The sequence below is a fragment of the Leclercia sp. S52 genome, from assembly GCF_039727615.1.
Taxonomy (GTDB): domain Bacteria; phylum Pseudomonadota; class Gammaproteobacteria; order Enterobacterales; family Enterobacteriaceae; genus Enterobacter; species Enterobacter adecarboxylatus_B.
In genome coordinates this window covers 2,586,555-2,701,897 of record NZ_CP152474.1, presented here as the reverse complement: position 1 = coordinate 2,701,897, position 115,343 = coordinate 2,586,555, and the positions used below count along the sequence as shown (strand labels likewise).

96 protein-coding genes and 13 pseudogenes (1 of these 109 only partly in view) are annotated in these 115,343 nt (G+C 57.5%); 63 read left to right on the top strand and 46 right to left on the bottom strand.

From position 1 onward, the window contains the following. A protein-coding gene (locus tag AAHB66_RS12970) for a DNA-binding transcriptional regulator YciT (protein WP_347113214.1) crosses the window boundary here: on the bottom strand, positions 1-319 show its beginning. Its footprint begins 437 nt before the window's first position; the window shows 319 of its 756 coding nt (coding positions 1-319); the start codon lies at positions 317-319; its stop codon lies beyond the left edge, outside the window. A gap of 68 nt (positions 320-387) precedes the next feature. Further along, on the bottom strand, positions 388-570 hold the full coding sequence (locus AAHB66_RS12965) for a hypothetical protein (RefSeq protein WP_347113212.1): 183 nt from the start codon (positions 568-570) through the stop codon (positions 388-390). A 192-nt stretch (positions 571-762) separates the two neighbouring features. Here AAHB66_RS12965 and AAHB66_RS12960 point away from each other — a divergent pair, with 192 nt between their 5' ends. Then, on the top strand, positions 763-1,632 hold the full coding sequence (locus AAHB66_RS12960; RefSeq protein ID WP_347113211.1) for a crotonase/enoyl-CoA hydratase family protein: 870 nt from the start codon (positions 763-765) through the stop codon (positions 1,630-1,632). Here AAHB66_RS12960 and pdeR read toward each other — a convergent pair. From pdeR to pspF, 10 genes and pseudogenes are all read right to left on the bottom strand, one after another. Then, positions 1,629-3,620 carry a cyclic di-GMP phosphodiesterase gene (gene pdeR / locus AAHB66_RS12955; RefSeq protein WP_347113209.1) on the bottom strand — a complete coding sequence of 664 codons (1,992 nt, stop codon included), beginning with the start codon at positions 3,618-3,620 and terminating at the stop codon, positions 1,629-1,631. The genes AAHB66_RS12960 and pdeR overlap by 4 nt on opposite strands. A 324-nt stretch (positions 3,621-3,944) precedes the next feature. Then, positions 3,945-5,879, bottom strand: a complete 1,935-nt coding sequence (locus AAHB66_RS12950; protein WP_347113208.1) for an exoribonuclease II — start codon at positions 5,877-5,879, stop codon at positions 3,945-3,947. Positions 5,880-5,967: 88 nt separating this feature from the next. Continuing rightward, on the bottom strand, positions 5,968-6,975 hold the full coding sequence (locus AAHB66_RS12945) for a CMD domain-containing protein (RefSeq protein WP_347113207.1): 1,008 nt from the start codon (positions 6,973-6,975) through the stop codon (positions 5,968-5,970). Positions 6,976-7,136: 161 nt separating this feature from the next. Then, positions 7,137-7,925 (bottom strand): enoyl-ACP reductase FabI, encoded by a 789-nt coding sequence (gene fabI, locus AAHB66_RS12940; protein WP_347113205.1) that lies wholly within the window; start codon positions 7,923-7,925, stop codon positions 7,137-7,139. A 123-nt stretch (positions 7,926-8,048) separates the two neighbouring features. Next, entirely contained in the window at positions 8,049-8,855 is an 807-nt protein-coding gene (sapF, locus tag AAHB66_RS12935) for a putrescine export ABC transporter ATP-binding protein SapF (protein ID WP_333849328.1), read from the bottom strand. Between the two features lies 1 nt (position 8,856). Then, the gene (sapD, locus tag AAHB66_RS12930) at positions 8,857-9,849 is read right to left on the bottom strand and encodes a putrescine export ABC transporter ATP-binding protein SapD (protein WP_347116481.1); all 993 of its coding nucleotides are present in this window, start codon (positions 9,847-9,849) and stop codon (positions 8,857-8,859) included. A gap of 9 nt (positions 9,850-9,858) precedes the next feature. Beyond that, a pseudogene (sapC, locus tag AAHB66_RS12925) lies at positions 9,859-10,740 on the bottom strand (putrescine export ABC transporter permease SapC); the annotation flags it as partial. Then, positions 10,727-11,692, bottom strand: coding sequence for a putrescine export ABC transporter permease SapB (gene sapB / locus AAHB66_RS12920; RefSeq protein WP_142489789.1), 966 nt, complete (start codon positions 11,690-11,692; stop codon positions 10,727-10,729). The gene sapB and the pseudogene sapC, both read right to left, overlap by 14 nt. Further along, positions 11,689-13,329: an ABC transporter substrate-binding protein SapA gene (sapA, locus tag AAHB66_RS12915; RefSeq protein WP_347113204.1), complete on the bottom strand. Its 1,641-nt coding sequence runs from the start codon at positions 13,327-13,329 to the stop codon at positions 11,689-11,691. The genes sapB and sapA overlap by 4 nt, the downstream gene beginning before the upstream one ends. An 88-nt stretch (positions 13,330-13,417) precedes the next feature. Further along, positions 13,418-14,395, bottom strand: coding sequence for a phage shock protein operon transcriptional activator (pspF, locus tag AAHB66_RS12910; RefSeq protein ID WP_347113202.1), 978 nt, complete (start codon positions 14,393-14,395; stop codon positions 13,418-13,420). Between the two features lie 166 nt (positions 14,396-14,561). Here pspF and pspA point away from each other — a divergent pair, with 166 nt between their 5' ends. The 7 genes from pspA (at position 14,562) to tyrR (ending at position 20,325) form a co-directional block, all read left to right on the top strand. Next, entirely contained in the window at positions 14,562-15,230 is a 669-nt protein-coding gene (gene pspA, locus AAHB66_RS12905; RefSeq protein ID WP_333849335.1) for a phage shock protein PspA, read from the top strand. A 54-nt stretch (positions 15,231-15,284) separates the two neighbouring features. Then, positions 15,285-15,509, top strand: a complete 225-nt coding sequence (gene pspB, locus AAHB66_RS12900) for an envelope stress response membrane protein PspB (protein ID WP_103179865.1) — start codon at positions 15,285-15,287, stop codon at positions 15,507-15,509. Next, the gene (pspC, locus tag AAHB66_RS12895; RefSeq protein ID WP_347113200.1) at positions 15,509-15,868 is read left to right on the top strand and encodes an envelope stress response membrane protein PspC; all 360 of its coding nucleotides are present in this window, start codon (positions 15,509-15,511) and stop codon (positions 15,866-15,868) included. The genes pspB and pspC overlap by 1 nt, the downstream gene beginning before the upstream one ends. A 14-nt stretch (positions 15,869-15,882) precedes the next feature. Further along, positions 15,883-16,101: a phage shock protein PspD gene (gene pspD, locus AAHB66_RS12890; RefSeq protein ID WP_285125832.1), complete on the top strand. Its 219-nt coding sequence runs from the start codon at positions 15,883-15,885 to the stop codon at positions 16,099-16,101. A gap of 111 nt (positions 16,102-16,212) precedes the next feature. Beyond that, the gene (locus AAHB66_RS12885; RefSeq protein WP_347113199.1) at positions 16,213-17,610 is read left to right on the top strand and encodes a YcjX family protein; all 1,398 of its coding nucleotides are present in this window, start codon (positions 16,213-16,215) and stop codon (positions 17,608-17,610) included. After that, on the top strand, positions 17,607-18,656 hold the full coding sequence (locus tag AAHB66_RS12880; protein ID WP_347113198.1) for a YcjF family protein: 1,050 nt from the start codon (positions 17,607-17,609) through the stop codon (positions 18,654-18,656). Before AAHB66_RS12885 ends, AAHB66_RS12880 begins: the two co-directional genes overlap by 4 nt. Positions 18,657-18,783: 127 nt before the next feature. Further along, a complete protein-coding gene (gene tyrR, locus AAHB66_RS12875; RefSeq protein WP_106993113.1) occupies positions 18,784-20,325 on the top strand; it encodes a transcriptional regulator TyrR in 1,542 nt (513 codons plus the stop codon). Positions 20,326-20,365: 40 nt separating this feature from the next. On the opposite strand, the gene tpx is transcribed toward tyrR, so the two are convergent. Next, positions 20,366-20,872, bottom strand: coding sequence for a thiol peroxidase (gene tpx, locus AAHB66_RS12870; RefSeq protein ID WP_032611112.1), 507 nt, complete (start codon positions 20,870-20,872; stop codon positions 20,366-20,368). 105 nt (positions 20,873-20,977) lie between these two features. On the opposite strand from tpx, the pseudogene ycjG reads away from it, so the two are divergent. Further along, positions 20,978-21,944: pseudogene (ycjG, locus tag AAHB66_RS12865) on the top strand (L-Ala-D/L-Glu epimerase). Here the strand turns inward: ycjG and mpaA are convergent. After that, the gene (gene mpaA, locus AAHB66_RS12860; protein ID WP_347113196.1) at positions 21,935-22,648 is read right to left on the bottom strand and encodes a murein tripeptide amidase MpaA; all 714 of its coding nucleotides are present in this window, start codon (positions 22,646-22,648) and stop codon (positions 21,935-21,937) included. The pseudogene ycjG and the gene mpaA overlap by 10 nt on opposite strands. A gap of 185 nt (positions 22,649-22,833) precedes the next feature. Between mpaA and AAHB66_RS12855 the strand changes: the two genes are divergently transcribed. The 12 genes and pseudogenes from AAHB66_RS12855 (at position 22,834) to AAHB66_RS12800 (ending at position 33,823) form a co-directional block, all read left to right on the top strand. Continuing rightward, the gene (locus AAHB66_RS12855; RefSeq protein ID WP_347113195.1) at positions 22,834-24,450 is read left to right on the top strand and encodes a peptide ABC transporter substrate-binding protein; all 1,617 of its coding nucleotides are present in this window, start codon (positions 22,834-22,836) and stop codon (positions 24,448-24,450) included. Positions 24,451-24,854: 404 nt separating this feature from the next. Then, positions 24,855-25,347: pseudogene (gene tssB, locus AAHB66_RS12850) on the top strand (type VI secretion system contractile sheath small subunit). Positions 25,348-25,383: 36 nt separating this feature from the next. After that, complete coding sequence (tssC, locus tag AAHB66_RS12845; protein ID WP_347113193.1) at positions 25,384-26,958, top strand: type VI secretion system contractile sheath large subunit; 1,575 nt, start codon at positions 25,384-25,386, stop codon at positions 26,956-26,958. Next, positions 26,925-27,320, top strand: a pseudogene (locus tag AAHB66_RS12840) (type VI secretion system baseplate subunit TssG); the annotation flags it as partial. The gene tssC and the pseudogene AAHB66_RS12840, both read left to right, overlap by 34 nt. Before the next feature lie 32 nt (positions 27,321-27,352). Further along, positions 27,353-27,877 carry a type VI secretion system lipoprotein TssJ gene (gene tssJ / locus AAHB66_RS12835; protein ID WP_347113192.1) on the top strand — a complete coding sequence of 175 codons (525 nt, stop codon included), beginning with the start codon at positions 27,353-27,355 and terminating at the stop codon, positions 27,875-27,877. Between the two features lie 10 nt (positions 27,878-27,887). Beyond that, positions 27,888-28,448, top strand: a pseudogene (locus tag AAHB66_RS12830) (contractile injection system protein, VgrG/Pvc8 family); the annotation flags it as partial. A 30-nt stretch (positions 28,449-28,478) separates the two neighbouring features. Beyond that, the gene (locus AAHB66_RS12825; protein WP_347113191.1) at positions 28,479-29,171 is read left to right on the top strand and encodes a Tox-REase-5 domain-containing protein; all 693 of its coding nucleotides are present in this window, start codon (positions 28,479-28,481) and stop codon (positions 29,169-29,171) included. A 148-nt stretch (positions 29,172-29,319) separates the two neighbouring features. Further along, positions 29,320-30,039, top strand: coding sequence for an Imm52 family immunity protein (locus AAHB66_RS12820; protein WP_347113189.1), 720 nt, complete (start codon positions 29,320-29,322; stop codon positions 30,037-30,039). 17 nt (positions 30,040-30,056) lie between these two features. After that, positions 30,057-31,134 (top strand): annotated as a pseudogene (locus AAHB66_RS12815) (type VI secretion system Vgr family protein); the annotation flags it as partial. 389 nt (positions 31,135-31,523) lie between these two features. Beyond that, complete coding sequence (gene tssE / locus AAHB66_RS12810) at positions 31,524-31,973, top strand: type VI secretion system baseplate subunit TssE (RefSeq protein WP_347113188.1); 450 nt, start codon at positions 31,524-31,526, stop codon at positions 31,971-31,973. Positions 31,974-31,997: 24 nt separating this feature from the next. Continuing rightward, positions 31,998-33,309 (top strand): annotated as a pseudogene (locus tag AAHB66_RS12805) (VasL domain-containing protein). Positions 33,310-33,448: 139 nt separating this feature from the next. Then, positions 33,449-33,823: a hypothetical protein gene (locus tag AAHB66_RS12800; RefSeq protein WP_347113187.1), complete on the top strand. Its 375-nt coding sequence runs from the start codon at positions 33,449-33,451 to the stop codon at positions 33,821-33,823. 27 nt (positions 33,824-33,850) lie between these two features. Here the strand turns inward: AAHB66_RS12800 and AAHB66_RS12795 are convergent, their stop codons facing one another. Next, positions 33,851-34,417 carry a DJ-1/PfpI family protein gene (locus AAHB66_RS12795; protein ID WP_347113186.1) on the bottom strand — a complete coding sequence of 189 codons (567 nt, stop codon included), beginning with the start codon at positions 34,415-34,417 and terminating at the stop codon, positions 33,851-33,853. A gap of 44 nt (positions 34,418-34,461) precedes the next feature. Further along, the gene (locus tag AAHB66_RS12790) at positions 34,462-35,694 is read right to left on the bottom strand and encodes a sensor domain-containing diguanylate cyclase (RefSeq protein ID WP_347113184.1); all 1,233 of its coding nucleotides are present in this window, start codon (positions 35,692-35,694) and stop codon (positions 34,462-34,464) included. A gap of 597 nt (positions 35,695-36,291) precedes the next feature. On the opposite strand from AAHB66_RS12790, the gene AAHB66_RS12785 reads away from it, so the two are divergent. The 4 genes from AAHB66_RS12785 to dbpA all read left to right on the top strand — a co-directional run bounded on the left by AAHB66_RS12785 (position 36,292) and on the right by dbpA (position 40,429). Then, positions 36,292-37,419 (top strand): methyl-accepting chemotaxis protein, encoded by a 1,128-nt coding sequence (locus AAHB66_RS12785; protein ID WP_347113183.1) that lies wholly within the window; start codon positions 36,292-36,294, stop codon positions 37,417-37,419. A gap of 169 nt (positions 37,420-37,588) precedes the next feature. After that, the gene (gene zntB / locus AAHB66_RS12780; protein WP_347113182.1) at positions 37,589-38,572 is read left to right on the top strand and encodes a zinc transporter ZntB; all 984 of its coding nucleotides are present in this window, start codon (positions 37,589-37,591) and stop codon (positions 38,570-38,572) included. 281 nt (positions 38,573-38,853) lie between these two features. Further along, on the top strand, positions 38,854-39,027 hold the full coding sequence (locus AAHB66_RS12775; protein WP_333850480.1) for a hypothetical protein: 174 nt from the start codon (positions 38,854-38,856) through the stop codon (positions 39,025-39,027). 28 nt (positions 39,028-39,055) lie between these two features. Further along, entirely contained in the window at positions 39,056-40,429 is a 1,374-nt protein-coding gene (gene dbpA / locus AAHB66_RS12770) for an ATP-dependent RNA helicase DbpA (RefSeq protein WP_347113180.1), read from the top strand. A 46-nt stretch (positions 40,430-40,475) separates the two neighbouring features. Here dbpA and ttcA read toward each other — a convergent pair whose 3' ends face one another. After that, the gene (gene ttcA / locus AAHB66_RS12765) at positions 40,476-41,411 is read right to left on the bottom strand and encodes a tRNA 2-thiocytidine(32) synthetase TtcA (protein WP_347113179.1); all 936 of its coding nucleotides are present in this window, start codon (positions 41,409-41,411) and stop codon (positions 40,476-40,478) included. A gap of 213 nt (positions 41,412-41,624) precedes the next feature. On the opposite strand from ttcA, the gene AAHB66_RS12760 reads away from it, so the two are divergent. From AAHB66_RS12760 to AAHB66_RS12750, 3 genes are all read left to right on the top strand, one after another. Next, positions 41,625-41,702 (top strand): hypothetical protein, encoded by a 78-nt coding sequence (locus tag AAHB66_RS12760; RefSeq protein WP_225759512.1) that lies wholly within the window; start codon positions 41,625-41,627, stop codon positions 41,700-41,702. 240 nt (positions 41,703-41,942) lie between these two features. After that, on the top strand, positions 41,943-42,458 hold the full coding sequence (locus tag AAHB66_RS12755) for a hypothetical protein (RefSeq protein ID WP_347113178.1): 516 nt from the start codon (positions 41,943-41,945) through the stop codon (positions 42,456-42,458). Between the two features lie 73 nt (positions 42,459-42,531). Beyond that, positions 42,532-42,954, top strand: a complete 423-nt coding sequence (locus AAHB66_RS12750) for a GFA family protein (RefSeq protein ID WP_347113176.1) — start codon at positions 42,532-42,534, stop codon at positions 42,952-42,954. Here the strand turns inward: AAHB66_RS12750 and AAHB66_RS12745 are convergent. The 4 genes from AAHB66_RS12745 to nifJ form a co-directional block, all read right to left on the bottom strand. Then, positions 42,951-43,076: a hypothetical protein gene (locus tag AAHB66_RS12745; RefSeq protein WP_347113175.1), complete on the bottom strand. Its 126-nt coding sequence runs from the start codon at positions 43,074-43,076 to the stop codon at positions 42,951-42,953. The genes AAHB66_RS12750 and AAHB66_RS12745 overlap by 4 nt on opposite strands. 41 nt (positions 43,077-43,117) lie before the next feature. Then, positions 43,118-43,330, bottom strand: a complete 213-nt coding sequence (locus AAHB66_RS12740) for a KTSC domain-containing protein (protein WP_347113173.1) — start codon at positions 43,328-43,330, stop codon at positions 43,118-43,120. 136 nt (positions 43,331-43,466) lie between these two features. Then, positions 43,467-44,576, bottom strand: coding sequence for a porin OmpC (gene ompC, locus AAHB66_RS12735; RefSeq protein WP_347113172.1), 1,110 nt, complete (start codon positions 44,574-44,576; stop codon positions 43,467-43,469). Positions 44,577-44,976: 400 nt separating this feature from the next. Next, on the bottom strand, positions 44,977-48,501 hold the full coding sequence (gene nifJ, locus AAHB66_RS12730; protein ID WP_347113171.1) for a pyruvate:ferredoxin (flavodoxin) oxidoreductase: 3,525 nt from the start codon (positions 48,499-48,501) through the stop codon (positions 44,977-44,979). A 267-nt stretch (positions 48,502-48,768) separates the two neighbouring features. Here nifJ and AAHB66_RS12725 point away from each other — a divergent pair, with 267 nt between their 5' ends. After that, complete coding sequence (locus AAHB66_RS12725; RefSeq protein ID WP_142489683.1) at positions 48,769-49,035, top strand: DUF333 domain-containing protein; 267 nt, start codon at positions 48,769-48,771, stop codon at positions 49,033-49,035. Here AAHB66_RS12725 and hslJ read toward each other — a convergent pair whose 3' ends face one another. Together hslJ and AAHB66_RS12715 are read right to left on the bottom strand one after the other, a co-directional pair. After that, a complete protein-coding gene (gene hslJ, locus AAHB66_RS12720; RefSeq protein ID WP_347113170.1) occupies positions 49,036-49,449 on the bottom strand; it encodes a heat shock protein HslJ in 414 nt (137 codons plus the stop codon). It lies immediately after the preceding gene. A 555-nt stretch (positions 49,450-50,004) separates the two neighbouring features. Beyond that, positions 50,005-50,994, bottom strand: a complete 990-nt coding sequence (locus AAHB66_RS12715) for a 2-hydroxyacid dehydrogenase (protein WP_347113169.1) — start codon at positions 50,992-50,994, stop codon at positions 50,005-50,007. Positions 50,995-51,397: 403 nt separating this feature from the next. Here AAHB66_RS12715 and AAHB66_RS12710 point away from each other — a divergent pair, with 403 nt between their 5' ends. From AAHB66_RS12710 to AAHB66_RS12695, 4 genes are all read left to right on the top strand, one after another. Beyond that, complete coding sequence (locus AAHB66_RS12710; protein WP_166182623.1) at positions 51,398-51,562, top strand: hypothetical protein; 165 nt, start codon at positions 51,398-51,400, stop codon at positions 51,560-51,562. A 201-nt stretch (positions 51,563-51,763) separates the two neighbouring features. After that, positions 51,764-54,403, top strand: coding sequence for a YdbH family protein (locus AAHB66_RS12705; protein ID WP_347113166.1), 2,640 nt, complete (start codon positions 51,764-51,766; stop codon positions 54,401-54,403). After that, positions 54,400-54,591 (top strand): YnbE family lipoprotein, encoded by a 192-nt coding sequence (locus AAHB66_RS12700; RefSeq protein ID WP_347113165.1) that lies wholly within the window; start codon positions 54,400-54,402, stop codon positions 54,589-54,591. The genes AAHB66_RS12705 and AAHB66_RS12700 overlap by 4 nt, the downstream gene beginning before the upstream one ends. Before the next feature lie 7 nt (positions 54,592-54,598). Further along, positions 54,599-54,919, top strand: a complete 321-nt coding sequence (locus AAHB66_RS12695; protein ID WP_347113164.1) for a YdbL family protein — start codon at positions 54,599-54,601, stop codon at positions 54,917-54,919. Here the strand turns inward: AAHB66_RS12695 and feaR are convergent, their stop codons facing one another. After that, a complete protein-coding gene (gene feaR, locus AAHB66_RS12690) occupies positions 54,920-55,828 on the bottom strand; it encodes a transcriptional regulator FeaR (protein ID WP_347113162.1) in 909 nt (302 codons plus the stop codon). Positions 55,829-56,064: 236 nt separating this feature from the next. On the opposite strand from feaR, the gene AAHB66_RS12685 reads away from it, so the two are divergent. Beyond that, positions 56,065-57,564 (top strand): aldehyde dehydrogenase family protein, encoded by a 1,500-nt coding sequence (locus tag AAHB66_RS12685; RefSeq protein WP_347113160.1) that lies wholly within the window; start codon positions 56,065-56,067, stop codon positions 57,562-57,564. Positions 57,565-57,743: 179 nt separating this feature from the next. Here the strand turns inward: AAHB66_RS12685 and AAHB66_RS12680 are convergent, their stop codons facing one another. The 3 genes from AAHB66_RS12680 to paaZ all read right to left on the bottom strand — a co-directional run bounded on the left by AAHB66_RS12680 (position 57,744) and on the right by paaZ (position 64,515). Then, the gene (locus tag AAHB66_RS12680; protein ID WP_347113158.1) at positions 57,744-59,720 is read right to left on the bottom strand and encodes an alkyl sulfatase dimerization domain-containing protein; all 1,977 of its coding nucleotides are present in this window, start codon (positions 59,718-59,720) and stop codon (positions 57,744-57,746) included. A gap of 305 nt (positions 59,721-60,025) precedes the next feature. Beyond that, positions 60,026-62,293: a primary-amine oxidase gene (gene tynA, locus AAHB66_RS12675; protein WP_347113156.1), complete on the bottom strand. Its 2,268-nt coding sequence runs from the start codon at positions 62,291-62,293 to the stop codon at positions 60,026-60,028. 176 nt (positions 62,294-62,469) lie between these two features. Then, positions 62,470-64,515: a phenylacetic acid degradation bifunctional protein PaaZ gene (gene paaZ, locus AAHB66_RS12670; protein ID WP_347113155.1), complete on the bottom strand. Its 2,046-nt coding sequence runs from the start codon at positions 64,513-64,515 to the stop codon at positions 62,470-62,472. Positions 64,516-64,797: 282 nt separating this feature from the next. Between paaZ and paaA the strand changes: the two genes are divergently transcribed. The 14 genes and pseudogenes from paaA to paaY all read left to right on the top strand — a co-directional run bounded on the left by paaA (position 64,798) and on the right by paaY (position 75,940). Continuing rightward, entirely contained in the window at positions 64,798-65,727 is a 930-nt protein-coding gene (gene paaA / locus AAHB66_RS12665; protein WP_231600397.1) for a 1,2-phenylacetyl-CoA epoxidase subunit PaaA, read from the top strand. An 11-nt stretch (positions 65,728-65,738) separates the two neighbouring features. Then, complete coding sequence (gene paaB / locus AAHB66_RS12660; protein WP_032611057.1) at positions 65,739-66,026, top strand: 1,2-phenylacetyl-CoA epoxidase subunit PaaB; 288 nt, start codon at positions 65,739-65,741, stop codon at positions 66,024-66,026. A gap of 8 nt (positions 66,027-66,034) precedes the next feature. Then, positions 66,035-66,781: a 1,2-phenylacetyl-CoA epoxidase subunit PaaC gene (gene paaC / locus AAHB66_RS12655; RefSeq protein WP_347113153.1), complete on the top strand. Its 747-nt coding sequence runs from the start codon at positions 66,035-66,037 to the stop codon at positions 66,779-66,781. Positions 66,782-66,795: 14 nt separating this feature from the next. Beyond that, positions 66,796-67,290, top strand: a complete 495-nt coding sequence (gene paaD, locus AAHB66_RS12650) for a 1,2-phenylacetyl-CoA epoxidase subunit PaaD (protein WP_347113152.1) — start codon at positions 66,796-66,798, stop codon at positions 67,288-67,290. 7 nt (positions 67,291-67,297) lie between these two features. Next, on the top strand, positions 67,298-68,368 hold the full coding sequence (paaE, locus tag AAHB66_RS12645) for a 1,2-phenylacetyl-CoA epoxidase subunit PaaE (protein ID WP_347113151.1): 1,071 nt from the start codon (positions 67,298-67,300) through the stop codon (positions 68,366-68,368). Beyond that, positions 68,365-69,133, top strand: a pseudogene (gene paaF / locus AAHB66_RS12640) (2,3-dehydroadipyl-CoA hydratase PaaF). Before paaE ends, paaF begins: the two are co-directional and overlap by 4 nt. 2 nt (positions 69,134-69,135) lie before the next feature. Continuing rightward, complete coding sequence (gene paaG / locus AAHB66_RS12635; protein WP_347113150.1) at positions 69,136-69,921, top strand: 2-(1,2-epoxy-1,2-dihydrophenyl)acetyl-CoA isomerase PaaG; 786 nt, start codon at positions 69,136-69,138, stop codon at positions 69,919-69,921. A gap of 1 nt (position 69,922) precedes the next feature. Then, the gene (gene paaH, locus AAHB66_RS12630) at positions 69,923-71,347 is read left to right on the top strand and encodes a 3-hydroxyacyl-CoA dehydrogenase PaaH (RefSeq protein WP_347113149.1); all 1,425 of its coding nucleotides are present in this window, start codon (positions 69,923-69,925) and stop codon (positions 71,345-71,347) included. Continuing rightward, positions 71,337-71,759 (top strand): hydroxyphenylacetyl-CoA thioesterase PaaI, encoded by a 423-nt coding sequence (paaI, locus tag AAHB66_RS12625; protein WP_337014848.1) that lies wholly within the window; start codon positions 71,337-71,339, stop codon positions 71,757-71,759. The genes paaH and paaI overlap by 11 nt, the downstream gene beginning before the upstream one ends. Beyond that, positions 71,759-72,820, top strand: a pseudogene (gene pcaF, locus AAHB66_RS12620) (3-oxoadipyl-CoA thiolase); the annotation flags it as partial. The gene paaI and the pseudogene pcaF, both read left to right, overlap by 1 nt. A gap of 19 nt (positions 72,821-72,839) precedes the next feature. Next, positions 72,840-72,965, top strand: coding sequence for a hypothetical protein (locus AAHB66_RS12615; protein WP_347113148.1), 126 nt, complete (start codon positions 72,840-72,842; stop codon positions 72,963-72,965). 28 nt (positions 72,966-72,993) lie between these two features. Continuing rightward, positions 72,994-74,310 (top strand): phenylacetate--CoA ligase PaaK, encoded by a 1,317-nt coding sequence (paaK, locus tag AAHB66_RS12610; RefSeq protein ID WP_347113147.1) that lies wholly within the window; start codon positions 72,994-72,996, stop codon positions 74,308-74,310. Positions 74,311-74,397: 87 nt separating this feature from the next. Continuing rightward, on the top strand, positions 74,398-75,333 hold the full coding sequence (gene paaX / locus AAHB66_RS12605) for a phenylacetic acid degradation operon negative regulatory protein PaaX (protein WP_347113145.1): 936 nt from the start codon (positions 74,398-74,400) through the stop codon (positions 75,331-75,333). A gap of 10 nt (positions 75,334-75,343) precedes the next feature. Beyond that, on the top strand, positions 75,344-75,940 hold the full coding sequence (paaY, locus tag AAHB66_RS12600; RefSeq protein WP_347113144.1) for a phenylacetic acid degradation protein PaaY: 597 nt from the start codon (positions 75,344-75,346) through the stop codon (positions 75,938-75,940). 637 nt (positions 75,941-76,577) lie between these two features. Here paaY and nadS read toward each other — a convergent pair. Then, positions 76,578-76,862: a NadS family protein gene (nadS, locus tag AAHB66_RS12595; protein WP_333849408.1), complete on the bottom strand. Its 285-nt coding sequence runs from the start codon at positions 76,860-76,862 to the stop codon at positions 76,578-76,580. Position 76,863: 1 nt separating this feature from the next. Beyond that, positions 76,864-77,196 (bottom strand): type II toxin-antitoxin system RelE/ParE family toxin, encoded by a 333-nt coding sequence (locus AAHB66_RS12590; RefSeq protein ID WP_347116479.1) that lies wholly within the window; start codon positions 77,194-77,196, stop codon positions 76,864-76,866. Between the two features lie 304 nt (positions 77,197-77,500). On the opposite strand from AAHB66_RS12590, the gene AAHB66_RS12585 reads away from it, so the two are divergent. The 3 genes from AAHB66_RS12585 to AAHB66_RS12575 are packed head-to-tail and all read left to right on the top strand — an operon-like array spanning position 77,501 to position 80,743. Continuing rightward, positions 77,501-79,105 (top strand): hypothetical protein, encoded by a 1,605-nt coding sequence (locus tag AAHB66_RS12585; protein WP_347113143.1) that lies wholly within the window; start codon positions 77,501-77,503, stop codon positions 79,103-79,105. Next, complete coding sequence (locus AAHB66_RS12580; RefSeq protein WP_347113142.1) at positions 79,098-79,946, top strand: hypothetical protein; 849 nt, start codon at positions 79,098-79,100, stop codon at positions 79,944-79,946. Before AAHB66_RS12585 ends, AAHB66_RS12580 begins: the two co-directional genes overlap by 8 nt. A 47-nt stretch (positions 79,947-79,993) precedes the next feature. Then, positions 79,994-80,743, top strand: a complete 750-nt coding sequence (locus tag AAHB66_RS12575) for a hypothetical protein (RefSeq protein ID WP_347113141.1) — start codon at positions 79,994-79,996, stop codon at positions 80,741-80,743. Positions 80,744-81,214: 471 nt separating this feature from the next. Here AAHB66_RS12575 and azoR read toward each other — a convergent pair whose 3' ends face one another. Further along, complete coding sequence (gene azoR / locus AAHB66_RS12570) at positions 81,215-81,820, bottom strand: FMN-dependent NADH-azoreductase (protein WP_347113139.1); 606 nt, start codon at positions 81,818-81,820, stop codon at positions 81,215-81,217. Between the two features lie 202 nt (positions 81,821-82,022). Between azoR and hrpA the strand changes: the two genes are divergently transcribed. Continuing rightward, positions 82,023-85,925 (top strand): ATP-dependent RNA helicase HrpA, encoded by a 3,903-nt coding sequence (hrpA, locus tag AAHB66_RS12565; RefSeq protein ID WP_347113138.1) that lies wholly within the window; start codon positions 82,023-82,025, stop codon positions 85,923-85,925. Positions 85,926-86,021: 96 nt separating this feature from the next. Here hrpA and AAHB66_RS12560 read toward each other — a convergent pair whose 3' ends face one another. The 5 genes from AAHB66_RS12560 to AAHB66_RS12540 all read right to left on the bottom strand — a co-directional run bounded on the left by AAHB66_RS12560 (position 86,022) and on the right by AAHB66_RS12540 (position 92,400). After that, entirely contained in the window at positions 86,022-86,681 is a 660-nt protein-coding gene (locus tag AAHB66_RS12560) for an O-methyltransferase (RefSeq protein WP_347113137.1), read from the bottom strand. A gap of 63 nt (positions 86,682-86,744) precedes the next feature. After that, on the bottom strand, positions 86,745-88,163 hold the full coding sequence (locus AAHB66_RS12555; protein ID WP_347113136.1) for an efflux transporter outer membrane subunit: 1,419 nt from the start codon (positions 88,161-88,163) through the stop codon (positions 86,745-86,747). Then, positions 88,160-89,239: an HlyD family secretion protein gene (locus AAHB66_RS12550; RefSeq protein WP_347113135.1), complete on the bottom strand. Its 1,080-nt coding sequence runs from the start codon at positions 89,237-89,239 to the stop codon at positions 88,160-88,162. The genes AAHB66_RS12555 and AAHB66_RS12550 overlap by 4 nt, the downstream gene beginning before the upstream one ends. A 33-nt stretch (positions 89,240-89,272) precedes the next feature. Beyond that, a complete protein-coding gene (locus AAHB66_RS12545) occupies positions 89,273-90,919 on the bottom strand; it encodes an MFS transporter (protein ID WP_347116478.1) in 1,647 nt (548 codons plus the stop codon). A gap of 158 nt (positions 90,920-91,077) precedes the next feature. After that, positions 91,078-92,400, bottom strand: coding sequence for an MFS transporter (locus AAHB66_RS12540; protein ID WP_347113134.1), 1,323 nt, complete (start codon positions 92,398-92,400; stop codon positions 91,078-91,080). A gap of 390 nt (positions 92,401-92,790) precedes the next feature. Here AAHB66_RS12540 and AAHB66_RS12535 point away from each other — a divergent pair, with 390 nt between their 5' ends. Continuing rightward, positions 92,791-93,594, top strand: coding sequence for a YdcF family protein (locus AAHB66_RS12535; protein ID WP_347113133.1), 804 nt, complete (start codon positions 92,791-92,793; stop codon positions 93,592-93,594). 198 nt (positions 93,595-93,792) lie between these two features. Then, the gene (gene aldA / locus AAHB66_RS12530) at positions 93,793-95,232 is read left to right on the top strand and encodes an aldehyde dehydrogenase (RefSeq protein ID WP_347113131.1); all 1,440 of its coding nucleotides are present in this window, start codon (positions 93,793-93,795) and stop codon (positions 95,230-95,232) included. Positions 95,233-95,397: 165 nt separating this feature from the next. On the opposite strand, the pseudogene AAHB66_RS12525 reads toward aldA, so the two are convergent. Both AAHB66_RS12525 and gap read right to left on the bottom strand, forming a co-directional pair. Continuing rightward, positions 95,398-96,325: pseudogene (locus AAHB66_RS12525) on the bottom strand (alpha/beta hydrolase). Positions 96,326-96,428: 103 nt separating this feature from the next. Further along, positions 96,429-97,430 carry a type I glyceraldehyde-3-phosphate dehydrogenase gene (gene gap, locus AAHB66_RS12520; protein ID WP_347113130.1) on the bottom strand — a complete coding sequence of 334 codons (1,002 nt, stop codon included), beginning with the start codon at positions 97,428-97,430 and terminating at the stop codon, positions 96,429-96,431. Positions 97,431-97,612: 182 nt separating this feature from the next. Between gap and cybB the strand changes: the two genes are divergently transcribed. Next, positions 97,613-98,140 carry a cytochrome b561 gene (gene cybB / locus AAHB66_RS12515; protein ID WP_142489650.1) on the top strand — a complete coding sequence of 176 codons (528 nt, stop codon included), beginning with the start codon at positions 97,613-97,615 and terminating at the stop codon, positions 98,138-98,140. A gap of 9 nt (positions 98,141-98,149) precedes the next feature. Continuing rightward, a pseudogene (locus tag AAHB66_RS12510) lies at positions 98,150-99,420 on the top strand (MFS transporter). A 66-nt stretch (positions 99,421-99,486) separates the two neighbouring features. Here AAHB66_RS12510 and AAHB66_RS12505 read toward each other — a convergent pair. From AAHB66_RS12505 to AAHB66_RS12495, 3 genes and pseudogenes are all read right to left on the bottom strand, one after another. After that, positions 99,487-99,705: a hypothetical protein gene (locus AAHB66_RS12505; protein WP_347113129.1), complete on the bottom strand. Its 219-nt coding sequence runs from the start codon at positions 99,703-99,705 to the stop codon at positions 99,487-99,489. Between the two features lie 116 nt (positions 99,706-99,821). Further along, positions 99,822-100,004 carry a general stress protein gene (locus AAHB66_RS12500; protein WP_039028538.1) on the bottom strand — a complete coding sequence of 61 codons (183 nt, stop codon included), beginning with the start codon at positions 100,002-100,004 and terminating at the stop codon, positions 99,822-99,824. Between the two features lie 307 nt (positions 100,005-100,311). Further along, positions 100,312-101,647: pseudogene (locus AAHB66_RS12495) on the bottom strand (PLP-dependent aminotransferase family protein). A gap of 90 nt (positions 101,648-101,737) precedes the next feature. Here AAHB66_RS12495 and AAHB66_RS12490 point away from each other — a divergent pair. The 5 genes from AAHB66_RS12490 (at position 101,738) to AAHB66_RS12470 (ending at position 104,762) form a co-directional block, all read left to right on the top strand. Then, complete coding sequence (locus AAHB66_RS12490) at positions 101,738-102,616, top strand: DMT family transporter (RefSeq protein WP_347113127.1); 879 nt, start codon at positions 101,738-101,740, stop codon at positions 102,614-102,616. A gap of 282 nt (positions 102,617-102,898) precedes the next feature. Next, entirely contained in the window at positions 102,899-103,201 is a 303-nt protein-coding gene (locus AAHB66_RS12485; protein ID WP_347113126.1) for a type II toxin-antitoxin system HigB family toxin, read from the top strand. A gap of 3 nt (positions 103,202-103,204) precedes the next feature. Beyond that, a complete protein-coding gene (locus AAHB66_RS12480) occupies positions 103,205-103,564 on the top strand; it encodes a helix-turn-helix domain-containing protein (RefSeq protein WP_347113125.1) in 360 nt (119 codons plus the stop codon). A gap of 229 nt (positions 103,565-103,793) precedes the next feature. Next, the gene (locus AAHB66_RS12475) at positions 103,794-104,213 is read left to right on the top strand and encodes a translesion error-prone DNA polymerase V autoproteolytic subunit (RefSeq protein WP_347113123.1); all 420 of its coding nucleotides are present in this window, start codon (positions 103,794-103,796) and stop codon (positions 104,211-104,213) included. A gap of 57 nt (positions 104,214-104,270) precedes the next feature. After that, positions 104,271-104,762 (top strand): GNAT family N-acetyltransferase, encoded by a 492-nt coding sequence (locus tag AAHB66_RS12470; protein ID WP_347113122.1) that lies wholly within the window; start codon positions 104,271-104,273, stop codon positions 104,760-104,762. 1 nt (position 104,763) lies between these two features. On the opposite strand, the pseudogene AAHB66_RS12465 reads toward AAHB66_RS12470, so the two are convergent. After that, a pseudogene (locus tag AAHB66_RS12465) lies at positions 104,764-105,694 on the bottom strand (LysR substrate-binding domain-containing protein). Between the two features lie 160 nt (positions 105,695-105,854). Between AAHB66_RS12465 and AAHB66_RS12460 the strand changes: the two are divergent. Together AAHB66_RS12460 and AAHB66_RS12455 are read left to right on the top strand one after the other, a co-directional pair. After that, positions 105,855-106,631, top strand: coding sequence for an SDR family oxidoreductase (locus tag AAHB66_RS12460; RefSeq protein WP_347113121.1), 777 nt, complete (start codon positions 105,855-105,857; stop codon positions 106,629-106,631). Between the two features lie 79 nt (positions 106,632-106,710). Further along, positions 106,711-107,910 carry an MFS transporter gene (locus tag AAHB66_RS12455; protein WP_347113120.1) on the top strand — a complete coding sequence of 400 codons (1,200 nt, stop codon included), beginning with the start codon at positions 106,711-106,713 and terminating at the stop codon, positions 107,908-107,910. Between the two features lie 25 nt (positions 107,911-107,935). Here AAHB66_RS12455 and AAHB66_RS12450 read toward each other — a convergent pair whose 3' ends face one another. From AAHB66_RS12450 to AAHB66_RS12430, 5 genes are all read right to left on the bottom strand, one after another. Then, positions 107,936-108,829 (bottom strand): dihydrodipicolinate synthase family protein, encoded by an 894-nt coding sequence (locus tag AAHB66_RS12450; protein ID WP_347113118.1) that lies wholly within the window; start codon positions 108,827-108,829, stop codon positions 107,936-107,938. Positions 108,830-108,894: 65 nt separating this feature from the next. After that, positions 108,895-110,259, bottom strand: coding sequence for a TolC family protein (locus tag AAHB66_RS12445; protein WP_347113117.1), 1,365 nt, complete (start codon positions 110,257-110,259; stop codon positions 108,895-108,897). Next, complete coding sequence (locus AAHB66_RS12440; RefSeq protein WP_347113116.1) at positions 110,259-113,369, bottom strand: efflux RND transporter permease subunit; 3,111 nt, start codon at positions 113,367-113,369, stop codon at positions 110,259-110,261. The genes AAHB66_RS12445 and AAHB66_RS12440 overlap by 1 nt, the downstream gene beginning before the upstream one ends. Further along, on the bottom strand, positions 113,369-114,490 hold the full coding sequence (locus AAHB66_RS12435) for an efflux RND transporter periplasmic adaptor subunit (RefSeq protein ID WP_347113114.1): 1,122 nt from the start codon (positions 114,488-114,490) through the stop codon (positions 113,369-113,371). Before AAHB66_RS12435 ends, AAHB66_RS12440 begins: the two co-directional genes overlap by 1 nt. A gap of 148 nt (positions 114,491-114,638) precedes the next feature. Beyond that, positions 114,639-115,208 (bottom strand): helix-turn-helix domain-containing protein, encoded by a 570-nt coding sequence (locus tag AAHB66_RS12430; RefSeq protein ID WP_347113113.1) that lies wholly within the window; start codon positions 115,206-115,208, stop codon positions 114,639-114,641. Between the last annotated feature and the right edge of the window lie 135 nt (positions 115,209-115,343).

The window sequence follows — 115,343 nt, the reverse complement described above, 5'->3', positions numbered from 1 at the left end:
CGGCCAGGGTACGCGCCAGCAGGGCGTTACAGCTGCCGTTCTCGATAAACACCGTTTCACCGTTATTGACCAGCGAGGCGGCAAACTCTGCCAGTTCGCGTTTCAGGGCGTAGTTGTTCATCATGCGCGTTTCGACATCTTCGCTGTCGAGCGGTACGGCGTAGCCATGCGCGCGGCGCAGATAACTCATTTTTTCCAGAAGATTGAGGTCCTGGCGGATGGTGACTTCAGACACGCCGGTACTTTTAGCCAGATCAACGACGCTCACACGTCCTGTGTCGATCACCATCTGTAATATTATTTGTTGTCGGGAATTCATAGCATCCATATTAAAACGGCCGAGCCGTTAGTTGAAAACTGACATAACCACGCGAGCTGCTGCGACCTTTAAACTTCCCACGGTGATTTAGGCGGTACTTCGTCAGGGCTTTTTTGCGCGCCTGCCTGGGTCAGTAATTCTGATTTTAAAATCTCGAGATTACGCAGAGCAGAGTTCACATCACCTGCAACCAGAATATCCAGCACAGTATCAATACGTTGGGCAACTTTCAGTGCATCGATATCAGACATAATCTCATCCCTAAATGAAAAGTGAATAAATTCAATGATGCAGAAATTGAAGGCAAAAGAGAAGGGAAAAAGTGTGCTAACGAAAGTCCATTAATAGTAATGATATTTTCATGCTTCTCTATACAGAGGACTTTGGGAGTGGATTAGTCTAATTCTGCGCGCAAGGCGCTTTTTTCTATGAGGAATTGGACTATGACAATTATCAATCAGGCTACCTGTAAACTGTTCACTGATTCTGTACGATTCACCCAACTCGCAGCGTACTATGAAGAGGAAAGACGCACCGTGTGGATGATGCTGCGAGCTCAGCCACGCCCTTGCTTCAATCATGCCCTGATAGAAGAGATCATGAACCTGTCCTGGCTGGTCAGGCAGTCCGGGTTTGAGGTCGATTTTTGGGTAACCGGATCGCTGGTACCGGATATGTACAATACCGGGGGCGATCTACGCTTCTTTGTTGAGTGTATTGAGAATGGCCGTCGCGAAGCGCTTCGGGCGTATGCCCGCGCCTGTGTGGACTGTGTCCACGCGGCGTCGCGTGGCTTCGATACCGGGGCGATCACCCTGTCGATGGTGGAGGGCAGTGCGCTTGGCGGCGGATTCGAGGCCGCGCTGGCGCACCACTTCCTGCTGGCACAGCGGGATGCCCGTATGGGCTTCCCGGAGATCGCCTTTAACCTCTTCCCCGGCATGGGAGGCTACTCGCTGGTGGCACGCCGTTCAGGCATGAAGCTGGCAGAGGAGCTGATCTACAAAGGGGAGTCCCACACGGCGGAGTGGTATCAGCAGCAGGGGCTGGTGGACGTGCTGTTCGAACCCGGTCAGGGCTACGTGGCAATACGGACCTTCATCGACACGTTACAACCTAAAATGAACGGCGTCAGGGCCATGCTGCGCGCCCGTCAGCGGGTATTGCAGTTGCCGCGCAGTGAGTTGATGGACATCACGGAAGACTGGGTAGACGCCGCATTCTGCCTGCAGGCGAAGGATGTGGCCTACATGCAGCGGCTGGTTCAGCTTCAGGATCGCCACACCGCATCAGGCCTGCGTAAAGCCAGCTAACGCGCGTTGCGTGACTGATAACGTTTAAACCATCGCTCGAATGCGACAGCGGGCATGGGCTTAGCAAAGAGAAAACCCTGTCGTTCGTTGACGCCATTCTTTGTCAGAAAGGCGTCTTCTTTTGCGCTCTCTACCCCTTCAGCAATCACCTGCAAATTCAGCGCCTGGGCGACGGCAACAATCGCGCGCACCAATGACTGCGACACCGACTGCTTATGAATATCCCGGACAAAAGCCTGATCGAGCTTAATGGCGTCGATAGGGAAACGAGCCAGCTGCGACAGCGACGAATAACCGGTACCGAAGTCATCAAGATGGATCTGCGCCCCCAGCTTGCTGAACTGCTGGATGACCGACAGTGCCAGCTCTTCGTTCTCAATCAGGCAGCTTTCCGTCAGCTCCACGTCAACCGGGCAGTACTCAAAATTGAGATCCTTCAGCGCCTGTTTCAGATCGCTGAAGATGGTCTGATCCGCCAGTTGGCGGGCCGAAACGTTGACCGCCACGCGCAGATTAATGCCTTTATCGCGCCATTTGGCGATCTGGCGCACCACATCCAGCATGACCCAACGGCCCAGCGGCACGATGAGCCCTGACTCTTCGGCATAGGAGATAAACTCCAGCGGCGGGATCAGCCCGCGCTCCGGTGACTGCCAGCGCACCAGCGCTTCGAGGGTTTTAACCTCGCCCCGCCAGGTAATTTTCGGCTGGTAGTGGATCACCAGCTGGTCGTTATCCAGCGCCTTGCGCAGGTTGGTGTCCAGCCAGAGGTATTCAAAGACGCGCTGATTCATCTCCGGCGAGAAGACGCAGAATGTGCCGCGCCCGTTCTCTTTGGCGGTATACATAGCGGTATCGGCATTGCGGATCACGCTTTCGCGATCGGTCCCGTGCTGGGGGGCGAGGGAGATCCCCAGAGAACAGCCGGTATAGACTTCAATTAAACCTATCCGGAAGGGCTGGCGCAGCCGGGTCAGGATCCGCGAGGCCATCGCCTCCAGCGCGCCCTGCGAGGTGCCGGTGGCCAGCACGATGAACTCATCTCCGCCCAGACGGGCCAGCACCTGGCCATCTTCCAGGCAACTGAGGATCGCCAGCGCCACCGCCTGTAAAAGCTGATCGCCAAACATATGTCCGTAGGCGTCATTCACCTTTTTGAAATTATCGAGGTCGAGATAGACCACGCCCACCTGGGTGTCGCCGCGCGTATCTATCGCTTCGCTGATAAGGTCGTGGATGGCATTGCGGTTTGGCAGGCCGGTGATGGTATCGGTATTGGCGAGCACCCGGAGCCGCTCCTGGGCGCGGCGCTCTTCGGTAATATCCGTACCGGAACAGATAAGGAAAATTTCATTTTTGCCGCTGCCGCTGTGCACAAATTTATTACGAAACAGGAACAGGCGTTGCCCCTTGCGGGTTTTGATCCAGCGCTCCACTTCGTAGGAGCTACCGTCCCGGAAAAAACCGCTGATATTACGGCGGGAGGCGGCGGCTTCGCTGCGGCTCATGAATAGCTTGAAAACGTTCTGGCCGATGACCTCGTGCTCTTTCATGCCGGTGTATTCTTCGCTCAGGCGGTTGAAGCGTTGAATATTGCCGTGCCGGTCGAGGATGACGATGACCGAGTTGGCTTCAGAGACCACCTGCTCGGCAAAGGAGAGACCCTGCGCCAGATCGCGGGCGACGGCGGAGGTGTCGTGCCAGGCGGAGGCGGTCCCGGCCCACTCTTTTTTATTTATTTTGCGGCCCACCAGATGCACGGGTACCTCGGTACCGTACAGGGAGAGCGTCATGGTTATGCTGGAGGTAATCACCGTCATCTGGCGAATATGACTGGCCTGTTCATCGGAGAGTGCTACAACTTGCGTCGTATCGGCACTTTCACTGGCCGCAAGATGGAGAGCATTGCTGTCCGCCGTCAGCCGCCACCAGGGACTGTGGGTGCCCATGTAACGAAACAGCAAATTTTGCTCCAGATCGTCAATCATGCTCTCTCCCAGGCGCACTTAATTGCATAGATTATGCATTTCCAGTCGGTTTAATCGCGCTAAAACGGCGGTGATCCCGAGCTAAACTTATTGTTTTTTCCCGGTATTCTTATATTAGAACGAGAATGGCGAAAAAGGATACAGGCGAATCAATATTCCTGTAACGCAGTACGACGTGAACACGCCCGCCGCTAATAATTGTGATCGCTTTTTGCAATTTGTGGGAGGAAAAGGTAAGGAAAAATGATGTGAATGGGGTTTTAGCAGTAATAAAAAAAGTCGGATCACCCGGGAGGGTGAATCCGACTTTTTAGCAGGTGACAATCAGACGGCAGGGCGGGCGATAACGCTGCGTGTTTCCATGCGCACTTCAGCGATAGTAACGTCGATAACTTCGGTCACTTTAAAGGCCACTTCACCTTTGATCTGAACGGTGCCGTTCTCCTGGCTGCAGACCAGTTCATCACGCACGGCATGCAGGAACGGAGCCGGAATAAAAGCCACGGCGCCGTTATCCACCAGACGAACACGCATGCCGCCACGGCTGATATCAATGATCTCCGCCGCAAAACGGGTGTCAGTCCCGGCTTTGTCTTTCAGGAAGCGGGCATACAGCCAGTCACCCACATCGCGTTCTGCCATGCGGTTAAGACGACGACGCTCTGCCATCTGCACGGTGGTCTCGTCCTGCGGACGGGCGATGGTCTCACCCTTGACGATCGCTTTCAGCAGACGGTGGTTTACCATATCGCCATACTTACGGATCGGGGATGTCCAGGTCGCATAGGCTTCCAGACCCAGGCCAAAGTGCGGGCCCGGTTCGGTGCTGATCTCCGCGAAAGACTGGAAACGGCGAATGCGGCTGTCGAGGAAACCGGACGGCTGCGCATCCAGCTCACGACGCAGCTTACAGAAGCCGTTCAGCGTCAGGACCTCCTGCGGATCGACGTGCACGTCGTGGGTCTTCAACAGGGCAGCCAGCGCTTCGCTGTTGGCCGGATCGAAGCCGGTGTGCACGTTATAGATACCGAAACCGAGCTGGTCGCGCAGGACGCGAGCCGCACAGATGTTCGCCGCAATCATCGACTCTTCAACAATGCGGTTAGCGATACGACGCGGTTCAGCAACGATATCCAGCACTTCGCCTTTTTCACCGAGAATAAAGCGATAGTCAGGGCGATCCTTGAACACCAGCGCGTGGGTCTTACGCCACTCGCTGCGGCTCAGACAGACGCGCTGCAACAGACGGATCTGTTCGGCGATGGCGTCACTAGCAGGCTGCCAGCTACCGCTGTTTTCCAGCCAGTCAGACACCTCGTCATACACCAGCTTGGCTTTCGACTCGATGGTCGCGGCAAAGAATTCGATGTTCTCTTCGATGGTGCCATCGGCAGCAATGGTCATGCGGCAGGCGAGAACCGGGCGCACTTCATTGGCGCGCAGCGAGCACAAGTCGTCAGAGAGTTCGCGCGGCAGCATCGGGATGTTGAAGCCCGGCAGATAGTTGGTGAAGGCGCGGATTTTGGCAGACTCATCCAGCGGGGTGCCTTCAGCGATCCAGGCCGTTGGATCGGCAATCGCCACGGTTAACAGCAGTTTCCCGTCAGCCTGTTCTTCCACATACAGCGCATCGTCCATATCTTCGGTGCTGGCGCTGTCGATGGTGACAAAATTGAGGGCGGTAAGATCGCGACGTTCCAGACCTTCGTCCAGCATCTCCGTCGCCACGCCTTCTGGCGCTTCTTTTTCCAGATTATGGCGTGCCAGGGTAACCCACCATGGCACGAAATGGTCGTCGCCAAAGGTAATGAACTGGGTCAGCTCGGCATAAAAACCGCGGTCGCCCTTCAGCGGGTGACGGCGCATTTCAGCCACGGCCCAGTCACCTTCTTTAAAATCATGCGCAACGCCGCGCTCGGCGCGGCAAGGGATGGCATCCTTCAGCAGGGGATGGTCCGGGATGATGGAGAGGCGGTCATCTTTACGGAGTACCTTCCCCACAAAGCGGGTCAGGAACGGTTCGATCAACGCTTCAGGCTCGGCAGACTCACGATCCTTTTCGCTATGGATCACGGCGGTAATACGATCGCCGTGCATCACTTTCTTCATCTGCGGAGGCGGAATGAAGTAACTTTTCTGTGCATCGACTTCAAGGAAGCCAAAGCCTTTTTCCGTGGCTTTTACGACCCCTTCAGCACGTGGCGTCTGGGAATGCAGTTGCTGTTTAAGCTGCGCTAGCAGCGGGTTGTCCTGGAGCATAGTGATCTATTTTCGTAGCCATTGAGCGGCTGACAGTTTTACGCGAATCTCACTGCTACAGCAAGCGCTCTTTAGGTAATTAGTATGGTTATTCGCCTCTGCCAATGGCGATTTTCAGACGGTTCAACCAGCCGCAAAAAGCGCTCCAGGTCAGCAGGTTGATAGCCTGAGCCGGAGGAAGCCCCTCGTCGGTCAATGGGGTAAACTGCGCGGCACTGAACCGATCCGGGGAGCGCGTAAGCTGTTCTACGGCGCGCCTCACCGCCTCATCCGGTATATCGACTTGCTGCGCGGCATGGATCCCGCTAACCAGGATTTCGCCGGTGTAATCGAGGATCGCCGGCTCATGGCACAGCACCGGCGTGAGCTGCTGCAAGAGCGGCTCGGTCTGCCAGCGCTCAAGCGACGCCAGCTGTTGCGCGCTGGCGTTCCGTTGCTCAACGCCCGGCACCACAGGCTCCCAGGCGTCCCTATTCAGTGCACTGTCATCAATCAGGGCGTGCGGCGGGATGTGGTGCCCGGGCAGCCAGCGGACAGGGTGTCCGAGCAGAGCCTGGAACACCGCCACCACCCGCGCCTGAAAGCCGACGAAGCCGATAATCTGATTGATGGTCACGATGTCATACACCGTCAGGCCCACCTCATCGAGTTCCTGCTGTGCTTTGCTGTCGATCACGTCGGGTGAGCTGGCAAGCTGCCGGGCATACTGGGTGATCTGGGCGAGGCGGCGATTACTTTCACGGGAGGAGTCAGGACCGGGGAGCGGGGCGAGCAGGGCGGCGTAGTGATTACACAGACGCTGCACGCCGCACACCTGGGCCACCGTCAGCGCGGTGCTGAAGCGGTCATACGCGCTCAGCGTGCGCAGGCGATTGACCGGCACGGCGCGCGGGAAAAAGAGGTCACACAGCGCCCGGGCCGGGGTTAACCAGCGCTCACAGGCCGCCAGCAGCGATGCCGGTAAAGTGAGGTTCAGCAAAAAACGATCCGCGACCTGTGCGGCTTCGGGAACCAAAGGCAGGACTTCCGTCGGGCTGCTACTGGACTGGGTCTCATGATACCAGTGGCCTTTGCCAGAAATACGGCGTTGTTCCATGTGCGTTCCTTGATCTCAAAATGGCGATCAATATCCTGGCGTAAGGCGGATAAGCGGAAAAATATTGTTAGGTGATAACAAATAGCGGAACGGAATAACGAGGGGAAAAATGGGACGGAACAGCAGGCAAACCTTCCCGCCGCAGCGGGAAGGTGACGAACTTATTTGATTTCTAACTCGTTCATTGCAGCGATGTTGAAACCGCCGTCAACGTGAACCACTTCGCCGGAGATGCCAGCAGAGAGGTCAGAGCAGAGGAACGCCGCGGAGTTACCTACGTCTTCGATGGTGACGGTGCGACGGATTGGGGTCACCGCTTCGCAGTGCGCCAGCATTTTACGGAAGTCTTTGATGCCGGAAGCGGCCAGAGTACGGATTGGACCCGCAGAGATCCCGTTCACGCGCACGCCTTCAGGACCCATGGCGTTCGCCATATAGCGCACGTTAGCTTCCAGAGAGGCTTTCGCCAGACCCATCACGTTGTAGTTCGGGATAGCGCGCTCAGCACCCAGGTAGGAGAGGGTCAGCAGGGCTGAGCCCGGATTCAGCATGGTGCGGCAGGATTTGGCCATCGCCACAAAGCTGTAGGAGCTGATGTCGTGAGCAATTTTGAAGCCTTCACGGGTGACCGCATTCACGTAGTCGCCATCCAGCTGATCGCCTGGTGCAAAACCGATTGAGTGAACGAAACCGTCAAATTTCGGCCAGGTTTTTGCCAGCTCAGCGAACATGCCATCAATGCTTTCATCTTCTGCAACATCGCATTCCAGAACAATGCTGGAACCCAGCTGCGCGGCAAACTCTTCTACGCGGCCTTTCAGCTTGTCGTTCTGGTAGGTGAATGCCAGCTCAGCGCCTTCGCGATGCATCGCCTGTGCGATACCGTATGCGATAGACAGTTTGCTGGCAACGCCAGTTACCAGAATGCGCTTACCGGAAAGAAAACCCATAGCTCTAATCCTTTTATTCATTGTTGTGGCGGCTGTCAGCTGTACGGTCAGCCGTCGTTAAAACGCGGCGATGATAGCATGTGTCACAGACAGTGAAATCCGACCACTCTGTACAGGGGATGGTCAGCGATCTTTGCGCCACGCATCGGCGGTTAAGGCTTCGCCAAAATGCCCGGCGATTAAGCGTTTCGTCAGATCGTGAAGCGGCGAAGCCAGTACCGACGCGGTACTGCCGCGCTCAACCACCGAACCTTCATGCATCACCATCACCTGATCGCTGATGTGCTTCATCATCCCCAGATGCTGGGTCACGTAGATATACGAGATACCCTGTTTCTCCTGCAACTCCAGCATCAGGTTGATTAACTGTGAACGCATCGACATATCCAGCGAGGCCAGCGCTTCGTCAGCGATAATCACTTTTGGCCGCAGGATCAGCGCGCGGGCAAGGCCGAGACGCTGTTTCTGCCCCGGTGCCAGCATGTGCGGATAGTAACTGACGTGATCCGGCAGCAGCCCGACCATTCGCAGGGTTTCAATAATCTGCTTACGTCGCGCCTCAAACTCGAGATCGGTATTCAGACGTAGCGGGAAATCGAGGATCTGCGAGATGCGCTGGCGCGGGTTCAGCGAGGTAGAGGGATCCTGAAAAATCATGCGGATCCGCTGACTGCGGAACGAGTAATCGCCAAACTTCAGCAGATGGTCGTCAATCAATACTTCGCCATCGGACGGTTCGATCATCCCGGCCAGCATTTTTGCCAGCGTCGATTTCCCCGAACCGTTTTCACCGATAATCGCCAGGGTCTGCTTTTCGCGCAGGGTAAAGCTCAGCGGTTTCACCGCTTCGACGGTCTGGCGGTGGAACAAACCAGTGCGATAGCGAAAGGTTTTACTCAGGTTGCGCACTTCCAGCAGGGTTTCGACCATGTCACTCTTTCTCCATGTTCAGCGGGAAATGGCAGGCAAACAGATGGTTTCTCGGCCCGGCAAGGCGCGGGGTTTCAATGCATTTCCGCTGTGCATAAGGGCAGCGCGGCCCCAGACGACAGCCGATCGGCAACTGCTCCAGCAGCGGGATCGCCCCCGGCAGGGTGTTGAGACGGCTTTTATGCGGCATGGAGTTGCCAAAATCGGGGATGGCGCGGATCAGCGCCTGGGTATAGGGGTGATGCGGCATGGTCACCAGCTCCTCGCTGCCGGCGGTTTCCACGGTCTGACCGCAGTACATCACGTCAATCTTATCCGCCCATTTGCTCAGCATCTGCAGGTCATGGCTGATCAGCAAAATGGTGGTGTTATTGTTCTGATTAAGCCGGGTAAGCAGGCGGAAAATCTGCGCCTGGGTGGTGGGCTCCATCGCGTTGGTCGGTTCGTCGGCAATCAGCAGGCGCGGCTGGTTGGCGAGCGCAATGGCGATCATCACTTTCTGGCACTCGCCGTCGGTCAGTTCATAGGGGAAGCTGCGCATGGCATCTTTATGATCCTTGATCCCCACCCGGTGCAGCAGCTCAATGGCCCGGCGTTTACGCCAGCCAAAACGCTGCCACCAGCGGCCTTTATAGGTCCAGGCGGGTATGTTCTGCATTAGCTGTTTGCCTACCCGCTCCGACGGATCGAGACAGGACTGCGGCTCCTGAAAGATCATCGACACGTTGTGGCCCACCAGCTTGCGTCGCTCGCGGACGGAGAGGCGCAGCAGATCGATATCATCAAAACGCATGCGATCGGCAGTGACGCGCCAGTTATCTTTCGCCACGCCGCAAATGGCTTTGGCAATTAAGCTCTTGCCGGAACCCGACTCGCCAACCAGGCCGCGGATCTCGCCTTCGCTCAAGGTAATGCTGACCCGGTCAACCGCTTTCACCCAGCCTTCGCCGGTTTTAAATTCAATCGTCAGATTGCGAATATCCAGTAACGGCATTATTCCACCCCCCGCCACTATGGCGCGACGAATGCCGTCGCCAAGCAGGTTTACCAGCAGTACGCTAATCATAATCGCGGCGCCCGGCAGCATCACCGTCCAGGGAGCCACGTAGATCAATTCCAGCGCGTCGCCCAGCATCGCTCCCCATTCCGGAGAAGGAAGCTGCGCGCCCAGATCGAGAAACCCGAGCGCGGCGATATCGAGGATCGCCATCGACAGGGCGCGGGTGATCTCAGTGACCATCCCGGAAGCGATATTGGGCAGCACCGCGAACCACAGAATATTTAAGGTGGTTGCGCCATCCAGACGGGCGGCAACCACGTACTCTTTTTCCAGCTCATCGTGAACCAGGCTATAGACCGAGCGCACCATGCGCGGCAGCAGCGCCAGCCACACCGCAAACATGGCGTGGATCAGGTGCGGCCCGGAGAAGGCCACCACGATGATTGCCAGCAGCAGCGACGGGATTGACAGCAGAGTGTCGAGAATATGGTTCGTCACCGCCGAACGCAGGCCGTGGGTTGCTCCGGCGACAATGCCCAGCACCAGACCACACAGCGTCGCCGCCAGGGTGACAATAAAGGCACCGCCCACCGTGGGCGCCGCGCCGCTCAGCAGGCGGCTCAGGACATCGCGCCCCAGGTCATCGGTGCCGAGGAAGAAGGAGACCTCGCCGTAACGCGACCAGGAGGGCGGCAACAGCTGATAGCCAAGGAACTGCTGGTCGATGCCGTAGGGAGCAAACCAGGATCCCATGATGCACAGCAGCACCAGACCGCCGCAGCCGTACAGGCCGATCATCGCCGTGGTGTCGCCGTAGAAATTACGCCACACGGTGCGCAACGCTCCGGGCGTGCGCTTTTCACTGTATACGCTATCGTAAGGCATACCATTCCTTATGTTTCAACGGGTTAGCCATAGCGCCCAAAATATCGGATATCACGTTAACAATAATCACCAGCGCGCCAATCACCATCACGCCAGCGGAGATCGCGGCGTAGTCCTGCTGGCGGATGGCGTTGATCAGCCAGCGTCCGAGACCCGGCCAGCTAAAGACCATCTCGGTAATCATCGCCAGGGTCAGCATGGTGGAAAACTGCAGGCCAAGACGCGGGATCACCGGCGGCAGGGCGTTATGCAGGACGTGGCGGCGGAGAATCGTCAGCCGCGACAGCCCGCGCGTGGCGGCGGCTTTGACATAGTTCTGATCGAACACCTCGATGGTGCTGATGCGCATCAGGCGGATCACCTCAGTGGTCGGCGCAACGGCCAGCGCCAGCACCGGCAACACCATGTGGCGCACGGCGCTGATAATCATCTCATGGCGCCAGACCGAATCTGAGAGCCAGGCGTCAATAATCGCAAAACCGGTAACCGTCTTCACCGCATACAGCAGGTCGAAGCGCCCGGAGACCGGCAGCCAGCCAAGCGTCAGCGAGAAAAAGAGCGTCAGCAGCAGCGCCAGCCAGAACACCGGAACCGAAAAACCGAGCAGGGCGATGGCGCTGATCAGTTTATCCTGCCACTTGTTGCGGGTGATCCCGGCGAGCATCCCGACCGGGATCCCCACTACCAGCGCAAAGCCGAACGCCAGGATGCATAACTCCATGGTGGCGGGGAACACCTCTTTCAGCTGTTCGGCGATGGGCTGGCCGTTAATGCTCGAGACGCCGAAGTCCCAGTGCAGCACGCCTTCAAACCAGAACCACCATGCGTTCCACAGGGAAGCGCCCTGAAGCGGCGCATGGGGGGTGAAATAGCTCAGACTGAAGCCGACAAAGGTCAGAAAGAAGAGGGTGATCAGCAGCAACAGCAGCCGACGTAAGGTAAAAATAATCACGGTTTTTTCACCTCTTCTTGCTGTTCACGGGAGACGCCGGCAAAGGACGCGTTACCAAACGGACTGAGCACCAGGCCTTTAATATCGTAACGGTAAGCCTGCAGACGCAGGGAGGAGGCCAGCGGCAGCACCGGCAGCTCTTTGGCCAGAATCACTTGCGCTTCGTCATAGGCATCGATGCGCGCCGCCAGCTGCTGGGTAGACAGCGCTTTGCGCAGGATGTCATCAAACTCGCGATGACACCAGTGGGCATAGTTGGTCTGCGAATCGATGGCCGCGCAGCTCAGCAGCGGCCGGAAGAAACTGTCCGGGTCGTTACTGTCGGTTGCCCAGCCGGCAAGGGTTAAATCATGGTTCATGTCCATCAGGCGCGCCTCCTGAAAACGGCCTTCCACCGGGATAATCACCACCTTGACCCCCACCTGGGCGAGGTCGGCCTGCAGCAGTTCGGCGGTCTTCAGCGGACTCGGGTTCCAGGCCTGGGAGCTGGTGGGCACCCACAGTTGCAGGGTGAGGTTCTCCGCCCCCAGCGCCTTGAGCTGCTCGCGTGATTTATCCGGGTTGTATTCAGTAATTTTAGCCTCGCTATCGTAAGCCCACGAGGCGCGGGGCAGGATTGAGGCGGCGGTTTCTGCGGTACCGTAGTAAATGGACTGCATCAGACGCTGGTTATTGATCGCCAGCGCCAGGGCGTGACGCACCGCCGGATTGTTCAGCGGCGGTTTATTAGTGTTAAACGCCAGGTAGGCGATGTTCATTCCCGGGCGCAGCGTCAGGCGCAGACGCGGATCGTCGCGCAGGATGGTCAGCTGGCTGGCGGCGGGCCAGGCCAGCACATCGCACTCGCCGGTGAGCAGCTTCGACAATCGGCCTGTCCCGCCAGAGCCTAAATCCACCACTACCTGGGGCATCAGCGGTTTGCCGCGCCAGAATTTCTCATGGCGTTGCAGACGCACATACTGCCCGGCGCGATACTCGGCGATCTGGAACGGCCCGGTGCCCACCGGCTGGCGATCCATCAGCTCCTGTTTATCCTGCAGGGTCAGCTGGGTGGCATATTCCGAGGACATCACCGAGGCATAATGCGTCGCCAGATGCCACAGGAAGGAAGCATCCGGACGGGCGAGGGTGAACTCCACCGTGCGGTTATCCAGCTTGCGCACGTTTTTCACCGTATCCGCAAACTGCAGGCTGTCGAAGTAGGGGAAACTGCCGCCGTTCACGTAGTGCCACGCATGGTCGCGGTTGAAAATACGCTGGAAGGTGAAGACCACATCGTCCGCATTCAGTTTGCGGGTGGGTTTAAACCACGGGGTGGTCTGGAAGTTCACATCGTCGCGCAGACGGAAGCGGTAGGTGGCACCGTTGTCTAACACCTCCCAGCTCTCGGCCAGCTCCGGTACCAGGCGGTAGGTATAAGGGTCGACATCCAGCAGGCGGTCATACAGCTGCGCGGCGAGGGTGTCGACGATCAGGCCGCTGCTCGCTTTTTGCGGGTTGAAGGTGTTGACCTGCCCACTGACGCAGTAGACAAAGCCGCTGTCGCGAATATCGGCGCGATCTGCAGGCGTGGGCGCAGCAAAAGCCTGGCTGCTTAACAGACCGAGCGCAATCAGGGACGAGAAAACCAGACGCATAATTTTTAAGGTTTTTAGTGACGATCTGCAAAGTGTATCGCACTTACACCTGCTTCGTAAAAATGTCTGCGGATAAGTGCTGATATTGTCAGCGCAGTTGATGCTTTTTGAGCAATGCCCTTAATTGATGGTAGGTCAGCCCCAGCAGTTCAGCCGCGCGTTTCTGATTAAATTTCGCCTCCCGCAGACTCTGCTCCAGCAGTTGCTTTTCCTGCTCCTGCTGGAACTGACGCAAATCCAACGGCAGGGAGGGCGAAGCCGCGGCCCGGGGTCGTTCAACGGGCGACTGTATGGGGCGATTAAAGGGATCGATCACAATCTCATCCAGCTCGGTGTCGCTGCTGCCGTGCCGATAGACGGAGCGTTCAACCACGTTTTTCAGCTCGCGGATATTACCCGGCCAGCGGTAGTCGAGCAGCGTTTCGCGGGCGTGCTGGCTGAAGCCAGGGAACAGCGGCAGACCCAGCTCGCGGCACATCTGAATGGCAAACTGCTCCGCCAGCAGCATGATATCGCTACGCCGCTCGCGCAGCGGGGGCAGGTTGACCACGTCAAACGCCAGCCGATCCAGCAGATCGGCGCGAAACCGCTCCTGCTCAACCATCTCCGGCAGGTTGGCGTTGGTAGCGCACACCAGGCGAACATTCACCTGGAGCGGCTGACTGCCGCCCACGCGCTCCAGCTCGCCATACTCAATAACGCGCAATAGCTTTTCCTGCACCAGCATCGGGGCGGTGGCCAGTTCATCGAGGAACAGCGTGCCGCCATCGGCGCGCTCGAAACGCCCGGGGTGACGCCGCTGTGCGCCGGTAAAAGCCCCGGCCTCATGGCCGAACAGTTCGGTATCGAGCAGATTTTCGTTCAGCGCGGCGCAGTTGAGGGAGATGAAAGGCCCATCCCAGCGTCCGGACAGATAGTGCAGGCGATTGGCAATCAGCTCTTTCCCGGTGCCACGTTCGCCAATAATCAGCACCGGTTTATTCAGCGGTGCCAGGCGTGAGACCTGCTCCAGAACCTCAAGAAAGCTGTTGGCTTCTCCGAGTAAGGTATCTTTAAATTCAGCCATGATGAAATTAACCCCTTATTGGTGTAATTCACCAGGCGAGAGTAGGGTGGATCGGGCGAAAAAGCAATCACCTTACGTAAAATCAACAACATAAAAAGTTGGCACGGGAATTGTATTAGCTATGCAGCAGGGCTTAGCCCGATAACAGAAATGTGAGGATTCAATTATGGGTATTTTTTCTCGTTTTGCCGACATCGTGAACGCCAACATCAACTCGCTGCTTGAAAAGGCGGAAGATCCACAGAAGCTGGTGCGTCTGATGATCCAGGAAATGGAAGATACGCTGGTCGAAGTGCGTTCCACCTCTGCCCGTGCGCTGGCTGAGAAGAAGCAGCTCTCGCGCCGCATTGAACAGGCGACCGCCCAGCAGAACGAATGGCAGGAAAAAGCCGAACTGGCGCTGCGCAAAGATAAAGACGATCTGGCCCGCTCTGCGCTGATCGAAAAACAGAAGCTGACCGACATCGTGGTCACGCTGGAGCAGGAAGTTACGCTGGTGGATGAAACCCTGGCCCGCATGAAGAAAGAGATTGCGGAGCTGGAGAACAAACTGAGCGAAACCCGTGCCCGTCAGCAGGCGTTGACGCTGCGCCATCAGGCGGCAAACTCTTCCCGCGACGTGCGTCGTCAGCTCGACAGCGGCAAGATTGACGAAGCCATGGCCCGTTTCGAGTCGTTTGAACGCCGTATCGATCAGATGGAAGCCGAAGCCGAAAGCCATAGTTTTGGCAAACAGAAGACGCTGGATCAGCAGTTTGCCGATCTGAAAGCGGATGATGAAATCAGCGAGCAACTGGCCGCGCTGAAGGCCAGAATGAAACAAGACAATCAATAATAACACCTGCGGCGCCGGCTGGCGCCGCCACTCATCGTAAGACAAGGAGTAGACATGAGCGCGCTTTTTCTTGCCATTCCGCTGACCATTTTCGTGCTGTTTGTACTGCCGATCTGGTTGTGGCTGCATTACAGCAACCGTTCTTCCCGGGGGGAGCTGTCGCAAAGCGAACAGCAGCGTCTGGCACAGTTAACCCAGGACGCGAATAAAATGCGTGAACGTATTCAGGCGCTGGAAGCGATCCTGGATGCGGAACATCCGAACTGGAGGGATCGCTAATGGCCGGACTGAACCTGAATAAAAAACTGTGGCGTATCCCCCAGCAGGGCATGGTGCGCGGCGTCTGCGCCGGGCTGGCGCACTACCTCGACGTGCCGGTGAAGCTGGTGCGCGTGGTGACGGTGCTCTCCATCTTCTTTGGCCTGGCCTTTATTACCCTGGTGGCCTATATCATTTTATCCTTCGTGCTGGATCCGATGCCGGACAGCGCGATGGGCGATGAAAACGCCCCCACCAGCAGTGACCTGCTGGACGCGGTGGATGCCCAACTGTCGGCAGGTGAACAACGCCTGCGCGAGATGGAGCGGTATGTCACCTCTGATACTTTCTCGCTGCGAAGCCGTTTTCGTCAGCTTTAACTGAGAGAACTGATATGAATCAACGCTGGCAACAGGCCGGGCAGCAGGTTAAGCCGGGCCTGAAATTCGCAGGGAAGCTGGTTTTACTCACCGCACTGCGTTACGGCCCGGCAGGCGTGGCGGGCTGGGCGATCAAATCCGTTGCCCGCAAACCCGTCCGGATGCTGCTGGCGGTGGCGCTGGAGCCGATGCTGAAAAAGCTCGCTAACCGGCTCTCCGGTAAACTGAAATAGACCGCAACGGCACAGCGCTGGACGTGCCGTTGCGGCGCTTTTATTCCCTTCTCCTTGTCCCCATGTCATATTTCTCAGAACAATAATTCCTTCAGGCAGAACAGGATGGCGATGAAGCGATTTAAAAACGAACTCAACTCTCTGGTCAATCGCGGGGTTGACCGTCATTTGCGCCTGGCGGTCACCGGACTGAGCCGCAGCGGCAAAACCGCCTTTATTACGGCGATGGTCAATCAACTGCTTAACCTGCATGCCGGGGCGCGTTTACCCCTGCTGAGCGCCGTGCGCGAAGAGCGCCTGCTCGGCGTGAAGCGCGTGCCCCAGCGCGACTTTGGCATTCCTCGTTTTACCTATGACGAAGGGCTGGCCCAGCTGTATGGCTCCCCGCCCACCTGGCCGACGCCGACCCGTGGGGTGAGCGAGATCCGTCTGGCGCTGCGCTATCGTTCTAACGATTCGCTGCTGCGTCATTTTAAAGAGACCTCCACCCTCTATCTGGAGATCGTCGATTATCCCGGCGAATGGCTGCTCGATCTGCCGATGCTGACCCAGGATTACCTGAGCTGGTCGCGACAGATGACCGGCCTGCTGCAGGGGCAACGCGCGGAGTGGTCAGCCCGCTGGCGTACGCTGTGTGAAGGGCTGGATCCGCTGGCACCCGCCGACGAAAACCGGCTGGCGGCCATCTCAGAGGCCTGGACCGATTACCTGCATCAATGCAAAAAAGAGGGGCTGCACTTTATCCAGCCGGGACGCTTTGTACTTCCGGGGGATATGGCGGGCGCCCCGGCGCTGCAGTTCTTCCCGTGGCCGGACGTGGACGCCTTTGGCGAGTCAAAACTTGCCCAGGCGGACAAACACACTAACGCCGGGATGCTGCGCGAACGCTTCAACTACTACTGCGAAAAAGTGGTGAAGGGGTTCTACACCAACCACTTTTTACGCTTCGACCGCCAGATCGTGCTGGTGGATTGCCTGCAGCCGCTCAACAGCGGGCCGCAGGCCTTCAACGACATGCGTCTTGCGCTCACCCAACTGATGCAGAGTTTCCACTACGGGCAGCGCACGCTGTTCCGTCGCCTGTTCTCCCCGGTGATCGACAAACTGCTGTTTGCCGCCACCAAGGCGGATCACGTCACCGTGGATCAGCACGCCAATATGGTGTCGCTCCTGCAACAGCTGGTGCAGGATGCCTGGCAAAACGCGGCCTTTGAGGGCATCAGCATGGACTGTCTGGGCCTGGCCTCGGTGCAGGCCACCCAGAGCGGGTTGATTGACGTCAATGGCGACAAGATCCCGGCCCTGCGCGGTCACCGTCTGAGCGATGGTGCACCGCTGACGGTCTATCCCGGCGAGGTGCCCGCCCGGCTGCCCGGCCAGGCGTTCTGGCAAAAGCAGGGCTTCCAGTTCGAAGCCTTTCGCCCACAGACAATGAACGTTGACCAGCCGCTGCCGCACATTCGCCTCGATGCCGCGCTGGAGTTTTTGATTGGAGATAAATTGCGATGACCGAACCCTTAAAACCGCGTATGGATTTTAGCGGCACGCTGGAGCAGGAACAGCATGAGGCCTTTAAGGCGGCGCAGACATTTGATACGACTCAGGCCGAACAGTTTTCCCCGGTTGTAGCCGACATGCTCCCCGCCGAAGAGGGGCAGGCCGAAGCCGTGGTCGAGGCCGCCCTGCGCCCTAAACGCAGCCTGTGGCGCAAAATGGTCAGCGCCGGGTTGCTGCTGACCGGCGTCACGGTTGTGGGGCAAGGCGTGCAGTGGGCGATCAATGCCTGGCAGACCCAGGACTGGGTGGCGCTGGGCGGTTGCGCGGCCGGGGCCCTGATCGTCGGGGCGGGCGTGGGTTCTGTCGCCACCGAATGGCGACGCTTATGGCGACTGCGCCAGCGCGCGCACGAGCGTGACGAAGCCCGGGATCTGCTGCATAGCCACGGCACCGGTAACGGACGGGCGTTTTGCGAAAAACTGGCGAAGCAGGCCGGGCTGGATCAGTCGCATCCGGCGCTGCAGCGCTGGTATGCCGCGATCCATGAAACCCAGAACGACCGTGAGGTGGTCTCGCTGTATGCCCATCTGGTGCAGCCGGTACTCGACAGCCAGGCACGGCGGGAGATCAGCCGCTCGGCGGCAGAATCGACCCTGATGATCGCCGTCAGCCCGCTGGCGCTGGTGGATATGGCCTTTATCGCCTGGCGTAACCTGCGCCTGATTAACCGCATCGCCACGCTGTACGGCATTGAGCTGGGCTATTACAGCCGCCTGCGACTGTTCCGTCTGGTATTGCTGAACATGGCCTTTGCCGGGGCCAGCGAGGTGGTGCGCGAGGTGGGGATGGACTGGATGTCACAGGATCTGGCCGCGCGTCTCTCGGCTCGCGCAGCTCAGGGGATTGGTGCCGGGCTGCTGACCGCACGACTTGGGATCAAAGCGATGGAGCTGTGCCGTCCTCTGCCGTGGACAGCGGACGATAAACCACGTCTGGGCGATTTTCGCCGGGAATTAATCGGCCAGCTGAAAGAAACGCTTAACAAAAAACCGCAGTAGCAATCCCGCCTCGCACATAATTCCGCCACTCGCTTCACAGGCTGTCAATCTTTGTTGACAGCCTGCTTCCCGATCGCCGATATCTGGCTTATCATTTCAGAGTTACTGTTTATAGAGTGATTTTCCCATGCGTCTGGAAGTGTTTTGTAAGGACCGTCTCGGCCTGACTCGCGAGTTACTCGATCTCCTTGTTTTGCGTAGCATTGATCTGCGCGGAATTGAGATCGACCCTATCGGGAAGATTTACCTGAACTTTGCCGAAATTGCATTCGATACATTCAGCAGCTTAATGGCTGAAATCCGCCGTATCGCTGGCGTTACGGACGTGCGCACCGTGCCGTGGATGCCCTCCGAGCGCGAGCATCTGGCCCTGAGCGCGCTGCTGGAAGCGATGCCGGAGCCGTTCTTATCCCTGGATCTGAAGGGCAAAATTGACCGGGCCAACCTGGCGAGTTGCCAGCTGTTTGCCCAGGAGCAGGACAAACTGAGCAGCCACAATGCCGCCCAGCTGATCCCCGGCTTCAACTTCCAGCGCTGGCTGGAGAGTAATCCGCGGTCGACCCACAGCGAACATGTGATCATCAACGGCCAGAACTTCCTGATGGAGATCACTCCGGTCTACCTGCAGGGCGATAACGACGACCGTACCCTGACCGGCTCGGTGATTATGCTGCGCTCGACGGTCCGCATGGGACGCCAGCTGCAAAACCTGTCGAGCCAGGATGTCGGGGCCTTCAGCCAGATTATTGCCGTCAGCCCGAAAATGCGCCACGTGGTGGAGCAGGCGCGCAAGCTGGCAAATCTGGCGGCACCGTTATTGATCACTGGCGATACCGGCACCGGCAAAGATCTGCTGGCCCATGCGGTTCATCAGGCCGGTCCGCGCGCGGCGAAACCTTACCTGGCGCTGAACTGTGCCTCTATCCCGGAAGATGCCGTCGAAAGCGAGCTGTTCGGCCACGCCCCGGAAGGTAAAAAAGGCTTCTTTGAACAGGCCAACGGCGGCTCGGTGCTGCTAGACGAGATTGGCGAAATGTCGCCACGCATGCAGGCCAAACTGCTGCGTTTTCTCAATGACGGCACCTTCCGCCGGGTGGGGGAAGATCATGAGGTGCATGTGGATGTGCGCGTGATCTGCGCCACCCAGAAGAATCTGGTGGAGCTGGTGCAGAAGGGCGTCTTCCGCGAAGATCTCTATTATCGCCTTAACGTACTGACGCTAAATATCCCGCCACTGCGCGATTGCCCGCAGGACATCATGCCGCTGACCGAGCTGTTTGTGGCGCGCTTTGCCGATGAGCAGGGCATCCCGCGACCGAAGTTCTCGGCCGACCTCAATACCGTACTCACCCGTTACGGCTGGCCGGGCAATATTCGTCAGTTGAAAAACGCGATCTATCGGGCGCTGACCCAGCTTGAAGGCTATGAGCTGCGACCGCAGGATATTTTGCTGCCGGATTACGACGCCGGTACGGTGGCGGTGGGCGAAGAGGCTATGGAAGGGTCGCTGGACGACATCACTAGCCGCTTTGAGCGCTCGGTGCTGACGCAGCTTTATCGTAACTATCCCAGCACCCGTAAGCTGGCGAAACGCCTGGGCGTGTCTCATACCGCTATCGCCAATAAGCTGCGCGAGTATGGTCTGAGCCAGAAGAAGGGTGACGAGTAAAAACAAAAAAAGCCTCCGCAGGGAGGCTTTCTTTTTGGTCTTACGCTTTCAGCGCTTCCAGCGCAGCAGCATAGTCCGGCTCGGTGGTGATTTCATTCACCAGGTGGCTGAACACGACGGTGTCGTTTTCGTCGATCACCACAACCGCGCGGGCTGCCAGGCCTTTCAGGGCGCCTTCAGCGATGCCCACACCGTACTGCTCCAGGAATTCCGGGTTGCGCAGGGTGGAGAGGGTGATAACGTTGCTCAGGCCTTCAGCTCCGCAGAAACGGGACTGGGCGAACGGCAGGTCGGCGGAGATGCACAGCACAACGGTGTTGTCCATTTCAGTCGCCAGCTGGTTGAATTTACGCACAGATGCGGCACACACGCCGGTATCGATGCTTGGGAAAATGTTCAGCACTTTACGCTTGCCGGCAAACTGGCTCAGCACGACGTCAGACAGATCTTTTGCCACGAGCGTAAACGCCTGCGCTTTGCTGCCAGTCTGAGGAATGGATCCTGCAACAGAAACCGGGTTGCCCTGGAAATGAACGAGTTGTGACATAGTTATCTTCCTGTTTACATATAGTTAACGTCGCCGTTAGTGTATGTCATCAGCCAATAGCACAGCAAACCCTATTTACGCGAAGCCGCTATACAGGAGTGAGTGATGAGAACCCTCAAGGTTTATGAAGAAGCCTGGCCATTACATTCGCCGTTTGTGATCTCCCGGGGAACACGGAGCGAGGCCTGCGTGGTGGTGGTCGAAATAGAGGAAGAGGGTGTCAAAGGGGTGGGGGAATGTACGCCTTACCCGCGATATGGTGAAAGCATCGCCTCGGTGATGGCGCAGATTATGGCGCTCGGGCCGCAACTTGAGCAGGGGCTTAGCCGGGAAGCGCTACAGACGCTGTTGCCCCCCCGGTGCGGCGCGCAACGCTATTGACTGCGCCCTGTGGGATTTAGCCGCGCGCCAGCAGGGGATCCCCCTGGCTGCCCTGGCCGGAGCGACGCTGCCGCAAACGGTGGTGACCGCGCAGACGGTAGTGATCGGCGAACCCGCCCAGATGGCCGCCAGCGCGAAAGCCCTGTATGCCGCCGGGGCGCGCCTGCTGAAAGTGAAGCTGGACGATCACCTGATCAGCGAGCGGATGGTCGCCATTCGCGCCGCCGTGCCGGAGGCTACGCTGATTGTTGATGCCAATGAATCCTGGCGTAGCGAAGGGTTGGCCGCCCGCTGTCAGCTGCTGGCGGATCTGAATGTCGCCATGCTCGAACAGCCCCTGCCTGCGGGCGACGATGCCGCCCTGGCGAATTTTATTCATCCGCTGCCCATTTGCGCCGACGAAAGCTGCCATACGCGCGCGAGCCTGCCTGCCCTGAAAGGGCGTTACGAGATGGTGAATCTTAAGCTGGATAAAACCGGGGGCATCACCGAAGCGCTGGCGCTGGCCGCCGAGGCAAGGGAGAACGGTTTTGCGCTGATGCTCGGCTGTATGCTCTGCACCTCGCGGGCGATTAATGCGGCTTTACCGCTGGCGGGCGAGGTACAGTTTGCCGATCTGGATGGCCCGACCTGGCTGGCGGTGGATGTCTCACCGGCGCTGCATTACAGCACCGGCGTGGTTCATCTTTGAGGTTCCCAGCGCAGCAGATCGGTCATTGCTCTCAGGTATTTCTCGCTGGCCTCGTCGGACGAGATCGGCGGGAACTCGGCGGTGATGCAGTGCAGGCTTAAATCGGCACACCAGCTGCCAAACGAACCCGGCGTTTCATAGCCCACGCTGGTGACCAGCGGCAGCGAAAACGCATCCGCCAGCCAGCGCCCAAGCGCGGTATGACCTGGATCTTCAATGCAGGCCAGCGGATCGTGAAACGATACCACCCAGGCCGGATGCAGTTTATGGATCAGGTGACACAGCGCCTCCGTCTCCGGTTCTGAGCCGGGTTTATCCCCGGTGAGCAACACCACATCCCGATCCTGAGCTGCACTGTTCCAGCGGTAGACCGTCTCGCCTTCACGCCAGTTGGCCGCCGGGAAGTTACGGTTCAAATCCACGCCGCGGGCGTTGGCGCGCAATCCCAGCTGACAGCCGTCCGGGTTGACGGTCAAAACAACATGATGTCGACGCAGTTCAGGGGCCAGGGTGCGCAGGGCGCAGGAGAGGGTCACGATGGAGGAGTTTTCATCACCATGGGTGCCCGCAATGATCAGGCCGCTGTTGCGATCGGCCTGCGGTGCCGGGAACCAGATCAAGGGCGCGCCGAGGAATGAACGGCCATAGTGTTCAGTTCCAGGCGGGAAAGCGCCACGTTCCGTTCTTGGGCGAGTAAGGGACATAGACGTTCCTGAATCAGATTTATACTACTGGCAGTGTTGTGCAAAACACACGGTTAATCAAATAGTTTCAGCGCCGGAACAAAACCGACGGAATTCAACTTTCCGACGGAAGTTGTTTGCATTTCCCTGTTCTGAAACAAATAATTACGCATCTGCTCGTTACCCATCATTTCAAAGGGGATCTCATGAAGCATCCGGTTTCGTTGATTTGTTCTGCCCTGTGGTTGTGTGGCCTCTCTTCTTATTCCTTTGCTGCGGATGTGCCTTCCGGAACGACGCTGGCGCCAAAGCAGGAGCTGGTGCGTCATATTAAAGATGAACCCGCTTCACTGGATCCCGCCAAAGCGGTGGGGCTGCCCGAGATTCAGGTGATCCGCGATCTGTTCGAAGGCCTCGTTAATCAGAACGAAAAGGGCGAACTGGTACCGGGTGTGGCCACCCGCTGGCAGAGTAACGATAACCGCGCCTGGACCTTCACCTTGCGCGAGAACGCCCAATGGTCCGACGGTACCCCCGTCACCGCACAGGATTTTGTCTACAGCTGGCAGCGTCTGGTCGATCCGAAAACGACGTCGCCGTTTGCCTGGTTTGCGGCGCTGGCCGGGATCAGTAACGCGCAGGCTATCATCGACGGCAAGGCCACACCGGATAAGTTGGGCGTGACCGCCGTGGATAACAGAACCCTGCGCGTCCAGCTGGATAAACCGCTGCCGTGGTTTGCCAACCTGGCGGCAAGCTTCGCCTTCTATCCGGTACAAAAAGCTAACGTGGAGAGTGGCGCGGAGTGGACCCGCCCTGGTGCGCTGGTGGGCAATGGGGCCTATATCCTGAAAGACCGGGTGGTGAACGAGAAACTGGTCGTCGAGCGCAACAGTCACTACTGGGATAATGATAAAACGGTGCTGCAGAAAGTGACCTTTATCCCGATCAACCAGGAGTCGTCTGCCACCAAGCGCTATCTGGCGAACGATATCGACATCACCGAGTCATTCCCGAAAAACCTCTACCAGAAGCTGCTGAAGGACATTCCGGGCCAGGTCTATACGCCACCGCAGCTGGGCACCTATTATTACGCCTTCAACACCCAGAAAGGCCCTACGGCGGATGCACGGGTGCGTCTGGCGCTGAGCATGACCATCGACCGGCGGATCATGGCGGAGAAAGTGCTGGGCACCGGCGAAAAACCGGCATGGCACTTCACACCGGACGTGACCGCAGGTTTTACTCCTGAGCCCTCACCCTTTGAACAGATGAGCCAGGAAGAGATGAACGCGCAGGCCAAAACGCTGCTGCAGGCAGCAGGCTATAACGCACAAAAACCGCTTAAGCTGACGCTGCTATACAACACCTCGGAAAACCACCAGAAGATCGCCATCGCTGTGGCGTCGATGTGGAAAAAGAATCTCGGCGTCGACGTGAAGCTGCAAAACCAGGAGTGGAAAACTTATATCGACAGCCGTAACACCGGTAATTTCGATGTGATCCGCGCCTCGTGGGTTGGGGACTATAACGAGCCGTCGACTTTCCTCTCGCTGCTGACCTCCACGCATACCGGCAATATTTCCCGCTTCAACGATCCGGCCTATGACAAGGTGATTAATCAGGCGTCGCTGGAGACCACCGCGAAGGCCCGTAACGCGGATTACAATACGGCAGAGAAAATCCTTGCGGAAAAAGCGCCGATCGCGCCGATCTATCAGTATACCAACGGGCGTTTAATCAAACCCTGGGTGAAAGGGTATCCAATTAATAACCCGGAAGACGTGGCGTACAGCCGCACAATGTATATCGAGAAGCATTGACAGGGCGTTATTTTATAACCGTAACTGGCGCTGACTTTCAGCGCCAGTATTTTATTAACTCTCAGGTTATGTAGAAACCTACCCAGATTTTTATTTTCTGTTATTATCTTATCTGTAAATTTATAACTTTCATTTATTCCCATCAAAACAATTGTTGGATATTAATATATTATCCGCTTCGCCAATAGATATTTCCTTTTTTATTTACGCAGAAAAGATCAATATCACGAATGTATAGAGGCTGTTTAATATTGCTTACTATGGGAGTGAGAAATAAGTATTTGAGGCAAGTCTATTTTTGGACCATCAGTTAGTTGATTCATCGTAATTACTTGTTCTACTATCGCCTTTGCGAACAAATGTAGTTTTACTTAATAACTATTCCTTAAGGAAAAGGGACTGCTATGGCTGATACATTTCAGAATGAAGTGCCCAAGGCACGTATAAATCTTAAACTGGCTCTCCATACGGGGGGGCGCACAAAAGAAAGTTGAATTGCCGCTTAAGCTCCTTACCGTTGGTGATTTCAGTAATGGCAAAGAAAATCGGCCCTTATCAGAGCGGGAGAAAATTAACGTCAATAAAAATAACTTCGACAGTGTACTTTCAGAATTTAACCCGGAAATTAACCTCGCCGTACAGAACACCCTTGCTGGTGAAAGTGCAGAAGAAAATATCCAACTGCAGTTTTCCAGCATGAAAGATTTCGAACCCGAACAGGTTGCCCGTCAAATTCCTCAGCTTCGCGCCATGCTGGCCATGCGTAATTTATTACGCGATCTGAAATCCAATCTCCTTGATAACGCCACTTTCAGAAAAGAGCTCGAGAAAATCCTCAAGGATCCGGCGCTGTCTCAGGAATTACGCGACGAAATGAGTGCGCTTGCCCCGAAATAAAACGTGGGTATCTCTTTTAATGGATTAACCGGGAATATGCTGATGTCTGTAAATACTGAAACGGGTTCTGCTCAGGGGCAAACCACCGTACTGGAAAAAGAGGGCGTTTACGCCTCCCTGTTTGAAAAAATTAACCTCACCCCGGCGTCCAGCCTCGGGGATATTAATGCGTTTCTGGATGATGCTGCGCTGGCAGATGCGCCTGCGGGCGAGCGCCTGACGGCTGCGATGCAGGTCTTTATGGACTGTATCCGTAAATCCGGCCAGCAGGTGGAAAAGCTCGACAAAACGCTGATCGACCATCATATCGCAGAGCTGGATTTTCAAATCAGCCGCCAGCTGGATGCGGTGATGCACCATGAAGAATTCCAGAAGGTGGAGTCCCTGTGGCGCGGCCTGAAGCAGCTGGTCGACAATACCGACTATCGTCAGAACGTGAAAACAGAAATTCTGGATGTGTCCAAAGACGATCTGCGCCAGGACTTTGAAGATGCGCCGGAGCTGATCCAGAGCGGTCTATACTGGCACACCTATACCGCTGAGTACGATACCCCGGGCGGCGAGCCGATTGGTTCGGTGATCTCCTCCTGGGAGTTTGACGCCAGCCCGCAGGACGTGGCGCTGCTGCGCAACATCTCCAAAGTCTCCGCCGCGGCGCATATGCCGTTTATCGGATCGGTCGGACCAAAATTCTTCCTGAAAGAGTCGATGGAAGAGGTGGCGGCCATTAAAGATATTGGCAACTACTTCGACCGTGCCGAGTACATTAAATGGAAATCCTTCCGTGATACCGACGATTCCCGCTATATCGGGCTGGTAATGCCGCGCGTGCTAGGGCGCCTGCCGTATGGCCCGGACACCGTGCCGGTGCGCAGCTTTAACTACGTTGAGCAGGTGAAGGGCCCGGATCACGAGAAATACCTCTGGACCAGCGCGTCCTTTGCCTTTGCCTCCAACATGGTGAAGAGCTTTATCAATAACGGCTGGTGCGTGCAGATCCGTGGCCCGCAGGCCGGTGGCGCAGTGAAAGACCTGCCGATCCATTTGTACGATCTGGGTACCGGCAACCAGGTGAAGATCCCGTCTGAGGTGATGATCCCGGAAACCCGCGAGTTTGAATTCGCCAATCTCGGCTTCATCCCGCTGTCGTACTATAAAAACCGCGATTACGCCTGTTTCTTCTCGGCCAACTCAACGCAGAAACCGGCGCTGTATGACACTGCCGATGCCACGGCCAACAGCCGCATCAACGCGCGTCTGCCTTATATCTTCCTGCTGTCCCGTATCGCGCACTACCTGAAGCTGATCCAGCGCGAAAATATCGGTACCACCAAGGATCGTCGCCTGCTGGAACTGGAGCTCAACACCTGGGTGCGCGGACTGGTGACCGAGATGGCGGGCAGTATGCTGACGTTTTCTCTCGACAGCGATCTGGATGTTATTCCCGGCTATGACCATGCCGAACCAGAAAAAACGTTTCCGCCACTGTTTGAACTGATCACCGTCTTACTGGAAGCCAGCCTGCCGTCCCGCGTGATCGCATTGGAGATGTCACGTCCGGACGATCAGACATGGAAAACCGGGTACGCCTTTCACAACGGGCAACGCTAGGCAAAACTGCCAGAGAAGCCTGCAGCAGGGTACGGGTGACGCTTGTCACAGCTGACGCTGACGAAGCCGAAGGCTGGCTGCCTGGCAGACAGCTCCATACCGACCTGCTGGTGCTGATGCGGGTTTATTTGGGCTACCGCAGCGATGCACGTCTGCGCCTTACCGTCCCGGTCTGGCTGCTGCCGGAGCCTCGGCTGGGCAGAAGCAGGCGAATTCAGCTGGGACGCACCGGCCTGCTCGGCCTGAAGGATGGCAAACTCGGCGATAACCGGGAGACGCTGACGGTGAGCCTGGGCTGCTATGAAGGGCTACACGGCCAGTCCCTACCGTCTGCTGAAGGCGGACATTACCGTTTCGATTAATTACACACTTCCCTCTTTAAAAGGAATGTTGAATGACACAAGTCACCCGCAGGCGGGCGCTGACGCTTATCGCCTGCGCCCTGCTGACAGGCTGCGGCCTGACCCAGACCGTCAAGGATGGTACCGTCAGCCTCACTAAATCCATCTTGTATAAGAAAATTAAAACGCTGCATCTGGATTTCACCCCCCGTGCTGCGGCTAATGCTGACGGTGCCCAGACGCCGCTGGCGACCATGGTATGGGTTTACCAGTTGAAAGACCGCCAGGCAGTCGATAGTGCTGATTATCAGGCTCTGTTGCGCAATGCTGATGCAGTGCTGAAAGACGATATGCTGGCGGCAAAAGCGCTGCTGGTGATGCCTAAAGGCAGCGTGACGCTCAATATGCCGATGGATGAAGACGCCCACTTCGTGGCCATAGTGGGTTTGTTTAACCGTCCCGATCTGCAGGATAACCGCTGGCGCCTGGTACTCACGCGCGATGAACTCGACCCGGATAAACCCCGCACCATTGAACTAGGCGACGGCTGGCTCAGCCTGGTATCTGTAACGGAGTAATGTGATGGACATGGACGACTGGCTGGCCCTTTTCGACGGACAGACCCGCTATCTGCTGGAGATTAACGACAGCCCGGTAAAAGCGGATGTGCTGAAATTCACCGGGCACGAGGCACTCAGCGAGTCCTTTCACTGGGACATCGACTTCACAACGCCGCAGGCGAACATTCCCCCGGAACAGGTGCTGATGAAATATGCCACCCTGAGGATGCGCAGCGGCAAGGCGGTGCACGGCATCCTCACCCGCCTGGAGTTAATTTCCACCACTGTCGACCAGTCTCATTACCAGGTGGTGCTCAGCTCCCGCCTGGCTCTGCTGTCACACACAAGGCAGTGACGCCTCTTTCAGAACCTGTCTGTGCCGGAGGTGGTGGACCAGGTTTTGCGTCAGCAAGGCCTGGAAGGCCCGGACTTTGACTTCCGCCTGGAGCGCACGTACCCGGCGCGGGAGCTCATCACCCAGTGGCGGGAGACGGACCTCGAATTTATTCAGCGCATACTTTCAGAGGTGGGGATTTTCTGGCGCACGGAAATGGACGAGGCGCGCGGGCTGGATACTTATATTTTTGCCGGGTTTTTACCTGAAACCCGAAGTTGAAAAATGGCTGAAAACACCCAACGGCTACCCAGTGGAACAGCGGGTGGAAGACTATATGCATGTGATGATAAACAGGAAAAGGAGGGGACTCTGATGGTTATGATCCCACCGGTAGCGATCGGAGGAACGGGCGGTGCGGCTGCCGGAAGTGTCGGTATGGCAGGAAGTGCAGGCGGCGCGTCAACATTTCCCGGCGCAGGAAGCCATGGAGGCTGGGAAGACGATGATATTTATCCTGTGAATCGCTCCGGGGATCCTGGAGGATTTGATTACCAGGGAAAACAGTATGATCCAGTACTGAATGAACCTATGGCCGTCAGCGCCGAGACGCACGGTGATTTCTGGGAGGACGACATGGACTACTCAGAAACGGTAAATTATGAGGGCGTCGAGACCAGAGCCGGCACACAGGCGAAGACGGATGAAAAGACCTGTGAAAACTGCCCGCCGGAAGGGAAAGTGATGCCGATGGTGAGGCGCTGTTCGCGCTGGAGTATGGTGACGATAAGTTACCAGATGCGGATTTGCGGCACGTTTTATAATCCTGAAACGCAGCAGATCCAGGAATTTAAGTACTGTGGCGTGTCGTTTGATGGCTGGAAGGATAAGCTGTGTCAGTTCTGGGAGGCGAAGGCGCGGTATGATCAGTTTTTTAACGCCGATGGTACAAAAAACGTTGGTGGACTGGAAATGTAAGCGCTATAAATCAAGCATCAAGACACCAGTCTGTCGCAACAGTTAACCAGCCTTTAAAGGTCATCTGGATATTTATGCAGCCTGTAAGTCAGAGATACTTTGCTGAGCTGTTTTTACCCCTTAAAGACATTTTGACACGGTGGATACTATGACGTCTTTGTTCAATACTGAGATAAAAGTATATTTTGAAAATGATGAGGCTATTCAGGCTGATAAAAGCCTTATAGATATGTTTGAAGTGTCCAGAGAGACTGAAAAACTTCTTGGGAAAAATAAGAAATGGTTTTTTACTGGCTATTCTAAGAAAGATGCTGTGAAAAGCATTGCCTTTAATGAGTTTGGTTCAACAGAAAATGCTTTTAATATAGTGGGCAAACATTATAATAAACATAAGCCGTTAATAAATGAAAGCATATGGGATGGTGGGGGAGAAGGTGATTCTTGTTCCATTTCTCATTATATGATGTTCATCCTAAATCCCAACAAGGGATTACTTGTTATAGGTATGGATGAAAAGGTCAAGGAAGTTGAAAAAATGATTTCCATGGTGAGATATTTATCTTGCTCAAGGGGGAGGTCATATATTTCTGTCGATTCGAAAGGGTATCATCTCCATAAACGCAATGTATTTCCTGATCGAATTTATGTGGGGTGGATGATTTATATCCCATCAATAGTATTACCAGAATTAATTCCTGAAGCGGCAAAAATTGTACCGGTTATAGAGAATGCAAAACAGAAAGGAACAATTGTTGTTACAACCGAAGAAATATTCGATGGAAGTAATAAAGAACATATCGGCAAAGCTAACGACATAGAAATAAAACTTCTGGATCTAGGACTCTTGCCGTTAATGACAGAACTTTAATTTTTCCACCACGTGAAATGATTATGTCATGAAGAGACGGACCGGGAATTTATTCAGCGCATACTTTGAGAGGTGGGGATTTTCTGGCGCACGGAAATGGACGAGTCGTCCGGACTGTATGACGGGGCGGTGGAATCGGTGTGGGACATGTACACCCTGCATAAGGTGGTGCCGGGCATGGTCAGCGTGCGGGACTACAACTACCGTATCGCCGGGACACCGATGGATGCCACGGTGAGCGTGCGCAGTGACACCGTGACCACCGGGGAGCACTACCGCTACGCAGAGCCGTACCGGGAGGCGGGCGACAACACCGACCCGGAGCCCGTCACCGAATCCGGCGCCTTTTATGCCCGCATTCACCATGAGCGGGAGCTGAACGCGTCTGCCCACGGCACGCTCCCGGCGCGGGTTGAAAGCCGGGAAAAGAATGACATCTACGCGCATCTGGACGATCAGGGGCGCTACCGCGTCAGGCTGGACTTTGACCGGAATGATGCGGAGCAGGGGTTTGCATACCTGTGGCTGCGGATGGCGAAGCCGTACAGCGGGGAGACGTACGGCTGGCACACCCCGCTTCTTGACGGCACCGAAGTGGCGATTGCGTACAGCAACGGCGACATTGACCTGCCGTATATCTCCCACGCCCTGCACGACTCTGAACACCCTGACCCCGTCACCCGGGACAACCACACCCGCAACGTGCTGCGCACCCCGGCCAACAACAAGCTGCGGATGGAAGACCAGAGCGGGGAGGAGCATATCAAGTTCGCCACGGAGTACGGCAAAACCCAGCTGAACACCGGGCATCTGGTGGATGCGCAGGAAAAACCCCGGGGTAAGGGCTTTGAACTCAGAACCGATGAGTATGGCGTAATTCGCGTCGCGAAGGGGCTGTTTATCACCGCGGACGGGCAACAGAAGGCTGCGGGTGAGGTGCTGGATATGGAGACCGCCCTGCGGGAAATCGACGTCTGCCTGCAGCAACTCCAGCAACTGGAAACTGCCGCTGAACAGGCACAGGCGCTGAAGGCGGACATTGAAAGCCAGATAGCGATGTTTGAAAAGCGCCTGAAGCCGCTGAACGAAACCCTGCTCTGAAGTTGCAGCATATGATGCTATTGAATTTTTGTACGGCGCAGATAAAGAACTTCTCTATCCTGGTGATATGGGTTGTGACGGTTATATCTTAAAATAAACCCAACCCAATGTCGCTAGGTTTTTAATGCAATATACTCGATGCATAGTTATTTCGGGGGGGTATAAAGATGTAGCACTCTTTATTAGTTGTTGGTTTGGCTATTAGCTATAACTTCTACTCATGGTATGATGTCAATACACTATGAGTTATTGTGATGCTTTTTCGTGTTTAGCAATATATGGCGAAGTGGCTATTGGTGGTGTTATAAAAAAGAAATATCTATGAAAATAAAGAAAGCACTCAGGCATGTGATTTGTGCTTCGCTACAGGAAAAATAAACGCAATGAATTATAAAACCCCATCTTTATATGAAACGCTTAATGGTAACTTTACAGGAGATCTTCCCATAGATCAGGTAAGCGAAGAGGACCTGATTATTTTGTCCGTACTGGACAATATTCAGCGTATCCTTAATTCAAGAGCCGGTGCAATATCACATTTGCCTGATTACGGGCTGCCGGATATGACGAAGATCCTTCAGGGTATGCCGGGAACGGCACATCAGCTCATAGAAACCCTAACAAGAGTATTATTGAAATATGAACCACGATTACAATCTATGGATGTAGTTTTGCTGGATCAAATAATCCCTGGTGAGCTTCGATATCACATCAATGCCGAACTCAAAGGCATCGGTCTTGTACGCTACGGCACCGAATTTATGCCTGAAGGCCGGGTGCTCATCCGTCACCTGAAACAGCAGCAGTACCTGGACGCCCGCTCCGCAATATAGTTTTTTACCTCTGGCAGGACACTCATGACAACGCTCTCTGAACGCCACCTTAAATCCGGCGGCGATCCGCGCACGCTTGCGGATTATGCCGCTCTGCGTAATGAAATGAACAAACTGACCCATCCGGCGCGTCCGGATGTGAACTGGCAACAGGTGGAAAATCTATGCCTGTCGCTGTTTGAACACAACGGCGTGGAACTCCAGACCGCCGCCTGGTTCTGCCTTTCTCGTACGCACCTGGCCGGGCTGTCTGGCCTGAACGAGGGACTGGCGATGGTGAATTCACTGGTTACCCGACATTGGAGCCATCTGTGGCCGCAACCGGTGCATGCCAGGATGGAAATCCTCGGCACGCTCAGCAAACGGCTGAAGCAGGATTTGCGCTCCCGGGCACTGACGTCTGCCGATATTAGCCAACTTAACCAGGCGCAAGAACACCTGCTCGTTCTGGACGAGACGTTAAAACGTCTGGAGTTAACGCCGGTGAGCCAGCTCGATATCCTGCGCACCCATATACATAGCGCGGCGGTACGTCTGGAAAACAGAGAAACCAGTTGTGATACGGTGGTTACCGTACCGGTTGAATCGTTGATCCCTGATAGCGACACGCCTGTGGAGGTGACTGAGGGCGACAAAAGGACGTATGTCCCTGAACCTGAATCGTTTCCGAAGTGCCCATCGCCCGCAAAGCCCTGGAAGCCTTTTGCCGCTGGTATGGCGACCATGCTGGTACTGGCTGGGATCCTGACAGGAGGATGGCTGGCGATGCATCAGCCCGACCCGGCGCGGGAACAGTCCGCTGTAACCCTTTCCCCCCTCGCCGGTAGCGCTTTCCGCCGACAGGCGACAGCCCCACTTATCACCGGAAGCAGGTATTCGCCAGACACAGCAACAGCTAGCGCAGTTATTGCAGTTAAAGCCAGACTGGGCGCTCAGCTATGGCGATGACCAGGTACAGCAGGCGCTCAGGCTATGGCCGGAGCAGGGCAATACCATTGCGCAGCAGTGGCAACAGCAGAAGGCGGCCCTTGCCCTGGCGCCGGAAAACCTGACCGGCTGGCATCAGGGAGTAACGCAGCTTGAGCAACTGGCGAACCGGCTTAATGCCCTGGATGAGCAGAAGGGCAAATATATGACGGTCAGCGAACTTAAATCGGCGGTGTTCGCCATCATGCAGTCGCTGAATCGCACCGTGCCGGTGGAAGAGCAGTTGCGCCAGCTCTCAGTTATCCCCGCAGAGCAGAGCAGTAGCGCCGTCCGGCAGCGCCAGGTGGAACAGCATCTGCAGCAACTGATTGCCTCTTATGCGGCACTGAAACAAACCCCGTCAGAATAAAGCATGCTCGTAACAAGCTCACAGGGACCACAACGTGTCAGCCAGAGAACGTTTTTTCAGGAAAGTACAACACGGTAGCGACAGAGTATCGTCCGGTAAAAAATCCGCTGATGCAGAAGTCAGGGCATTCTGCTCACGAATGGATGAACTGGCGCAGCAAATTAGCCAGTGGTTTGCCGGTTCCGGTATTGAGGTGACGTTTTCCACCAGACATCTTCATGACCTGAGCGCAGTGGGCTATAGCCTGAACAGCGGCATATGCCGTTATGACATCACCGCCATCAGGTTGCAGAACGGTGACCGTAGCGTCCGACTTCTTCCGGAGCAGCTCTGGAATGGCACTGAAACAGGCATTGTAACCCTGCATGTCGATGCGCCCGGTATCAGGCAGGTGTTTAATCTGAGCATGGCGCCGGAATCGGGCTGGTTTATTCGGCGTCAGTATCAGAGCGCAAAAGAGAACGTCATTATGACTGAAGAGCGCTTTTTTGATGCGGTTGACAGGCTGGCCTGAAACCACCGAGCCTGTCCAGAACCGACCTTACTTCTGCAACAGCTCGGCAAATTTCGCCAGCCACTGCGGATGCGCAGGCCAGGCGGGAGCCGTAACCAGATTGTCATCGACATAAGCCTCATCAATACCGATGTCTGCATAGTATCCGCCGCTGAGTCGGACTTCTGGCGCACAGGCAGGATAAGCGCTGCAGGTGCGGCCTTTCAGGACATCCGCGGCGGCCAGCAGTTGAGCGCCGTGGCACACGGCGGCAATCGGCTTACGTGCCTGGTCAAAGGCCTGCACCAGTTTGATTACCTGCTCATTCAGCCGCAGATATTCCGGTGCCCGTCCGCCCGGAATTAATAGCGCGTCATAATCCTCTTCTTTCACCTCAGCAAAATCGGCGTTGAGAATAAAGCGGTGGCCGGGTTTTTCGCTATAGGTCTGGGCGCCGTCAAAATCGTGGATTGCCGTCATGATAAAGTCGCCTTTGGCTTTGTCAGGGCAGACCGCATCAACCTGATGACCAATCATCTGCAATGCCTGAAACGGCACCATGGTTTCGTAATCTTCAGCGTAATCCCCGACCAGCATCAAAATCTTCTTGCTCATCTTAACCACTCCTCAAGGAATATATTGAAAGACAGAAGGCGACATCACGCCGCCAGCACTTTATTACGACCATCATTCTTTGCGCGATACAGCGCATCGTCCACGCGCTTAAACAGATCGTCGATACTTTCATCCGGGTTATGCCGCGCCACCCCAATGCTGACGGTGAAGCGGGGCAGTCCCGGGATGGCAATGCGGGCGATGGCCGCGCGCAGGGTTTCTGCGATCTGCATCGCCGCGTCCAGCGACGTGCGGGGCAGCAGCAGCACAAACTCCTCGCCACCCCAGCGGAAAACGTAATCATCTTTCCGGCAACAGCTTTCCAGCATTCGCGAGAGGGCAATCAACACCTCATCGCCTTTCTGATGCCCAAACATATCGTTAATGCGCTTAAAGTGGTCCGTATCCACCAGCAGCAGGCTGAACTCCTGCTGGGCAGGAAGATTGTTCGGTGAGGCTTGATCGGTAAGGTTATAAAACTGACGACGGTTGAGCAGGCCGGTTAACGAGTCGCGCAGCGCGGCATGCTCAAGCTCCAGTTCAAGCCGTTTTTGCTCGGTAATATCATGAATGATGCACAGCATCAGTTTGTCGCCGTAGATCTCAATCGGGCCGGCATAGGTCTGTACATGTCGGGTGGTGCCATCAGCCAGTCGATGCACAAAGTTGAGCGGCTTATGGCCGCCAGGTAAACGCGCGATCTCCGTCATCACCGGCAGAATATTGCGGCCGAGGGTGTTGATCTCCCAGGTGTGCTTGCTGCACATCTCATCATGGGTATAGCCATAAAAATTGAGGGCCGCGAGATTGGCATCAACCACCTGGCCGTCCCGGGCAGGATCGATTAACAGCATGGGCGCACTGTTGGTCTGGAAGAAACGGGCGTAGAACCCCTGTTTTTTGCGCTGGTAGGTGCCAGAGCTGGTGGCTTTAAGGCCTGTTACCGGCTGCCGGGCAATACCCTCAAAAATAATGACCTCGCCGCAGGTGTCAAAATCGGCCAGCGAGAGCCGGCAGCTGAGGCTCATTGGCTGGTTATTTACCTGCACGCTCCAGATTTCAATAATCTCTTGTTGGGTTTTTAAATCGGGCACGTACATCGCAAGCGTTGCCTGGGCATGTGCTGAGCAGACCCCTTTACGCAGGTCATCCAGCGTCGCGTCCTGCATGATCTTTTTTGCTGCCGTATTGGCGAACACAATATCCTCCGAAACCGGGGATACGACCCATACGGGTGTTTTTAGTATATTCAGCGCAGCAAACCCTGAAAGCGACATAGGCCAGTCTCAGTTATCAGCACGTCAGGTGCCTGAGATCCACGACGTAGCGGCACGCGTGGGCTTCTTTGAAACATACTCTACTTCATACGGTCAGGCAGAATTTTTTTGTGATATTCGTATGAAATTCGTATTAATTTTACCAACTGGAATAGTTTTATTCTCCTGTGATGCGACAGCAGTTATTAAGTCAATTTCTCATAGATCACCGGTAAGGAGTCGCTGTTTTTTGGGGAAAGGCGTTTAGTATCGGATTGGCTTCGAGAAAACATTAATGTTTTTTTCAAGCAATCCGTAAAAACATATCCAATATTGAGTAATTTAAGCCCGGCTAACGAATACATGTCCTTAAGGTCTTGTGGCTTAACTATAAAATTTATCTGGGCAAATGCATTTCATGGCATTAAGGGCTTAATATTCTTATTATCAGACTTTAATGTATGGAGGTTACAGGTTGGTTAGCTTTTGGCTCTCCCTTAAGGTAAATTTCAAAAGCCTATAACGTTAATGAAATGTCACTACGAAATGAGGGTGAAAAATTAAAAGCAGAATGCTATATATTTCCTATCATCTGAAAATGCCGTTGTGGGATATATTATGCTCAGGAATATTAGCGTAAGGACTTTTATTCTTTCTTATCTGGTGGTTGTGTTTCTATTAATTGATGGACTGGTCATTTTTCTAGCACCGCAAACCTCTTTGTTAATTTCGCTTAATTGCCTATTTGTCATTGCGTTCCTGTTCCTGCTGCTTTACATGACCCAATACCTGGTCGTACCCATCAATACGGTAAAAAGAAGCATTGAAGAGGTTATCTCCGGCAATGTGGGCGTCAGGATCCCCGAATTTGGCGACAACTGCGCGGGGCGGCTGATCCCGGGGATTAACACCCTGTCGGGCAACATCGCCACCCTGGTGCGTGAGATCCGCTCCTCCTCAGCCACGGCAATGAGCCTTTCTGAGCAGCTGGCCGCCCGCAGTTCGGCGCTGGCGGCAAAAACCGAGCTGCAGTCCGCGTCGCTGATCCAGACCTCTGCCAGCATGGAACAGATGGCAGCTACCACTAAAAATACCGCTGATAACACCCGTCTCGCCAATGAGAAGGCCAACGCAGCGACCCGCCAGGCGCAGAAAGGCGGCGAGCTGATGGGGCAGGTTGCCAACAACATGCACTCCATTACCGAATGTGCCCAGCAGATGACCGAAATCATCACCATGATTGACGGTATCGCCTTCCAGACCAATATCCTGGCGCTCAATGCTGCGGTCGAAGCTGCTCGTGCCGGCGATCATGGCAAAGATTTCTCGGTCGTGGCCGGGGAAGTGCGGAGCCTGGCGCATCGCAGTGCCGAGGCGGCAAAAAGCATCAAATCCCTGATCGCCGTTACCAGCAGTAACGTCAGCCAGGGAGCGATGGTGGTGGCTGAAGCCGAGAAGAACATGCAGGAGATCGTCAGCGGCTCCGGGCAGGTCAGCAGGCTAATGGATGAAATTTCCACTTCGACCTATGAACAGGAGAAGGGCATCGCGCAAATTACCCAGGCGCTGTCCGATCTGGAAAACGTCACCCAGAGTAACGTGGGGATGGTGGAAGAGCTCTCCGGCTCCTCGGCGGTGTTGAAAAATCAGGTGGTTGAGCTGCAGACCCGCACGCGAAACTTCCATCTGGAACCGGCATCCTCTGCGCCTTTATACGACGGGCGAACACACCCCGCGCGTGCCTGACACGTCATCAACTCTTGAAGCCTGGTTCGCCAGGCTTTTTTGTGCAACGCGTTTAGTTCAGGAATAGTCTCTTTTACGAGCAAATTCAGCGCGATGGCGGGTTAAATGGTTGCTTAAGCTGCCAGGGTGGCTAGACTGACAGCAAAGAACAGCTACTGGCGGAGGCGCTGTGGAAGGCATAAAAGGATCGGAAGTTAACGTTCCTGACGCAGTTTTTGCGTGGATACTCGACGGTAAGGGCGGGGCAAGACCGCTCACCAACAACGATATTATCGATCAGCAACATCCCTGCTGGCTGCACCTGAACTATACCCAGCCGGAGAGCGCTCACTGGCTGGCCTCAACCCCGTTACTGCCCAACAACGTGCGCGACGCGCTGGCCGGGGAAAGTTTGCGCCCGCGCGTGACCCGCATGGGTGAGGGAACACTTATTACCCTGCGCTGTATTAATGGCAGCACCGATGAACGGCCGGATCAGCTGGTGGCGATGCGCCTTTATATGGATGAACGGCTGATTGTCTCGACCCGGCAGCGAAAAGTGCTGGCGCTGGACGACATCGTCGGGGATTTAAAAGAGGGTACTGGCCCGGAAGATTGTGGGAGCTGGCTGGTGGATGTCTGCGACGCGCTCACCGATCATGCCAGTGAGTTTATCGAAGAGCTGCACGATAAGATTATCGATCTGGAGGATAACCTGATCGACCAGGTTATTCCGCCTCGCGGATTTCTGGCGCTGCTGCGCAAACAGTTGATTGTGATGCGCCGCTACATGGCCCCGCAGCGCGATGTGTATGCCCGTCTGGCGAGTGAACGGCTCCCCTGGATGAATGACGATCAGCGCCGCAGAATGCAGGATATTGCCGACCGGCTGGGGCGTGGTCTCGATGAAATTGATGCCTGTATTGCCCGCACGGCGATCCTGACCGACGAAATCGCCCAGGTGATGCAGGAGTCGCTCTCCCGCAGAACCTACACCATGTCGCTGATGGCGATGGTCTTTCTGCCCAGCACCTTCTTAACGGGGCTGTTCGGCGTCAACCTGGGGGGGATCCCCGGCGGGGACTTCCGCTTTGGCTTTTCGCTGTTCTGCATCATGTTAGTCGTTTTAATCGGTGGTGTTGCATGGTGGTTACATCGCAGTAAATGGTTGTAAATTTGTACTATTTTGACGTTATGATGCGCCTGAAACGCTATTTTAATTGAGCGAAGTCAATAAACCGTTTACCCATAAGGTGCACTATCTCTCCCGCAGGTGAATGCAACGTCAAGCGATGGGCGTTGCGCTCCATATTGTCTTACTTCCTTTTTTGAATTACTGCATAGCAAAATTGATTCGTACGACGCCGACTTAAATAAGTCGGCTTTTTTTTGCCTGCAACCCAGCAGCGACTACCCTAAAAGAGACAACCCGATCCCCTGGAGGGTAACATGGCCATGCTCTTAACACTGCTGCTGCAAACGCGGCAATCGGACCCGGTACCCACCGATCCGGTGCCCGTTCCCGAACCGATCCCCCGCCCGCAGCCGATGCCGGATCCGCCGCCGGACGAAGTGCCGATTAAAATGTCGCATCAGAGGCGGAGATCTGCGAGGATACGCGCCTGCTGACTGTGAGTTTTTTACCGCGAGAATAACTGTGACTGCTTTTTCAACGCTGAACGTACTGCCTGCCGCCCAACTCGATAACCTCAACGAGTTGGGTTACCTGACGATGACCCCTGTACAAGCTGCCGCGCTGCCGGCGATCCTGGAAGGACGCGATGTCCGCGTGCAGGCCAAAACCGGCAGTGGCAAAACGGCGACGTTCGGCCTTGGGCTGTTACAGCATATTGACGCCAGCCTCTATAAAACGCAGTCGCTGGTGCTCTGCCCGACGCGCGAGCTGGCGGATCAGGTGGCGGCGGAGCTGCGTCGTCTGGCGCGTTTTCTGCCGAACACCAAAATCTTAACCCTCTGCGGCGGACAGCCGTTCGGCGCCCAGCGTGACTCTTTGCAGCACGCGCCGCACATCATCGTTGCCACTCCGGGTCGTCTGCTCGATCACCTGCAAAAAGGCACGGTCTCCCTTGATGCGCTGCAGACCCTGGTGCTGGACGAAGCCGACCGCATGCTGGATATGGGCTTTAGCGAGGCCATCGACGAAGTGACTCGTTTTGCGCCGCCATCGCGCCAGACCATGCTCTTTTCTGCCACCTGGCCAGAGGCGATTGCCGCCATCAGCGGCCGCGTGCAGCAAAACCCGATCGCCATTGAAATTGACACCGTCGACGCGCTGCCGGCGATTGAGCAGCAGTTCTTCGATACCACCCAGCGGGGCAAAATCCCGCTGCTGCAGAAGCTGCTCAGCGTCCACCAGCCTGCCTCCTGTGTGGTGTTCTGTAATACCAAAAAAGATTGTCAGGCGGTGTGCGATGCCCTGACCGAGGCTGGACAGAGCGCCCTGTCGCTGCATGGCGATCTTGAGCAGCGCGATCGCGATCAGACCCTGGTACGTTTTGCCAACGGCAGCGCCCGCGTGCTGGTTGCTACCGACGTCGCCGCCCGCGGTCTGGACATCAAATCCCTGGAGCTGGTGGTGAACTACGAGCTGGCCTGGGATCCGGAAGTGCATGTTCACCGCATCGGTCGTACCGCTCGCGCCGGTAATAGCGGCCTGGCGATCAGTTTCTGCGCCCCGGAAGAGGCGCAGCGTGCCAACATTCTGGCAGAAATGCTGCAAATCAAGCCTAACTGGGTGGATGCACCGGCTAACGTCAGCGTTGTGCCGCTGGCCGCTGAGATGGCGACGCTCTGTATCGACGGCGGTAAAAAAGCCAAAATGCGTCCCGGTGATGTACTGGGCGCGCTGACCGGCGATATTGGTCTGGACGGTGCTGATATCGGTAAAATCGCGGTGCATCCGGCGCACGTGTATGTGGCGGTGCGTCAGTCAGTAGCGCAGAAGGCGTGGAAACAGCTGCAAAACGGCAAGATCAAAGGCAAAAACTGCAAGGTTCGTCTGCTGAAATAAGCGGGGCGGGAGAGCGTCTCAGCGCTAACGCTGAGACGCTTGAAAATTACTTCACTTCAATCACGTTCAGACGCATCTCATCCAGCTGAGTGTCATCTTCTTCCGGCTGCCAGCCCGCGGGTTGCATCGGGATCTCTTCGCGATCGAAGGCCAGATCGCCACCGTTCACCACTTCCGACCCGTGCTTAATCCCTTTGAAATCAAACAGGTTGATATCGCTCAGGTGCGAAGGCACCACGTTCTGCATTGCGCTGAACATGGTCTCGATGCGGCCCGGGTAGCGTTTGTCCCAGTCGCGCAGCATATCGCCAATCACCTGACGCTGCAGGTTCGGCTGGGAACCGCACAGGTTGCACGGAATGATCGGGAAAGCTTTCGCCTCGGAAAAACGCTCAATGTCCTTCTCGCGGCAGTAGGCGAGGGGACGGATCACGATGTGCTTTCCATCATCGCTCATCAGTTTCGGTGGCATGCCTTTCATTTTGCCGCCGTAGAACATGTTCAGGAACAGGGTCTGCAAAATGTCATCACGGTGGTGACCGAGGGCAATCTTGGTCGCGCCCAGTTCGGTCGCCGTGCGATACAGAATGCCGCGGCGCAGGCGGGAGCAGAGCGAGCAGGTGGTTTTCCCTTCCGGGATTTTCTCTTTAACAATGCCGTAGGTATTCTCTTCGACAATCTTGTACTCAACGCCCAGCTTCTCGAGGTATTCCGGCAGAATATGTGCCGGGAAGCCCGGCTGCTTCTGATCCAGGTTGACGGCCACTAACGAAAAATTGACCGGCGCGCTTTGCTGAAGATTGCGCAGGATTTCGAGCAGGGTGTAGCTATCTTTGCCGCCAGACAGGCAGACCATAATGCGGTCGCCTTCTTCAATCATGTTGTAATCCGCAATGGCTTCACCGACGTTGCGGCGCAGACGTTTTTGCAGTTTGTTGAGGTTGTACTGGTCTTTTTTGGTAATTTCTTGATTTTGCGACATTTAATAGTGGCTCAATTCGTTTATGGCTAAAGCCGCCCAGGCGGCCCACCGTTAAGATGGGGGGGCAGCAGGTCAACATGAAAAAGTATGGCGTGTATGGTACGGATTACGGCGGTGAATGTCAGCACGTTTTACAGCAAACGCCTGCCGCCTGGCTGGTTTTAAGCAACAAACGCTATAGTTGTAGTCCATCCACAAAAACGGGAGGTAGTCATGCAGTATGTTGAGAAAGATGACCCGCGCGAGGCCCCGGAGTCGGGCGATAAAAAGCCCCAACCCGTTAAAAAATAGCTGACCGTGCGTCATGCCCCCGCCACCGGCATTCGCTGGTGGCTTTTTCATGCCTTCCCCCCCGGTCCGCTCAATCCTGACGGCGTCCCTCCCGGGCTCAGTAAGTAGTGCTGTATCGGCCTTGCGCACTCACCAAAAAGGCGCATGGGTTGTTGAAGATCAATTGGGTACGATTGAGAAGAGACAGGTACTGAAGACGATGGTCAGCAAAAACAGGACTGATACGATGAGGTGCTAACGATGAGTAAACAGTGGCAATTACTTCTGGGTATGTTTGTTTTAATGGCAGTGTTTTCATCCGCAAAGGCCAACACCACGGCGATGGGGCTGACGTTAGGTAAAACCACGCTGCAGCAGTTTATTAAAGCCTATCCCTCTGCCCAGCATGAGGGGCGCAGTAAGTGGAGTGACGGCGATATTTTCTCTATTCCGAATAACGAGCTGGGATTAGAGGGAGCCAAAAATAACGCGGTGATCTTCAGTACGTCGGGAAGGATCACCGCCATTATGCTTGAGCTGGATAAGAATCGTTTTGATGAAGTTCAGAGCATGCTGGAACATAAATATGTGGCGGTGAAGAAGCAGATCTCATTCGCCGGTGATAAATACGCCAAATACCAGAATGAAAATGATTTAATTGAGCTCGATGCCCCGTATTTAGCACCTGTCATGAAACTCACCTACTCGGAACAACTCTTCCAGGAAGCCTGGCTGAAAAAGAGTGCAGAGGAATTTAGCCGCAGAGGGGGAGGCTGAATTACACTTAGCCGGTACGCGGCGTTCTGATACGCCGCCCGAGTGGGTCATGCTTATCGGAAAGGAGCCTGTTATGGCGAACAAAGTTTCTGCCCAGTGTCACTGCGGCGCGGTCAGGTTTACCGTTGAACTCTCGGACGGGTTCAACACCATCCGGCGCTGCAACTGCTCATTTTGCCGGATGCGTGGGGCGATAGCGGTTTCCGCGCCTTTATCCGGGATCGACATTATTCAGGGCAAATCACTGCTGACCGAATACCGTTTTAATACCCAGGCGGCGGTACACTATTTTTGTTCGGTTTGCGGGATTTACACCTTCCACCAGCGGCGTTCCACGCCGGATCAATATGGCGTCAACGTCGCCTGCATTGAAGGCGTCTCGCCGTTTGATTTCCCGGAGGTGCTGGTGATGGAGGGAAGACATCATCCCAATGATGGTGGTGGCGGCGTGGCCGGTGTGCTGAGCTATCGTGCTACGGGAACATCAGAGGATTAATCTTTATCCAGGATCAGCAGGACGTCGCCAAGATGGCCAACGATATTGGCGACATCAAAAATAAGGGCGAACCACAGGCAGGTCAGGAGCGCCAAAGCAAAGAGCGCGAAACGATTGATCATGGGTTTTACTCCGTCGTTGCATGGGCACAGGGGATGTGCGCTCAGGCAATTTTTCTCTCTTTGAATTTGCCTTTCACCACGCCGTCATAGAACCGTCCTTTAGAAACCACATTCAGGAAATCGTTAAAAATTCGCGCAGGTACGGGCTGATATTGCCAGGCGCTGTGATCCCGAAAACGGACTTCCAGCGTTTCATTGTATTTATCGTAGGCAATCGAGGCGATGCGCGAAGATTTAACAGCATGATGGTTCATAATAGCGAGTCCTCTACAGCCCGTCAGACATGAGATTTATCTTGTATCAGAAAGGCAGAGCGGCGCAACAAAATTTGAACGCAATGCTGAAAGGGATATAAAGCGTTAGCCCGCGCCGTAACGCGGGCTAATTGCATCAGAACTGGTAAACCAGACCGACCGCAACGATGTCATCGGTGCCGATGCCATTGTCTTTGTAGAACTGGTCGTCTTCGTCCAGCAGGTTGATTTTATAATCAACGTAGGTGGACATATTTTTGTTGAAGTAGTAAACCGCACCCACTTCCGCATATTTAACCAGATCCTGATCGCCCTGTCCGTTGCCCAGGTCTTTCCCTTTAGACTGCAGGTAAGAGACCACCGGACGCAGACCGGAATCGAACTGGTACTGAGCCGTCACTTCGAAGTTCTGGGTTTTGTTCGCTACCGCATGTTCGTCGTCGCCGTATGGGGTCATGTTACGGGTTTCAGAGTACATTGCCGCCAGGTAGATATTGTTGGCGTCATACTTCAGACCGGTAGTCCAGGCGTCAGCTTTGTCGCCGCCAGCGGTGGTTTCATTTTGTTGGGCGTTGGTACGGTCAGAAGAGGTGTAAGCCGCCGCAGCGCTGATACCCATGCCGAAGTCGTAAGTGGTGGAGATACCGAAGCCGTCACCGTTCTCATGACGCACGTCACGGCCATTGTTGGTGCCTTCGTTACCGTTGCCGCTGCCTTCGTTGTTACCCTGGTACTGCAGGGCGAAGTCCAGACCTTCAACCATGCCGAAGAAATCAGTGTTACGGTAGGTCGCTACGCCGTTCGCACGGCCGGTCATGAAGTTATCGGCTTTGGTGTAGGAGTCGCCGCCGAACTCTGGCAGCATATCGGTCCAGGCTTCCACGTCGTACAGCACGCCGTAGTTACGGCCATAATCGAATGAGCCATACTGGTCGAATTTCAGGCCGGCAAACGCCAGACGGGTCCAGGACTGATTGGAAGAACCTTCGGTGTTGTTGGCCTGGAAATTATATTCCCACTGGCCGTAGCCGGTGAGCATGTCGTTGATCTGGGTTTCGCCTTTAAAGCCGATACGCATATAGGTCTGGTCGCCGTCAGCGCCGCTGTCGTCGGAGAAATAGTGCAGACCGTCGATTTTACCGTACAGATCTAATTTATTGCCGTCCTTATTATAAATTTCAGCTGCATTTGCTGCGCCCGCCATTAAAAGGGCAGGGATCATCAGAGCCAGTACTTTTCTTTGCATTGTGACTATTCCTTATGCTGTTTTTTATATTTAATCTTTTTAAACTTTCCGTGGAACTTCGGTATTGGAAAGATGTCTCATGCTAAATCACTCTCCCTTCCAGCGATAAAGCATAATTGTTACCAATTAAGTGAAATCTAAAGAATTTGCTGCCAAGGAAACAGTCATAATTTCAGTGAATATATTAATTAAAACTATATAAAACAAAAATTATCCCTTTCGGCGTAAAATGCGTAGACTCTGCCTCGTTATATGCCTGTAGTATTTTTATCCGTTTATTTAATAAATGTGTTTTTAATTCTTAAATGTTATTTATTGCTGAACAGGATTGCCCGCCAGTACATTACTGGCGGTTTTTTTATATGCAATAAAAAAGCCCGGACATGCCGGGCTATAAGGGTTATTCGCTGACCGATTTTTCGGCTTTACCGGCTAACTGCGCCAGGAAGTCGTAGCGTTTTTGCAGATCGGCGGCGGCATCCTTCCACAGCTGCTCTGCCACTTCGGGCTGCTGGGCGTTGAGGCGACGGAAGCGTTGCTCCTGCATCAGCGTCTCTGCCAGCGCATCCGACGGTGGACGGGAATCCAGCGCCAGCGGCAGTTTACCCTCATCGGCACGACGCGGGTCGAAGCGGTACAGCGGCCAGAACCCGGTTGCTGTCAGCTGGCGCATCTGATCGTGGCTCAGCGCCAGATCGTAGCCATGCTCCTCGCAAGGGCTGTAGGCGATGATCAGCGACGGGCCAGGATAGGCTTCCGCCTCCTGAATCGCCTTCACCGTCTGGTTCAGCTGCGCCCCCAGCGAGATCTGCGCCACATAGACATGGCCGTACATCATCATGCTGACGCCCAAATCTTTGCGCGCTTTACGTTTGCCATGCTCGCCAAACTTGGTTACCGCCCCCAGCGGGGTCGCTTTCGAAGCCTGGCCGCCGGTATTGGAGTAACACTGGGTATCCAGCACCAGAATATTAACGTTCTCGGTCAGGCTGAGGACGTGATCGAGGCCGCCAAAGCCGATGTCATAGGCCCAGCCATCACCGCCAATCAGCCAGATCGATTTCTCGACCAGCGCATCGGCATCGGTTAACAGCTGTTCTGCCCCTTCAACGCCTGTCAGATGCTGACGCAGCTCCGCCACCTGCTGGCGACGTACGTCCGGTGTGGCCTCGCTGTGCAGAGCGTTGTTCAGCTCTGGCGGGATCTTATCGGCAAACTGCTCCAGCAGGCGCATCACGCGCACGCGGTGCTGGTCCACCGTTAAGCGGAAGCCCAGCCCAAACTCGGCGTTATCCTCGAACAGCGAGTTTGCCCACGCCGGGCCACGGCCGTTGACGTCGGTGGTGTACGGCGTGGACGGCAGGTTACCGCCATAAATCGACGAACAGCCGGTGGCGTTGGCGATCAGCATCCGGTCGCCATACAGCTGGGTCAGCAGCTTGATGTACGGCGTTTCGCCGCAGCCGGAACAGGCCCCGGAGTATTCGAACAGCGGGGTGATCAGCTGGGAGGTACGAATATCAATACGCTCAAGGCTGTTGCGATCGATTTCCGGCAGGTCGAGGAAGAAGTCGTAATTCACTTTCTCCTCTTCCACATGCTCAAGGCGCGACATCATATTAATAGCCTTGATCTCCGGGTTCTGGCGATCTTTCGCCGGGCAGACTTCCACGCAGAGGTTACAGCCGGTGCAATCTTCCGGTGCCACCTGCAGGACATATTTCTGGCCGCGCATGTCGCGTGATTTCACATCCAGCGAGTGCAGGCTGGCCGGAGCGTCCTCCATTGCCTCAGGAGAGACAACTTTGGCGCGGATCGCGGAGTGCGGGCAGGCGGCCACGCAGTGGTTACACTGGGTGCACAGCTCCTCTTTCCAGATCGGGATCGCTTCGGCAATATTGCGTTTTTCCCAGCGGGTGGTGCCCATCGGCCAGGTGCCGTCCGGCGGCAGCGCGGAGACGGGCAGGGCATCGCCCAGACCGGCCAGCATCGCCGCGGTCACGGTTTTGACAAAGTCCGGCGCCGCATCGGAGACCACTGGCGGGCGGTTCGGGCTGTGGGCATTCACCGGCTGCAGCGGCACCTCGGCCAGCGACTCCCGGGCCAGCGCCAGCGCCTGCCAGTTGCGCTCCACCAGCTCCTGACCTTTGCTGCTGTAGCTTTTGGCGATCGCCCCCTGCAGCTCCATCAGAGCGCTGTCGCCCGGCAGGATCTGCGTCAGATGGAAGAACGCCATCTGCATAACGGTGTTGATACGCGCAGCCAGGCCGCATTCGCGGGCGATTTTCGCCGCATTAACGATATAGAACTTCGCTTTTTTCTGGTTCAGCACCGCCTGCACTTCCTGCGGCAGACGCCCCCAGACCTCATCGGCGCTGTACGGGGTATTAAGCAGGAAAATCCCGCCCGGCTTCAGGCGCTCGGCCATCTGGTATTTGTCGATAAACTGCAGCTGGTGGCAGCCGACGAAATCGGCCTGCGACACCAGGTACGCCGAGCGGATCGGCTGCTCGCTGACGCGCAGGTGGGACACCGTCAGGCCACCGGCTTTTTTCGAGTCATAGACGAAATAGCCCTGGGCATACCACGGCGTGGAGTTACCGATGATCTTGATGTTGTTTTTGGTGGCCGACACGCTACCGTCGCTGCCCAGGCCGTAAAACAGCGCTTCCAGCTTCGCCGTGGAGGGCAGGGTGTTTTCCGGCAACGACAGGGACAGATTGGTGACATCGTCATAGATGCCAACGGTAAAGCGCGGTTTCGGCTTCGCGGCGCTCAGCTCGTTGAAGATGGCCAGCACGCATTCGGGGCCAAACTCTTTGGAGGAGAGGCCATAGCGTCCGCCAATCACCCGCGGCAAAGTTTCGCGCTCGCCGCCGTTAAAGGCCTCGGCCAGGGCGGTCATCACGTCCAGATAGAGCGGCTCGGCCTGGGCGCCCGGCTCTTTAGTACGATCCAGCACCGCCACCGACCGCGCACTTTCCGGCAATACCGCCAGCAGGTGTCTGGCAGAGAACGGGCGGTAGAGGCGCACTTTCAGCACGCCGACTTTCTCGCCCCGGCTCAGCAGTTCATCCACGACCTCTTCACAGGTACCGATAGCAGATCCCATGATCACAATCACGCGCTCTGCCTGCGGATGGCCGTAATACTCGAACGGTTTGTACGCCCGTCCCGTGGCGGCGGCAAAATCGGCCATCGCCTGTTCCACGTGGTCATAGACCGCGTTGTACCACGGATTAGTGGCCTCGCGGGACTGGAAGTAGGTATCCGGGTTAGCGGAGGTGCCGCGGATCACCGGATGTTCCGGGTTCAGCGCGCGGGCGCGATGAGCATCGATCTCTGCCTGCGGGAGGAGGCTGCGGATGGTGTCATCGGAGATTGACACAATCTTATTAATTTCGTGCGAGGTGCGGAAACCGTCGAAGAAGTGGATAAACGGCACCCGGCTTTTCAGGGTCGCCATATGGGAGATCAGGGCAAAATCCTGCGCCTCCTGCACGCTGGCGGAACAGAGCAGGGCGCAGCCGGTCTGGCGCACGGCCATCACGTCAGAGTGATCGCCAAAAATCGACAGGGCGTGGGTGGCGATGGTACGCGCCGCGACGTGCAGTACGAACGGAGTAAGTTGTCCCGCCAGCTTGTACAGCGTCGGGATCATCAGCAGCAGCCCCTGCGACGAGGTAAAGGAGGTGGACAGCGCCCCGGTCTGCAGCGCGCCGTGAACGGTAGCAATCGCCCCGGCTTCAGACTGCATTTCGACCACCCGGGGCACATCACCCCAGACGTTTTTCAGCCCGTTTCCGGCCCAGGCATCAACCTGTTCAGCCATCGTTGAGCTGGGTGTAATGGGATAGATGGCGATCACTTCACTGGTGCGAAACGCGACGGACGCGACTGCGCCATTCCCGTCAATAGTTTGCATATGACACCCTTACATTGCGCAAAGAAAGAGGGACCCGTAACACCTCGACGAGTCCTGTAGTTATCCTTGTATTTTAGCAAAGGGCCGCTGAAACGATTTTCGCTTTTGTGTCCTGCTTATTAGTGCCATCAATGGTTTGATCAAACTTTTGCCTGAAAATAGTCTGCAATTGTTTTGACAGCGCAGAAAACCGCGCTTCGGCTCTCGACGGCAGGGCGTGGGATGCCTATTATGCATAGGTTTTGCAATTCAATATGGGGAGAGATTATGCGCGCAGCATTTTGGGTTGGGTGTGCCGCTTTGTTACTGTCGGCCTGCAGCAATGAACCTGTACAGCAGGCTACCGCCGCGCACGTCGCGCCGGGGATGAGGGCGGCGATGTCCAGTTCCGGGCAGGCAAATTGCGCCATGATTGGCGGGTCGCTGTCCGTTGCGCGTCAGCTGGATGGCTCGGCCATCGGCATGTGTGCGCTGCCTAACGGCAAACGCTGCAGTGAACAGTCGCTCGCCGTCGGGTCCTGCGGAGCTTACTGATTACTCTGCGCGTTTAAAGACCAGCGTCGTCTCTGCCGTCGCCAGGGTTAATACGTCTTCCGTCAGATCGACCTGCGTCCCGTTGCGCAGCATGGTGCCGATCGCGTGATCCAGGTCATTGAGCTGTGGCTCGGTACACAGCTTACGCGTCATGGCGAGCGCTTTAACCTTGAGCTCGCCGTCAGACAGCTTACCCTGACCGCTGAAGCGGTTACACATCACGCCTGATACCGCCAGGTCTTCACCAAAGGCAATCTCCGGCGGCGTAGTGGCCGGGTTAATGGCGGTGCCGTTCATACTCTGCAGCACAAAGCGGTGCTGCTGAAGCTGTTCTTCCTGAACAGAGGCTTTCCCTGGATTGACACAGCCTGCCAGCGCCATGCTGAGGATCGTTACTGCGACGAGCGTTTTCATTGTTCTTCTCAATATATTCACTTCATAAATAGCTAATGCATAGTCTATTGCGCTGGCGGGAATTGTCTTGCGGGTAAATCTGAAAATGGGGTGGGTCTTATTCCCTCTCCCTTGAGGGAGAGGGTTAGGGTGAGGGGGGAACATGCGGCTGAGGTGGTGGTTCCGTTCACCTTACGTTCTGCGCTTCTCTGTTTGCAGCGGCACCCGTGAACGTGTGAAGGGGGGCTCGCCGCCGCCCCCTTCACAATCCCGGCTCCCGGCAAAGAAAATCGCCGCTTCGCGGATTGTTCGCCCCATCCCTGGGGCTCACCCCTTCGGGGCCAGCGCAAGCGCTGTCCAAAATTGCTCCCGGCAATTTTGTCCTCAGCTTATTCCTTCAGGCTTTCGGGTCGGGCACCAGCCTGCATCCCTGCAGGCTATGCCCTCTCGGCGCGTCCCTGCGCCTCGCCCCGGCCTTCCGGAAACGCTTCGGCGATTTTCAGCCGGACCAGGGAGCCGCTGTACGCTCTCTATTCTCTTTGGGATATTTATTGCTTGAAGAACAAACAATCCCAATCAGAACAGCGCGTTCGGGCTCGCTTCGCCTTTCTCGAGCTGGCTCAGGTTACCCAGCGTGGTCTCGGAAATACTGATCAGCGCCTCAGCGGTCAAAAACGCCTGATGCCCGGTAAACAGCACGTTGTGGCAGGCGGAGAGGCGACGGAACACGTCATCCTGAATCACGTCGTTAGACTTATCTTCAAAGAACAGATCGCGTTCGTTCTCATATACGTCCATCCCGAGCGCGCCGATTTTTTGCGTTTTCAGCGCCTCAATCGCCGCCTGGGAATCCACCAGGCCACCGCGGCTGGTGTTAACGATCATCACGCCATCTTTCATCTGATCGAACGCGCTCTGGTTCAGCAGATGGTAATTGTCTGCGGTTAGCGGGCAGTGCAGGGAGATCACGTCTGACTCAGCGTACAGGGTTTTCAGGTCAACATACTCCACACCCAGCTCCAGCGCGGCGGCGCTTGGATACGGGTCAAACGCCAGCAGGCGCATACCAAAACCCTTGAGGATCCGCAGTGCCGCGACGCCAATTTTACCGGTGCCGATCACCCCGGCGGTTTTGCCGTACATCGTAAAGCCGGTCAGCCCTTCCAGCGAGAAGTTGGCATCACGGGTGCGTTGATAAGCACGGTGAATACGACGGTTCAGAGACATCATCAGGCCGATAGCATGTTCCGCCACCGCTTCCGGGGAGTAGGCCGGGACGCGCACTACCTGCAGACCCAGCTCTTTAGCCGCGTCGAGGTCGACATTGTTGAAGCCCGCGCAGCGCAGAGCGATGTATTTCACGCCCTGTTTTTTAAGCTCTTCCAGCACTGGACGACTGCCGTCATCATTAACGAAAATACAGACCGCATCGCAGCCATGCGCGGTTTTGGCCGTTTTTTCGTTAAGCAGAAAGTCGAAAAATTCAAGTTCGAATCCATATCCCTCGTTAACATGTTGCAGATACTTTTTGTCGTACTGCTTTGTGCTGTAAACCGCGAGTTTCATAAGACTTTCTCCAGTGATTTTGGAACTACGTTAGCATGATTAAAATAATCATACAAATTATAAAATTTTATTGATTTCAATAAGTTCTGATAATGATTTTACACTATCCTGCCTCCAGTAGGTGAGACAGGGAAACCGCTCTTTTCATCTCGCAATAAATCTAAATAAAACATCAGCATAAAATTAATCTGTTGCCGTCCCGCTCGATATAACTATAAGCGTAACTTATAGTTTCAGGGTGGCGAATTGCTGCATCTACAACTGGAGTTTCAAAATGAAATCCACCGTACAACATGTCTCTAAAGAGCAACCTAAGCAGCCGCAAAAGAATCAAGATGAGAAGAGCAAACAGAAACCGGGTAAATCGAAATAACCTCTCATAACACAGTTTGACGGAGGCTTTATGGCTGATCGTCCAGATTACATTGATCCCATTCCTGATGACGAACCGCTTCCTGGTGGCAGCGATCCCCTTCCAGGTGACACAGATCCACTCCTGCCTGGCGATGACATACCTGATGTGAATGACCCGCTGGATCCTGATGACCCTGATGTGATCAGAAGATAGGGTTAGCACGCCTTTTTTTAAACCGCCTCCGGGCGGTTTTTTGTTGCCCTGAAAGAGATTGAGCGAACAATAAAAACGCGCACATTCAGGGGCATCGCATCTATCCTTAAACAGGCCTTCGCTTCACCTGCCTGACGAAACATGCCACAATATTCGATACTGTCGGCTAATTTTTTCGCTAAATCAGGATATTAACTGCCCATGAGGGGTAAATACAAAGCCGCAATCGCGCTACTGCTGCTGATCGTTCTTTTACCGCTGACGCTGCTGCTGACCCTTGCGCAGTGGGTTCCCACGCTTGCCGGTATCTGGCTACCCGCAGGCACCCGGATCGCCTTTGAAAAAAGCCCGCGCCTGACCCGCAACGCCCTGGTGATCGCCGATCTGCGCTATCTGGTGGACGACTGCGAAATCGCCCGCGTGGAAGACGCCACGCTCAGCCACCCGAGTCGCTGGAAAATCGACATCGCCGGGCTGGATCTCAACAGCGCGTGCCTGAGTAAAATCCCTGCCAGCGAGCCTACGCCCGCCGCACCGCGAACGCTGGCCGAATGGCAGTCGCTGCTGCCCAATACCTGGCTGACCATCGATCGCCTGACGCTCTCTCCCTGGCAGCAGTGGCAGGGGAAGCTAACCGCCTCGCTGACCCCGTCGCGACAGGACATTACTTATCATGGGGAGCAGTTTAGCCTGCGTGGCACACTGCGTGGACGTTCCCTGACCATCAGCGACGTCACGCTCAATCTGCCCGATAACCCGCAGCCGGTAACCCTGGTGGGGGAATTTACCCTGCCGCTGGTGCCGGACGGCCTGCCGGTGCAGGGGCATGCGGTAGCGACCTTCTCGGTCCCGCAGCTCCCGTCGCTGGTGGATGCCGATCTGGCGTGGCAGGACAATCAGGGCCAGCTGGTACTGGTTGAGCGGGAGAGCCGCGAGCCGCTGCTGGATCTCCCCTGGCAGATCACCTCAGAACAACTGACCATCAGCGACGGGCGCTGGCGCTGGGATCGGGCCGGTATTCCTCTGAGCGGACGCCTGGGGTTGAAGATCGATAACTGGCAGCAGGGCACGGAAAACGCCGTTATCAGCGGACGGATGAACGTTCTGACCCAGGGCGATGCCGGGAAGGGCAACGCGGTGCTGACTTTTGGCCCCGGCAAGCTCAGCGTGGATAACAGCGCCATGCCGATGCAGCTTACCGGTGTCGCCAAACAGAACGACCTGATCCTCTATGCAAAGCTTCCCGCCATGCTGAGCGGTAGCCTTGCCGAGCCCCGTCTGGCGTTTGCGCCCGGGGCACTGCTGCGTTCACGCGGGCGGATCATTGATTCTCTTAATATCGACGAGGTGCGCTGGCCGCTGGCCGGCGTGGCGCTGACCCGCAACGGCATCGACGGCCGCCTGCAGGCGATTTTGCGCGCTCATGAACAGGAGATGGGGGATTTCACCCTGCATCTCGACGGCCGGGCCAGTGACTTCCTGCCGGATCGCGGCCTGTGGCAGTGGCGCTACTGGGGTGAGGGCAACTTCACTCCGATGCAGGCCCGCTGGGACGTGGCGGGCAGGGGCGAGTGGCGCGACAGCGTCATTGAACTCAGTGAACTCTCGACCGGGTTTGACCAGCTGAAGTACGGCACTATGCATGCCAGCACGCCGCGGATGGTGCTGGAGAGCCCGATCCGCTGGCAGCGCGATCCCGCCCGGCCGCATTTCAGCGGCGCATTATCCTTTGACGCCGGAGAAACCACCTTCACCGGCGGCAGCGTGTTACCCCCTTCAACGGTCAAATTCAGTGTCGATGGCAGCGATCCGACCCTGTTCCGCTTCAAAGGCACCCTTAATGCCAAAGCGATCGGCCCGGTGCAGTTGAACGGGCGCTGGGACGGGGAGCGTCTGCGCGGCCAGGCCTGGTGGCCGAAGCAATCCCTGACCGTCTTCCAGCCGCTGGTCCCGCCGGACTGGAAAATGACCCTGCGCGAAGGGGAGCTGTATGCCCAGGTGGCGTTCTCGGCGGCGGCCGATCAGGGTTTTGAGGCCGGAGGCCACGGGGTAGTGAAAGGCGGCAGCGTCTGGATGCCGGATAACAAAGTAAACGGCGTTGATTTTGTCCTGCCGTTCCGCTTTAGCCAGGGCACCTGGTCGCTGGGCACCCATGGGCCGGTGACGCTGCGCATTGGCGAAGTGATCAATCAGGTGACGGCCCGCAATATTACCGCCGATCTGCAGGGGGACTACCCGTGGAGCGAGGCGAATCCGCTGCTGCTGACCGACGTCAGCGTGGATCTGCTGGGCGGTAAAGTGACCATGCAGCAGCTGCGGATGCCGCAGCACGATGCGGCCCTGCTGCGGGTCAGCAATATCTCCTCCAGCGAGCTCATTAGCGCCGTTAATCCGAAACAGTTTGCCCTGTCCGGGCCGTTCAGCGGGGCGCTGCCGTTCTGGCTGGACAACGACAAGTGGATCATCAAAGATGGCTGGCTGACTAACGCCGGGCCGATGACCCTGCGCCTCGACAAAGACACCGCCGATGCCCTGGCTAAAGAGAACGGGTCGGCGGCGGGGGCCATTAACTGGCTTCGCTATATGGAAATTTCGCAGTCGTGGACGACACTCAATGTAGATAACCTGGGTGAATTAACTCTGGCATCGACCCTCCGTGGCGCCAGCCGCGTTGAGGACCAGACGCAAGCCGTCAACCTCAACTACACCCATCAGGAGAACCTGTTCACCCTCTGGCGCAGCCTGCGTTTTGGCGACAATCTGCAGACCTGGCTGGAGCAACACGCAGCATTACCGGATAACCGCTGCCCGACAGGCAAGGAATGTAAGGAACAACCATGAAAAAGCTGGCCGGTGGGTTCACCGTGATTGTGATACTGACGCTGACAGGCTGCACGCCAAGGATCGAAGTGGCGGCGTCGAAGGAGCCGATCACCATCAACATGAACGTCAAAATTGAACATGAAATCCATATCAAAGTGGATAAAGACGTGGAGACGCTGCTGAAGTCACGCAGCGATCTGTTCTGAGGCTGCCATGAGAAAACGCATTTTGCTGATGATATTAACGCTGGGGCTCTGCGCACCCGCGCTGGCGCTGACCCTCAACGAGGCCCGCAGTGCCGGGCGGGTCGGTGAAACCCTGAGCGGCTATATTGCGCCGCGGAGCCAGGATCGCGAGACGCTGGCGCTGGTGGAGCAGATCAACAAGGCCCGCACCGACAGCTATCAGAAGCTTGCCGACAGCAATAACATTCCGGTGGATGAAGTGGCAAAAATGGCCGGGACGAAACTGGTCGCGCGCGCCAACCCCGGCGAGTATGTCCAGGGGATCAACGGCAAGTGGTTGCAGAAGTGATCAGCGGTGGCGTTTGCGGTATTCGCCTGGCGACACGCCAAAACGCTGCTTAAAGGCCGTGGAGAAGTGGCTGTGATCGGTAAATCCCCAGCTGTAGCCAATGCCCGCCAGTTTTTCGTCATCGCGGGCGCCGCGCAGCATCTGCGCGCACAAATCCAGACGACGATTTTTAATGTACTGCGCCACCACCAGCCCTTTTTCGGCGAACATCCGGTACAGGCTCCGCACTGACATCCCACACTCCGAGGCGATCCACTCCGGGCGCAGGTGTTCGGCCTGAATATGGTCGTCGATCAGGGTCAGCACGTTCGTAAACTGGCGCTCCTTGCGCGGCTGCACGCTTTCACGCTGCTGCAATACCGGGCGCAGCAGGCAGACCATCGCCTCCAGCGCGGCTTCGCTTTCGGTTTCGCTTAACGCCGGGTTGTTCATGCTGTCCTGCAGCAGGCGATAGCTAAGCTGAACGGTGGGCAGGCTGCGGGAGAGTTTTTGCGCGCAGGTCACTTCCTGAAAGCGAAAGTGCTGCTCGAGGATCTGACGCGGCAGCAGGAGCGAGATCTGACGTGATTTTTCTGGCCAGTAGATCGAGCAGGGGCGGGAGGCGTCAATCAGGGTGATATCCCCGGCGTTCAGCACAATCTGGCGATCGTCCTGCTCCAGACCCGCTTCGCCATCCAGCTGAAACACGGTGTAGAACCAGGCGTCGTTGCTGGTTTTGATCTCCTGGCGAGTGCGAAACAGGTTCACGCCGCCGGCGGTCACGGTGCTCAGTTTCAGGTTGCCGGTCCAGGTCGATTCCAGCTCGCCATAAAACTCGCCGCTCATGGGCCGGGCGGCAAAACTGCCGCAAACCTGATTAATCTGCGCCAGCCAGTGCTGGTAGTTGTCCTGTTCGTTTGCACATGCCATCGTCTTACCCGCTACGTCGTCAATGTTTAAACATTGTTGCATTTATGTTGCCAATTGCCCGTGACCTGGGGCGAAATCCCGGAAAAAACTCCGCCATATAGCAGAGCGAAACGGCGTTATTGTCGCGTTTTGCGGTGCCTGTCACAGCGGGCAAAGCGAATGTCACAGAGATAAAAGCGCATTCGGCAAAGCCATCTTAGACTGCGTTGACACCCTGCGAATAATAAGGAATCGCTATGTCTGATACACAGGTCGCCGTACTGCACTGCGTGCAGCAATTTCTGGATCGCCAACATGGCCTCTGGATTGAAGGACGCCACTCCGCCTCCGACAGCGAAAAGCGTCTGGAGATCTTTAACCCGGCTACCGGCCAGGTGATTGCCTCGACGGCCGATGCCAGCGCGCAGGATGTGGACCGCGCGGTGATGTCCGGCTGGCGTGCCTTCGTGGCCCGCAGCTGGTCAGGCAAACTGCCTGCGGAACGTGAACGTATTCTGCTGCGCTTTGCCGATCTGGTGGAGCAGCACACCGAGGAGCTGGCCCAGCTCGAAACCCTGGAGCAGGGTAAATCCATTAACATCTCCCGCGCCTTTGAAGTGGGCTGCACCCTGAACTGGATGCGCTATACCGCCGGGCTGACCACTAAAATTTCCGGTAAGACGCTGGATCTCTCCATTCCGATGCCGCAGGGCGCCCGCTATCAGGCGTGGACCCGCAAAGAGCCGATTGGCGTGGTGGCCGGGATCGTGCCGTGGAACTTCCCGCTGCTGATCGGCATGTGGAAAGTGATGCCTGCCCTGGCGGCTGGCTGCTCTATCGTGATCAAACCGTCGGAAACCACGCCGCTGACCCTGCTGCGCGTGGCGGAACTGGCAAGCGAAGCCGGGATCCCGGACGGCGTCTTCAACGTGGTGACCGGCAGCGGGGCGGTGTGTGGCGCCGCGCTGACCAACCATCCGCATATCGCCAAGGTGAGCTTCACCGGCTCAACCGCCACCGGCAAACAGATTGCGCGCTCCGCCGCCGACCGCCTGATGGGCGTGACCCTGGAGCTGGGCGGTAAAAACCCGGCTATCGTTTTGAAAGATGCGGATCCGTCATGGGTTATCGAAGGGCTGATGACCGGCAGCTTCCTGAACCAGGGCCAGGTCTGTGCGGCAAGCTCGCGGATTTATATCGAAGCGCCGCTGTTTGATACCGTGGTAAGCGATTTTGAGCAGGCGGTGAAATCCCTGAGCGTCGGGCCGGGAATGTCTCAGGAGGCGCACATTAACCCGCTGGTCTCCCGCGCCCACTGCGACAAAGTGCAGACCTTCCTCGACGAGGCGCAGTCGCGTCAGGCCGAGCTGATCGTCGGGAATCGTGGCCCGAGCGGCGAGGGGTATTACGTCTCGCCGACCCTGGTGGTCAACCCGGACGCCAGCCTGCGTCTGACCCGCGAAGAGGTGTTTGGCCCGGTGGTGAACCTGGTGCGCGTCGCCGACGGCGAAGAGGCCCTGCGCCTGGCAAATGACACCGAATACGGTCTGACCGCCAGCGTCTGGACGCAAAACATCAGCAAAGCGCTGGAGTATACCGATCGCCTGCAGGCCGGCACGGTGTGGATCAACAGCCACACCCTGATCGACGCCAACCTGCCGTTCGGCGGCATGAAGCAGTCCGGCACCGGCCGCGATTTCGGCCCGGACTGGCTGGACGGCTGGTGTGAAACCAAATCGGTGTGTGTGAGGTATTAGGTAAAAGCAAAACGGTCACCCCGGTGACCGTTTTTAGTGTTTACACCCTCTCCCTGTGGGAGAGGGCCGGGGTGAGGGCATCAGGCCGCACCATGCCCGGCGGCGCTGCGCTTGCACGGGCCTACGGTTTCGTAGGTCGGGTAAGCGTAGCGCCACCCGACAGCAGGCCGCACAATAAGTTACGGTGTCACAATATTGAACCAGAATTCAACCTTATCCATATAACCCAGCATGGCATCCAGTTTCGTGCCGTCGCCGGTCACCTTCACCGCACCGCTGTCCTCGGCCTGTTTCAGGGTCGTCTCCTTGAGGATAATTTTGTTCAGCGTGTCGCGGTTTAGGGTAATGGTGGCGTCCGCATTGGTGGCTTCCGCATTGGCGGTGTGGTTCAGCACCCCGTTTTCCAGCTCCAGCTTGTATTTTCCGCCGTCGCTACCCAGGTCGATGTTAAAGACCGATTTCGCCGTCCCGGCTTTTTCACCGTTAATGTGTACCGCCAGATAGTCAAAGAACATCTCCGGCGTCATCGCCCGCACCGTATCCGGGCTGGCGGTGTTCGGGGTCGGGCCTTTCACCACGCCGTTACGCAGCTCCTGCGCGCCGGTGAGGTAGAAGTTACGCCACGGGCCGGATTCCGCCTGATAGCCCAGCTGCTCCAGCGCATCCGCCTCCAGATTGCGGGCCGCCTGGTTGTTCGGATCGGCAAACACCACTTTGCTCACCACCTGCGCTACCCAGCGGTAGTTCCCCTGGTCGAAGTCGGTTTTGGCCTTCTGCAGAATGGCATCCGCACCGCCCATATACTCAACGAATTTCTTCGCACCTTCTTCCGGCGGCAGCTCATCCAGGGTGGCCGGGTTGCCGTCGAACCAGCCGAGATAGAGCACGTAGGTGGCCTTCACGTCGTGGCTTACCGACCCGTAGTAACCGCGGTTCGCCCAGGTGTGCGCCAGTGAATCCGGCAGTTTGAAGTTGGCGGCGATTTCATCCCGGGTCAGCCCCTGGTTCGCCATGCGTAAGGTCTGGTCGTTGATATAACGGTAGAGATCGCGCTGGCTTTTCAGCAGATTATTGACGTTCTCTTTACCCCAGGTCGGCCAGTGGTGCTGGGCCATCAGGATCTCGGCTTTATCACCCCAGCGCACAATGGCTTCGTTGATGTATTTCGACCACGGCAGCGGCTCGCGGATCTTCGCCCCGCGCAGGGAGTAGGTGTTGTGCAGGGTGTGGGTCACGTCCTCGGCGGATTCGATCAGCTTTTTCTCTTCGATAAACCACAGCATTTCCGACGGTGCTTCCGAGCCCGGGGCCAGCATAAAGTCATAGGTCAGGCCGTCGATGGTCTCCTTCTGACCGTCTTTTTCGATGATATTGGTCGGAGCAAGCAGGGTCACGGTCCCGGCGGAGGTGGTGGTACCCAGCCCGGCACCGACCTGGCCTTTGGCATCCGGTTTCAGCAGGTTACCGTACATGTAGCTGGCGCGGCGACTCATTACGTTACCGGCCATAATGTTCTCTGCCACCGCGGCTTCCATAAAGCCCGCCGGGGCGTAGATTTTCACCTTACCGGCTTTGACATCGGCCTCATCCACCACCCCGCGCACGCCGCCGTAATGGTCGACGTGGCTGTGGGTGTAGATCACCGCCACCACCGGCTTCTGCCCGCGATTTTTAAAATAGAGATCCATCCCGACTTTCGCCGTTTCCGCCGATACCAGCGGGTCAACGACGGTGACGCCGGTGGTGCCTTCAATAATGGTCATGTTCGACAGATCGAGGTTGCGGATCTGATACACCCCGTCCGTCACCTCAAACAGGCCGCTGATATTAATCAGCTGCGCCTGACGCCACAGGCTGGGGTTGACGGTGTCCGGCGCTTTATCGCCCTCTTTAATAAACGCGTATTGTTGCGGATCCCAGACCACGTTGCCCTGTTCGCCTTTGATCACCTCCGTAGGGAGCGGGGCGATAAAGCCTTTATGGGCATCGGTAAAGTCGGTGTTATCGGAGAAGGGCAGTTGACTAAAGAGGGCGTTATTGGCTTGCTGAGTGGCGGCGGCGGCGTCTTTTGGCGCTTCTGCGGCAAACGCAGGCATGCCAGCAGAAATAAAAAGCCCGGCGAGCGCAAGGCTTCTTGCTATCAAGTTGAATCTCATCCTGAAAACCTCTCAATGTGCATACAGCGGCGTAGGGGAAAACTTCGCATGATGTCCAGAAAAACGTTTAAAGAAAGGCAACCCGAACGGCATGGGTATGAATAACTATAAACAGACAAATACATTCAGCAAATAAATCTCTTATGGATAATTAATTACTTTGCAACGGCATTGCCCGGCGGCGCTGCGCTTGCACGGGCCTACGGGACCGCATATTCCGTAGGCCGGGTAAGGCGCAGCCGCCACCCGGCAGCAGGCCGCACAAAAAAAGCCGGGCAATCTGCCCGGCTTATTGTCACCGCCCCTTACTGCGCGTCTTTCTTCTTACCCAACGACGGGGTTTCGTCAAAGAAGTTCCAGGGTTTAAGCAGGGTATGCACCCACTCGGTTGGCATAATTGGCCACTCCTCCGCACGCGCAACGTGGGTGGTGCCGGTGGTCATCCACACCACGTCATCCTGATTATCCAGCGACTCGTTATCCTTGCTGAACTGGCCCAGACCGGTGTCCTGGGTGGAGCGGTTCGGGAATTTCCCTTCCGGGTACATCTCGTTCGGATGGTAGCGGGTCACCCACAGCTGTTTATCCATAAAGCTCAGACGGTGATAGATCCACTCGTCCGGGGCGAATTTCGCGCCGGTGGCCACCGGGTGCGTACCGCCCGCGTACGGGATGATCTGATAGGAGACCGGGTTGCCCATGCGGTTCTCTTTGCTGGTGTTGCTCAGCAGACGAATGGTGCCCGGGTCAAATTTCTGCGCCGCCTGCTGCTCGGTATCAATATTGTACTGGTTGATCTGCAGGCTACTGGTACGCGGGCCGCCGGCGGTGTTCGGTTTCACCTCCGGATCCATCGCCACCAGGCTGTTGTTAGTGCCATCCACGTCCATATCCAGACGGAAGTTATAGATGTGCTGGTGGGTGGTGCCGACGATGTTGTGGTCAATCAGGGTGCCGTACTTCGTATCCTCTTTGGCGCTCGGGTCGTGCATGGTTTTCGCCGTTACCCCTTTCACCGCTTCGATACCGGTCGCCCCGGCATCGATGCCGATGGTGCCGTTTTCGTGGAAGATCCAGTCGAATATATAATCGTAGTTCCCGACGGTACTGATCCAGCGCACCACCAGCTCACGACGTTCGGTGCTGACGTTCGGCTGATTCATCTCCTGATGCTTATACTCCGGCCCGGCGTAGCGTTCGAAAATCGCCATCGCCCGCGGGATCTCCATTGGCGCACCGGTGTAATCCGGGATGGTCTGATTCAGCAGCACGGCGTTGGACGGCACGTCTTTGCCGCGCACCAGCGGGGAGGTCAGGGTACCCATGCCGTAGTCGCCGGAATCCAGGTAGGCTTTGAAGTACCAGCCCACGTCCGGGTCGCCGTAAGGGACGATCATACCGCCCAGCGATCCTTCGTACATCACCTGGCGTTTTTTGCCGTTGTCGTTAAAGGTGACGGTGGAGATAATCGGCCCCACGCGGGAGTCGAGGCTCAGGTGGAAGTCCCAGTTCTGCCAGTGGATCATGTTGCCGGTGATGGTGTAGTTCTTGCCTTCCGGCTCGGTGATTTCCAGCGGCTTATGGGCGACGGGCTCGCGGTCGCGGCCATCATAAGGGCGGGGCTCCATCGGGACCGGGACAATCGCGCCTTCTTCGATTTTAATAATCTTCTTCCCGACCAGGTCCACCACCGCGACCAGGTTTTCAATCGGGTGCGCCCAGTAGTTGCCGTCGCCGGTATCCAGATAGCTCACCACCTTCAGCAGGCGATCTTCCTGCTTCAGGCCATCTTTGCCGTCAAAGTAGCCGACGGTCAGCGGGGTGGTCATCACCTTGCTCGGGTCATTAATACCGCGCTTTTTCAGCGCGTCGATATACTCCTGGCTGCCGATGACGATCTTCTGCACCGCCATAAAATCATCCAGCAGCACCATGCCGTGGGCGTCCTTAATCGGCTCCCAGTGCATGATTTTTTTGTCCTTCAGGTCCACCAGCGCTTCGATAACGAATTTACCGTCCAGCATGGTGATATTGGCCTGACGCGGCGCATCCACCGCCGTACCGTTCAGCACGAAGTCCCACACTTTGGCTTTTTCCGGTTCGGCCAGCGCGATCTGGGTAAAGCGGGTGTTCGGTTTGAAGTCCGGCGAGGCTTTCACAATCTCGACGGCCTGTTTAATTTCATCTGCGGTCAGGGCGTTCAGCGGGTGCGGAGTCTTCTCCACCTGGAAGGTCTGATCCAGGCCGGACTGGAACACATCGTTGACAAAGGTATCGGAGATCCAGGCCTTATTGTCTTTCATCACCACCGGCACCTGCAGGGTCAGCGGTTTGCCGTTGACGATAGCGGTTTTGGCGCCTGGCTTCACTTTGATGAAAGCCCCGTCTTTGGTGATGGTGTAGATCTGGGCGTAGTCATCCCAGGCCACATCCGCGCCAAAATCGGTCAGGGTTTTATCCATCTCGACCATATGCGCTTCACCACCGTGAGCCAGCACCTGACCGGAAAAGAGACAAGCAACGGCCAACGCCAGCACCGTTTTACGTGGAGAAAAGATTGAGGAGCTTCCCATGATTAACCTCTGTTGTATGTGTTGTTATCCACTCGGGACCGCTGTTCTGCGCGCGGTTTATTCATTGCCAACATAGCAATAACGCTGTGCGTACCGTTTGCCTGCATTTGCCAGATGTTTTGTCAGATGTGCCAGAAGCCGGGTAACGTGCGCGACGTTACCCGGTGGGAAGGGGATCAGGCGTCAAAATCTCCGTGCTGTCGGGAGACGAGGGTCAGGATCGAGTAGAGTGCCACCGGCTGCTGGTGCTGGTTGAAGATCTCAACCGACCACTCCACCACGCCGGTCGGTTTCTCTTCCGCCGTGCGCTGCTTCTTCAGCGTCTTGCGCTTACAGGTCAGACGCACCTGGATGGTATCGCCCGGTTTGACCGGCTCGATAAAGCGCAGGTTCTCCATGCCGTAGTTGGCGATCACCGGCCCGACGCCCGCATCGACGAACAGCCCGGCGGCAGCGGAGATCAGGAAGTAACCGTGCACCACGCGCTCGCCAAAAATCGACTCCGCCGCGCCAATCTTGTCCATGTGGGCGTAGAAATGATCCCCACTCAGGCAGGCAAAGTTGACGATGTCGGTTTCGGTCAGGGTACGGCGCGGGGTCAGCAGGCTGTCGCCCGGCTGCAGCTCCTCGAAATATTTGCGGAACGGATGGACGCGATCTTCCTGCACCTGGGCCCCGCGCACCCACTGCTGGCTGATGGCGGCCAGCATGCTCGGGCTGCCCTGGATCGCGGTGCGTTGCAGGTAGTGTTTCACCGCCCGCAGGCCGCCCAGCTCTTCACCGCCCCCGGCGCGACCCGGACCGCCGTGCACCAGCTGCGGCAGCGGAGAGCCGTGGCCGGTGGACTCTTTGGCCGACTCTTCGTTGAGGATCTGGATACGCCCGTGGGCACGCGCGGCACCGGCGATAAACTGACGCGCCAGGCGCAGATCGGCGGTGACCAGCGTCCCGGCGAGGCTACCTTCACCGGCGCGGGCCAGGGCCATGGCGTGTTCACGGGTCTGGTACGGCATCAGGGTAGCGACCGGGCCAAAGGCTTCGGTGGCGTGTACGGCCGGGGTTTCGTCCGGCTGCGGGCAGAAGAGAAGGGTTGGGGGGAAGAAAGCGCCGGCGGCGTTCAGGTCGGCTTTCCCGCCCAGACGGACCTGGCAGCCTGCAGTCACTAAGGTATCCACCTTCTCCTGCACGTCGGCGCGCTGGTCGGCGTTGACCAGCGAACCCATCTTAATCCCATCCTGCGCCGGGTCACCCACAGCTACTTTCTCCAGCCGGGCGATCAGCGCCTGGCTGACGGCTTCCACCTGCGCCTGCGGCACAATGATGCGGCGGATGGCAGTACATTTTTGTCCGGCTTTCGCCGTCATCTCCCGCACCACTTCGCGGATAAACAGGGCAAACTCCGGCTGCTCCGGGGTGACGTCATCCCCCAGCACGCAGCAGTTCAGGGAGTCGGCTTCCATGGTAAACGGAATCGATCGGGCCACGATGTTCGGGTGTACGCGCAGCATCTGGCCGGTGACGGCGGAGCCGGTAAAGGTCACCACGTCCTGGCTGTCGAGCTGGTCGAGCAGATCCCCCGCGCCGCCGCAGATCAGGCTGATGGCGCCGTCCGGCACCAGGCCGCTGTCGACGATCGCTTTTACCATCGCCTGGGTCACCTGGGCGGTGGCGGTGGCCGGTTTGATGATTGCCGGCATCCCCGCCAGCCAGGTCGGGGCCAGTTTTTCCAGCATCCCCCAGCAGGGGAAGTTAAAGGCGTTGATGTGTACGGCGACGCCGGATTTCGAGGTCAGCACGTGACGGGCGGCAAAACCGCCCTCTTTTGACAGGGGGATCAGCTCATCTTCCGGCCACAGGGTGTCGTCCGGCAGCTCGCGGCTGCCGAGGCTGGCGAAGGTGAAGAGGGTGCCGATCCCGCCCTCGATATCCACCCAGCTGTCGGCGCGGGTCGCCCCGGTCTGGGCGGAGAGGGCATAGAACGTCTCTTTCTGGCTCAACAGATGTTTTGCCACCGCTTTCAGCATCGCGGCGCGCTCGATGAAGGTCATGGCGTGAAGTGATTCACCGCCTTTCTCAATGGCGTAACGACGCGCGGCGGCCATATCCAGCCCTTCGCTGGTGACCTGCCAGAGGGTTTCGCCGCTGATGGCGTGCTGAATAGTGCGCTCACGGCCCCGGCCAGACTGCCAGGTGCCGGACAAAAAGCTGGCTAACTGCTGCATTTTTCTCTCCAGGTGGTTCGTGATTTCGCTATAGATAGTTTGATTATGAATCATAAAATGCAAGCTATGTTTTAATGATTTGTTAACAGTGTGATCTTGTCTGACTATTCCCGCTGTCTGATTCCCGCCACAGAAGGGGCTGCGCAAAAGGCTTGCGAGCCGCATCACAAAATAAACAAACACTTCTTGGGGTTATATTTAACCTTTGTGTAACTTTTAAGAAACGAAGTGATTCATCATTGAATGGAATTTACCAGTTAAACGAATCATAAGGGTGATGACGTGACCGAAGAACAACGCTTTGAACAGCGAATCGCGCAAGAGACGGCCATCGAGCCGCAGGACTGGATGCCTGACGCGTACCGCAAGACGCTGATCCGCCAGATTGGTCAGCATGCCCACTCCGAAATTGTCGGCATGCTGCCGGAAGGCAACTGGATCACCCGCGCCCCGACGCTGCGCCGCAAGGCCATCCTGCTGGCGAAAGTGCAGGATGAAGCCGGACACGGTCTCTATCTCTACAGCGCGGCGGAGACGCTGGGCTGCGCCCGGGAAGATATCTACCAGAAGATGCTCGACGGCAAGATGAAATACTCCTCCATCTTCAACTACCCGACCCTGAGCTGGGCCGATATCGGCGTCATTGGCTGGCTGGTGGATGGCGCGGCCATTGTTAACCAGGTGGCGCTGTGCCGTACCTCTTACGGCCCCTATGCCCGGGCGATGGTGAAAATCTGTAAAGAAGAGAGCTTCCACCAGCGTCAGGGCTTTGAAGCCTGCATGGCGCTGGCCCAGGGCAGCGAGGCCCAGCGCCAGATGCTGCAGGACGCCATCAACCGTTTCTGGTGGCCGGCGCTGATGATGTTCGGCCCGAACGACGACAACTCCCCGAACAGCGCCCGCAGCCTGGCCTGGAAGATCAAACGCTTTGGCAACGACGAGCTGCGCCAGCGCTTCGTCGACAACACCGTGCCGCAGGTGGAGATGCTGGGCATGACCGTCCCGGATGCCGATCTGCACTTCGATGCAGAAAGCGGCCACTACCGTTTCGGTGAGATCGACTGGCAGGAGTTTGACGACGTTATCAATGGCCGTGGGGTCTGTAACCACGAACGCCTGGCCGCCAAGAATAAAGCCTGGGAAGAGGGGACGTGGGTGCGCGAAGCCGCCCTGGCGCACGCAGAAAAACAACACGCCCGCAAGGTTGCGTAAGGGGAATCACGATGAGCAAAACATACTGGCCGTTGTACGAAGTTTTTGTCCGCAGCAAACAGGGGCTGTCCCACCGTCACGTCGGCAGCCTGCACGCCGCCGACGATCGCATGGCGCTGGAGAACGCTCGCGACGCTTACACCCGCCGCAGCGAAGGCTGCTCCATCTGGGTGGTGAAGGCGAGCGAAATCGTCGCCTCGCAGCCGGAAGAGCGCGGCGAGTTTTTCGATCCGGCGGAGAGCAAGGTCTACCGTCACCCAACCTTCTACACCATCCCTGATGGCATCGAGCACATGTGAGGTCCGGGATGAAAACGTTAACGAACTATGTCCTGCGCCTGGGTGATAACGGCCTGGTGCTCTCCCAGCGTCTGGGGGCCTGGTGTGGCCATGCCCCGGAGCTGGAGATCGATCTCGCGCTGGCCAATATCGGCCTCGACCTGCTGGGCCAGGCGCGCAACTTCTTAACCTACGCCGCCGAGCTGGAAGGCGAGGGCGACGAAGATACGCTGGCCTTCCAGCGCGACGAACGCCAGTTCAGCAACCTGCTGCTGGTGGAACAGCCGAACGGCAACTTCGCCGACACTATCGCCCGTCAGTATTTTATCGACGCCTGGCACGTGGCGCTGTTCACCCGTCTGACTCAGAGCCGCGATGCGCAGCTTGCCGCCATTGCCGCCAAATCCATTAAAGAGGCCCGCTACCACCTGCGCTTCAGCCGCGGCTGGCTGGAACGCCTCGGTAACGGCACCGCCGTCTCCGCACAGAAGATGCAGCAGGCGGTCAACGATCTGTGGCGCTTCACCGCCGAGCTGTTCGAGGCCGACGAGATCGACTTAGGCCTGGTGGCCGAGGGTATCGCCGTCGATCCACGCAGCCTGCGCGAAGAGTGGGAAGCGGAAGTCTTTGCCGGGCTGAACGCGGCGACGCTGAGCGTGCCCGAGGAAGCGGCCTACCGTAGCGGCGGCCGTAAAGGGCTGCATACCGAACATCTGGGACCGATGCTGGCAGAGATGCAGTATCTGCAGCGCGTGTATCCCGGGCAGCAGTGGTAACGCAGGAGAGCACCATGCAACACGTCGAACTCGCACCCGCCGCCGTCCCGCAGATCTGGTCTTTGTTAAGCCAGATCCCGGACCCGGAGATCCCGGTGCTGACCATTACCGATCTGGGCATGGTGCGCAGCGTTACCCCACAGGGTGAAGGCTGGGCTATCGGCTTTACGCCGACCTATTCCGGCTGTCCGGCTACCGACCATCTGATGGGGGCGATCCGCGACACCCTGACCGCCCACGGCTATGTCCCGGTGCAGATCACCATTCAGCTCGACCCGGCATGGACCACCGACTGGATGACCCCGGACGCCCGGGAGCGTTTGCGCCAGTACGGCATCAGCCCCCCGGCCGGACACAGCTGCCATGCGCATCTGCCCGCCGAGGTGACCTGTCCGCGCTGCGCCAGCACCCGTACCACGATGATCAGTGAATTTGGTTCCACGGCCTGCAAAGCGCTTTACCGCTGCGACAGCTGCCGGGAACCCTTCGACTATTTCAAATGTATCTGAGGTCGCCATGACAACGTTTCATTCCTTAACGGTGGCAAAAGTGGAACCCGAAACCCGCGATGCGGTGACCATCACCTTCGCGGTTCCCCAGGCTTTGCAGGAGGCGTATCGCTTCCGTCCGGGCCAGCATCTGACGCTGAAAGCCCATCTCGCGGGCGAAGAGCTGCGCCGCTGCTACTCTATCTGCCGCAGCGTGCAGCCGGGCGAGATCAGCGTGGCGGTGAAAGCCATCGACGGCGGCCGCTTCTCGCGCTATGCCCGGGATGAGATCAAACAGGGGATGGCGCTGGAGGTGATGGTGCCCCAGGGCCACTTTGGCTATCAGCCGCTGGCTGAGCGGGAAGGCTGCTACCTGGCGATTGCCGCCGGTTCCGGCATTACCCCGATGCTGGCCATTATCTCCAGCACCCTGAAAACCGAACCCTACAGCCAGTTCACCCTGATTTACGGCAACCGCAGCAGCCAGAGCATGATGTTCCGCCAGGCGCTGGCCGATCTGAAGGACAGCTACCCGACCCGCCTGCAGGTGGTCAATATCTTCAGCCAGGAGACGCTGGACAGCGAGCTGCTGCACGGGCGCATCGACGGCGCGAAACTGCAGGCGCTGGCGAAACACTTAATCGACTTCAGCCAGTTTGACGAGGCCTTTATCTGCGGCCCGGCGGCGATGATGGACGACGCCGAGCAGGCGCTGAAAGCGCTGGGCATGCCGGAAAAATCGCTGCATCTGGAACGCTTCAATACCCCGGGCACCAGCGTAAAACGCGCCCACACCGTTCAGGTAGAGGGGCAGAAAGTGACGGTGCGCCAGGACGGACGCGACCGCGAGATCACCCTGACCGCCGATGACGAAAGCATTCTTGACGCCGCATTGCGTCAGGGGGCGGATCTGCCGTACGCCTGTAAAGGCGGGGTCTGCGCTACCTGCAAATGCAAAGTGGTGCGCGGAAAGGTAGACATGGCGACCAACTACAGCCTCGAGCCGGACGAACTGGCGGCGGGCTACGTTCTGAGCTGCCAGGCCCTGCCGCTGACCCGCGACGTGGTGGTGGACTTTGACGCGAAGGGGATGGCATGAGCGACCTGATTGTCACCCGTCAGGGGCGAATACTGCTCCTGACCCTCAACCGTCCGGCGGCCCGCAACGCCCTTAACAATGCCCTGTTGAGCGAGCTGGCGACCACTCTCGAAGCCGCGGCAACCGATAGCGAGGTTTCGGTGTGCGTGATCGCCGGCAACGAGCGTTTCTTTGCCGCCGGGGCCGATCTCAATGAGATGGCCGAAAAAGATCTGCCCGCCACCCTCAACGACATTCGCCCCCAGCTGTGGGCGCGGATCAACGCTTTCAGCAAACCGCTGATTGCCGCGGTCAACGGCTACGCGCTGGGGGGCGGGCTGCGAGCTGGCGCTGCTGTGCGATGTAACGATCGCCGGGGAGAACGCCCGCTTTGGCCTGCCCGAAATCACTTTAGGCATTATGCCGGGCGCGGGCGGCACTCAACGCCTGATCCGCAGCGTCGGCAAATCGCTGGCCAGCAAAATGGTGCTGACCGGCGAAAGCATCACCGCCCGGCAGGCGCTGGCCGCAGGCCTGGTGAGCGACGTTTATCCCGAATCCCTGACCCTGGAATATGCCCTCCAGCAGGCCGCGCTGATGGCGCGCCACTCGCCGCTGGCGCTGCAGGCGGCGAAGCAGGCGTTACGCCAGTCCCAGGAAGTGGCCCTGCAGGCCGGGCTGGCCCAGGAGCGTCAGCTGTTTACCCTGCTGGCAGCCACCGAGGATCGCCGGGAAGGGATCGACGCCTTCCTGCAAAAACGCACCCCCGAATTTAAAGGACGCTAACCATGGATTTCATTCTGAGTCACGTTGAGCAGGGCGTAATGACTATTACCCTGAACCGCCCGGAGCGTCTCAACAGCTTTAACGAGGAGATGCATCTGCAGCTGGCCGAGTGCCTTAAGCAGGCCGAGCGCGACGACAGCGTGCGTTGCCTGCTGGTGACCGGGGCCGGACGCGGATTTTGCGCCGGGCAGGATCTCAACGACCGCAACGTCGACCCGAACAGCCCCGCGCCCGATCTGGGGATGTCGGTGGAAAAATTCTACAACCCGCTGGTTAAGCGCCTGGCAAAACTGCCGAAGCCGGTGATCTGCGCGGTCAACGGCGTCGCCGCCGGAGCCGGCGCCACGCTGGCGCTGGGCTGCGACATCGTCATTGCCGCCCGTTCGGTAAACTTTGTGATGGCCTTCAGCAAGCTCGGTCTGGTGCCGGATTCCGGTGGGACCTGGCTGCTGCCGCGCCTGACCGGCCGCGCCCGGGCAATGGGCCTGGCCCTGCTGGGAGAGAAGATCAGCGCCGAACAGGCGCACGCCTGGGGGATGATCTGGCAGGTGGTGGATGACGCCGAGCTGACCGACACCGCTCGCCAGCTGGCCGTGCATCTCGCCTCGCAGCCGACCTTTGGCCTGGGGCTGATCAAGCAGGCGATCAACGCCGCCGAAACCAACACCCTCGATGCTCAGCTGGATCTTGAGCGCGACTATCAGCGCCTGGCCGGACGCAGCGCCGACTACCGTGAGGGCGTCAGCGCCTTCCTCAACAAACGCGCGCCGCAGTTTACGGGGAAATAAGATGACGACAATTCATACCGTGGCTGTGATAGGCAGCGGCATCATGGGAGCCGGGATCGCCGAAGTAGCGGCCAGCCACGGGCATCCGGTGCTGGTGTATGACATCAATGCCGACGCGATTTCCCGCGCCATCGACGGTATCCGCACCCGTCTCGAATCCCGCATGGCGCGCGGCAAGCTGAGCGCGCAGGCCTGCGAGCAGACGCTCCAGCGTCTGATACCGGTGACCGACATTCACGCCCTGGCGGCGGCCGACCTGGTTATCGAAGCCGCCTCCGAGCAGATGGCGGTCAAAAAAGCGCTCTTTGCCGAACTGGCGGAGATCTGCCCGGCCAACACGCTGCTGACCAGCAATACCTCTTCTATCTCCATTACCGCCATTGCCGCCGATGTGAAACACCCCGAGCGCGTGGCCGGGCTGCACTTCTTTAACCCGGCCCCGGTGATGAAGCTGGTAGAGGTGGTGAGCGGGCTGGCGACCTCCGGTGAAGTAGTGGAACAGCTGAGCGAGCTGGCGGTGAACTGGGGTAAACAGCCGGTGCGCTGCCAGTCCACCCCGGGCTTTATCGTTAACCGCGTGGCACGTCCGTACTACGCCGAAGCCTGGCGCGCCCTGGAAGAGCAGGTGGCTGCACCGGAAGTTATCGACGCCGCGCTGCGCGACGGCGCGGGCTTCCCGATGGGGCCGCTGGAGCTGACCGACATGATCGGCCAGGACGTCAACTTCGCCGTCACCTGTTCGGTATTTAACGCCTTCTGGCAGGAGCGCCGCTTCCTGCCGTCGCTGGTGCAGCAGGAGCTGGTGCTGGCCGGGCGCTTCGGCAAGAAGAGCGGCCAGGGCGTCTACAACTGGCGCAGCGAGAAGCCCGCCGTTAACTGGCTGGAGACCGTTGGCGACACGTACAGCGCCATGAACGTGCAGAGAAGAAGTGACGGTGTCACCGAAATCGACGGCCTGCTGCTGATCGAAACCCAGGGCGAGACCGCCCAGGCGCTGGCGAACCGTTACGGTCAGCCGGTGGTGGTCGTGGATCGGCAGGAAGGGGATGTGGCAGTGATTGCCCCGGCGGCCAGCAACCCGGCCTCCGCCACCCTGAAAGCGGTCTGGTACCTGCAGCAGCAGGGCAAGCGCGTCCTGCAGGTGGCGGATTATCCCGGCCTGCTGATCTGGCGCACGGTGGCGATGATCGTCAACGAAGCCCTCGACGCCCTGCAAAAAGGGGTCGCCAGCGAACAGGATATCGATACCGCCATGCGCCTCGGGGTGAACTACCCGCGCGGTCCGCTGGCCTGGGGAGAACAGCTTGGCTGGCAGCGCCTGCTGATCCTGCTTGAAAACCTGCAACGCCACTACGGCGAAGAACGCTATCGCCCGTCATCCCTGCTGCGCCAGCGCGCGCTTCTGGAGAGTAGCTATGAGTCATAACGCCTGGCGCAACGCCCGCGCCATGTATGAAAACGATGCCTGCGCCCAGGCCTATGGCATCGACATTATCGAGATGGATGAGGGCGTCGCCGTGTTGACCATGACCGTCACGCCGCAGATGCTCAACGGCCACAAAAGCTGCCACGGCGGCCAGCTGTTTACGCTGGCCGACACCGCCTTCGCCTACGCCTGCAACAGCCAGGGGCTGGCGGCGGTAGCCTCGGGCTGCACCATCGATTTTGTTCGTCCGGCCTTTGCCCACGACAAGCTCACCGCCACCGCGCAGGTGCGCCATCAGGGGAAACAGACCGGCGTGTACGACATTGAAATTGTTAACCAACAGCAAAAAACCGTTGCCCTGTTCCGTGGGAAATCCCACCGCATCGGCGGCACTATTACAGGAGAAGCATAATGCGTGACGCCTTTATTTGTGACGGGATCCGTACCCCCATCGGTCGCTATGCCGGGGCATTGTCCGCCGTGCGCGCGGACGATCTGGGCGCTATCCCGCTGCGCGAGCTGCTGGTGCGTAACCCGGGTCTGGATGCGGAACGCATTGATGACGTGATTTTTGGCTGCGCCAACCAGGCGGGGGAAGACAACCGCAACGTGGCGCGCATGTCCCTGCTGCTGGCCGGGCTGCCGCAGACCGTCTCCGGCACCACCCTGAACCGCCTGTGCGGCTCCGGCCTCGACGCGCTGGGCTTTGCCGCCCGCGCCATCCGCGCCGGTGATGGCGACCTGATGATCGCCGGTGGCGTGGAGTCGATGTCCCGCGCGCCCTTCGTGATGGGCAAAGCCACCAGCGCCTTCCAGCGCCAGAATGAAATTTTCGATACCACCATCGGCTGGCGTTTTGTGAACCCGCTCATGGCGCAGCAATTTGGTTCTGACAGCATGCCGGAAACGGCAGAGAATGTAGCGGAATTGTTACGGATTTCCCGTGAAGATCAGGACGCCTTTGCGTTCCGCAGCCAGCAGCGTACCGCCCGGGCCCAGGCCAACGGCATTCTGGCCCAGGAGATCGTCCCGGTGATGATTAAAGGTAAAAAAGGGGCGGTGACCGAAGTGGTGCATGACGAGCATCTGCGCCCGGACACCACACTGGAGATGCTGGCCGGGCTGAAAGCGCCGTTCCGCGCCGGGGGCGTAGTCACCGCAGGTAACGCGTCCGGGGTGAACGACGGCGCTGCGGCGCTGATTATCGCCAGCGAGGAGATGGCGGCAGCGCAGGGCTTAACCCCGCGGACCCGCATCGTGGCGATGGCGACTGCCGGTGTTGAACCGCGTCTGATGGGGCTGGGCCCGGTGCCTGCCACCCGCCGCGTGCTGGAGCGTGCCGGTCTGAGCATCAACGATATGGACGTTATCGAACTGAACGAAGCCTTTGCTTCGCAGGCGCTGGGCGTGCTGCGCGAGCTGGGGCTGCCGGACGATGCTCCGCATGTGAACCCCAACGGGGGGGGCCATTGCCTTAGGTCATCCGCTGGGCATGAGCGGTGCCCGTCTGGCGCTGGCCGCCAGCAACGAGCTGCACCGTCGGAAAGGGCGCTATGCGCTCTGCACGATGTGTATTGGTGTCGGTCAGGGCATTGCCATGATCCTTGAGCGTGTCTGAACAATTATAAAAATGTGAGTACCCTACAATGACAACGACAACTAAGCTGGATCCAATCGAAACCGCGTCCCTGGATGAGCTGCAGGCCCTGCAAACCCAGCGCATGAAGTGGACGTTAGAACACGCCTATAACAACGTCCCGATGTACAAACGCAAGTTTGATGCGGCGGGGGTTCATCCTGACGATTTCAAAGAGTTAGCGGATATCCGCAAGTTCCCGTGCACCACCAAACAGGATCTGCGCGACAACTATCCGTTCGACACCTTCGCGGTGCCGATGGAGCAGGTGGTGCGTATTCACGCCTCTTCCGGAACCACCGGGAAACCGACCGTGGTCGGCTACACGCAGAACGACATTGATAACTGGGCTAACATTGTGGCCCGCTCCCTGCGCGCCGCCGGGGGCAGTGCGAAGGACAAAATTCACGTCGCCTACGGCTACGGCCTGTTCACCGGCGGGCTGGGTGCGCATTACGGTGCCGAGCGTTTAGGCGCGACGGTGATCCCGATGTCCGGCGGCCAGACAGAGAAACAGGCCCAGCTGATCCGCGATTTCCAGCCGGACATGATCATGGTGACGCCGTCCTACTGCCTCAACCTGATTGAAGAGCTGGAGCGCCAGATGGGCGGCGATGCCAGTAAATGCTCCCTGCGCGTCGGCGTCTTTGGTGCCGAGCCCTGGACCCTGGCGATGCGCCGTGAAATCGAGAAACGCCTCGGCATCACCGCCCTGGATATCTATGGCCTGTCCGAAGTGATGGGTCCGGGCGTGGCGATGGAGTGCATCGAAACCGCTGACGGCCCGACCATCTGGGAAGATCACTTCTACCCGGAGATCGTCAACCCGAACGACGGCACGCCGCTCAATGACGGCGAGCAGGGCGAACTGCTGTTCACCACCCTGACCAAAGAGGCGCTGCCGGTGATCCGCTACCGCACCCGCGACCTGACCCGTCTGCTGCCGGGCACCGCCCGCACCATGCGCAGGATGGATCGCATCAGCGGTCGCAGCGACGATATGCTGATCATCCGCGGCGTGAACGTCTTCCCGTCCCAGCTGGAAGAGGAGATCGTGAAGTTCGAACACCTGTCACCGCACTACCAGCTGGAGGTCAATCGCCGGGGCCATCTTGATTCGCTTTCGGTGAAAGTGGAGCTGAAGCAGAGCAGCTTAACCCTGACCCATGAGCAGCGCTGCCACGTGTGCCATGAGCTGCGCCATCGCATCAAATCGATGGTGGGGATCTCCACCGACGTAACCATTGTGAACTGCGGCAGTATCCCGCGTTCCGAAGGCAAAGCCTGCCGCGTCTTCGACCTGCGTAAGGTCGCTGCCAACGGCTAATCCCTGCCTGCTGACCCTCTCCGTATTGGGGAGGGTCGCGCTTGTAGAGCTATGCTATGATTCATCAGGAAAAATAATCACAACAGAATGAATCACATGAGTAAACTCGACGCCTTTATCCAGCACGCGGTCAGCTCCGTTCCCGTCAGCGGTACCTCACTGATCTCCTCCTTATACGGTGATGCGCTCTCCCATCGCGGCGGTGAAGTCTGGCTGGGCAGCCTGGCATCACTGCTGGAAGGGATGGGATTTGGCGAGCGCTTCGTGCGCACTGCGCTGTTCCGCCTGAACAAAGAGGGCTGGCTGGATGTGGTCCGCATCGGCAGACGCAGCTTTTATCGCCTAAGCGACAAAGGGCTACGCCTGACCCGTCGCGCTGAGGCGAAAATTTATCGTGCGGAGCTACCGGCCTGGGACGGCAAATGGCTGCTGCTGTTGTCCGAAGGGATGGACAAAGCCACGCTGGCGGACGTGAAGAAACAGCTGATCTGGCAGGGGTTCGGCACCCTGGCGCCCAGCCTGATGGCCTCGCCGTCGCAACAGCTGGCGGATGTACAGACCCTGCTGCACGAAGCGGGCGTGGCCGAGAACGTGATTTGTTTTGAGGCGCATTCGCCGCTGGCGCTCTCCCGCGCCGCGCTGCGCTCCCGTGTCGAGGAGTGCTGGCAGCTCAGCGAGCAGAACGTCATGTACGAAACCTTTATCGACTCGTTCCGGCCGCTGCTGCCGCTGCTGCGTGAAGCCGCCCCGGAGGAGTTGACGCCGGAACGCTGCTTCCAGATCCAGCTGCTGCTGATCCACTTTTATCGCCGGGTGGTGCTGAAAGATCCACTGCTGCCGGAAGAGTTACTCCCGTCGCACTGGGCAGGCCAGACGGCCCGCCAGCTGTGCATCAACATTTATCAGCGCGTCGCGCCAGGTGCGCTGGCGTTTGTCAGTGAGAAAGGGGAGACCAGCGTCGGCGAACTGCCGTCGCCGGGTTCCTCCTACTGGCAACGCTTCGGCGGCCTGACGCCTGCCTGAAGGAGGTAATGTGCCTGTATATCAAATCGATGGGATGACCCCGGTCGTTCCACCAGAGAGTTATGTCCACCCGACCGCGGTGCTGATTGGCGATGTGATCCTCGGCAAGGGGGTCTACGTGGGGCCTAACGCCAGCCTGCGCGGCGATTTTGGTCGTATCGTGGTGAAAGATGGAGCCAACATCCAGGATAACTGCATCATGCACGGTTTTCCGGAGCAGGACACGGTGGTGGAAGAAGAGGGCCATATCGGTCATGGCGCCATTCTGCATGGCTGCATCATCCGCCGCAATGCGCTGGTGGGGATGAATGCGGTGATCATCGACGGGGCGGTGATTGGCGAAAACAGCATTGTCGGCGCGGCCGCCTTTGTAAAAGCGAAGGCGGAAATGCCTGCCGACCATCTGATTATCGGCAGCCCGGCCAAAGCGATCCGCGTGCTGAGCGAGCAGGAAAAGGCGTGGAAGCAGCAGGGCACCCGGGAGTATCAGACCCTGGTGGAACGCTGCAAGCAGACGATGCATCAGGTCGAGCCGCTGCACGAGGTGGAGCCGGATCGTAAGCGGCTGGTTTTTGATGAGAACCTGCGGCCGAAGTCCGCCAGTTGAGCGGCAAAACCCCTTATTAAACGAGATCGGGATCACGTAATTATCTGTTTTAATGATATTAAACAATAAAATATAACAGTGCGTGATTCGGGTGTTGACAGTGCAGCTATAATGAGTAAATTAGAACTCAGCACCACAGAGAAATAAATGTTTCACGGTGCGGTAATAGAGCAGTAAAGAGATGCGATAAAGGCCACGAAGTAGTGTAGTTTGGGTCCTGGTAATAACTAAACGCCAGTGTGAACACGCTTTCAGGCCATGCAGTAAATCAGTACGATCGCATGATGGGGAAGTAAACGCGATGATGTAAGGCCTTGTTTCAAAGAGTAATGGTCGCGATCTGGGGACGTAAGTATGGCGTTAAGAATATCGCGACGCAATTAAGGCAACGCATCAAGAGTATATATCGCGTGGGTGATGTACACGACAGGAAATGATGTTATTTCACATACTTATCAAAGGAGGTAGCGTTAACTTGTTTTATCGGTAATCCTGTGAGAATACGTACATCTTAGAAGTTGTAGTGTAATTAAGTTGATGAATGTTAAATATTAAATCGGTAGTACCCTAAAAGCCCCGGCAAAATATATTGCTGGGGCTTTTTCATTTCCGCTGTTCGCTTCGTTAAAATGACCATTTAATGCGCAGCCAGTTCGTAAAAGAATGCCGGGTTCGCCTGGATAGTGGCCAGCACTTTTGCCGCAAGGCCCGTTGGATTACGCCGTCTGGATTCCCAGCTTTTGATGGTATCGACGCTGGTGCCCAGCGCTTTTGCCATCTCAGCCTGGGAAACGTTGAGCTGCTCTCTGATCGCCTTCACATCGGCAATCTCATAGCGGGTCACACGGGCAGGGGCCTTTTTCCCGCTTTTGATCTCCACCGCCTCTTCAAGGGAGGTTTTGAGTTCGTCAAAAAAATCCATTTCACACCTCGTTTTTTAGTAACGTTGTCAGTTTCTTAAGCTGAGCCTTTTCCGCTTCAGTCAGATTCTCTTTGGCGCTTTTCGGATAAGCGAGCACCAGCCAGATAATCTCGCGTGTCGCCAAAAGGTAAATCACCCTGGCGCTGCCGCTTTTCCCCTGAGTACCCGTGGCCATCCGGATTTTTCGAAGCCCGCCGGTATTCTGGATGACATCGCCTTTGTCCGGAAATGCAATCAGTTCTCTCTGTAGCGCCAGGAGTTCATCATCTGTAGCAATCTGTTTGATCTGCCGTGTAAACAGTGATGTCTCGATAAATTCTATCGCATGGCACACGATTATCTCTCCATGTAAGGTACCACGTACACCTATTGGTGTACATAGTACAGGTCCATAATTATTCTGCTGCCAGAGAAAACGTGAACTGAAATGACCTGTGGTATACGTCGGCATTTAAGAGGGCCACCTGAAAAACGGAAAATATCTTCCGCTAAGAGCAAAATCTAAGCGGTACTCCGTCACAGGATTATCTACGTAAGTAAGTAGTACCTCAGTACTAAAAGCTGCATAAATTTTACTCCCTTTCTTCTTAACTCCCTGCGATTATCATGGTCTTAGTGATTTAACTTAAGGGAAGACGATGAACATACGTTATCCGGTACGGAAAGCCGATGGTCGGGAGTATAAGAACTATGACGAGTTGTTAACTGACACTCGAAAAAACGCCCATGGTTGGTGGTTACTTGGCGTAAATTGGTACTGGCATGGTGGCATTCACATCGGAGCGTCATCTTCTCCGGCGTCGGTGCTGAGTCAGGATGCGCCGGAAAAGTCAGTGCCGCTCCAGTTTATGATGGACGGTGAGGTGGTGGCATGGCGGCTTAACCGGGATTACGCGAAGACTGACTGTCGTCAGGAAAGGCCGTTGCGCGAGTCCGGGACCTTTGTGCTGGTCAGGTCAGTGTACAAGCCAGACGAGGAGGATGAATCCTCCTGGCTGACGCTGTATCAACTGTACATGCATATGGCCCCCCTTTCAGAATACCCGCAACGCCCGCTATACCGGGTCACGCAGAAAGGCCACGGTGTGCGGATTCGTCGCCATTCCCGCCATGATCACAGTCGCGAGATTGTTCCGGATGTACTGGCAAATAAACAGGGTCATGCCAGAACACTGAAGCAGGGTGAAATACTGGCCGTACTGCAGCAAAAATCGTTTCTGCTGGAACGTCAGCCTGAGCCGTTTGCACTGGTGCAGCGCCTTGAAGCGGGAAAACCTTCGGGAACACTTTTCTGGGTCGCGATGCGCCCGGAATATCTGGAGCCTGACGGGGAATGTTACATATGTCTGCCTGACTGGATGCACAATGCGCTGAATCACGGCGTGTTTGATGATGTGGTTGTGCCGCCCGTTCCGCTGAAAGTGACGGTGAAGGCAGGCGAACCGGTCGGATTCCTCGGTGCTGAGGATCTGGCAGATGAAGATAATTACCCGCAGGTTATTACCACGGAATACAAAACTCATATCGAGTTGCTGAGTCTTGATGAGCATATCTCTGATTTTGTGGCCAACGTGAAAGGCATCAAAACGGGCAAACAGTATATCAAGCTGAAGCTGAAACGGCCGCTGTTCCTACGAAATGGTGAGGGTGAAGACAGCACTTTTGAACAGATGAGCGCCATTACTCGTGCTGATGCCGGAAGAATCATCCCGCGCGATGCCACGTATCCGTTTACGGATAAAACCGGGGTAACGTACTTTCAGATCCGCCCACACAGCTGGGTGCACCAGGATGATGTGGAGCAACTTAGTCAGCATGATTTAACGGCGTTAAACTTTCACTGTATTGAAGCGGAGCCCACCACAGATTTTACCCGCACGCTGGACGAAAGCTGGTTAATCAATGCTCTGAAAAGCTTCAACTCTCACTTTGATGGGGAGAAAGGGCCGCAAAGCTCACAGGCGAAAATGTTTTATGACAGCCTGATCCGCAGTGCTGAAAATCGGGATTTGAGTGGACGTTATACGGATAAATTACAGGATGCGCAGCTGTTTGGCGCACTGCATACCAACCAGATGAGCATTCCGGAATATGCGCGGCGTCTGATAGTGAAGCACGACAGCTATTGGCATAGTACCCGCGATGATACACGCTGGTCATCGGTCTTCAAGGACAGAGAAGAAAGTCCGATTGTTAAGAAGGTCAACGGGGGGATTTCTGGACGCTACACGCTGGATGGATAAAGTCCCGCCATTCGCCAGTCAGCGATCGGTATGGCATTTTCACCCACTTGAGTTTCTGGAAATAATTAATCCAAAGGGAAATTGTGCATGCGGCAGGGATATTACCTTAGAGGAATTATATGATATTGCACCAAAAGCAAGTAAAGCAATACTAAAGCAGTACTTACCTGCATTCAACAATGGTTTTCGTGAGTTCGGCATTATAACTTGTCGTGAAAAAGCTCATTTCTTGGCTCAATGTTGCCATGAAAGTGGTGGTTTAACATTAACTAATGAAATTGGAGGGACAAGTGCCAGTTATGCACCGTGGTATGGACGTGGGTTAATTCAGTTAACATGGCAGGATGTATATACAAAATATGGCACGTATGTTGGTGATGATTTTGAATCCGATGATGCCGCAAGAAACAAAATAGCCCAATATCCAGACTGTGTTAGATCTGCCTTTTGGTTTTACTGCGTGAATAAAAATGTAGTGAAACATGCTAAAAATGATGATTTCAACATGGTTACAGCACTTATTAATGGTGGGTTTAATGGTTATAATGACAGAATTAAATACTTTAATAGAGCAATAGATGTTTTTAAGGCTGAACATCTTAATATTCTTAACAAAGAGGTTGGTTTTTCGTTTGAAGATAGTGAAATCTATAATTATCGGGTATATGCATATAGTTGGGGGCGGTATCATGATCCTCTAAGGAGTGAAAGCGGTACCGATAAGGTTAAGACGGAGGCTCTCAAAGCCTACAGAAGGGCTGTAACGCTTTACGAACGGCGTGGTGATTCGGTGAAAATGGCTGATATAAATACCAAAATTAGTGCGCTCGATGAGCTGTGATGGAGGCGGACCCTTCTATCATTAAAATTTTTACATCAGGATAAATAATGGAAAAATTAATTTTATTGTTTGCGATTATATCTTTTTCTGCGGTGGCGGGTGTTAGTGAAAATGCTACAAAACCAGTCACGCTAGTTGCGTTACAAAAAGATAGCGCACAGTATCTTAATATATGTAAAGCTGCCGAAGGTGACTGTGATAATGAGACTGACATTTGGACAGTAAAGAACAAAAACGATATTTTTTATTTAACGCTGCCACAGCTCCAATTGATGAAAATAAAAAAAGAAGGTGAAGTGTATTCAAAAATTATTATGTGGGATTTCTCTAAAGGCAATGAAATTGAGAGCGGTCTTGATGATGAGTTAACCAAAAATGATGTATATATATATCCTGCGTTATACCCTTTGAACAAAACAAAGATGGCTGTTGCGCTAGTTTCAAAATGGTCAACATCGTATTCTGGCGGCGGGCGAGAGGAAGAATACGCTAACTTTATGATGATTAATAATGATGGATCATATCAACTGGCTTTTAAAAATATTCCTTTTTCATCACGAGAAATGATAAGAGCTTGTTTTACAGAAGATGATTATGCCAAAAAATCACATTGTCACGATGAAAGTTGGAGCATTCTTAACCTGAAAATCACCGATGAAGCGAAGGAATTTTACTCGTGGAAATTCATAACAAAGTCGTATAGCTGGCCTGCTTTTACAGACAAAGCTTCAGCCCAGATGAAGACGAACGAGAGAATTGCATATCCATTCCAGTTACAGTTGCAATCTAACAAATAGATACGTGTCCTGTTTTAGGGCGCATAAGTAGTCAGCCTTGTATTGGACAGGTCGCAGCAAAAGTTGAACGTAGCTGCGGCTATCCATACTCCCTATTTTAAAAGTGTTATCTTCTGGCAGACATTACTAATGCCAGTGGATCCGGAGAAGATCCTTGGGTCGTAATAGAAGACGGCCTTACTGGGCAGGAATTCATCAACGGCGTGGAAGAAACGCGGTTTTTGTCACGTAAGGACAGCTTTGACCCGCTTCATCTGATCACTGAAAAATACAGCACTCTGCTTAATTATGTTCCCTCATGCATTCCGCGTTGCAGTTCAGGGCTGTTACCCTCCGCGATAGAGATAAGTGACGCGCTGGGTACCGCCAGAGAGAATTTTAAAAGCATGTTGATTCTACGAGACGTCTCGTAAAGTGGCGGGGTAAGGCAGGAAATAAAAAACTCCCACCGGGCGGTGGGAGTGGGAAATCTTATGCAGCCACCAGGCTGTCGATCGCGGCTTTCGCGTCGGTCTGGGCTTTGGTCGCCACTTCCGGACCGTAAGCGATACCTTCAGCGAACACGAAGTTCACGTCGGTGATGCCGATGAAGCCCAGGAACAGGGTCAGGTACGGCGCAACCAGATCGGTTGGGGTATCTTTATGAATACCGCCACGGCTGGACAGCACGATCGCACGTTTGCCGGTCACCAGGCCTTCAGGGCCTTTCTCGGTGTAGCGGAAGGTTACGCCAGCGCGTGCCACCAGGTCGAAATAGTTTTTCAGCTGCGTTGGGATGTTGAAGTTGTACATCGGGGCGTTAATCACGATCACGTCGTGCGCCTGCAGCTCGGCAATCAGCTCATCGGACAGCGCCAGCGCTTCCTGCTGACGTGGGGTCAGTGGCGCATCGCTCGGACGCAGGGCACCAACCAGCTCACCATCCAGTACCGGGATTGGCTGAGCGGCCAGATCGCGGACGGTGATTTCGTCACCGCTGTGCTGTTCACGCCACTGCTCAACGAAATAATCAGACAGCTGACCAGACTGAGAGTACCCTGCCAGAATACTGGATTTGAGAACTAATACTTTGCTCATGGGTGATTCCTTTTATGTATTTGATGAGGGGGTTGCCCCGTTGCTTGCTGACACTCTATTCACAATCCTGTCGCAGGGATAGCGCAATATATCGAAGCCTATGTTCGAAATTTTTGAATAAGGCGCAAAAACCGCCAATGTGGTACTCTATATCAATCATTAAAAAGAGATTTTATCCGGCAGTGCACTGCCCGTTAACGCTATGACAGAACAACAGAAATTAACCTTCCCGATGCTGATGCAACAGCTGGAAACGCTGATGCTGCGTGACAAACAGCGGTTTGCCCGCCGTCTCCACGGGGTCAAGAAGGTTAAAAATCCTGATGCACAACAGGCTATCTACCAGGAGATGGCGAAAGAGATTGAACAGGCAGCGGGTAAGGTCGTGCTGCGCGAAGCGGCGCGTCCGGCAATCACCTATCCGGAAAATCTGCCCGTCAGCCAGAAGAAACAGGAAATCCTCGAAGCCGTGCGCGATCACCAGGTGGTGATTGTGGCGGGGGAGACCGGCTCCGGTAAAACCACTCAGCTGCCGAAAATCTGTATGGAGCTGGGGCGCGGGATCAAAGGTCTGATCGGCCACACCCAGCCGCGGCGTCTGGCGGCGCGTACCGTCGCGAACCGTATTGCCGAAGAGCTGCAAACCGAGCCGGGCGGCTGTATCGGCTATAAGGTGCGCTTCAGCGATCACGTCAGCGACAACACCATGGTCAAACTGATGACCGACGGCATCCTGCTGGCCGAAATTCAGCAGGACCGCCTGCTGATGCAGTACGACACCATCATCATCGATGAAGCGCACGAGCGCAGCCTGAACATCGACTTCCTGCTGGGCTATCTGCGGGAGCTGCTGCCGCGTCGTCCGGATCTGAAAGTGATCATCACTTCGGCCACCATCGACCCGGAACGTTTTTCGCGCCACTTCAACAATGCGCCAATCATTGAAGTCTCCGGTCGTACCTATCCGGTGGAAGTGCGTTACCGTCCGATGGTGGAAGACGCCGACGACACCGAGCGCGACCAGCTGCAGGCCATCTTCGACGCGGTGGACGAGCTGGGCAATGAAAGCCCGGGCGATATCCTGATCTTCATGAGCGGCGAGCGCGAAATCCGCGATACCGCCGACGCGCTCAGCAAGCGCGACCTGCGCCATACCGAAATTTTGCCGCTGTATGCCCGTCTGTCCAACAGCGAGCAGAACCGCGTGTTCCAGTCCCACAGCGGCCGCCGCATCGTGCTGGCGACCAACGTGGCGGAAACCTCGCTGACCGTACCGGGCATTAAATATGTCATTGACCCGGGTACGGCGCGCATCAGCCGCTACAGCTACCGCACCAAGGTGCAGCGTCTGCCGATTGAGCCTGTGTCCCAGGCCTCTGCCAACCAGCGTAAGGGCCGCTGCGGACGCGTCTCGGAAGGGATCTGTATTCGTCTCTATTCGGAAGACGATTTCCTGTCGCGTCCGGAATTTACCGACCCGGAAATTCTGCGTACCAACCTGGCGTCGGTCATTCTGCAGATGACCGCCCTGGGCTTAGGCGATATCGCCGCCTTCCCTTTTGTCGAAGCGCCGGATAAACGCAATATCCAGGACGGCGTGCGCCTGCTGGAAGAGCTGGGGGCGATCACCACCGACGAACAGGCCACCGCCTACAAGCTGACCCCGCAGGGCCGTCAGCTCAGCCAGCTGCCGGTGGATCCGCGTCTGGCGCGGATGGTGCTGGAGGCGCAAAAACACGGCTGCGTGCGCGAGGCGATGATCATTACCTCGGCGCTCTCCATTCAGGATCCGCGCGAGCGCCCGATGGACAAGCAGCAGGCCTCCGACGAGAAACACCGCCGCTTCCACGACAAAGAGTCCGACTTCCTCGCCTTCGTGAACCTGTGGAACTACATCGGGGAGCAGCAGAAAGCCCTGTCCTCGAACCAGTTCCGCCGCCAGTGCAAGCTGGATTTCCTTAACTATCTGCGGGTGCGCGAGTGGCAGGATATCTACACCCAGCTGCGTCAGGTGGTGAAAGAGCTGGGCATTCCGGTGAACAGCGAGCCGGCGGAGTACCGCGAAATTCACATCGCGCTGCTGACCGGTCTGCTGTCGCATATCGGGATGAAAGATGCCGATAAGCAGGAGTTTACCGGCGCGCGCAACGCCCGCTTCTCCATCTTCCCGGGCTCCGGTTTGTTCAAGAAGCCGCCGAAGTGGACGATGGTGGCCGAACTGGTGGAGACCAGCCGCCTGTGGGGCCGCATTGCCGCGCGTATCGATCCGGAGTGGGTCGAGCCGGTGGCGCAGCATCTGCTGAAACGCTCCTACAGTGAGCCGCACTGGGAGCGGGCGCAGGGCGCGGTGATGGCGACCGAAAAGGTTACCGTCTACGGCCTGCCGGTAGTCGCCGCGCGGAAGGTGAATTACAGCCAGATCGACCCTGCGCTTTCACGCGAGCTGTTTATCCGTCACGCGCTGGTGGAGGGCGACTGGCAGACCCGCCACGCCTTCTTCCGCGAAAACCTGAAGCTGCGCAGCGAAGTGGAAGAGCTGGAGCACAAAACCCGTCGCCGCGACATTCTGGTGGATGACGAGACGCTGTTTGAGTTTTACGACCAGCGCATCAGCCACGAAGTGGTTTCGGCCCGCCACTTTGACAGCTGGTGGAAAAAGGTCAGCCGCGACACCCCGGATCTGCTCAACTTTGAAAAGAGCATGTTGATCAAAGAGGGGGCGGAGCAGGTCAGCAAGCTCGATTACCCGAACTTCTGGCATCAGGGCAACCTCAAGCTGCGCCTGAGCTACCAGTTTGAACCGGGCACCGATGCCGACGGCGTCACCGTTCACATCCCGCTGCCGCTGCTGAATCAGGTAGAGGAGAGCGGGTTTGAGTGGCAAATTCCCGGCCTGCGTCGCGAGCTGATTATTGCCCTGATCAAATCCCTGCCGAAGCCGGTGCGCCGCAACTTTGTGCCCGCGCCGAACTACGCCGAGGCGTTCTTAGGCCGCGTGACGCCGCTGGAGCTGCCGCTGCTGGATTCGCTGGAGCGCGAACTTAGGCGTATGACGGGCGTGACCATTGACCGGGAAGACTGGCACTGGGATCAGGTGCCCGATCACCTGAAAATCAGCTTCCGCGTCGTCGACGAGAAAAACAAAAAGCTGCAGGAAGGCCGTTCTCTTACCGAGCTGAAAGACGCGTTGAAAGGCAAAGTGCAGGAGACCCTCTCTGCCGTGGCCGACGACGGTATCGAACAGAGCGGGCTGCATATCTGGAGCTTTGGTCAGCTGCCGGAAAGCTACGAGCAGAAGCGCGGCAACTACAAGGTAAAAGCCTGGCCGGCGCTGGTGGACGAGCGCGACAGCGTGGCGATCAAGCTGTTCGATAACCCGCAGGAGCAGCAGCAGGCGATGTGGCGCGGGCTGCGCCGTTTACTGCTATTGAACATCCCGTCGCCGATCAAGTATCTGCACGAGAAGCTGCCGAACAAAGCCAAGCTGGGGCTCTACTTTAACCCGTACGGCAAGGTGCTGGATCTGATCGACGACTGCATCTCCTGCGGTGTGGATCAGCTGATCAATGCCGCGGGCGGCCCGGTGTGGACCGAAGAGGGCTTTGCGAAGCTGCACGAAAAAGTGCGCGCCGAGCTTAACGAGACGGTGGTCAACATTGCGAAGCAGGTGGAGCAGATCCTCACCGCGGTGTTCAATATCAACAAGCGCCTGAAAGGACGGGTAGATATGAACATGGCGCTGGGGATGTCGGACGTAAAAGCCCAGATGGCCGGGCTGGTCTATCGCGGGTTTGTCACCGGCAACGGCTACAAACGTTTAGGCGATACGCTGCGCTATCTACAGGCGATTGAAAAACGTCTCGAGAAGATGGCCATCGACCCGCACCGCGACCGGGCGCAGATGCTGAAGGTAGAGAGCGTGCAGCAGCGCTGGCAGCAGTGGCTGAACAAGCTGCCGCCGGCCCGCCGCGATGACGAAGACGTGCAGGAGATCCGCTGGATGATCGAAGAGCTGCGCGTCAGCTTCTTTGCGCAGCAGCTGGGGACGCCGTATCCGATCTCCGACAAGCGTATTTTGCAGGCGATGGAGCAGATTTCGGCTTAGAAAAACGCCGGGCGGCGCTTCGCTTGCCCGGCCTACGGTGTTCACCCTCTCCCTGTGGGAGAGGGCCGGGGTGAGGGCATCAGGCCGCACAATGCTTTAACCGTTTACCATCGCCAGCGTAAACCCATCCCACCCCTTCATGCCCACCGTCTGCAGCGCCGTCGCGGTCAGGCGCGGGTTATCGCCACTCATCTCAATAAAGCGCCGCACGCCGTGCACCCGGGCATCATCGCTCTGGCAGTTAATCACCTCCCCGTCACGCACCACGTTGTCGCCGATAATCAACGTTCCCGGCCGGGAGTAGTGCAGCGCCCACTCCAGATAGCCAGGATTGTTCGGTTTGTCGGCATCGATAAAGATCAGATCAAACGGCGGGATGGTGTCGAAGCGTTCAAGGGAGAGCAGCGCCGGGCCTTCGATCAGCTCGATACGCGAATCCAGCCCTGCCAGATGGATGTTCTGGCGCGCGACCTTCGCGTGAACCGGATCGGCCTCAAGGGTAATCAGCTTGCCGTCCGGCGGCAGGGCACGCGCCATCCAGATGCTGCTGTAGGCTCCCAGGGTGCCAATCTCCAGAATGCGCCTGGCCTGAGTCATGCGCACAAAGAGCGCCAGCAGCTGACCCTGATTGGCGGCGACGTCGTGCGCCGGTAAACCGGCGCGCTGGTTATTCTCCAGCACCTGCTGGAGCACCTCATCCTGAGGAATAAGCTCGGAAATGATGTAATTATCGACGGCAGACCACTGTTGTTGCATAGATTAACCCCTTAGTGTGAATTGCCACCCAAAAACGCCGGGCGGCGCATCCGCTTGCCCGGCCTACGATCCTGTAGGCCCGGTAAGCGTAGCGCCACCGGGCATGTTTTCAGACCACCCACCACCGAGCGCCTTATACAAATCGATCTGCGCCAGCAGCAGATTATTTTTCGCCTGCACCACGCTGGTCTGCACCGAGAACAGCGTGCGCTGGGCGTCCAGCACGTCCAGATAGGACGAATAGCCGTTGTTATAGCGGTTCCGGGCGATCCGCAATGTCTCCTGGGCAACCTCCTGCTGAGCCACCAGCTCGGTCAGCTGCTCGCCGTAGCGGGTGATGGCATCGAGGCTGTCGTTGACCTCTTTAAAGGCGTTGCGCACGGTTTTTTCATAGCTGTAGAGCGCCTGGTTGCGCTGCGACTGGCCGATGTCCACCTGGGCGTTCAGCGCCTGCCGGTTCAGCAGCGGAGCCAGAATACTGCCGCCGATGCTCCACAGCTCCAGCGGATTATCCAGCAGGCCGGGCAGGGTGCGATCCTGAATCGATCCGGTCGCGGTCAGGTTGATCGACGGCAGCAGGCTGGCGCGCGCGGACGCCAGGGAGGCATCGGCGGCGATCAGCTGGCGTTCCGCCTGCACAATGTCCGGGCGGCGATTAAGCAGCGACGACGGCAGCTGCGACGGGATACGCAGCGGGGTCAGGGTGTCGAAATCCGCGCTGCGGGCGATCGCCCCCGGGTTGCCGCCCAGCAGCAGGGTGAGCGCGTTCTCCTGACGGGCAATCTGGTTCTGCACCTGTGGGATCTGCGCCCGCGTTGAGCGCAGCTCGGAGTCGGACTGCATCAGCTCAAGACGCGAGCTGTAGCCGGTCTGATACTGCCGTTGCGCCAGGTTAAAAGCCTCTTCCCGCGCTTTGAGGGTCGACTGCGTCACCCGGAGCTGCTCGTCCAGCGCCAGCAGGGTGACATAGCCCGAGGCCACCGAGGAGGCCACCGTCAGATCCGCCGCGGCGGCAGCGGCCTTTTGCGCCTCGAGGCTTGCCTGAGCGGCATCGGCAGTGCGGCGGTTCACGCCCCAGATGTCCACATCATAGCTGGCGGTCAGGCTGCCTTTGTACAGCGCGCCGTAGGTGGGCAGACCGGTGGCCGCCGACTGGGACCGGGCGCGACCGGCATTCAGATCGGCCTCCAGGGTCGGAAACAGATTGCCCTCGCTGGCATAGACCCGTGCCTGATACTCGTTGATCCGCTCCCGGGCGATCAGCACGTCGCTGTTATTGCGCAGGGCTCGATCGACATAGTGGTTGAGCTGGTTGTCATGAAAGTTGCGCCACCACATCTGTTCTGCCGGGCTGGCGGGGCCGGTGCTGGCGCGCCACTGGGCGGGGATCTGCAATGTCGGTTTCGCCGGAGCGACATCCACTGACTGACAGGCGCTCAGGGCGGTGGCAATCAACAGGGCGGTAAGCGGGCGGCGGATCATTCGGCCTCCCGGGTATCAATCGTCACCTGCACCGACATCCCCGGGCGCAGCCGCGCTGCGTCCTCTGCCTTGCCGAGCACCTCAATGCGCACCGGAATACGCTGGGCAATCTTGACGAAGTTGCCGGTGGCGTTATCCGGGGTAATGGCGCTGAACTCCACTCCGGTGGCGGGGGAAATGCTCTGCACCCGGCCTTCATAGGCTTTGTCGTTCAGGGCATCGACGGTGAATTTCACCGGCTGGCCGACGCGCAGGTTCGCCAGCTGGGTCTCTTTGATATTGGCGATCACCCAGTGCTGCGGCGGCACCAGGGTGGTGAGGTGGGTCCCGGCGGTCACATAGGCGCCCAGGCGGACGGCGATCTGCCCGAGCTGGCCGTCGCGCGGAGCCACGATGCGGGTGTTCTGCAGGTCGATCTGCGCCAGCTCAAGGGCCGCCTTCGCGTTTTCGACGTCGGCCTCCAGCGCGGCGCGGTTGACGATCGCGGTTTGCAGATCCTGGCGCGACATCTCCAGCGTGGCTTTCGCCTGGTCGATATCGGCGCTGCCCTGAGCGGCACTCGCCAGGGCGGCATCCCGCTCGCGGATCGACAGCGAGCCGTCGGCGGTGAGGTCTTTTACCCGTTTCAGGTCGGCCTGGGTTTTCTGGCTCTGCGCCCGGGCGTTTTTCAGCGCTGCCTCGTTACGCTGGATCACCGCTTCGGCGCTTTTACGCTGCTGCAGGTTGTTGTTCAGGGTGGCGATTTTCATTGCCAGCTGGGCCTCGGCCTGATGCACCCGCTGGCGATAGATACGATCGTCGATCTGCAGCAGCAGGTCGCCTTTCTTCACCTGCTCAAAATCCTGCACCTTCACCTCGGTGATATAGCCGTTGACCTGGGGGCTGATAAAGGTGGTCTGGCCGCGCACGTAGGCGTTATCGGTGAACTGGACGTGGCGGGTAAAGGGCGGTAGCTGCCAGGCGTAGAGGATCACCAGCACGCCAACGATGCCGATCGCGGCGGCGGCGAACACTGACACCACGCGCAGATTATTACGGGTATTGGCCTGCTCTTTAGCGGCATCCTGCTGACTCATAACTTCTCCAGAAACATCATTAATTTTTATCCATTACTGACTGCCGGTGGCCTTTTTCAGCGCCAGACGGGCAGTGATGCGCAGGCGCAGCAAGCGCCATAAAATCCAGACCAGCGTGGCGGTGGCAATGCCAGCCGTCAGAAGATAAGTATCGTTGTAAGCCAGAATATTTGCCTCCAGCGTGCTGGCGGTCTGTAGCTGGAGCCCGGCCTGGGTGCTCAGCAGGGCGCTGTCGCCAATCTGGCTCTGGTACATCTGGCTGTAGAGCTGCAACCGCTCATTTACCAGCGGGTTGAGGCTGGTAAGCTGTTCGGCCAGCAGGCCGGAGTGGTACTTCTCGCGCCAGGTCTGAAAGGTACCGAGAATAGCGGAACCCAGCAGGCCGCCAATGTTCTGGCTCATGCCGAACAGCACCGAAAAGCTGACCAGGTTACGCGGGTCGGCAATCACCCCGCCGATCCCGGCCAGCATTGCCGGGGCGAGGAAGAAGGCGCTGCCGAAGCCCAGCAAAAACTGGCTCAGCATCAGCTGATCCGGACGGGTGAGGCTGGTGGACTGGCTGTCGAGCAGCGAGGCGATAATCATCAGCACCAGCGAGGTGACAATCGGCCAGGCGAGTTTAGTCGGTTTAATGGTCAGGCAGCTGGCGGCGATGCCGCAGAGGATCCCGGCAAAAATCGCCCACGCCAGATGGGTCATCTGTTCGTTCTGCAGGCCGACATACTGCAGCCAGCCAATCACCCCGGTGTTTTGCTCAGCCAGCACGATCCGGATCAGCAGCATGATCAGTCCCAGGCGCAGGATACTGCCGCTGGAGAGCCAGCGGGTATTCAGCAGCGGGTTGCTGCGGTTATGCTCGAAGACCACCGCCGAGACAATCAGCACCAGCGAACCCGCCAGCGCCCAGCCGATCCAGGGCGCTTCAAACCACCAGTCGAGCCGTCCGAGCGACAGCACCGCGCACAGCAGTGCCATCCCCGGCGCAAGCAGGATAAAGGTGATGAAATCTTTCTTCTCGAACACCTTGCGCCGGTCGCCGGGGGGCAGCTTGAGGGCGATCACGCAGCCCAGCGAGATCAGCGCCAGGCCCAGCTCGAAGAGGTAGAGCCCGCGCCACTCGTCCAGCTGCAGCAGCTCGGTGGAGAACAGCCGCGCAATGGGGATCGCCAGCGACGAGCCGGTGATGCCGATGGTGAGCGCTTTCAGGCGATGTTTCGCTGGCCAGGCCTGGATCTGATAGTAGATCCCCAGCGAACTCAGCGCCGCGGCGACCATGCCGTGGGCGGCGCGCACCATCAGGGCCGAGCTGAGATCGTTGACGAACAGGTGAAAGAAGGTGACCAGCACATACAGCACCAGAAAGCCTTCGGTGAAGGCGCGCAGGCCAAACTGTTGGCGAAACTTCACCAGCAGCAGGTTGATCGACACGTTGGTCATCACGTACACCGCCGGTAGCCAGGCGATCTCGGTGGACCAGGCGGAGAAAGTGCCCTGCAAATTTTGCAGGTTGGCCGCGACCATCGCATTGCCCAGCGCTCCGGTCAGGCAGACCAGCAAACCCACCACCCCGTAGGCGATGCGTTTTGGGGTGCTGTGCACCGGCGTGGACGGGGAGCCTAACAGCATCGGCTTTTCGTGAGGCTGCCACTCGCGAGGAGCATAGGGGTCGCGTTGGGGCAGTCGCATAGCGGTCATTACCTATTGAATTAATGAATAGTTAGAGGGCTAATGATTCTACGTCTGACGCAAAGCCCGTATCAAGTGAATATGATAATCGCGGGTTAAGCAAATGTGAGCGGTCAGTATGATAGCGGCCAGCGACGCTGGCCGCCTGGGGATCAGAGTTCGTTGGTCCGGGCGTTGACGACCGGGGCGCGTTTAACCCGGCTGGCGCAGAAGATAGCAATCAGGGAGATAGTCACTGTGATCGCCAGATACCAGGCCACCGGCACCCAGTCGCCGTTATATTTCGCCAGCAGGCCGGTGGCGATCAGCGGCGCGGTGCCGCCCGCCAGAGCCGCACCCAGCTGATAGCCGAGGGTGATACCGGTATAGCGCACGTTGGCGGTGAAAATTTCTGAACAAAGGGTGCCGAGCACTGCGGTGACCGGCGCCCACAGCACGCCGAAGGCGATCACCGTCGCCAGCACGATGCCCCAGGTGGTGCCGGTATTGAGCAACATAAACCAGGGTACGATAAACAGGCCGAGGACAAAAACGCTGACGGCATACATCCGCTGGCGACCGACCTTATCCGACAGCAGCCCCATCAGCGGGATCATGATGGTCGCCACCAGCGCCCCGAGGGTCACCGCCTCCAGCGCCTGCGATTTTTGATAGCTGAGCGTGGTGGTGGCGTAGCTGACCACAAAGGTGGAGAAGATATAGAAGGGCGCGGTCTCAACCACCTTCAGCCCGGCGGCGATCAGCACTTCGCGCCAGTGGTATTTCAGGGTGTCGCGCAGCGGGGCTTTGGCCACCTTGCCGGAGGCTTTGACCTTTTTAAACTCCGGCGTTTCGTCGATATCCTTGCGGATCCACAGGCCTAACAGCACCAGCACCGAACTCAGCAGGAACGGAATACGCCAGCCCCAGGAGAGGAAATCCTCTTCGCTGAACAGGGTCATCAGCGAGACGATAAAGGTCGCCATCAGCATGCCGATAGTTACCCCCGCCTGCGGAATACTGCCGAAGAAGCCTTTGCGCTTCTCCGGTGCGTACTCATAGGCCAGCAGCAGGGCGCCGCCCCATTCGCCGCCGATCCCCATCCCCTGAATAATGCGCATCAGGATCAGCAGGGCCGGAGCCCAGAGACCAATCTGTTCATAGGTGGGTAATAACCCAATCATCACGGTTGCACCTCCCATCAGCGACAGGGTTAACACCAGCGTTTTTTTGCGCCCGATACGATCCCCGATGTGGGCGAAGAGCACGCCACCAATGGGGCGAATAAAGAAGGTTAACGAGAACGAGAGATAGGACAAAATCAGGCCAATGACCGGATCGACCATCGGGAAGAAGATCTTATTAAAGACCAGCGCGGCGGCCGTGCCGTAGAGAAAATAGTCAAACCATTCAATGGCGCTGCCGGTGAGGCTGGCGACCAGCACCTTCTTATTTTTGCGTAAAACTGCGGTACTGCTTTCGTGTTGTTGTGTCATACCCGTGATCCCGCCCAGTGGATGATGAAGCGGGTGACACCCGGCGCGCTTCGGGTGCAACCCAGAAATGAAAAAGGTTGTCGAATTGTTAAGCAACTTAGGGATGGCTGTTACTTTTGGCAAGCGGGAGCAGGCGAAAACTGGTCAGATCACGCTGAAATAAGCAGCAATCACTGCTTTTGATGGGGATTTTTCTGGCGCTTAATTTTTTTAATGGCGTAAATTGCAGCATATAATGCAGGTGCAACCGCCTGATTTTTGGACGTTTCTGGTTATTTCAGTTTAATGGCTATTCTTATAAGGTAACTGCCGATTTGGCTTTCAGAGGGATCCTCTGTTAACCGCCGGCCCGCGCGTTACCCTGAACGTTATTGCTGGAAGGAGGTAACGATGAGTCTCACAATCTTCCCGTCTCTGCCCGATAAAACGCTGGCCGCGGTCAATACCGTCGGGGCCTGGCTCGCTGAAGATAATTTGCCCTACAATCCGCCCGCGCTGCAGGCGGATCTGGTGGTGCTGGCCGGTAATGCGGTCATCCCCTCTATCGACGCGGCCTGTCGTCTGGCGTCGGAGCTCGCCATCCCTTTGCTGATCAGCGGCGGCATCGGCCATTCGACCACCTTTTTATACGCCGCCATTTCCCGACACCCGCGCTACAACAGGGTACGAACCACCGGCAAAGCCGAAGCCACTATTCTGGCGGAGATCGCCCGTGAGTTCTGGCCTATTCCGCCCGAGCGCCTGCTGGTGGAAGATCAGTCCACCAACTGCGGCGAAAATGCCCGTTTCAGCGCCGCGACGATCCAACATCATCAATTACGGGTGAAACGCGGGATTGTGGTGCAGGATCCGACCATGCAGCGCCGCACCATGGCGACCTTTTCCCGGGTCTGGCGCGATAAGCCGGATGCCCCGGCGTGGACCAGTCATCCGGGCATCGTCCCGCAGTTGCAAAACAGCGACGACGGGCTGGTGTTCCGCGGCGGCGGCGAGGGGCTGTGGCCGGTGGAACGCTATCTGTCGCTGGTGCTGGGTGAGCTCCCACGCCTGCGCGATGACATTAACGGCTATGGCCCGCTTGGCCGTGATTTTATCGTGCATGTCGATATTCCTGCCGAGGTGGAGGCTGCCTGGCAGATCCTGCGTAACGACGCCATCCTCACCGGGGCGCTGGTCAGCCGCTCTCTGCTGTAGTCCATTGCCCGTTTGCGATGACTTTCCCGCAAACGGGCAGACTTTGTTGTCGGATTGTAATTATTTCCTCCTGCTGACCCGTTTCTTTTATGAGATATCTCACAAAAACAGCGCGATAGACTGGGATTGCGGATCGGGAACTGTAGTTTTTAACAATAATTTTACTTGTTAAAAACAGTGCAATTACAGGAGCAGGTCATGACAGTACCCGTACAACATCCTATGTATATCGATGGACAGTTTGTAGCCTGGCAGGGTGATGCCTGGATTGATGTGATCAATCCGGCCACCGAAGAGGTCATTTCCCGTATTCCCGACGGTAGCGCCGAAGATGCCCGCAAGGCCATCGACGCCGCCGAGCGCGCCCAGGCTGACTGGGAGGCGCTGCCCGCCATCCAGCGTGCGGGCTGGCTGCGCAAAATTGCCGCCGGTATTCGTGAGCGCGCCAGTGAAATCAGCGCCCTGATCGTGGCCGAAGGCGGCAAAATCCAGCAGCTTGCCGAGGTGGAAGTGGCGTTCACCGCCGACTATCTCGACTACATGGCCGAGTGGGCGCGTCGCTACGAAGGCGAAATTATCCAGAGCGATCGCCCGGGCGAAAACATCCTGCTGTTCAAACGCGCCCTCGGCGTGACCACCGGCATTCTGCCGTGGAACTTCCCGTTCTTCCTGATTGCCCGCAAGCTGGGGCCGGCGCTGCTGACCGGCAACACCATCGTCATTAAGCCGAGCGAGTTCACGCCAAACAACGCCATCGCCTTTGCCAAAATCGTTGATGAGATTGGCCTGCCGAAAGGGGTCTTTAACCTGGTGCTGGGCCGCGGCGAAACCGTGGGCCAGGAGCTGGCGGGCAACCCGAAAGTGGCCCTGGTCAGCATGACCGGCAGCGTGGGCGCGGGCGAGAAGATCATGGCCGCGGCGGCGAAGAACATCACCAAAGTGTGCCTGGAGCTGGGCGGTAAAGCCCCGGCCATCGTGATGGACGATGCGGATCTGGAGCTGGCGGTTAAAGCCATTGTCGACTCGCGGGTGATCAACACCGGGCAGGTCTGTAACTGCGCCGAGCGCGTGTATGTGCAGAAGGGCATCTACGACCGCTTTGTGAACCGTCTGGGCGAAGCGATGAAGGCGGTGCAGTTTGGCAACCCGGCCGAGCGCAACGACATTGCCATGGGGCCGCTGATCAACGCGGCGGCGCTGGAGCGCGTGGAGCAGAAAGTGGCTCTGGCGGTACAGCAGGGGGCAAAAGTGGTGCTGGGCGGCAAGGCGGCCGAGGGGAAAGGGTATTACTACCCGCCAACGCTGCTGCTGGACGTGCGTCAGGATATGACCATCATGCACGAAGAGACCTTCGGACCGGTGCTGCCGGTGGTGGTATTTGACACCCTGGAAGAGGCGCTGAAGATGGCCAACGACAGCGACTATGGTCTGACGTCCTCGATTTACACCCGGGATCTGAACGTGGCGATGAAAGCCATCAAAGGGCTGAAGTTCGGTGAAACCTACATCAACCGCGAAAACTTTGAGGCGATGCAGGGCTTCCACGCCGGCTGGCGTAAATCCGGGATCGGCGGGGCGGATGGCAAGCACGGCTTGCATGAATACCTGCAGACCCAGGTGGTTTATTTGCAGTCCTGAACCAGCATTGGTTTTCTCCCTCTCCCTGTGGGAGAGGGCTGGGGTTAGGGCATCAGGCCGCACAACCGCCTGCTTGCCGGGTGGCGCTGCGCTTATCCGGCCTACAAAAAACCCAAACCGGTGCCGTAGGCCGGGTAAGGCGTAGCCGCCACCCGGCGTTACAGGCTACACCTTCGTTGCAATCCAGTTCATCATCAATTCCGGCCAGACGGCTACCGGCAACCCCCTGGGCATCGCGGATGCCAAATCCGTGCTTTCCACGCTCGAAGATATGCATCTCAACCGGCACTCCCAGGCGGCGCAGAGCGCTGAACATCGCCAGGCTGTTCTCGACTTTTACCGCCGGATCGTCGGCGGCATGCAGCAGGAAGGTTGGTGGCGCGTCGCGGGTGGCGCGCTCCTCCAGCGAGTAGTGGCGGATCTGCGCGTCTGTCGGGGTATCCCCGATCAGCTCATGGCGCGAACCTGAATGATGATGCGCATCACCCATGGTGATCACCGGATAGACCAGCGCCATAAATGCCGGACGGGCAGGGAACTCGTCGGCGGCGTCCACCGGAGCATAGACCACTTCATCGTGCCGGGTGCCGAGGCTCGCCGCCACGTGCCCGCCGGCGGAGAATCCCAGTACCCCAATGCGGGCCGGATCCAGCTTCCACTCCGCTGCACCGGCACGGATCGCGCGCATCGCCCGCTGAACGTCGGCCAGCGGCGCGTCGGCCCCCTCTTCGTGGCCATCCCCCGGCATGCGGTAGGTCATGACAAACAGGGTATAGCCGCGGGCATTAAAGAAGGAGGCCAGCGCGCTGCCCTCTTTATCCAGCACCACCCGACGATAAGAGCCGCCCGGTGCCACCAGAATACCCACGCCGTTAGGGCGGGCAGGGGCGTAAACGGCGATCTCCGGCGCGCGGATGCCGGTGACGGCGCGATCGTAGTCGGAGGTGCCCGTGTGGCGGGGTTCAGGGGTAAGAACGGCGTCGCTGGTGCGTGCGCCAGGGGCTTCACGATCGGGCCAGATGGTAAAGGTAGTCGAACGGCTAACGGCTTGCGCCATCTGTTGTTCTAATGTTTCGCGGCTCAGTGCCTCCATGATAAGGCTCCCTCTCTGGAAAGCCTTTGTTATATCAGGGTTAACAAAATGAAAACCAGCACCGACTCACAGGTTGCGGACAGCAGGGCTGTCCGCGGTGGCATTACAGGGCCGCGAACTTATCCAGGGTGCGCACCAGCTGGGTCACAAAGCCGTATTCGTTATCGTACCAGGCCACGGTTTTCACCAGCTGGACGTCGCCCGCGTCGGTGACTTCCGTCTGGGTGGCATCGAAGACCGAACCAAAGTGCGAGCCGATCACATCCGACGAGACAATCTCTTCATCGGTATAGCCAAAGGACTCATTGCCCTCGGTGGCCTTTTTCAGCGCCTGGTGGATCTCATCCACACTCACTTTTTTCTCCAGAATCGACACCAGCTCGGTCACGGAGCCGGTTTTGACCGGTACGCGCTGGGCATGGCCCTTTAGCTTGCCGCTCAGCGCGGGGATCACCAGCCCGATGGCCTTCGCCGCGCCGGTGGTATGCGGGATGATGTTTTCCGCTGCGGCCCGCGAGGCACGCAGATCTTTGCCGCGCGGACCATCCACCAGCGCCTGGGTGCCGGTGTAGGCGTGGATGGTGGTCATGGTGCCCGCCTTGATGCCAAACGAATCGTGCAGCACCTTCGCCAGCGGTGCCAGGCAGTTGGTGGTGCAGGAGGCGACCGAGATAATGGTGTCGCTGGCGTCGATGGTGTCGTCATTGACGTTAAAGACGATGGTTTTCATCTCCCCGGCGGGGGCGGAAATCAGCACCTTTTTCGCACCGGCGTCCAGATGCGCCTGCGACTTCTCCTGCGAGGTGTAGAACCCGGTGCACTCCACCACCAGATCCACCCCGGCGGCTTTCCACGGGATGTGTTTTGCCTCTTTTTCGGCATACACCGAAATGGATTTACCGTCGACGATCAGGGAGTCTTCCGTGAAGTCCACGCTCCAGGGGAAGGGCCCGTAGTTGGAGTCGTGTTTTAACAGGTAGGCCAGCACTTTCGGTGAGGTTAAATCGTTGATTGCCACCACGCTATTACTGTCCTGGGTTTCCAGTAACCGACGAAGCACCAGTCGGCCAATACGACCAAATCCGTTAATGCCAATCTTACTCATGCTCTTCTCCTGTGTGATGTACGGGACGTTAAACTCATCCAGGCTTAGACCATGAAGCCCAGCGAGGCAATTGAAGATGCCTCATCTGCACGGAAGTTTTTGAAAAGTCGGGGACAAAAGTTAATGAATTTTTAAGGAAAGCTGGTTATTTTAAATTTTTTTAGCTTCTATCAGGAAAGACTATGCGCAATAAATACACCGGCCTGCAAATTGCTATTCACTGGCTGGTTTTTCTGCTGGTGATCGTGGCCTACTGCGCCATGGAGTTTCGCGGCTTTTTCCCCCGCAGTGACCGCCCGCTGATCAACATGATCCACGTCTCCTGCGGTATCTCTATTCTGGTATTGATGGTGGCGCGTCTGCTGGTGCGCCTTAAATATCCCGCGCCGCCGATCGTGCCTAAGCCAAAACCGATGTATATCGGCTTATCCCATTTAGGCCACCTTGCCATCTACCTGCTGTTTATTGCGCTGCCGCTGATTGGCCTGGTGATGATGTATAACCGGGGCAATACCTGGTTTGCCTTTGGCCTGGGGATGCCGCACGCCGCCGAGGGCAATTTCGACCTGGTGGACACGCTGAAAGCCTGGCACGTCACCCTGGCGAACCTGGGGTACTTCATTATCGGTATTCATGCCTTTGCCGCGCTGCTTCATCACTACTTCTGGAAAGACAATACCCTGCTGCGCATGATGCCGAAGAAGCGTTAAGGGCAGCCCGTGTCCCGCCAACTGCGTAAGGTGCTGCTCGCCACCGGCATCGGCCATTTTGTCGAATGGTTCGATTTCGGGCTCTACGGTACCCTGGCGACCATTATCGGCATGCAGTTCTTTCAGGCCGACGACCCGGCCACGGCGCTGCTCTCCTCGTTCGCGGTGTTTGGCGCCGGATTTGTGATACGCCCGCTCGGCGGGCTGTGGTTTGGCTCCCGCGGCGACAGGACTGGACGGCGCAAGGTGCTGGCGACCGTGATCCTGCTGACCTCCGGTGCCACCTTTTCCATCGGGTTACTGCCCACCTATGCGCAGGCCGGGCTGCTCGCCACGGTGCTGCTGGTGCTGGTGCGGATGATCCAGGGATTTGCCGCCGGGGGCGAAAGCGCAGGGGCCACCACCTTTCTGGCCGAATATGCCCCGGTCGATCGCCGGGGCTACTTCACCTGCTGGACCGACAGCTTCGGCTTTATGGCTTTTGTCGCCGGATCGGGCCTGGTGCTGCTGCTGACCGCGATACTGGGGGGAGGCGGCGATGAACGACTGGGGCTGGCGCATTCCGTTTCTGTTAGCCGGGCCGCTGGGCTGGATTGGTCTTTATCTGCGCAACAATCTTCAGGACTCCCCCCGAATTTCAGGCGCTGGTGAATAGCCGTCAAACGGAACCTGCGCCGCTGCACAGGGCCGTGACCACCGGCCGGCGGGCGCTGGGCTTTTGCATCGGGTTTGTGGCGATCAAGGCGGTGGTGCACTGGATGCTGCAAACTTTTATTCCTGCTTATCTGGTGGCGGCGCTGCACTACCCGGCGCTGGATGCTTATACCATCACCACCCTCGGGCTGTTGGCCGTCGCCGTACTGGTGCCTTTTATGGGCTATCTGTCGGACAGGATTGGCCGTAAGCCGCTGATGCTGGTGGGGTGTCTGGGATTGATCCTCGTCGCCTGGCCAGCCATGAAAATGATGGCGAGCGGAGAGGTGTTCTCTGCCGTGCTGGGGCTGCTGCTGGTCGGGCTGTGTATTGCCGCTTTTGACGGCGCCAGCAATGCGGCGATGGCGGAGCTGTTCCCCACCCGCATCCGCTATGGCAGCATGGCGATTGCCTATAATCTTGCGGTGGCGCTCTTTGGCGGGGTGACGCCGTGGCTGTTGGCCTGGCTGCTGACCGCGACCGGCAATCCGCTCTCACCGGCGCTGTACGTCATGGTGGCGGCGCTGATCACTCTCCTGACGGTGCTGCGTGCCAGAGAGACCGCCGGGCTGCCGCTGCGGACATAAAAAAACCCGGCGGGGAAGGCCGGGCAAATAACAAAGCACAACAAGTTTGCATCACTTAACAGCTGCTTACTTCAGATCGCGGTGCGCCATAGCGTTGACCAGATACGACTGACGCTGGCTGAGCCTCACCTCACTGCTGGCGTCATTCTCTCTTCTCAGCTGGAGTGCCGGGCCACTGTCCGGCGAACGGGTACGCTCTGCGTCTCCCGGAATAATCCAGCCGACATCATCACTGGTGCGATGATTATTACGTGCGTTGCGAACTCTTCTTCTCAAATGCAGCATATAACCTCCGCATAATTAATCGAACTGCCTGTAAATGGCACGGTATTTATACCGTCTCGCCGTTTCCAATATATTGTCTGACAAAAATGGGTCAGACAGAGAATATATTATAGAACTTACGCCGCTGGTTTGCGGCCGCCGCCCCGGCTGTTCTGCCCGCCTTTTTTTCCCGCTTCGGATGCGCGCTGCGGGTCATTTTTAAAATTCCCGCCGCTGCTCTGCCCACCTTTGCGGCCCGCCTGGGATGCACGCTCCCGGTCTTCTGCGAAATTGCCGGAACCGCCTCGATGTTTAGTCATAACATGTCTCCAGTGTTTCGTTGAGAATATTCGTTGAGAGGAAATTAACCTCTTCAAATGTGTGCAGAAATAAATGTAGACAGAACGGCAGAAACTTCAATAAGCCTTTCGGTGCGTTTTTGTGCTCCGTCTGAATATATTTTAGGCATTTTTGTGGGTGGGGGGAGAATATATCGACGCTAATAAATAAGTTAGCAAAAGTTACATGTGGCGCGAATTATTTCGGGAGGGATATTTACTGTGATCAAGCGCCAGAAAAATTGACTTTCCTGGCTAATTTAAGACGAGTCTTAATCAGCGACTCGGCTTAACGGCTCTGCTCCAGTTCCACCGCCGCTCTGACCTGCACTAACGCCTGGCGTAAATTATCTATCGTAACCGACCCGAGGGCGATGCGGATCGCCTGCGGCACCGTGCCGGAGGTAGAGAACGGCTCCGCGGTCGAGACGGAGATATTGTTATCCATCAGCTGCTTAACGACCCGATCGGCTCTGGATCCGTCTGCAAGGGGCAGCCAGGCAAAGTACGAATCGGGATGGGTGATGCAGGGCAGATCTCCCAGCATTTCTTTCAGGACGGCCTGTCGCTGGCGGGCGTCGCGTCGTTTCAGCGTTTCAAAGCGGGCTACGGTGCCGTCCTGGATCCAGTGACACACCATGGCGGTCATCACCGACGGCGTATTCCAGGTGGTGGCCCGGATGGCCCTCTCGAGGGCCGGACGCAGATCCGGCGGGCAGACTACCGCTCCGACCCGCAGACCGGTCGCGACATTTTTCGAAAAGCAGGTGACATACACCGTGCGTTCCGGGGCGAAGCTGGCGACGGGCGGAGGAGGACGGCGGATCAGCCAGCCGTAGGCGGTGTCTTCGACGATCAGCAGATCGTGTTGCCGGGCAATCTCCGCCAGGATTCTGCGCTGCTTGTGGTTCAGGACCCAGCCCAGCGGGTTGTGCAGGGTCGGCATGGTGTAAACCGCCCGCACGTGACGCTGCTGGCAGAGCTGGCGTAACGCCGCCAGATCCGGGCCGGTTGCCGTGCAGGGGATGGCGAGCAGCTCCAGGTGATAGAGCGCCGCCAGGGCTTTAAAGCCCGGGTAGGTGAGGGCGTCCACCGCCACCACGTCGCCGGGCCGGAGCAGCCCCATCACTGCAACGGTCAGGCCGTGCTGGGCACCGTTCACAATCAGCACATTGTCCGCCGAAGGTTGAAAATGCGGCCCCGCGAGATGTGCGGCGACAATCTCCCGCTCGGTCTGTCTGCCGGCATGCGGCTGATAGCGCAGGTGCGATTCGATATCGCCTCCGGCGGCGAGCTGCCTGAGCGCCTCCCGCAGCAGCTCCCCCCTGGCCCGGCAGGGCGGGATAATTGAAGTTCAGATCCAGTACATCGGTAGCGACCGCCTGCTGATCGATCCCCTGACCCGAGGGCAGCAGGATCTCCCTGACGAAGGTCCCGCGCCCGGTTTCGCCGCTGACCAGCCCCATCTTCTCCAGCTCGGCATAGACCCGCGTCGCGGTGGCGAGGGAGATATGCTCCCGGGCGGCGAGCGTGCGGTGCGTGGGCAGGCGGGTGCCTGCCGGGATCCCGGCAGATCGAATCAACGCAGCGTAGCGATCCACGATCCCTTTGTAGCGGGCTTTCATCAAATGTATCCATGACAATAATTTGATTGTATTAGATTGGCGAGACTACCATCCACGCAACAGAGGCTCAAGATCGGGAAGGTAACGGGAATGGATGTTGCGGTAGATAAAAACGCGCTATCAGGCTGGCTCAACGGCCTGCTGGGGGTAGTGATTTTCAGCGGCTCCTTGCCCGCCACCCGGATTGCGGTGCAGGATTTTGATCCCTTTTTCCTGACCTTTGCCCGGGCCTCCCTTGCCGGGGGGCTGGCTCTGATGCTGATCCTCGGGTTAAAGGAAAAACGCCCGCCAGCCGCGCGGATTGTGCCGCTGATGATGGTCTCGCTGGGCGTGGTGGTCGGCTTTCCGCTGCTCACCGCCCTGGCATTGCAGCATGTCACCGCCGCCCACTCGATTGTGTTTCTCGGGCTGTTGCCGCTGATGACCGCCATTTTCGCGGTGCTGCGCGGCAAGGAGCGGCCTGCCCGGGCCTTCTGGATCTTCTCGGTGCTGGGCAGCCTGCTGGTGGTGGGGTTTGCGCTCTCGCAAGGCGCGGCGCTGTCGCTTAGGGGCGATCTTCTGATGCTCGCGGCGGTGATCGTCTGCGGCCTGGGCTATGCCGAAGGGGCGGCGCTCACCCGCGAGACAGGCGGCTGGCAGGTGATCAGCTGGGCGTTGATTTTAGCGTTGCCGTTTATGGTGCTGGCCTCCCTGCTGACGATGCCGGCAACCTTCAGCGGCATCGGGTTTTCGGCCTGGAGCGCACTTGGCTATGTGTCGCTGTTCAGCATGCTGATCGGGTTTATCTTCTGGTACAAAGGGCTGGCCCAGGGCGGGATTGCCGCCGTCGGACAACTGCAGCTGCTACAGCCGTTTCTGGGGCTGGCGCTGTCCGCCACGCTACTGCATGAGAGGGTCAGCCCACTGATGATGTTGATTACGTTGGGGGTGATTTTGTGTGTGGTTGGCTCGCGGAAATATGGCCGATGAAGGTCGTGCCGTTCCCTCTCCCTGAGGGTTAGGGTGAAGGGGGACATGCGAGCAAACTGTTTTGCGAGGCGCTTTCCGGGAATGGTCTTACCGGCTTGTTACTTCGATATTCCCGCCGTATCTTTTTGTTGCGCCTGGAAAATATACTGTCGTTCTGCGATTTCTCTTGCTCCTGGCGTAACGCGTCGGTTAGCCATTTGCCAAAGGCTACTATTTATTATTCATGTCCCAATATGGGACTAAAAGATTGCCGTAGTCCCATATTGGGACTATCATTTGTATATGAAGATCATATCGGTAAAAATATTAAGGGATTTTTGGGCCGAGAACCCCGATGCTGAACAACCGCTGAAGGCTTGGGTGGATGAAGCTACAAAAGCTGCCTGGAAAACTCCAGCAGAAATTAAAGAACAGTACCGCAGTGCCAGTATCCTTAAAGACAGGCGCGTGGTCTTCAATATCAAAGGAAACAGTTACCGATTAATAGTTGCAATTGCCTATCAGCGTGGATGGATTTTCGTTAAGTTTATCGGAACGCATAAGGAATATGATGCAGTAGACGCGGATACGATTGACCTGGAGTAAACGATGAATATTAAACCTATCCGAACTGAACAAGATTATGAAACGGCCCTTCAAGCGGTCGAACCGATGTTCGAAAATGAACCTGCACTGGATACACCAGAAGGTGATTATTTTGAAGTGATGTGCCTTTTAATCGAAGATTATGAGAAAAAGCACTATCCGATTGAACCACCTTCGCCGGTTGAGGCCATTAAGTTCCGCATGGAACAGCAAGGTCTGAGTGCTAAAGATCTCGAGCCGGCCATCGGTAAGTCAAATCGTGTTTACGAAATTTTGAACGGAACGCGGACTCTCACTTTACCGATGATCCGCCGTTTGCATGCTCAACTTGGTATTCCTCTCGAAAGCCTGGTTGGCGTGTAACAGCGCAGTAGAAGCAATACACTAAAGCGAATGGAGCCGTCCCGTTCACTCAAGTGAGAGGAAGCCTTCCATGCAACGCCCTGAAATATTTACAAAATCAATATTCTCAAACACATTAATCACTTATAAGCGAAGCGGTTAAGCAATAAACAGCCGCCGCTGCACCGTGACTTGCCTGCGCTTCTCGCTACGACTACTGTATATAAAAACAGTATTCGAGGAACGAATCATGGTGTTTTACCAACTTGCAGCGCTGCGCGAGGTGATCGCGCTACCCCTTTTCAGCGATGTCGTGCAGTGCGGCTTCCCCAGCCCGGCGCAGGACTACGTGGAACAGCGTATCGACCTGAACAAATTGCTGATCCAGCACCCCAGCTCGACCTATTTTGTAAAAGCGGCCGGGGATTCAATGATTGATGCCGGGATCGGCGACGGCGATCTGCTGATTGTCGACAGTGCCAGAACGGCGCAGCACGGGGATATCGTGATCGCGGCAGTGGAGGGCGAGTTTACGGTAAAGCGCCTCCAGCTCAGGCCCCGGGTGCAGCTTAACCCGATGAACAGCGCCTATTCACCTATCCTCGTGAGCAGTGAAGATTCACTCGATATCTTTGGTGTGGTGACCTATATCGTTAAATCGGCGGATTAGCCTGCATGCTCCGAACAAGGTAACCTGTCGCCCACAAAATGATGAAGAGGCAAAAACATGACCACCCCGGTATTCCGCCATGCAACCCCAGCTGACGTCGATCGTTGCTACGAAATTGAAATGACGTCCTACGAAGGGGATGAAGCGGCAACGCGCGAAAAAATTGCTACCCGCATTCACCGCTATCCGGAAGGCTTCCTCTGCATGGAGCTGGAGGGGAAAGTTATCGGTTTTATCAATGCGGGCTGTGCGTGGGAAGTGGTGATGTCCGACGAAGAATTTAAAGAGCTGGTGGGCCACGATCCGGATGCGCCAAACGCGGTGATCATGTCGGTGGTGGTACACCCGGATTTCCAGGGGAAAGGCTATTCGTCACTGCTGATGCGTGAGTTCGTGTCACGCCTGAAGGCGATGAACAAAAAGACCATTCACCTGATGTGCAAAGATCGCCACGTCGATCTGTACGCCCATTTTGGCTACCGCTATATCAAACCGTCGGTGTCCGATCACGGCGGGATGGCGTGGCATGAAATGATGATGACGCTCTGATTTAAACTGGCCGAAGCGGCTCGCTACTGGCAAGCACGTCCTGCACCAGCCAGTCGTGAAAGCGTTTTACTTCGCTGCGCATCACGGACTGCCGGGGGGGTGACCACGTAATAGGACCATTTCAGCGGCCAGCGATGGTCAGGGTGCAGCTGGACGAGTTGTCCGGTCTCAATCAGCTGACTGACCAGTGCGCGACGAACAATGGCGACGCCGCGTCCGCTGAGGGCCGCCAGTATCACTGCGGAGGTCGAATTAATATGCAACCGGCTTTCACGGACGTCGGGTGCCTTCACCGCGCTCAGCACCGCCTCCCAGGAGGGAAAATCTGCGCCGGGGTGAGGCGTGTCGTCATGGATTAATTTTTGCGTGGCGAGCCACTCCCCGCAGGCGACCCCCCCGGGGGGCACCAGACGCGGGCTGCAGACCAGCACGGCTTCTTCATCCATCAGCCAGGTTTTGTTCACACCGGGCCAGTCTCCCTGACCACAGCGGATGCCGATATCGGCTTCACCGTGGGCGACATCCATCAGCTTTTCGGTCACGTTAAGCCGCAGATCGATCGTTTCATGGCTTTCCGCAAAGCGGTTGAGACGATCCATCAGCCAGTTCATCATCAGCACCTGTGACGCGGTCAGCACCACCACCGAACGCGCCCGGCGGCCTCGCAGCTTGTTTAACCCTGTTTCCAGCTTATCCAGCCCCTGCGTAATGTCCTGCAGCGCCTCCTGGGCCTCATCCACCAGGGTAAGCCGTTCCTTACCCGTGCGGGTGCGGTTTAGCAGCGGGTGCCCGACCCAGGCTTCAAGCGAGCGGACAAGCTGCCCTACGGCGGCTGGCGTCACGCCCAGCTCCTGCGCAGCACCGGTAAAACTGCCATGTCGCGCGGTGGCCTCAAAGGCGTGCAACCATTTCAGTCGGTTAAGCGATCGCATTATTAAAATCCTCTTAGCGTGAAAGCACGATCAGTATACGCCAGTAAGATAGATTTTCTTTCTCGTCTCGCAATTTCTTCTGAGTCGTCAATCCCGATGCGCGCTGGCATTCTGCTGCCACAGTTTCCTTATTCATTACATCATTTCAAAGAGGTTAGCGATGAACGCATCTTTTGCCGGTAAAAAACTGTTAGTGGTCGGTGGTACAAGCGGTATGGGGTATGAAACCGCGAAAAAGGTTCTGAAAAACGGCGGCAGCGTGGTGCTGGTGGGCAACCGTCAGGACAAAGCTGAACAGGCGCGCCAGGCGCTGGCGGCTGATGGCCTGGTGTCGCTGATCGTGGCCGATCTGATGACGGAAGCCGGCATGAAGCACGTCACTGAGGTGATTAACGCCGAACATAAAGACATCAGCCTGCTGGTGAATGCGGCCGGGGTGTTCTTCCCGAAACCCTTCACCGAACATGAAATGGCTGACTACGATCTCTATATGAGCCTGAACCGCGCGACCTTCTTTATCACCCGCGATGTGGTGCGCAATATGGTTGAGGCGGGGATCAAAGGCGCCATCGTTAACATCGGCTCCATGTGGGCGCAGCAGGCCATCGGGGCGACACCATCGTCCGCTTATTCCATGGCGAAAGCGGGCCTGCACGCGTTGACCAAAAACCTGGCGATCGAGCTTGGCGGCAAAGGTATCCGCGTGAATGCTGTCTCTCCGGCGGTGGTGCATACCCCGATCTACGAAGGCTTCATTCCAAAAGACGACGTAAAAGCGGTGATGAACAGCTTCGACAGCTTCCATCCGATCGGCCGCGTCGGTACGCCGGAAGATATCGCAGAAACCGTGGCTTTCCTGCTCTCGGACAAGGCGGGCTGGGTCACCGGGGCCATCTGGGATATCGACGGTGGGGTGATGGCGGGTCGTCACGCCTGATAACGTCGCCGCACGGGGTAAACCGCGTGCGGCATTCGGGACATTTTAACGTCGTTAACGCCAGGAGATCGCGCATTACATGACCACAGAGCAGGCTCTTTCCGTCCCTGAACAGAATAACAATATCATGCGCCTGGCGGCGGCTCAGGCCCTTGCCGGGGCCAACTCCGTGGTGTTTTACGCCACCGGGGCGATTGTCGGTAACGCCATCGCGCCCAGCGCGTCGCTCTCCACGCTGCCTGTCACTATGTTTGTGCTGGGGATGGCGGCCTGCATTTTGCCCTTCGGCGCGCTGGCAAGAAAGCACGGAAGAAAAGCGGCCTTTATGGCCGGTACCGGGGCAGGGGTGATTACCGGCCTGATCGCTGCGCTGGCGGTGGTTATCGGTTCATTTATGCTGTTTTGTCTCGCCGCGTTTCTTGGCGGCGCCTATGCCGCGGTGGCGCTCAGCTTCCGCTTTGCCGCCACGGACGGGGTCGCGCCTGAACGGCGGGCCCGGGCGCTGTCGCTGGTGATGGGTGGCGGTGTGCTGGCGGGCGTTATCGGCCCGATGCTGGTGACCAGCACCATGAACCTCTGGCCGCCTTACACCTTTGCCATCACCTTTCTCGGCCAGGCGCTGGTGGCAGCGATCTCCGCCTTGATTCTGAAGGGGGTGATCCCGGCAGAGCCTGCGGCGGCGGCAACGCCCTCCGCCGGGCGGCCTCTGGGCGAGATCGTGCGTCAGCCCGGCTTCCTGAGAACGGTATTCAGCGCCGCCGTCATCTATATGGTGATGAACTTCCTGATGACCGCCGCGCCCTTGTCGATGCACATGCACGGCATTTCTCAGCAGGTATCGAACCTGGGGATCCAGTGGCATGTGATCGCCATGTACGGGCCGGGATTTTTTACCGGCAAGCTTATCGACCGCTTTGGTGCCATGCGGGTGGCGGCGGCGGGTTTACTGATTTCTGCCGCATCGGTTGTCGCCGGACTCTGCGGGACGGAGATTGTCCATTACTGGCTGTCGCTGATTTTACTGGGGATCGGCTGGAACTTCGGCTTTATTGGCGCATCGGCCAAAATCATTGAGTATCACCGGCCGGAAGAGAAGACCCGCGTCCAGTCCCTGAATGATTTTGTTGTTTTTGGGGTGATGATGCTGGGGTCGTTTTCGTCCGGGGTACTGCTGAATGTGTACGGCTGGAACGCCGTGCTGTGGGGCTCCCTGGTGCCGTTAGCGCTGGCGCTGCTGGTGATGATTCCGGGACGTCGGGCTTTGACAGGATCGCATTAACGTCTGACCCGGTCCCGGAGGCGTGTTATTGCAGTTCAAGCCCGGCGATCGTCCGGGCTATCTCCGCGATATCGTCCGCTGGCAACGGCTGTAGCGGGCGGGGCAGGCAGTCGGCATCGGTCAGCCCCAGCACGCCTGCGGCGGCGGCAATCACCCGGATACTTCCGCCATGTTTACGGTAAAGCGCCCATAAAGGCTCCAGGCGGGCGGTGAGGGCCGTGACGCGGGCAGGATCGTTCATCGCCGCGGCCTGGGTGATCTGTTTGGCCGTTTCCGGGAACAGTCCTCCGCAGACGGAATACCACACCTCACAGCCGGCATTTAATCCCAGCCCGGCAAACGCATCCCCGCTGATCCCAACCGTCACGTCAGGGCGAAGACGGTGGCGTAACGCCGCGACGCGATCGACGGCTGCGGCTGGCGTATCCGGGACGCCCGGAATTTTAATCGAACGCACGCCGTCCAGGGACGACAGGCGTCCGTGCAGGTCATCCGTAAAGGTAAAGTGGGTGGTGCCGGGGTTGTCATAGACGCAGATCGGAACCGAAACATGATGGGTGACGGTTTCAAAGAGGCCAAATACCTCGTCCTCCCTGAGCGGCTGGTAGCTGACCGCTGGAAGGAGCAGGGCATCCGCGCCTGCCGCCTGCGCATCCTCTGCCAGACGCAACACGGCATCGGTACTGACCGCGCCCACGCAGACCATCATGGGAATATCGCCGGCATGCTGCCTGGCCAGGGTGACAACACGCTGGCGCTGCTCCCGGGTCAGGAAGGCGTAGCTTCCGGTTGACCCCAGAATACCCAGCGAATCCACTCGGGCTGCCGTCAGGCGGGCCAGAATTTTACGGAATCCCTCTTCATCAATGCCGCTGGCAGTGAAGGGGGTTAACGGGAAAGCACACAAGCCGGTGAACATGTTGTTTCTCCTGAATGATATAGAGCCCGTAGGCCGGGCAAGCAACGCGCCGCCCGGCAACGATATCACTGAATGCCGCCCCCGAGCGACTGCCACAGGGCGATACGGTTTTCCAGGTCGGTTTGTTGTAGCGCGATCAGCGACGATTGCGCCGACCACAGCGAGCGCTGCGCGGTCAGTACCGTCAGATAATCCCCTGCGCCCGCCCTGTAGCTGCGGGTCGCCACATCCAGCGTTTTTTGCTCTGCGGCCACGTATTCACGCTGGGCATCGAGCTGCTCGCTCAGCGTTTCCCGGCGCGCCAGCGCATCCGCCACGTCCTTAAACGCACTCTGGATGGTCTTCTCGTAGGTGGCGATCAGCCCCTTCTTCTCCGCTTCCGCGTAGCGCAGCTGCGCCATGTTATTCCCGCCGCTGAACAGCGGCAGGGTGATGGACGGCGCGAACGACCAGACTTTCATGCCGTGGCTGAACAGGGACGAGAGCGAATCGCTGCCGACACCCGCGCTGGCCGTCAGTGAGATGGACGGGAAGAAGTTAGCGCGTGCGGCACCGATGTTGGCGTTGGCGCTCAGCAGGTTATGCTCGGCCTCCTGAATATCCGGGCGACGTAACAATGTGCTGGAGCTGACCCCCGCCGGAATCAACGTGATGGCGTTATCGCTCAGGCTCTCCAGGGTGCCGGGCAGCAGGGTGTCCGGCACCGTATCCCCCGCCAGCAGATTGAGGGCGTTTTTGTCCTGCATCACCAGCGTCTGGTAGCTTGCCACGCTGGCGCGCGCCTGCTGGTAAACCGCCATCGCCTCGCTGACGTCCGTTGCCGCCGCCACGCCGACCGCCTGCTGGCGCTTCACGATCCTGAGCGAGTTCGCTGCGCTCTCCTGGGTCGATTCCGCCAGCGCCAGGTTGCTGTTGTCCGCCGCCAGGGTGATCCAGGCCGTGGTCAGCTCGCTGACCATCGTCAGGCGCGTGTTCTGCGCGGTGAACTCGCTGGCAAGCCAGGTTTCACGCGCGGCGCGGGAGAGGCTCTGGTTGCGGCCAAACAGATCCAGCTCGAAGCTTGAGACCGCGCCGTTGGCTTCGTCGCTGGTGGTCACGCCGCTTGCCAGCGTACGGCTGCGGGTGTGGCTCAGCCCGGCGTCCACCGTCGGGAACAGGGATGAGCGCGTTTCACCATACAGGGCGCGGGCGGCATCAATATCCCCAATCGCTTTTTGCACGTCGCGGTTGCTGTTAAGCCCCATCGTCACCACGCTTTTCAGCCGCGCATCGTTCATCACCTGCTGCCAATGGCTCACCACGGCGGTGGCTTCGCCGTGCGCGCCGGGCAAGGTTGCCGGGACGGGGGCGTCCGGACGCTGATACGTTGGATCTAACGACACGCAGCCTGCGCTCAGCAGGGCTAACGCTAAAACAGTGACACGAAACATTATGACCTCCGGTTTGCGTGCTTACCGGAGAACAGACGTTTCACCAGTACAAAGAATAAGGGGACGAAGAAAATCGCCAGCAGCGTGGCGGCCAAGGTCCCACCGATGATGCCGGTACCGATCGCCACGCGGCTGTTGGCCCCGGCGCCGGTGGCAATCGCCAGCGGCGTGACGCCGGCAATAAACGCCAGCGAGGTCATGATGATCGGGCGCAGACGCGTCTGGGCGGCACGCAGGGCGGCGCGGGTCAGGGAGTAGCCTTCAGCGACTTTGGCTTCGGCAAACTCCACAATCAAAATGGCGTTTTTCGACGACAGGCCGATGGTGGTCAGTAGCGCCACCTGGAAGTAGACGTCGTTGTTCAGGCCGCGCAGGGTGGCGGCAAGTGCCGCACCCAGCACCCCAAGCGGGATCACCAGAATGACCGAAATCGGCACCGACCAGCTCTCATACAGCGCCGCCAGACAGAGGAACACCACCAGGATCGAGAGGGCATACAGGCTCATCGCCTGACCGCTGGCCAGCTTTTCCTGCAGCGATAAACCGCTCCACGCCCAGGTACTGCCACCCGGCAGGTTGTTCGCCAGCTGCTCCATTTTGCTCATTGCCGTGCCGGAGCTGGCCCCGCTGGCGTTTTCGCCCTGAATCTCATACGCCGCCGAGCCGTTGTAGCGCACCAGGCTTTCCGGGCCATACTCCCAGCGGGTGGTGGCGAAGGCGGAGAACGGGGTCATGGTGCTGTCGCTGCCGCGCACGTACCATTTATTGAGATCCGACGGGACGGCGCGGGTGTCGCTGTCGCCCTGGATATAGACCTTTTTCACGCGACCGCGGTCGATAAAGTCGTTCACGTAGGTGCCGCCCCAGGCGCTGGAGAGGGTGCTGGTGACGTCGCTCAGGGAGAGCCCCAGCGACACGGCTTTGTTGTTATCAATATCCACCTGCAGCTGCGGCATCTGCGGCAGATCGTTGGCGCGCACGGCGTGCAGCGAGCTGTCCTGGTTGGCCTCAGCAATCAGCTGGTTACGCATCTTCAGCAGCGTGTCGCGGTCGGTGCCGCCGCTGGCCATCAGCTCGAAGGTAAAGCCGTTGCTCTGGCCCAGGCCGTCCACCGCCGGTGGCGTCATGGCAAAGATGGTGGCATCGCGGATGGTGCTCAGCTGCTGGGTGGCGCGCAGGGCGATAGCCTGGGCGGTGTTGTCGTCGCCCTTACGTTCGGACCAGTTTTTCAGGGAGACAAACGCCATCCCGGCGTTCTGGCCGCTGCCGCTAAAGCTAAAGCCCTCGACGGTGAAGATCACGTCGGTGTTGGCTTTCTCTTTGTTCAGGAACCACTCGCGCACCTGGCGGCTGACCTCAGCGGTACGCACCGCCGTTGCGCCTGCCGGCAGGGTGTACTGCACCATGATTTCGCCCTGATCTTCCGTGGGCAGGAAGCTGCCCGGCAGTTTCAGCATGGCGAACCCCATCGCCCCGCAGAGCAGAGCGTAGATCGCCAGCATGCCGCCGGAACGGCGCAGGGCGCGCAGCACCTTGTTCTGATACCCGCGTTCGGTCCTGCTGTAGAAGCGGTTAAACGCGCCGAAGAAGCCTTTCTTGTGCGGTACCGTGTGGCTCAGAATCGAGCCGCAGAGCGCAGGCGTCAGGGTCAGGGCCACCACCACGGAGAGGAACATCGCCGAGATAATGGTGACCGAGAACTGGCGGTAAATCACTCCGGTGGAGCCGCCGAAAAAGGCCATCGGCAGGAATACCGCGGAGAGCACCAGCGCAATGGCGACCAGCGCGCCGGAGATTTCACCCATCGATTTTTCGGTGGCTTCCCGGGCGGGTAGCCCTTCGTCGCGCATAATACGCTCGACGTTTTCCACCACCACGATGGCGTCATCCACCAGCAGGCCTATCGCCAGCACCATTGCAAACAGCGTCAGGGTGTTAATGGAGTAGCCGAACAGCGCCAGCACCCCGAAAGTGCCTAAAAGAACTACCGGTACCGCCAGCGCCGGGATCAGCGTCGCGCGGATGTTCTGCAGGAACAGGTACATCACCACCACGACTAAAATGATGGCTTCGAACAGGGTCTGAATCACGTCCTCAACCGAGATCTTGATGAACTCGGTGCTGTCTTTCGGGTAGGCCACGTCGTAGCCTTCCGGCATCGACTTTTTGAACTCAGCGATTTTATCTTTTACCGCCGTAGCGGTATTGAGCGCGTTCGCCCCTGGTGAGAGCATTACCGCCATACCCGCCGCCGGGTGGCCGTTGAGCTTCGCGGTGGCGGTATAGTCTTCGCTGCCCATCTCCACTCGCGCCACGTCGCCGATGTGGACGACTGCGCCGCTGGACTGGCTCTTCACGATGATGTTTTTAAACTGATCCACCGTCTGCAGGCGCGACTGGGCGCGCACGGTGGCCGTCAGCTGCTGCGCGTTCGATGAGGGTAACGCGCCGATTTTACCGGCAGAGACCTGCACGTTCTGCGCCTCAATAGCGCTCTGCACGTCGGACGGCATCAGCGCGTAGGAGGCCAGCTTCGCCGGATCGAGCCAGATGCGCATGGCGTATTCCGCCCCGAACACCTGCAGGCTGCCGACGCCTTCCACGCGCGCCAGCGGATCCTGCATATTACTCACCAGCCAGTCGGCGATATCGGAACTGCTGGCCTGGTCGGTTTTGTCGTACACGCCCATGATCAGCAGGAAGTTGCTCTGTGATTTTTCCACCGTGATGCCGGACTGCTGCACCTCGGTCGGCAGGCGCGACTCCGCCTGCTGGACTTTGTTCTGCACCTGCACCTGGGCGGTGTCCGGGTCGGTTCCCTGTTCAAAGGTGACGTTAATGCTCACCGAACCGTCCGAGCTGCTGGTGGAGCTGAAGTAGAGCAGGTTATCCAGCCCGGTTAGCTGCTGTTCGATGACCTGGGTGACGCTGTTTTCCAGCGTCTGCGCGGAGGCCCCGGTGTAGGTGGCGGAGATTTTGATCGACGGCGGGGCGACATCCGGATACTGCGCCACCGGCAGGGTGCGGATCGCCAGCATCCCGGCGAGCATAATCAGAATGGCGATCACCCAGGCAAAGACCGGGCGGCGCACGAAGAAACGGGAAAACATCAGGCGTCTCCTCCGCGGGTGTTCATCTCTTCGGCTTTCACTTCCTGACCGACGGTGACTTTGTCGGTGCCCTCCACAATCAGCTTATCGCCGGCCTTGAGGCCGCTGAGGACCAGCCATTTGTCGCCGTAGGTGTCGCCCGTCTCCAGCTGGCGCTGCTCGACTTTGTTGCTGGCGTTCACCACCAGCGCAGTGGCCGCACCTTTGGCGTCGCGGGTGATGCCCTGCTGCGGGGCGAGGATGGCGTCACTCATGATGCCTTCATCCACTCTGGCGCGGACAAACATCCCCGGCAGAAGCTGATGCTGCGGATTCGGAAAGACGGCGCGCAGGGTGACCGAACCGGTTGATTCATCCACCGCCACTTCGGTTAGCGCCAGGCGGCCTTTTTCGCTGTAGGTGCTGCCATCTTCCAGGGTTAACGCCACGCTCAGCGTATCGCTGTTGGTGGCGAGGGTTTGTTTGCGTAGGCGCAGCAGATCGGCGCTGGAGCGGGTGAGATCGACATACATGCTGTCCAGCCCGCGAACGGTGGCCAGGGCGGTATCCTGCTGGGCGGTGACCAGTGCGCCAGGCGTGACGGAGGAGATCCCGATGCGTCCGGCAATGGGCGCAGTAATGGTGGTCCAGTTGAGGTTAATGCGGGCGCTCTCCTGCGCGGCTTTCTTTGACTCGACGCTGGCTTTGTCCTGCGCACAGGTGGATTTGGCATCTTCCGCGTCCTGGCGCGATACGCCGTCGTCTTTCACCAGCTGCGCATAGCGCTGGGCTTTCTGGCAGTCGGCCTGCACCAGCGCTTGCGCCTGCTTCAGCGCCGCGGCGGCTTCGTTGTACGCGGCGCGGTAGCTGGAGGGATCGATCTGATACAGCGCCTGTCCGGCTTTGACGCTATCACCTTCGGTGAAGAGCCTTTTTTGAATAATGCCGCCCACCTGCGGGCGCACTTCGGCGCTCATGGCGGCGGTGGTGCGACCGGTCAGCTCGCTGACGACGGGCACCGGCTGGCTCATCAGGGTGACAATCCCCACTTCCGGAAGAGGACGCTGGGGGGCAGATGTTTGCGCATTATCGCACCCCGTCAGGAGGAGTAATGCCGCGATGGAGGTGATTCTGGTTTTCATAATCTTTTTCCAGGGTGAACGATGCCCGCCCTGTTAATGGCTTAACAGGGAGGAGGGCTATTTAAAGGCACAGCGATCCCGCATCTCCGGCAGCGCCGGAAATGACAAAAAGGGGAATAACTTATTCCCGTTAATTATTCACATGCGATTACTTCGCAGAGAAAAGTAGTTTTAGAATATTCTGATAAATGGGCTCTAATTGTTCTGAGGGAACTTTTAACGGCGTGAGTCGACGGTAAATGGTCCCCTCGATCATCACCGCGGTGATTTCCACGCAGCAGCGAATATGTTCATCGCTCAGGTGGGGAAACTGCTTTTTCAGATGTTCACAGGCGTTGGTAAACATCCGGGCTTCCGCCTCGATCAGCATGGCGGCCACCTGCGGGTTACGCGTCGCCTCGGCGGACATCTCAAGCATCAGCGCGTCATCGTCTTCGCTGAGGGTCTGTCGCCAGGCGAGCGCCTGCGGCATCCCTTCCACCAGGGTTTTGCCCTGCATCTCCTCGATGCGCGAGTCGATGATGCGGCGGATCATCTCTTCGATAATGGCGTCTTTGTTACTGAAATAACGATAGATTTGCCCGACGCTGAGCTTCGCCTCGCCGGCGATTTGCGACATGCTGGCGGCATGAAATCCGCTGGCGCGAAAGCAGCGTCGCGCGGCGATGATGATCTCGTCCTGGCGCTGTCTCTGTCGTTCTTCCAGTTTTGTGCTCATCGAGGGCTATCCTGTAAAAGTGAGAATGATCGTTCTCATTATGCATTTTGGGAGTGTATTGGAAAGGCTTTTTTTATTTACATATTGAATGAATATTTCTGGATGTGAAAAATGGAAGGAATAAGGAGTTTTTAT

Coding starts and splice junctions, on each gene's coding strand:
- pspF (WP_347113202.1), bottom strand. CDS start 14,395: ATGGCTGAATTTAAAGATACCTTACTCGGAGAAGCCAACAGCTTTCTT.
- hslJ (WP_347113170.1), bottom strand. CDS start 49,449: ATGAAAACGCTCGTCGCAGTAACGATCCTCAGCATGGCGCTGGCAGGC.
- AAHB66_RS12445 (WP_347113117.1), bottom strand. CDS start 110,259: ATGTTTCGTGTCACTGTTTTAGCGTTAGCCCTGCTGAGCGCAGGCTGC.
- AAHB66_RS12700 (WP_347113165.1), top strand. CDS start 54,400: ATGAAAAAGCTGGCCGGTGGGTTCACCGTGATTGTGATACTGACGCTG.
- sapD (WP_347116481.1), bottom strand. CDS start 9,849: ATGCCGTTACTGGATATTCGCAATCTGACGATTGAATTTAAAACCGGC.
- gap (WP_347113130.1), bottom strand. CDS start 97,430: ATGAGTAAGATTGGCATTAACGGATTTGGTCGTATTGGCCGACTGGTG.
- azoR (WP_347113139.1), bottom strand. CDS start 81,820: ATGAGCAAAGTATTAGTTCTCAAATCCAGTATTCTGGCAGGGTACTCT.
- AAHB66_RS12950 (WP_347113208.1), bottom strand. CDS start 5,879: ATGCTCCAGGACAACCCGCTGCTAGCGCAGCTTAAACAGCAACTGCAT.
- pspA (WP_333849335.1), top strand. CDS start 14,562: ATGGGTATTTTTTCTCGTTTTGCCGACATCGTGAACGCCAACATCAAC.
- tynA (WP_347113156.1), bottom strand. CDS start 62,293: ATGGGAAGCTCCTCAATCTTTTCTCCACGTAAAACGGTGCTGGCGTTG.
- AAHB66_RS12705 (WP_347113166.1), top strand. CDS start 51,764: ATGAGGGGTAAATACAAAGCCGCAATCGCGCTACTGCTGCTGATCGTT.
- AAHB66_RS12855 (WP_347113195.1), top strand. CDS start 22,834: ATGAAGCATCCGGTTTCGTTGATTTGTTCTGCCCTGTGGTTGTGTGGC.
- AAHB66_RS12745 (WP_347113175.1), bottom strand. CDS start 43,076: ATGATCAATCGTTTCGCGCTCTTTGCTTTGGCGCTCCTGACCTGCCTG.
- AAHB66_RS12500 (WP_039028538.1), bottom strand. CDS start 100,004: ATGACTAAACATCGAGGCGGTTCCGGCAATTTCGCAGAAGACCGGGAG.
- nadS (WP_333849408.1), bottom strand. CDS start 76,862: ATGGATTTTTTTGACGAACTCAAAACCTCCCTTGAAGAGGCGGTGGAG.
- tssE (WP_347113188.1), top strand. CDS start 31,524: ATGAATTATAAAACCCCATCTTTATATGAAACGCTTAATGGTAACTTT.
- paaC (WP_347113153.1), top strand. CDS start 66,035: ATGAAAACGTTAACGAACTATGTCCTGCGCCTGGGTGATAACGGCCTG.
- AAHB66_RS12785 (WP_347113183.1), top strand. CDS start 36,292: ATGCTCAGGAATATTAGCGTAAGGACTTTTATTCTTTCTTATCTGGTG.
- paaI (WP_337014848.1), top strand. CDS start 71,337: ATGAGTCATAACGCCTGGCGCAACGCCCGCGCCATGTATGAAAACGAT.
- AAHB66_RS12945 (WP_347113207.1), bottom strand. CDS start 6,975: ATGGAACAACGCCGTATTTCTGGCAAAGGCCACTGGTATCATGAGACC.
- AAHB66_RS12435 (WP_347113114.1), bottom strand. CDS start 114,490: ATGAAAACCAGAATCACCTCCATCGCGGCATTACTCCTCCTGACGGGG.
- AAHB66_RS12550 (WP_347113135.1), bottom strand. CDS start 89,239: ATGAGTCAGCAGGATGCCGCTAAAGAGCAGGCCAATACCCGTAATAAT.
- AAHB66_RS12470 (WP_347113122.1), top strand. CDS start 104,271: ATGACCACCCCGGTATTCCGCCATGCAACCCCAGCTGACGTCGATCGT.
- AAHB66_RS12825 (WP_347113191.1), top strand. CDS start 28,479: ATGGCTGAAAACACCCAACGGCTACCCAGTGGAACAGCGGGTGGAAGA.
- pspB (WP_103179865.1), top strand. CDS start 15,285: ATGAGCGCGCTTTTTCTTGCCATTCCGCTGACCATTTTCGTGCTGTTT.
- AAHB66_RS12740 (WP_347113173.1), bottom strand. CDS start 43,330: ATGAACCATCATGCTGTTAAATCTTCGCGCATCGCCTCGATTGCCTAC.
- AAHB66_RS12750 (WP_347113176.1), top strand. CDS start 42,532: ATGGCGAACAAAGTTTCTGCCCAGTGTCACTGCGGCGCGGTCAGGTTT.
- AAHB66_RS12575 (WP_347113141.1), top strand. CDS start 79,994: ATGGAAAAATTAATTTTATTGTTTGCGATTATATCTTTTTCTGCGGTG.
- pspC (WP_347113200.1), top strand. CDS start 15,509: ATGGCCGGACTGAACCTGAATAAAAAACTGTGGCGTATCCCCCAGCAG.
- AAHB66_RS12725 (WP_142489683.1), top strand. CDS start 48,769: ATGCGCGCAGCATTTTGGGTTGGGTGTGCCGCTTTGTTACTGTCGGCC.
- nifJ (WP_347113171.1), bottom strand. CDS start 48,501: ATGCAAACTATTGACGGGAATGGCGCAGTCGCGTCCGTCGCGTTTCGC.
- AAHB66_RS12615 (WP_347113148.1), top strand. CDS start 72,840: ATGAGCGGTGCCCGTCTGGCGCTGGCCGCCAGCAACGAGCTGCACCGT.
- AAHB66_RS12755 (WP_347113178.1), top strand. CDS start 41,943: ATGAGTAAACAGTGGCAATTACTTCTGGGTATGTTTGTTTTAATGGCA.
- sapF (WP_333849328.1), bottom strand. CDS start 8,855: ATGGTCGAAACCCTGCTGGAAGTGCGCAACCTGAGTAAAACCTTTCGC.
- paaK (WP_347113147.1), top strand. CDS start 72,994: ATGACAACGACAACTAAGCTGGATCCAATCGAAACCGCGTCCCTGGAT.
- AAHB66_RS12820 (WP_347113189.1), top strand. CDS start 29,320: ATGACGTCTTTGTTCAATACTGAGATAAAAGTATATTTTGAAAATGAT.
- AAHB66_RS12555 (WP_347113136.1), bottom strand. CDS start 88,163: ATGATCCGCCGCCCGCTTACCGCCCTGTTGATTGCCACCGCCCTGAGC.
- sapA (WP_347113204.1), bottom strand. CDS start 13,329: ATGCGTCTGGTTTTCTCGTCCCTGATTGCGCTCGGTCTGTTAAGCAGC.
- AAHB66_RS12485 (WP_347113126.1), top strand. CDS start 102,899: ATGAAGATCATATCGGTAAAAATATTAAGGGATTTTTGGGCCGAGAAC.
- AAHB66_RS12460 (WP_347113121.1), top strand. CDS start 105,855: ATGAACGCATCTTTTGCCGGTAAAAAACTGTTAGTGGTCGGTGGTACA.
- paaZ (WP_347113155.1), bottom strand. CDS start 64,515: ATGCAGCAGTTAGCCAGCTTTTTGTCCGGCACCTGGCAGTCTGGCCGG.
- AAHB66_RS12695 (WP_347113164.1), top strand. CDS start 54,599: ATGAGAAAACGCATTTTGCTGATGATATTAACGCTGGGGCTCTGCGCA.
- AAHB66_RS12580 (WP_347113142.1), top strand. CDS start 79,098: ATGGATAAAGTCCCGCCATTCGCCAGTCAGCGATCGGTATGGCATTTT.
- AAHB66_RS12540 (WP_347113134.1), bottom strand. CDS start 92,400: ATGACACAACAACACGAAAGCAGTACCGCAGTTTTACGCAAAAATAAG.
- AAHB66_RS12450 (WP_347113118.1), bottom strand. CDS start 108,829: ATGTTCACCGGCTTGTGTGCTTTCCCGTTAACCCCCTTCACTGCCAGC.
- AAHB66_RS12455 (WP_347113120.1), top strand. CDS start 106,711: ATGACCACAGAGCAGGCTCTTTCCGTCCCTGAACAGAATAACAATATC.
- AAHB66_RS12880 (WP_347113198.1), top strand. CDS start 17,607: ATGACCGAACCCTTAAAACCGCGTATGGATTTTAGCGGCACGCTGGAG.
- AAHB66_RS12585 (WP_347113143.1), top strand. CDS start 77,501: ATGAACATACGTTATCCGGTACGGAAAGCCGATGGTCGGGAGTATAAG.
- paaD (WP_347113152.1), top strand. CDS start 66,796: ATGCAACACGTCGAACTCGCACCCGCCGCCGTCCCGCAGATCTGGTCT.
- paaE (WP_347113151.1), top strand. CDS start 67,298: ATGACAACGTTTCATTCCTTAACGGTGGCAAAAGTGGAACCCGAAACC.
- AAHB66_RS12885 (WP_347113199.1), top strand. CDS start 16,213: ATGAAGCGATTTAAAAACGAACTCAACTCTCTGGTCAATCGCGGGGTT.
- AAHB66_RS12790 (WP_347113184.1), bottom strand. CDS start 35,694: ATGTCGCTTTCAGGGTTTGCTGCGCTGAATATACTAAAAACACCCGTA.
- paaX (WP_347113145.1), top strand. CDS start 74,398: ATGAATCACATGAGTAAACTCGACGCCTTTATCCAGCACGCGGTCAGC.
- pdeR (WP_347113209.1), bottom strand. CDS start 3,620: ATGATTGACGATCTGGAGCAAAATTTGCTGTTTCGTTACATGGGCACC.
- fabI (WP_347113205.1), bottom strand. CDS start 7,925: ATGGGTTTTCTTTCCGGTAAGCGCATTCTGGTAACTGGCGTTGCCAGC.
- pspD (WP_285125832.1), top strand. CDS start 15,883: ATGAATCAACGCTGGCAACAGGCCGGGCAGCAGGTTAAGCCGGGCCTG.
- AAHB66_RS12685 (WP_347113160.1), top strand. CDS start 56,065: ATGTCTGATACACAGGTCGCCGTACTGCACTGCGTGCAGCAATTTCTG.
- tssJ (WP_347113192.1), top strand. CDS start 27,353: ATGACACAAGTCACCCGCAGGCGGGCGCTGACGCTTATCGCCTGCGCC.
- aldA (WP_347113131.1), top strand. CDS start 93,793: ATGACAGTACCCGTACAACATCCTATGTATATCGATGGACAGTTTGTA.
- paaH (WP_347113149.1), top strand. CDS start 69,923: ATGACGACAATTCATACCGTGGCTGTGATAGGCAGCGGCATCATGGGA.
- AAHB66_RS12440 (WP_347113116.1), bottom strand. CDS start 113,369: ATGTTTTCCCGTTTCTTCGTGCGCCGCCCGGTCTTTGCCTGGGTGATC.
- AAHB66_RS12800 (WP_347113187.1), top strand. CDS start 33,449: ATGGATGAACTGGCGCAGCAAATTAGCCAGTGGTTTGCCGGTTCCGGT.
- AAHB66_RS12535 (WP_347113133.1), top strand. CDS start 92,791: ATGAGTCTCACAATCTTCCCGTCTCTGCCCGATAAAACGCTGGCCGCG.
- ompC (WP_347113172.1), bottom strand. CDS start 44,576: ATGCAAAGAAAAGTACTGGCTCTGATGATCCCTGCCCTTTTAATGGCG.
- paaG (WP_347113150.1), top strand. CDS start 69,136: ATGGATTTCATTCTGAGTCACGTTGAGCAGGGCGTAATGACTATTACC.
- AAHB66_RS12490 (WP_347113127.1), top strand. CDS start 101,738: ATGGATGTTGCGGTAGATAAAAACGCGCTATCAGGCTGGCTCAACGGC.
- hrpA (WP_347113138.1), top strand. CDS start 82,023: ATGACAGAACAACAGAAATTAACCTTCCCGATGCTGATGCAACAGCTG.
- AAHB66_RS12960 (WP_347113211.1), top strand. CDS start 763: ATGACAATTATCAATCAGGCTACCTGTAAACTGTTCACTGATTCTGTA.
- AAHB66_RS12480 (WP_347113125.1), top strand. CDS start 103,205: ATGAATATTAAACCTATCCGAACTGAACAAGATTATGAAACGGCCCTT.
- tpx (WP_032611112.1), bottom strand. CDS start 20,872: ATGTCACAACTCGTTCATTTCCAGGGCAACCCGGTTTCTGTTGCAGGA.
- AAHB66_RS12505 (WP_347113129.1), bottom strand. CDS start 99,705: ATGCTGCATTTGAGAAGAAGAGTTCGCAACGCACGTAATAATCATCGC.
- cybB (WP_142489650.1), top strand. CDS start 97,613: ATGCGCAATAAATACACCGGCCTGCAAATTGCTATTCACTGGCTGGTT.
- AAHB66_RS12715 (WP_347113169.1), bottom strand. CDS start 50,994: ATGAAACTCGCGGTTTACAGCACAAAGCAGTACGACAAAAAGTATCTG.
- AAHB66_RS12760 (WP_225759512.1), top strand. CDS start 41,625: ATGCAGTATGTTGAGAAAGATGACCCGCGCGAGGCCCCGGAGTCGGGC.
- tyrR (WP_106993113.1), top strand. CDS start 18,784: ATGCGTCTGGAAGTGTTTTGTAAGGACCGTCTCGGCCTGACTCGCGAG.
- AAHB66_RS12965 (WP_347113212.1), bottom strand. CDS start 570: ATGTCTGATATCGATGCACTGAAAGTTGCCCAACGTATTGATACTGTG.
- tssC (WP_347113193.1), top strand. CDS start 25,384: ATGCTGATGTCTGTAAATACTGAAACGGGTTCTGCTCAGGGGCAAACC.
- AAHB66_RS12475 (WP_347113123.1), top strand. CDS start 103,794: ATGGTGTTTTACCAACTTGCAGCGCTGCGCGAGGTGATCGCGCTACCC.
- AAHB66_RS12710 (WP_166182623.1), top strand. CDS start 51,398: ATGGCTGATCGTCCAGATTACATTGATCCCATTCCTGATGACGAACCG.
- AAHB66_RS12775 (WP_333850480.1), top strand. CDS start 38,854: ATGCTCTTAACACTGCTGCTGCAAACGCGGCAATCGGACCCGGTACCC.
- AAHB66_RS12560 (WP_347113137.1), bottom strand. CDS start 86,681: ATGCAACAACAGTGGTCTGCCGTCGATAATTACATCATTTCCGAGCTT.
- AAHB66_RS12680 (WP_347113158.1), bottom strand. CDS start 59,720: ATGAGATTCAACTTGATAGCAAGAAGCCTTGCGCTCGCCGGGCTTTTT.
- paaB (WP_032611057.1), top strand. CDS start 65,739: ATGAGCAAAACATACTGGCCGTTGTACGAAGTTTTTGTCCGCAGCAAA.
- AAHB66_RS12430 (WP_347113113.1), bottom strand. CDS start 115,208: ATGAGCACAAAACTGGAAGAACGACAGAGACAGCGCCAGGACGAGATC.
- mpaA (WP_347113196.1), bottom strand. CDS start 22,648: ATGTCCCTTACTCGCCCAAGAACGGAACGTGGCGCTTTCCCGCCTGGA.
- feaR (WP_347113162.1), bottom strand. CDS start 55,828: ATGGCATGTGCAAACGAACAGGACAACTACCAGCACTGGCTGGCGCAG.
- AAHB66_RS12795 (WP_347113186.1), bottom strand. CDS start 34,417: ATGAGCAAGAAGATTTTGATGCTGGTCGGGGATTACGCTGAAGATTAC.
- ttcA (WP_347113179.1), bottom strand. CDS start 41,411: ATGTCGCAAAATCAAGAAATTACCAAAAAAGACCAGTACAACCTCAAC.